This is a genomic window from Geofilum rhodophaeum (assembly GCF_002210225.1).
Lineage (GTDB): Bacteria > Bacteroidota > Bacteroidia > Bacteroidales > Marinilabiliaceae > Geofilum > Geofilum rhodophaeum.
On the sequence record NZ_MWUJ01000001.1, the window covers coordinates 346,029 to 461,371 of the forward strand.

The following is a 115,343-nucleotide window of genomic DNA, read 5'->3' on the forward strand; positions in this document are numbered from 1 at the left end:
TGGGACAAATGGACAAAAACAAGGTGCTGCGACTGGCGGCCAAGTATTTTGAACCTTTGCCCGCCAATCTGCGTCAGAAAAAACGTCCCGCCAGTCTCCACTATCGCCCCCAAAGCATCGACAAGGTAATGGACACCTTCCAGAGCCACACTGTTTTGGGCAACATCGCTTACGACCTCGACAGTCCCCAACGCCTGGGCTTGCTCTTGCTCAGCAACCTCATTGGCGGACCCGGCATGAACAGTCGCCTCAACATGGCCCTGCGCGAAAAAAACGGCATTGCCTACAACATCGAATCCATCTACACCCCCTACTACGGCACCGGCGTGTTCTGCATCTATTTTGGCACCGACGAAGAAAACCTCAACCGCAGCCTCAAGGTGGTACACCGGGAGCTGCGCCGGCTGCGCGAGGCCCGTTTGGGCAAACTGCAACTGCACAACGCCATTCGCCAACTGAAGGGACAAATAACCATTGCCAACGAAAACCGCGAAAACCTCATGCTTTCTATCGGCAAGAGCTACATGCTTTACAACAAAGTCGATTCCCGGGAAGAGACCTGGTCCAAGATCGATGCCATTCAGGCCAGCGACTTGCTTGAGATAGCCAACGAGGTTTTTGACCCCGCTCAATTGTCCTACCTCATATACCGCCAAAGCTGATGGATCTGGATTTGGAAAAATATCTGCTCGATCACATCGACCCGGAGGATGAAGTGCTGCGCGAACTCGACCGCTACACCCACCTGCATGTGCTCCGGTCCCGTATGCTTTCCGGCCATCTGCAGGGCAGCGTGCTCAAAATGCTTTGCCGCATGATTCAACCGGCCGACATTCTGGAAATCGGCACCTTTACCGGCTATTCGGCCATCAGCATGGCCCGGGGAATGGACCAGTACGGACACATCCACACCATAGAAATCAACGACGAGCTCGAAAGTCTCATCCGACGTTTCATCGCCAAGGCGGGACTCCAACACCAGATTACCCTGCACCTGGGCAATGCCCTCGACATCATCCCCACCTTGCCCGGTCCCTTCGACCTGGTGTTTATGGACGGCGACAAGCGGCAGTACCCCGCTTACTACGAAGCAGTATTTCCCAAAATAAAACCGGGCGGCTACCTGTTGGCCGACAACATACTGTGGGACGGGAAAGTGGCCCGACCGGGCATGCCCGATGATGCCTACACCAAGGGGATCATGGATTTCAACGACCGGGTGCGCGACGATGAGCGGGTGGAAAAAACCATTCTGCCGCTGCGCGACGGGCTGCTGCTCATCCGTAAAAAGCAGGCAAAGTAAACACTTTGCCCCGCCAACTGTTTGCCTAAATAAACAAAGACAACATGTACCAAAGCATCCTCATCATATACGGATCCTCACTGGGCAACACCCAGTTTGTAGCAGAAAAACTGCAACTGCTGCTTCCCGGCGCTGCCCTTAGGGAAGCCTCCGAAGTACAGCCTTCGGAATTACAGAACTACAAGGCACTTATTTTAGGGACCTCTACCTGGGGGGTCGGTCTGCTGCAAGATGAGTTTGAAACCTTTATGGACCTCTTATTGCTCGAAGATTTAAAGGGCAAGACCGTTGCCCTTTTCGGCTTAGGCGATCAGCAAAATTATCCCGATTCGTTTTGCGACGGCATGGGGAAAATCTACGAATTGTTGGAAAACAAGGACGTGCATTTTGTAGGCGCCTGGCCGGTAGATGATTACGACTTCACCACCTCCAAAGCAGTAGTGGATGGACAACTGGTGGGTCTGGCTCTCGACGAGGACAATGAGCCGGATTTGAGCGATTTCCGTTTAAAAAGCTGGGTGCAGGCCATAAAAGATCAACTCCCGACCTAGTCGTCGGTTCCGGTGCTGCCTGCAGTCACCACCAAATTATCGAGCTCCCGTTTTTCAAAGAGGGTGGGATAATCCTCCAGAAAGCGGGTCATAACCGACCGCAAAGCAGCCTCCCGCAAAAAAGTGGACTTGCTTTTCTGTCGGTATTTTTTGCAATATACCTCAATAGCCTCCAGCTCCTTATCGTTAAGCAACACCGTCACCTTGTGGTGTCGCCGCAAAGCGGCATCTCTTTGTCTGGAGGCAGGCACTTGTTTCTTTGGGGAGTTTTTACGCATTCCTTCGCTCAAATTAAAGTCCAAAAATAGCTATTTTTCTTAAGTCGCACAATTTCAGAAGCACAAGCCAGTTGACTCCAAAAAAGGAGGATGGTTTCCCATCCTCCTTCTGTTCTTTTAGATACACAAGTTTTAAGGCAAACCAGCCCTACTGCATTATTATCTTCTTCGTTCTCATCCAGCCATTTTCTCCTTTGGCTTTCAAAACAAATGTGCCAGCAGCAACAAAATCGAGATCAATCGTCTGTGCACCAGAAGGGACTGCGGACTCATAAACCAACTGACCGCTCATATTGTACAGCTTAAGAACCAAAGACTCCGGACTTTCTATCGCCAATTGATTCCCCACAAGTGTCCACTCAAGGGCATCCGCCATGTGCTCATCAAGGGAGGTCGGAATTTTTGAAAACACAGCTTCATATTCGCGCTTTAAATCAGGAACAAGTGCCCCTCCCTCAAAAGTCTCATCGCTCCAATTGATCCAATATTTAAACTCAAAGCCCTCTTTCACAGGGGTAGGGAATACCAGTTCCAGATCTTCGCTGTTGGCATTAAATGCAGAGGCCCCCATCAAAGCCACCTGTGCCGGCTCCTCAAAACCAACTTCCGTCAACCTGTTGCTTGCAAAAGCCTCACTGCCAATTTCGGCAACGGTTGCAGGCACCACCAAACTATTCAGTTTGTTTCTATAAAAGGCATACTCATCAATACTACTCAAATTAACACAACGCGACAAATCGATCTCTGACAGATTGTTCCAGGCGAAGGCTGCAAAACAAAGCTCTTCCAGAGTTGTAGGCAGAGTCAATTCATACATCCCTTTATGCGAGAAAATGCCGTTCTCAGTAAGGGCTTTAATCCCCTTTACAGCTTGGCCATCCAGCTCATCAGGAATGATGATAAACTTGTAATTGCTGTTGTACGAGGTGCTTTGAATGAAACCATTTTCAACCACAACATCCTCGTCTGTAATAACATAAGGCACCTTAGCCGCATAATTCAACTGCTTATCCACCAGCTCATCGCCAGCCTGATACAGAACTCCATTACTGTCCTGCCAACCGGCAAAACCATCCCTGGAAACCTCCGGAAAACTAAGAGAAAGACCGTAATTATCGTTAAAAGCACTCCAGGTAATGAACAATAATTGAGATTCTCCTTGAAACTGTACCTCCGTCAACTGATTCTTAGCAAAGGCAGCCTGCCCTATAAACTCCACTCCCGAGGGAATCACCACCTCAGACAGCGTATTGGAAAAGAATGTGTAATCCTCTATCCGTTTAAGTCCTGCAGGCAGTACCACACCTTTAATTCCTTTGTCAACAAAAGGACCGATTCGCACTCCGTCAACAAATGTCCCACCAGAAATTCCGCTTATGGACTGCTCCTCAAGCACATTGGGGATAGTCACTACAAAACCCTCCAAATCGGCACTGCAAGCAGTGATTACGCCCTCTTCTACCGTTACATCATCATCTGTTAATGTATAAGTAAGAATGGGCCAATAGTCTGCCGAAGAATCGTAGTCAATCTCTTCACCGGCAGCAAACAAGCCTCCTTTAGAATTAGCCCATTGACTGTATGCACCGGTTAACGATTCGGGCAAAACCAATTTGTCAATTCCACTGCCAAGCGCATTGGCTTCAATCAGTTTCAGAGAAGCAGGAAGAATAAGCGCAGTAAACTCGTTAGCACCAAAAGCGTTGGATTTAATTTGCTCAAGACCTTCTGGCAACTCCAGGGAAGCTACATCACAAAAATAAAAGGCAGTGCTCTCAATAACTTTCAAGGTGGAGGGCAACTCCAAATCGACAATGCTGTTACTTTGAAAAGCAGACTTTCCAATGTAAGTAACCCCCTCGGGCACCACCAGACTGGTTAGGGCATTTTTGTAAAAAGCATAATCCCCCAAGTGCACCATCCCCTCCGGAAGGGTGATTGAAGTGAGTCCTTTATCGGCAAAAATAGCCCCCCATGCACCGAAACTATCCGCGATACCAAGAACTGCCTGTTCTCCAATGGTGGCGGGAATAATCAACTCCTTCTCAGTAAAATCGTAGGAGCAGCTGGTGATGTAGCCATCTTCATCCAGCTCTACGTCGGCTTCGGTTAAGGTATACTGAGCTTTTGCGGTAAGTGCTAATCCCAGCATAAACAAGATTGCTCCCCCTTTTTTTACAGGGGCAGCCAAAGCGCTCAAATTGTAAAAATTCTTCATTGAGTATTGGTTAAGTAAAACATATTTAAACCTCGAAAATTGCGAAAAAACACAGAGCAGGCCAAGTAGAATGATTCCATATTAAGAACAGGCCTAAAACGAATGAGCCCATAATACAATGGCACGATAAATAATTACATTTAGAAGACTCTTGTTATGATCCATTTCCCTTACAAAAACTCATTAACAAAAAAGCGTCCCTGCAAACCAAAGTTTACAGGGACGCTCGGTACCCGGAGCGGGAATTGAACCCGCACGGCCGCAATGGCCACAGGATTTTAAGTCCTGCGTGTCTACCAATTCCACCATCCGGGCAGACCATTGCAATTAAGACAGAAAAACGAGATTTCCTTTTTCCAGGGCCTCTCGTTTCATCCTTTTAGAGCGAAAAACGGGACTCGAACCCGCGACCCCGACCTTGGCAAGGTCGTGCTCTACCAACTGAGCTATTTTCGCATTATGTCTTTCGATTACGTGTGCAAATATAAAGCCTTTTTTCATTTACACCAACACTCCGACGCAAAAAAATTCATGAAAAAATGCAGCAACAACAGGGCCTGCGACTAAATAAGGCAGAGTCAAACCCTTAGCCCCACAAGGCCGCTTAAAGCCCCGCTATCTTTTTGATCTCATTCAACTGATTCAGTGCTTCCATGGGGGTCAGATTGTTGATGTCGAGCGCTGCAATGCTGTCACGAATCTGCTTCAGCACCGGATCGTCCAGCTGAAAAAAACTCAACTGCAAACCCTCCCGGTGCCCCGCCAGCTCTCCAACGGGTTTCGACAACTGCCCCTTGCGGTGGGTATCTTCCAGCTCTTTAAGAATGGCATCGGCTCTTTTAACCACACTGCGCGGCATTCCGGCCATGCGGGCCACATGAATACCAAAACTGTGGTTGCTGCCCCCGGCCACCAGTTTGCGCAGGAAAATCACCTTATTGTCGACCTCCCGGACCGATACATTGAAGTTTTTGCAGCGCTTGAAGGATTTGGCCATCTCATTGAGTTCGTGGTAGTGGGTAGCAAACAGGGTTTTGGCGGCACCCTGCGGATGTTCGTGGATGTATTCCACAATACTCCAGGCAATGGAAATGCCGTCGTAGGTACTCGTGCCCCGGCCCAGCTCGTCGAACAAGACCAGACTTCGCTTCGAAATATTGTTCAGGATGCTCGCCGCTTCGTTCATTTCCACCATAAAGGTCGATTCCCCCTGCGAGATATTGTCCGAGGCCCCCACCCGCGTAAAGATCTTATCCACCATGCCGATGCGCGCACTTTCGGCCGGCACAAAACTTCCGATTTGTGCCAGCAGCACAATCAGCGCCGTTTGCCGCAGCAGGGCACTCTTACCGGCCATGTTGGGACCGGTAATGATGATGATTTGCTGCTGCTCATTATCTAAGAAAACATCGTTGGGAATGTAGGATTCGCCGGGAGGCAATTGACGCTCTATAACCGGATGACGCCCCGCCTTGATGTCCACCACCAGACTGTCGTCGACCACCGGGCGCACATAATTGTTTTGCTGTGCCAGCACAGCAAAACCCAGCAAGCAATCCAGACGCGCCAAAAACGCGGCATTTTTCTGAATGGCAGGGATGTACTCCGTCACCGCTGCCAACAAGTCGTTGTATAAGGCGGTTTCAAGACTCAGAATCTTCTCCTCAGCCCCCAAAATCTTATGCTCATACTCCTTAAGCTCCTCGGTAATGTAGCGCTCGGCATTGACCAGGGTCTGCTTACGGATCCAGGTCTCCGGCACCTTGTCCTTATGCGTATTGCGTACCTCTATGTAGTAACCAAAAACATTGTTGAAAGCAATCTTTAGGGAGGAAATCCCCGTACGCTCCCCTTCCCGCTTCTGAAGCTCAGCCAAATAATCCTTCCCCGAGTAAGCAATGCTGCGCAGCTCATCGAGCTCCGCAGAAACTCCGGAACGAATAACGCCCCCCCTGTTCAGCAAGGCCGGCGGATCGTTTTCCAGCTCCCGATGGATGCGTTCGGCCATCTCCCGACAGGCATCGAGGTCTCGCCCCAAAACCTGCAAAGCCGAATCGGCCGCGCCCTCGCAGGCCGCTTTAATGGGAACCAGGTGTTGCAGGGCCCGGCCCAATTGCCGCATTTCGCGCGGCGAAAGGCGACCGGCAGCCACCTTGGACACCAGGCGTTCCAAATCCCCCACAGGCTTTAGCTCCACAGCCAGCTCATCCTTCAACTCCGGCTCCCGGAAAAAGGACTCCACCACCGCCTGACGTTCCGCAATGGCATCCACATCCTTCAGCGGAAGCGCCACCCAGCGCTTCAGCATCCGACTCCCCATAGGGGTCAGCGTATGGTCCACCACATCAATAAAGGAACAGCCCCCCTCATTCAAAGCTTGAAAAAGCTCCAGATTGCGCATGGTAAAGCGATCGAGCCATACGTACTTTTCTTCCTCTATGCGCGATAAAGCCGTAATGTGGGTCACCTGACGGTGTTCGGTCAGATCCAAATACTGCAAGACAGCACCCGCTGCCACAATACCCAGATGCAAATTCTGCACCCCAAAACCCTTCAAAGAACGGGTTTCAAAATGCTTCAGCAAACGGTCCCGGGCCGACTCCGGGGTAAAAATCCAGTCCTCCAGAGGATAGTTGTACCAACGCGTACCAAAAACCTCCTCAAAAAGCTTGCGCTGCGTCTTCTCAAACAAAACTTCCTTGGGCTTGAAACCCGACACCAGTTTTTCCAAATAATCGAAAGGCCCCTCCGCGGTCATAAACTCCCCGGTAGATAAATCCAGAAAGGCCACGCCTCCCCTTTTCCCATCGAGATGCACGGCAGCCAGAAAATTATTCTCCCTATGCTCCAGAATATTGTCGTTGATCGAAACCCCCGGGGTAACCAGCTCGGTAACCCCTCGCTTAACAATGTTCTTAGTGGTTTTAGGATCTTCCAGCTGATCGCACACCGCCACCCGCTCTCCGGCCCGAACCAACTTAGGCAAATAAGTATCCAGCGCGTGGTGCGGGAAACCGGCCAGCTCCACCGACTGTGCAGCGCCATTGGCCCGCTTGGTAAGGGTAATGCCGAGGATGCCGGAAACCTTTACCGCATCGTCCGAAAAAGTCTCATAGAAATCGCCCACCCGAAACAACAAAATGGCATCGGGATATTTGTTCTTAATTCCATAATACTGTTTCATTAAAGGGGTCTGTACTACTTTGGCGGCACTACTCATATATTGAAAATAAAGGCTGTTCCTGTTCGCTTATCTCCACAAAGATACATTTTCCAGATAAGAGTTTGAAAAATCATCCGGGCTTTGTAACTTTAAGCTAAACCTTAAAAAACCATTGTCATGAACGATTTTATCAAATACCTTGGTGTGTTGTTGATTTTAATTGGTGTAGGGGTTTTAGGCTGGTACAGCATTCAAAATCCTACCGGAAATGCCCTGCTCATTGCCGCCACTCTTTTACTGGTGGGCGGTTTGGCCCTGCACATTATTCTCAACCGGATTCTGGATTAGGGCGCGCTCAGGCAAAAAGGTAGAACTCGCGCGTTAAAGCCAGGTACTCGGGAGAGTAAACATGGCGACCGCCGGATTCCAGCACCAGATCTTCAGAGAGAAAAGCACCCGCTTCCCGGCCCCAGCAGCCGAGGATGCGGGTGGCTTTTTTATGTGGTGTGGGATGCACCACCAACTGTTGCTTTAAAACCCAGCCCCTTTGAAGCGCAGCCCGCTCAAAATCGGGCCATTGCAGGGCAGGGAGGACAAGTGCCAAAGCCCCACCGGGCGCCAAAACCCTTGCAGCCCCGTCCAGCAAATCCAAAGGGCTCAACTCGTGGGCGTGTCGGGCCAGGGCGCGTGCAGCACAAGCCGCTGTAGGACCGGATTGAAAATAGGGCGGATTGCAAATCAACAAATCAAAGCGTTCTGTGGTCTCCCGGGCAAAAGACCTGAAATCGGCTTCCACCACAGCAATACGGTCGCTCCAGGGAGAAGCCGCCACATTGGTGCGTGCCTGCACGACAGCAGACGGATCCAATTCCAGGGCCGTAATTTTAAGTCCCCCCTCCCGTTGTGCCAAGATCAAAGCCAACAAGCCGGTTCCGGTGCCCACATCCAGCACCCGCACCGCACCCTTTAAGGGCGTCCAGGCACCCAACAGCACCCCGTCGGTCCCCACCTTCATGGCGGCGCCCTCCTGAATAATTCTAAATTGCTTAAACTGAAAATAATTATTGGCCATAGTCAGCTGCGCTTTTCAAAAACACCCAAACCGAAAAGCGCATAATCGTAGAATACGGGATCGTGGGGACGGAAGGTCTTAAGCACTGCGGTCAACTCTTCCACCGCCTTGCGATCGTCCTGTTTGCGTTGCAACAAGCCCAACTCGCGGGCCACCCTGCCCACATGCACATCCAAAGGAATTTGCAAAGCTGCAGGCGGAATCCCTTTCCACAGCCCAAAATCAACCGGCCCCTCCGTACGCACCATCCACCGCAAAAACATGTTCAAACGTTTGGCCGACGATCCTTTAAGAACATTGGCCACATGCTTGCCCGTGCGCGCCATCGGTTCAAAAGCCATAAACTGCTCCCTGAACCAGGTCAGTGACGACCATACCGAACCACCCTTACGATAGCCCTGGGTAAAAACACCCTCCAATCCGCCCCCCTTGCGATACAACTCCCCCAGGGCAGCCACAAAGTACTGACAATCGACTCCATTGAAAGTCCGGTACACAAACTGCGACAAACGCTGCAGCTCCCGATCGCCGGCCAAAGTCACAAAATCGTGCGGCGCATCGTCCATCCACGCCATCAACTGACGGGCCTTAGCCACAATCATCTTGCGCTGCCCCCAAGCCATTGTAGCCGTCAAAAAAGCCGCTATTTCCACGTCCTCCTTCTTCGTAAAAGCATGGGGTACCACAATGGGATCACTTTCTACAAACCACGACTGGTTGTAGAAAGCCGCCTTCGTTTCTAAAAACAACTGGAGTTCCGAAAGATCCAAGATTAAAGGTTTTGGTCCATAATCAATCCGTCGCGCATAAAAATAGTTCGATCGCTCTTCGCCGCCAAATGTTCATCGTGCGTAACAATGACGAAAGTCTGCCGAAACTGATCTCTTAAGGATACAAACAAGCCCATCAGCTCTTCCTGATTGCGCGAGTCCAGATTACCTGAAGGCTCATCGGCAAAAACCACCAGGGGATCGTTAATGAGGGCCCTGGCCACGGCCACCCTTTGCTTCTCCCCGCCACTGAGCGCGGCCGGTTTGTGCTCCAAACGGTGCGACAAGCCCAAAAAGCCCAACAGCTTTTCGGCCTTTTGCTCCGCCTCCTTACGCATTTCTCCACCAATAAGTGCCGGCAACATACAATTCTCCAGTGCCGAAAACTCAGGCAATAATTGATGAAACTGAAAGACAAATCCGATGTGCTGATTGCGAAAACGGGCCAACTGCTTTTCTGAAAGTTGATGAATGCCGGTGCCGTTGATGTACACCTCGCCCTGATCGGCATGATCCAGCGAACCCAGAATTTGCAAAAGGGTCGTTTTACCGGCTCCACTGGCACCCAAAATAGAAACAATTTCAGATGCACCGATACTTACATCAATCCCCCTTAGCACATTTACGGGACCAAAAGATTTATGAATACTTTTTCCTTCAACCATAATATTCCGTCTTACGAATGCTGAATAGCCTAGGTGTACAACACATACATATACAACACATAGCCCAGAAACAAGAGGGCGCCCTTCCAACGCCGCACGCAGCCCGACTTAAGGGGCAACATAAAGACCAGCAACACCACGGCAAATAAAATACTGATGAGCAAGTCGACCGACAACATGGCGTTGTCGTTAATACGCAGGGGACTGATCAGGGAGGTAACGCCCAATACCGCCAAAATATTAAAGAGGTTGGACCCAATAATATTGCCCACAGAAATATCGTTCTCTTTACGAAATACGGCGATTAAGGAAGTAGCCAGCTCAGGCACACTGGTCCCAAAGGCCACCACAGAAATCCCAATAACCCGGTCGCTCACCCCCCAGCTCAAGGCCAGGGATTTGGCCCCTTTCACCAACCATTCGGCACCAACATACAGGCCAGCCACCGACAACACAATGAGGCTGAGCGCCTGCCACAACAAAAGACCGGGGGCCAAAAAAGTCTCCCCCTGTTGGGCGGACTTGCGGCGCGCCTGCCAAACCGACCACAAAACATACAGCACCAGAGTCAGCACAAAAGTCAAACCCTCCCAAAATCCAATGGTCCCATTGTAGGCAAAGTACATCAGCAACAAGGTGGCCAACACCATTACGACCCAATCAAAAAGAATGCCCCTATTTTGAGAAACAATAGGTACCACCATGGCTACCAACCCCAGAATGAGGCCAATGTTGGCAATGTTGGAGCCCACCACATTGCCTACCGCCAAATCTGGCACCCCATCCCAGGCCGCCTTAACACTGACAAAAAGCTCCGGTGCCGAAGTCCCAAAGGCCACCACGGTAAGACCAATAACCAGGGTGCTGACCCTAAACCGACGAGAGAGCGCCACACTGCCCTTTATGAGCCAGTCGCCACTCAAAAACAACAAAACCAATCCCAGAACAAGCCAAACAAAGGCCATAAAAAAAATATTTTCAGTTCGTATTACCAGGGGAAGACAAATCCCGATCGCCGTCTTCCGTTCTGTCTTCTCTTCCGTCCTCCTCCGCCCCATCTAATCCATAAACATCTGCAACGGACGCATCGTCAATGGGTTCAAGCGGGGCATCGTCCTCCGAAAAAGCCCCCTCCGCTTCGTGCTTCACCTCTCTTATCCCTTCAGACAATTCTTGCTTTATCTCATCGGCAGCACGCCTGAAACTGTTTACCCCCTTGCCCAAACCACGCGCGAGCTCAGGCAGATTTTTGGAGCCAAACAGCATCAAAATCACCAAAAAAATCAGGACGACTTCGCCCATTGATATGCCAAACAAAAACAGCGTCATACAAGCAATTTGTAAGAATACGCAAACAACATCAAAACCAAAGGCGCTTGCCTTGAACAATCACCCATACCCCTTTACAGAGACAAAGATAAGAAAGGCTGAGCGAATTAGGCTGCTTTTCATCCACAAAGAGCAAGGCGGCCCTCGTACAAACATCTGTAAAAAGTCGGGGGCCGCCTGCATCTGCAGACAGCCCCCGAAAAATTATTCCTCAGGATGTACCTTATTAAACGGCTTCCTTGCTGATTTTTTTCTTCATAAAATTAAAGGCAATGGGGGAAGCAATGAAGATGGAGGAGTAAGTACCTACAAATACACCCACAATCAAAGCAAACACAAAGCCACGAATCACCTCGCTACCGAAAATAAAGATAACCAAGAGTACCACCAGGGTAGTCATAGAGGTATTGATGGTACGACTGATGGTGGAGTTGATGGCCAGGTTAAACACCTCCAGGGTTTTCCGCTTGGGATACAAAGCGCGGTATTCGCGGATACGGTCGAACACCACCACGGTGTCGTTGATGGAGTAGCCAATCACCGTAAGAATGGCCGCTATAAAGGCCTGATCAATTTCCATGGCAAAGGGCATGAAGCTGTAGAGCAGGGAGAAAATACCCAGCACCACCAAAACGTCGTGGGCCACAGCAGCTATGGCACCCAGGCCCAACTGCCACTGACGGAAACGGAGCAAAATATACAGGAAGATGACCACCAGTGAAAAGAAAATGGCGTATCCTGCACGATTTCTAATATCGGTAGCTACAGTAGGTCCTACCTTCTGCGAACTCATCAGGTGATCGGTATTGAACTCATCTACAGTAGTTCCTGCAGGAAGAAAAGGTTCAATACCAGAAAACAGCGCGTCCTGCACCTGAGCATCGGCGCCATCCTCGGTATTGTCGACCAAAAAGTTGGTGGCAATCCGAATCTGATTCGCTGTGCCGAAAGTTTTTACCTCCGTATTGGCGCCTTCAAAAGCATCGGACATGGAAGCAAAGACTTCACTTGCATCTACCGCTTCGTCAAAACGTACCACATAGGTACGACCTCCGGTAAAATCGATGCCCTGCTTGAGACCACGTGTAGCCAGGGAGCCTACAGAAAGAACAATAAAGGCCAAAGAAATCGCAAAGAACACTTTCCTTTTCTCCAGGAAGGCAATCTTTAAGTTGGCAAACAAATTCTCGGTCCACTTAGAGGAGAAGGTGATGTCCATTTTTGAATTCAGCAACCACTCATACACCAAACGAGTAATGAAGATGGCGGAGAAGAAAGACGTGGCAATACCAATCATCAGGGTTGTTGCAAAACCTTTGATGGGGCCGGTTCCAAAAAGGAAAAGAATCAAACCGGTCAGGAAGGTGGTCACGTTGGCATCGATGATGGCAGAAAAAGCATTCTTGTAGCCATCGCTGACAGCCAGACGAAGGCCCTTACCCGAACGCAGCTCCTCCCGGATGCGCTCATAAATAAGCACGTTGGCATCTACCGACATACCGATGGTCAACACAATACCAGCAATACCAGGAAGCGTAAGCACGGCGTTAAAGGCCGCCAGCACACCCATGATGAAAAACATATTGGCGATCAGCGCGAAGTCGGCTACCAAACCAGCTTTAAATCCATAATAAAGGATCATGTAAAGCAAGACCACTACAAAGGCCCAGATAAAGGAACTCAAACCGGAATCCACCGCTTCCTGACCCAAAGAGGGACCCACCACGGTATCTTCAATGATTCGGGCAGGGGCCGGAAGTTTACCAGAATTCAGAATGGTGGCAAGATCCTTCGCTTCCTCGGGCGAGAAATTACCGGTAATGGAACTTTGTCCTCCCCGAATTTCATTTTGTACGGTTGGGAAACTGTACACATAGCCATCCAATACTACAGCGATGGACTTACCCACGTTGGCCTTGGTCAAACGGGCCCAGGTTTTAGCGCCCTCGCTGTTCATCGACATTTCAATTTCAAAGGATCCGGTGGGACTCACACGCTCACTGGCACTTGAAATGGCATCTCCCTCCAGGGGGGCACGACCATCGTGACTGGTTGAACGGATGGCGATGAGCTGATAATAACTCTCGCGGGTATCAGTCAGTCCATACATTTCCTTTTCTCTATCGGTCATCGGCTTGGCCGTCCACATCAGACGCAAGTCGCGGGGCAGGGTACTGCGCACCTGTTCATTTTGCAACCAGGTGTCGATCTGTGCCATATTACGTCCGGCAGCAATCCCTACCAGGGGACCTGCACCCTGTCCGCTGGGCTGCAGCAAAGTAAACAAAGAACGAACTTCGGCCTCTTCGACCTGAGCACTGTCTCCTTCCAGCTCACCCAGTAAATCATCTATATCTTCAGCAGCTGTAACTTCCTCCGATTCAGCCTCCTGAGCCTCGGCAGCAACAGCACTTCCTCCTTCTTCCATACGAGCCACTACACGATCGGCCTGAACCAAATAGTTGAACACGTCTTCAACATCGTAAGTCTCCCAAAACTCCAGACTGGCAGAACCTCTCAAGAGGTTACGTACGCGATCCGGTTCGGTAACACCGGGCAACTCAATCAAAACCTGACCGTCTTTCTGCAGGCGCTGTACGTTGGGCTGAACCACACCAAAGCGGTCGATACGGGTCCGAATGATGTTGAAGGCATTGTTGATGGCCGAAAGAGATTCCTCTCGCAACACCGACAAAACCTCCTCATTGTTCATATCGTAACTGACCTTTTCACGCAGTTCGGCGGTAGTAAAAATGGCAGCCAAACTGCCATTGGGGGCAACCTCAGCAAATGCATCTCCAAAAAGCGAAACAAAATCACGGGTAGAAGTCTTCTCCCGCTCTTCAGCCAATTCAATTGCTGCCAGGAATGAAGCATCCTGGTTGTAATTGGAAAGAGCCTGCAAAATATCGGAAACCTTTACCTCGAGGATCAGGTTCATACCTCCTTTCAAGTCCAGACCAAAATTGATCTCCCGGTTCTTACAATCCATATAGGTGTACTTACGTAAACCAAAGAAATTGTAGACCGGTTCATAGGCCATAGAATCCAGGTAATGTACTTCGAAAGCACGCAGTTGTTCGGGACTTGCTTCGGTCCCGGCCCGCATTTGCGCATATTCAGCTGCACGATTTTCTACCTTTCGGGTCTGAAAGGTGAAAACCAGCTGGTACAAACTCACTAATGCCAAGAGAATGGCAAATAGTCTGATCGCTCCTTTGTTTTGCATTTGATTAATCTTTTTATCTATTCAAAATCTTTTTTCAGTGCTTTTTACAAACGCGCAAATATATCATTTTTTTTCTAAAACCTAGCGGACAAGCGCTAAGAATCCACGACCTTGCGAATTTCTCTGCCCCCTGTAATCCAGGCCACAACAAAGGCCAGTACAAGCATCAGAAAAATGGGAAAAACATAGGCGTAATAAGGTAAGGTAAAGATTCTGGAAAAACCAGCCAACCAAAACTGGAGCACAAAAGCTGCTGCAGGAAGACCTACAGCCATGCCACCACCCAAAAACCACCAATAGTCCCGCAAACTGTAAGCAAGCAAGTCCTTAAATCCGGCAGAAAGCACCTTGCGAATAAACAACTGCTTTTGATGGTATTGCAACAGAAAGGCACTCATCCCAATAAGTCCAAAAAGCAGCAATACCAGCGCCAATAACGCAAACACAACAGCAATACGGGCAAAGCGCTGTTCTTCGCTGTAAAAACCCGCCTTTACTTCCTCCAGGCTGCTGTAATGCATAGCACGTCCGGGGGCCAGCTCCCGCCACACTTCCTGCACTACAGCATCCCCCTCGGGGGAATTGTTCAGGCGAATGACCAGGTGTTCCGACCGGGCAGCTTCCCGATCAAGGACAAAAACCATGGGGCGTGGCTCCTCCTTAATGCCTGCAAAGGAAATATCGGCCACCACGCCAACTATTTTAAAACGATAATCCCGTGCCGAACTGCGCCCGCCAATCATCTCCAAAAATTGCTGTTGATCACCCGATTGCCCCAGCAGACGCAGCGCAGAGGCAGAAACGACAACCTCGGCTGTTTCCGAAGAATCCCGGCTTAGCCTCGACCACCTTCCTGCAACCAGCTCAGCGCCCAGCGCCTCAAAAAAACCTTCGTCCACATAGTTCAAGGCCAAGAGTAAAACACGTGCACTGTCTCCTTCCCATCTGAACGACACCACAGTCGGATCGTCGCCCGGTACAAACTCGGCCAGGCCCACCTTAGCGACTTCAGACCGCTGAAGCAAGCCTTCTTTTAAATCAAGCAAGCCTTGCGCATCGGTGCCTCCCCATTCTACAACCAAAGCATGGTCCTCCTGAAAACCGTGGAAGGTGCCCTGCAAATGATGCAATTGCCAGGCCATACCCAGGGTAAGGACCAGCAGGACTAAAGCAAGGGAGGTTTGAAAAGAAATGAGCAATCCCCGTAAAACCAAACCCAGTCGGCTCACCCGCATGCTGCCAGTAAGGGCCGACCAGGGTTTAAGTCCACTAAAAAACAAGGCCGGATAACTGCCCGACAAAACGCCTAAAGACATGGTCAACACCAAAATCCAAATGGTATCGGGCTCTCGTATAAAACCCGACACACTCATCCTTATTTGAAACATGGCATTGAAGACCGGCAACAACCACTCTACCAACACAAGGGCCAGAAAAAGGGCCAAAAACGAAAAGGCCACCGCTTCGGTCAGAAATTGCAGAATCAGCATCCGCCGTCCGGCACCAAAATACTTTCGCACCGCCACCTCCTTGTAACGTCGCGCTGCCTTGGCGGTGGTCAAATTCATAAAATTAACTGCGGTCACCAATAATATAAAAATGGCAATGGCCGTGAAAATGTATAAATAAAGCGCACTGGCTCTGTCCTTGGGCTCGTTGTCGAGCTGGGAGTGCAAGTGGACAGCACTCACCGGCTGTAAACCAAAATCAATGGCAATGCGCCCCTCCTCCTCTCCCCGGCCACTAAAGGATGCAGCAACCTGCTCTTCCACTTCGTGAGAGGTCCGCTCAGCCACGGCTCTTCCCAGCTTTGCAACATCGGCACGGGCATTAACTTTTACGTAGGTGTAAGAATTCAAATGCAGCCAGTTGTCGATCATACCCGCCCTTTCGTCGCCCGGATGCTTACGCAAACGGGCTTCCACTTCGGGCCAGGAAGCCAAAAAGTCGAACGAAAAATGACTGTTGGCCGGAATGTCCTCAACCACAGCGCTCACCCTAAAAACACTGCTGTCTTCAACCGTAAGCAAGGCTCCTTTGACCTTTTCCTCACCAAACAGCCGAAGCGCAGTAGTACGCGTCAAAACCACTGCCGCACTGTCCCGCAAGGCAGAATGGGGGTCCCCCTCTAAAAAAGTCAGATCAAAAATCTCAAAAAACTCGGGATCCGCATAAAAAAAGCCCGACTCCAGGGAGCGATTAAAGGATCCCGCCACCAGCTTTCGGGCACCAGGAACCAGTCGTGCCGCAGCCTCTACCCCTTCGCTGCCGGCTGCCACTGAAGCCAGTGGCTGAGGGGTTACCGCACTCCTGATGGCTTCGCCACTGATTTCCCCATAACTGTAAAGACGATAAATCTGTTCGGTATCGGACCAGTGCCGGTCATAATTCGACTCATAATACACATAAATGAGCACCAGCAGACTCATGGCAATACCAATCGACAAACCAAACAGGGTCAACAAGGAGAAACCACTGTGAAGCAGAATGTTTCTGAAAAAAGTCTTTATGAAATTAAGTATGCGCATGGTCGGTGACTACATGTCCGTCAAAGAGTTGAATGATGCGGCGTGCCTTTTGCGCCTCCTGCATTGAATTGGTGAACAAGACCAGGGTGGTTCCGGCTTCATTAATGGCCGAGAGCGCCTCCATTACGGCAGAACCTCCGGCTGAATTAAGATTACCGGTTGGTTCATCCGCCAATAAGAGCTTGGGCTGAAAAACGGTGGCCCGCGCAAGCGCAGTCATCTGTTGTTGCAAACCACTCAACTGGCGGGGAAAGCGCCTGCTTATATGCCCCAGTCCGAAACGACCCAGCGCTTCCTCCAGGCGCTCGCGCCTTTCGGCACGTTTCATCTTCAAATATAAGAGTGGCAGCTCTACGTTTTCGGCCACACTGAGCTCGTCCACCAGATTGAACTGACGAAACACATAAGCAATGTGCCCCCGACGCAGCGCCAGGCGCTCCGACTCTCCCAGTCCGCCTACGTCCCTTCCCCTAAAAACAACGCTGCCCGCATCGGGTGCTTCCAACAAACCCAGGATGTTGAACAGGGTAGACTTGCCGCTTCCCGAGGGCCCGGCAACGGCAACAAACTCGCCATCGCCCACATCAATATTAACATTGATAAGCACGGGGGTAGCCACCTCCTGACCCCGGTAGCCCTTCACCAAATCTCTGGTATGAATCATATACAGTTGTTCTAAAACGTACACCCACCGTCCGATATCGGACAGCAATTTCTTGCTTACAACGACTTGCGGGTTCACACAAACACCACACAAAAATCTGTAAGCAAGACAACTAACTCACCCCTACAGGAAAATCCTCCGGCATCCTCTGCTTTTGGTCTGTTTTCTGCATTTGGAATGACAGAAATCATGCCAGCCCGCAAAGCTTTTTGAATGTACAATTATTTTGTAGATTTGGGCATTGGCACCCCTAGAAACTTAAACATGGCTGAAAAAAACGGACGCATACTCGCAGTCGACGACAACGCAGACATCCTGTTTGCACTGAAAATGCTGTTAAAGCCGCATTTTGAAGTCATCCGCACCGAAACCAACCCCGAAAACATTCCGCGACACATGGCCGAGGAGAGCTTCGATGTAATTCTGCTCGACATGAATTTCAACAAGGACGCCATCAGCGGCAAGGAAGGTTTCTTCTGGCTCGAAAAAATTCTCGAAAACGACCCCGAAGCCGTGGTGCTCTTCATCACCGCCTACGGCGATGTTGAAAAATCGGTGCGGGCCATCAAAGCCGGGGCTACCGACTTCATCATCAAACCCTGGCAAAATGAAAAGCTGCTGGCTACCATCTGGTCGGCCATGAAGCTGAAAAGCTCCCGCAGGGAAGTCAGCCACCTGCGCGCCCGCCAAAAAGAGATTAATACGCTGATGGATCAGCCCTTTGCCGACTTCATCGGCGTGAGCCCCGGGATGCAACAGGTATTCAAAACCATACGTAAAGTCGCCGGCACCGATGCCAACGTACTCATTTTAGGGGAAAACGGAACAGGAAAAGAGCTGGTGGCACGCGCCCTTCACAGGCACTCGCTGCGCAAAGAGGAAAGTTTCATCAGCGTGGATCTGGGGGCCCTGAGCGAGTCGCTGTTTGAGAGCGAGCTCTTTGGACACACCAAGGGAGCGTTTACCGATGCCAAAGCCGACCGCCCGGGGCGTTTTGAACTGGCCCAGGGAGGCAGCATTTTTTTAGATGAAATAGGAAATCTTTCCTTGCCGCTGCAGGCCAAGCTGCTGACCGTACTCGAACGACGCGAAGTAATACGGGTGGGCGCCAACAAACCCACACCTATTGATATTCGATTAATCAGTGCCACCAATATGGGCATCAAACAATTGGCCGCTGAAGGCGGCTTCCGGCAAGACCTGCTTTACCGCATCAACACGGTAGAAATAGATCTTCCGCCCTTGCGTGAGCGCCCCGAAGACATCCCCCTCCTGGCCGATCACTTTTTGCAGCTTTACGGACAAAAATACAAGCGCCGGGTCGACCGACTGGGTGCCGGCGTCATCAAAAAGCTGCGTGATTATCCCTGGCCGGGCAACGTGCGCGAATTTCAACACGTAATTGAACGTACCCTCATCATGAGTGAGGGAGACACCTTAAGTGAAGCCGATTTTCAACTGAGCAGCCACAACAGCACGCAAGAAGAGTTCGGACTGGACACCTACAACCTCGACGAAGTAGAAAAAAGAATTATAGAGAAAGTACTCCGCAACAACGCCGGAAATGTGTCCAAGGCAGCCGCTGACCTGGGGCTCACCCGAACATCCCTCTACCGAAGACTTGAAAAACATGGGCTTTAACCGTTTTCGTCTGCAACTGCTGCTGCGCATCCTTGTGCTGAGTCTCACGCTGGGACTGTTTATGTTTCTGGCGGTGAAAACGGCTTTAACTTTTACGCTCCTGCTGGTGGCCATCTTAGCCCTTCTGCAGGTGGTTTTGCTCTTTCGACAAATCGACCAGACCAACCTTTTACTGAACAGCTTTTTACAATCCATTCGCTATGCCGACTTTTCGAGGACCTTTCAGATTGAAAGCAACGACTCGTCGCTGAATCAACTGAAAATCACACTTAATGAGGTAATTGATGACTTTAAAAAAGTGCGGGCTGAGAAAGAAGAGAGCTACCATTACCTGCAAACCGTTATTCAACACATCGGCATTGCGCTGATTGCCTATCGGAGCGATGGCCATATTGAAATGACCAACAACGCCACCAAGCGCCTTTTTCAGCTGCGCAACCTCAACAACATTAAACAACTCGAAAGTATAAGCAGTGACTTGGTGCAAAAACTCCTGACCATACGTCACGGAGAAAATGCCCTGGTACAAATCCGCGAAAAGGACGATTTGCTGCAACTGTCTATTTACGGAACCGAGTTCAAGATTCACAACCGCAACATCATGCTGATTTCCATCAAGAATATTCAGCATGAACTCGACGAAAAGGAGATGGAGTCGTGGCAAAAACTCATTCGTGTACTCACTCACGAAATCATGAATTCCATCACCCCCATTTCCTCGCTGAGCTCCACCGTTCGCCATCTGATCCAGGATTTGATCGACCGAACAGAAATTAAACAACTGCCGAAAGAAGAGAAGGAGGATTTGGAAGAAATAGGCAAGGCGCTGGAGACCATACACAAACGCACCGAAGGACTCATTCATTTTGTCGACACCTACCGCAATCTCACCCGGATTCCGCAACCCAACTTCAACATTTTCCCGGTAAAACGGCTGCTTCAAAACATTTACGAACTGCACCGCAACGAAATGGATGCGGCCAACATCACTTGCACCCTCGAGTCAGAACCAGCCTCCTTAGAATTGTCGGCCGACGAGCAACTCATCGAACAAGTACTCATCAACCTGATTACAAACAGCATACACGCCCTGAAGGGACGCCCAGATGCCCATATTAAACTGAAATCGGGCCTCAATGCCCGCGGCCGCATCACCATACAGATCAGCGACAACGGTCCGGGTATCCTGCCGGAAGTCATCGACAAGATTTTCATACCCTTTTTCTCAACCAAGCCACAGGGTTCCGGCATTGGCCTAAGTCTTTCGCGTCAAATTTTGCGTTTGCACGGAGGAAGCATCAATGCTTTTTCGGAACCGGAGCAGGAGACCCGCTTTGTACTTACGTTTTAGTCGTTGTGGTTAAGCCGATTAAACATAACGGCCAAATGTGCATATAAAGAAGTATTTTGCACTACAATTCCTTCGGGGACGGCAATGCGGACCGGGGTGAAATTCCAAATAGCCTTAATGCCGTTGGCAATCATCATATTGGCCACATCCTGCGCATTGGCCGCAGGCACCGTTAAAATGCCGATGCGAATCCCGTGATCGCTCTTCTTTACAAACTCATCTACGTGCGCTATGGATACCCCACCAATAGAGTGCCCGATTACCAGGGGATTCACATCAAAGGCAGAAACTATTTTCAGTCCATACTGCACCAGTCCGTGATCGTGCAGCAGGGCAGTGCCCAAACTCCCGGCACCAAATAAAAAAGCCTGGTCCATGACCCTGAAACCAAGAAAATCTTCCAGGGCATCGATAAGCGGCTCTACCTCATACCCCACCCGTGTTTTTCCGGTGATTCCGGTGTAGGACAAGTCTTTGGTGACCTGCGTGGGATCCACGCCATTGTCTCGAGCGATCAAGGTAGAGCTTACATACTGACTGCCCTTATGCCGGGCCAGCTTCAGATAAGCCAGATAACACGGCATTCGGCGCAAAGCCGGTTCCGGCACCAGCGCACTTTTTTTCTTGGTATTGCCTGCCTCCATAGCGTTTAACTTAAATCCAGTACCTTAATCTACAAAAGTAATAAGAAAATCCATTAAAGAAACAATTCTTTATTGACAATTCCAACAGTCCCTGCCGCCGGGCATAAAAAAAAAGACCACACATGGTGGTCTTTTCTTCTTGTGGGCGCTAACGGATTCGAACCGCTGACCCTCTGGGTGTAAACCAGATGCTCTGAACCAACTGAGCTAAGCGCCCAAAAATACGGACTTCTCTTAATCGGGGTGGGCGCTAACGGATTCGAACCGCTGACCCTCTGGGTGTAAACCAGATGCTCTGAACCAACTGAGCTAAGCGCCCTGATTGCTTTCCTTAAAAGCGATGCAAATATAGAAGAGTTTTGCGCAATCGCCAAACATTTTTCCCAAATTAAAGTGCCTCAGCCACCACAAAAGTACTACCTCCAATGAAAATCAAATCGTTATCTCCGGCATTTTTTTTCGCTGCAGCTGCTGCTTCTGCCACGGTAGGATAAAACTGTCCCTGCAGCCCGTGCAAAAGGGCAAGATGCTGAAGCTCCCTGGCATCCAGACTACGGGGCAGGGCAGCCTGGGTAAAATAATAGACGGCATGGGGCGGCAACAGTTTCAAAATACCGCGAACATCCTTATCGCCCACCATGCCCCAAACAATATGCAACTTTTCGCAGGAACTCTTCAGCAACTGCCGAACCACCCATTTCACCCCATCCTCATTGTGCCCTGTATCGCAAATCACCAGGGGCTGCTCCGACAGCACCTGCCAGCGCCCCATCAATCCGGTAAGAGCGGCGACCTCCTCCAGGCCCTCGCGGACGACTTGCTCATTCAGGGCAAAGCCCAAACGCTGCAACTCATCCAAAGCAGCTGCTACGGTCTGCACATTTTCCAATTGATAGTCTCCCGGAAGCGGCAGCCGACAAGTAAATTCACCAGCCTGACTCTTACAGGTCACCTGCACCTTTTGCCAGCGCAAATGCTGCTCCAGCGACAGGGCCAGCACTTCATCTTCGGCCCAGATCAGGGGGGCATGCCGGCTCAGCGCTTGTTGCTCAAAGACCCCACGGGTGGCTGCCTGCTTGCGTCCCACCACTACAGGGACCTGCAATTTAATGATGCCGGCTTTTTCCTGAGCAATTTGCTCCAGCGTATCTCCCAACAAAGCCGTATGGTCCAGCCCAATATTGGTAATTACACTTAAAACAGGGTGTACAATATTGGTCGAGTCCAACCTTCCTCCCAATCCGGTCTCCACTACGGCCACCTCCACCTGCTCCCGGGCAAAATAATCAAAGGCCATTGCCACCGTCATTTCAAAAAAGGAAGGCGCCAGTTTACTGAGCAGCTCCTTGTTACTCACAACAAAACGAAGCACCTCTGCTTCTGGAATGCAAGACCCATTAATGCGGATCCGCTCACGAAAATCGCGCAAATGCGGCGAAGTATACAAGCCGGTGCGCCAACCTGCCTTTTGCAAAACAGCCGCCAACATGTGCGACACAGAACCTTTGCCATTGGTCCCTGCAACATGGATGATTTTAAACTTACGATGAGGATGGCCCATGTGGGCATCGAGGGCCAGACTGTTGTCCAGGTTGTTCTTATAGGCCATGGCGCCGCTGCGTTGATACATGGGCAGACGGGTCATCAAAAAGTCAAGCGCCTCGGTATAATTGGTTAAGCTGTGCATAATTTCAGTTCTTCAAAGCTTCGCGCTGCAAAAGTGAGAAATCTGTACGATAATTGGTATATTTAAAGAAGAAAAAGAGCGGAAATCAAATCCGCTCCTAAAAATCCACATTTATGACAGCCAAGAAGAAGAACCCAGCCAAGATTTTCATTCTCGACACCAACGTGCTGTTGCACGACCATAAGTGTCTTTACAACTTCCAGGACAACGACGTGGTGCTGCCCATCACCGTACTCGAGGAACTCGACAAGTTCAAAAAGGGCAACGAGCAGATCAACTTTCAGGCCCGCGAATTTGTGCGCCAGATGGACAAACTGGCCGGAGAGCAGCTGTTCAGCGAAGGGGTGCCCCTGGGCAAGGATCTGGGGCGCCTGTTCATCGCTACCGGCAAACCCTTTCCCCAGGTTATGGAGGAATCCTTCAGCGAGCGCACCCCCGACCACCGCATTCTGGCCATTGCCCTGCACGTGAGCGCACAATTTAAAGATCGTACGGTAGCCCTAATTTCCAAGGACATCAACCTGCGGATGAAGGCCAAGTCGCTGGGATTAAAGACGGAGGACTATGAAACCGACAAGGTTAAGGACATCGAGATTTTGTACAAAGGGGTGGAGACTTTCGACGATTTTGATGCAGCTGTGATTGAACAGCTTTACCAAAGTGGCTCCATTGCCCGCAAAGATTTCCCTATGGACGAAGCCCTCACCCCGGCCAACCAATACTTTATTTTACGCAACAACAACCAAAGCGTACTGGTCTGGGTTGACCCCTTCAGTCAGATGATTCGGCGGGTAGAAAAACATTCGGCCTTTGGCATTGAGCCGCGCAATGCCGAGCAGACCTTTTCGCTGCACGCCCTGTTGAATCCCGACATCAAGCTGGTGTCTCTCTCCGGGAAAGCAGGTACCGGCAAAACCCTGCTGGCCCTGGCTGCTGCCCTGCAGCAGACCAAGCTCTACAAGCAGATTTTACTGGCCCGCCCCATTGTTCCGCTCTCGAACCGCGACATCGGCTTTTTACCGGGTGACGCCAAGGAGAAAATCGGGCCCTACATGCTGCCCTTGTACGACAACCTTTCGGTCATTAAAAACCGCTTTGCTGCCCAAAGTAAGGAGCTGAACCTGATTGAAGACATGCAAAAGCGGGACGAACTGCTTATTACCCCCCTGGCCTACATCCGCGGACGCAGCTTGTCCGACGCCTTTTTTATTGTTGACGAGGCGCAGAACCTCACGCCCCATGAAGTAAAGACCATCATTACCCGTGCGGGAGAAGGCACCAAGATTGTGTTTACGGGGGACGTGCACCAAATCGACACGCCCTATCTGGATATGCAGTCGAACGGCTTGGCCTACCTCACCGACAAAATGCGGGGGCAGGACATCTTTGCCCACATCAACCTGGTGAAGGGAGAGCGAAGCTACCTGGCCGAACTGGCCTCCAATCTGCTCTAATAGAGCCGCCGCCGAAACCTCGTTTCGGCGGCGTTTTTTTGCTATCTTTGGGCATCAAAACCAACTGCCATGCCATTGTCTCTATCTGCCCTTTGCACCGAAGTGGGGCGCCTGGCCCGCGATACCGGCCGTCAACTCAAACAAGAACGCGAAAAGCATCGCCCCGAAGCAGAAAGTAAGGGCAGCAACGATTTTGTGACCCGTTTCGACAAGCAATCCGAAGCCACGCTGGTAAAGGCGCTGAGCACCCTCCTGCCCGAAGCCGGATTCATCGCTGAAGAAGGCACCTCCACCAAACGCGGAGAGCGCTACAACTGGGTCATCGACCCCATTGACGGCACCACCAACTTCATTCACGGCCTCTATCCCTGGTGCATCAGTCTCGCCCTGATGGATGGCCCCGAAGTGGTGCTGGGTGTGGTGTATGAAGCGGGACTCGACGAGTGCTTCCGCGCCTGGAAAAACGGAGGGGCCTGGCTCAACGAGCAACCTATAGCGGTAAGCAAGTGTCAGCGCGTGGCCGACAGCCTCATCGCCACCGGCTTCCCTTACACCAATTTCGGAAAGATGGAGCAATTTATGCAGTCGCTGGACTTTTTTATGAAAAACAGTCACGGACTGCGTCGCCTGGGCTCCGCAGCAGCCGACCTGGCCTACGTGGCCTGCGGACGCTTCGATGGCTTTTACGAATACGACCTCAAAGCCTGGGACGTGGCAGCAGGCGCCCTGCTTATTAAGGAGGCGGGCGGACAAGTCAGCGACTTTTCGGGAGGCGACAACTGGTTGTTCGGCCGGGAAATCGTCAGCGCCAACGCCGGGATTTTTAAAGAACTCCAACAGCGTATCGAAGAACTCTTAAACTGATGCAAAAAAAACAGCAATACGCCCTGGGCTTCTATTTGGGCTATCCCCTGCTCTGGCTCCTGGGCTGGTTACCACTGGTGGTACTTTACCGACTTTCAGATCTGTTTTTTCTACTGGTCACTGCCCTGGGCTACCGAAAAAAAGTCATCGATAAAAATCTGCTGATGGCCTTTCCGGAAAAAAGCCAAAAAGAACGAGCCACCATTCGCCGGCGTTTTTATCGCCACTTTGCCGACCTTTTTGTGGAGACGCTGATACTGCAACACCGCAAGGCCGAAAAAATACGCCGACGCGTAGAGGTCGAAAACTTCGAAGTAATGGAGAATTTACTGGCACAGGGCCGCGATGTGGTAGCCGTTTCGGCCCACTACGGCAACTGGGAGTGGGTACCCGCCGCCAGTCTGGGACTCCAGGCCCTGGGCACCTCGGTGTACCGTCCCCTCAAGAACCCCTACTTCGATCGTTTTATGCTCCGCTTGCGCAGCCTCTATGGCAGTCGCAACATTCCTTTAAAAAATGTAGCCCGCGAAATAGTAGGTTTTAAACGCCAGAATCAACGCTTCATTCTGGGTCTGATTTCCGATCAGAGTCCCTCCAAATTTGAGCTGCACTACTGGACCACCTTCCTGACCCAGGACACGCCGGTGATTTTGGGACCGGAAAAAATGGCGCGACTGGCCAAAGCCAAAGTGGTCTATTGGCAAATGGACAAAATAAAACGGGGCCGCTACCGCATGCGCTTTGTCCCCTATCCGGGCGACGAAGCCAGCGACCCCGAATTCGCCATTACCGAATGGCACGTGCGCCTGCTCGAAGCCCAAATACAGCAACACCCCGAGTATTGGCTCTGGTCGCACAAGCGCTGGAAATACCAACACCTGAAAAAATAAACCATGCAAGTTGCCGTCGTCCTCCTCAACTGGAATACCCGTCACCTCCTGGAGCAATTTTTACCCGAGGTATTGAAGCACTGTCAACTGCCCGGAGTAGAAGTGGTGGTGGCCGACAACGGCTCTTCGGACGACTCGCTAAGCTGGCTCAAAACACACTACCCGGCTGTTCGCTGCATCGCACTGGGCGAAAACCTCGGCTTTGCCGAGGGCTACAATCAGGCGCTCGCACAGGTGAATGCCGAATACAGCGTCCTCTTTAATTCCGATGCCCAGCCACGGGCCGACTGGCTGCCGCCTCTTATAGCAACCATGCAAAAGCACCCCAATGCAGCCGCCTGTGTCCCCAAGATTCTGAACTTGCGCCAAGCCGACCATTTTGAGTATGCGGGTGCAGCAGGAGGCTTCATCGACTACCTGGGCTATACTTTTTGTAGGGGCCGCATTTTTCATTTGGCCGAAGCCGATAAGGGGCAATACGACGAAGAGGGCGAACTCTTTTGGGGAAGCGGCGCAGCACTCATGGTGCGAACCCGACTGTTTCTGGAGTCGGGGGGCCTCGATCCGGACTTTTTTGCACACATGGAGGAAATCGATTGGTGCTGGCGTATGAAAAACCAGGGTTGGCGCATACTCTACCAGCCCCACAGCAGCATCCTGCACCTGGGCGGAGGCACCCTCGACTACCAAAATGCCCGCAAAACCTACTTGAATTTTCGCAACAATCTGTTTCTCCTGCTGAAAAACCAGGGTGGTGCACGTGCCTACCTGCTCATTCTATTGCGCTTCTTTTTGGATCTTCTGGCACTTTTAAACTTCCTGCGGCAGGGACAAAGCGCCAATGCCGCAGCAGTATCCCGGGCCCACCGTCACTTTATTAAAGACTTTTGGTTGTTTTACCGCAAGAGACAAAAGCTGCTGCCCCTGGTGCTCAAAAAGAAGCATCCCGAGATGTACCGCGGTTCCATCGTCTGGGATTTTTTTGTGCGCAAAAAACAGCAATTCAGTCAACTAAACTTTAAGCCCCGGGGCTTAAAGCAATAAATCCTACAGTCCTCCCATCAGCGTTTCCAGGCGATTGGCGCGGCTCCCCTTGACCAGAACAAGGGCATCCTTAACGGGGTGCTCGCGCAGGTAGGCAGCCACCGCAGCGGCATCGGCAAACCACAACCAGCCCTCTTCCTCCGGCAGCAAATCCTTAAATTCGAGCCCCACCAGCCAGCAGGCTGACAAGGCCAGTTCCTGCAAAAGGGCAAGAAGCTTCAAATGTTCTGCGAGACTGTCCTGACCCAGTTCCTTCATCCCCCCTAAAACGACCTGTTTTCGGGGGTGGTCCAAGCCAGCAAAGTGCGCCAGCGCCGCCGCCATACTCGAAGGGTTGGCGTTGTAGGCGTCGAGCAAGACCTGATTGCGCCCCGTGTTCACCACCTGAGAACGATGATTGGCCGGCGCATAACTTTCTAAGGCAATCTTGATGTCCTCAAAGGGCACCTTGAAATGCAGTCCCACCATAATGGCTGCCAGGGCATTTTCCAAATTGTAGCGACCGCTGAGTCGGGTTTCGACCCGCTGCAGGCCACAGGCACCCTCCATCTGCCAGGAAAAACGCAAAAAGGGCTCCGCCGTAACAGCCGAAACACGCAGGAGACTGTCTTCCCCCTCGCCATACTTTAAGGCCCTATTGTAGTGAACACCCAGCATGGCTTTCAAATGCGGATTGCCCGCATTCACGAAAATGGTGCGCAAACCTTCATTCAAAAAAGCATACAACTCGCCTTTAGCCTTTTTTACCCCCTCAAAAGAACCAAAACCTTCGAGGTGGGCCTTCCCCACATTGGTAATTAGTCCGCAATCGGGTTGAGCAATCTGACATAAGGCAGCAATTTCACCCACATGATTGGCGCCCATTTCCACCACCGCCACTTCGGTATCGGGCGGCATGGCAAGCAGCGTTAGCGGCACCCCAATATGGTTGTTCAAATTCCCCTGGGTAAACCACACCCGGTACTTCCGGGCAAGCACCTGGGCCAGCAGTTCCTTCGTGGTGGTTTTTCCGTTGGAACCGGTAATACCCACCACCTGCACCCCGCTTTGTCGCCGATACCAGGTTGCCAGTTCCTGTAAGGCCTCCAACACATCGGGCACCCAGTAACAGCCATCCACACCCTTTAAAGAGGGAGCATCCACCACTGCCAAAACACAACCCTGAGCCAGGGCATCCCGGGCAAAATCATTGCCATTGAAAGAGGGACCCCTTAGGGCAAAAAACAGCGTCCCGGGCCCACAGGCCCTACTGTCCGTAGTCACCTTCCGGCACCTTAAATAGGCTTCAAAAACAGCTTGCATAAACTCCTTTAGAAATTATTTCGAAAGATACAAAAAGGCCGGCTAATGGCCGGCCTTTCTTGCTATCGAGGGATGATCTTGTTATTCTGCAGAAGTGGGACGTCCCACACGGGTCATCGCGCAGCGGAAACCCAAATCGTCACGCGACTCCCGCTCATCGAGGAAGCGGCGGGTACCGGGACTCAACCAGTAGGCGCGGTCTCTCCAGCCACCACCCTTGTAAACACGTGAACGGTCGCTGACCAGACTGCCCATAGGCCCTGTGCCACCCGAATACATCGATTCGGTATTGGCCTCTTCTTCGGTCCAATCGCCAGTCACCGCTGAAATGTTTGAAATAGGGTCGCCATCACGGAAATTGCGGTTGTCGGAGGTACGGTAATTGGCACGGTTAAGAATGTCCTCATCGGTCTCTTCACGGTAACGAATGCGACCAAACTCATCCTTATCAACGACCATGCCTTCTTCGTCCAGCACCTTGGTTTCAAAAACGTTTCCTCTAAAGGGACTGAATTCTTCCGTATCCTGGAAAGTCAACGGACGATAAACATCAGCCACCCACTCATTCACATTACCGGCCATACAATACAAGCCGTAGTCGTTGGGATAATAGGACTTTACAGGGACAGTAACATCACCACCATCGTTTAATGAACCGGCCATTCCCATATAGTCTCCGGAGCCACGAACAAAGTTGGCCATCATACGACCTCTTTCGTCCTTATCCGGATTACGGAGAATATGGCCATCCCAGGGATAAATGCGACGGTTGGTCAAACGCTCATCGTAGGAGTTGCCCACCAAACCCATGGCTGCATACTCCCATTCGGCCTCAGTTGGGAGGCGGTAACGGGGCAAAAGAATGCCGTCATCGGCCCTGACTCTGCGATACTCTCTATCGGGATGCAGATCCTCCATCGGACGCTTTCCTTCCACACCATCGTACTGACCCAGCAAATAAGCCTCGGTATTAAAATTGTCTTCACCCAACTGCTGAATGGTCAACTCCAGAATGCCTTCGTTAACCAAAATCATTTCATTGACACGGTCGGTACGCCAGGAGCAGAAATCATTGGCTTGCAACCAATTTACACCAACTACAGGATAGTCGCTGTAAGCAGGGTGACGCAAATAATTCTCCACCAAAGGTTCGTTGTAAGCCATCGGACGACGCCAAACCAAAGTGTCGGGTAAGGCCTTGCGGTAAACTTCCGGAAAATCGATAAATACACGATTGATCCAGTACAAATACTCGCGGTAATCCACATTGCGCACTTCGGTCTCGTCCATATAAAACGAAGGTACAGTAACCCGTCGTGGCGAATTGTTCCACTCGCGCATCACATCCTCGTCGGTCTGACCCATTATGAAGGTTCCTCCTTCAACAAATACCAAACCCGGTCCTTTCTCCTGCTCGTATTGATCCTTATACTCAAAGCCGCCATTATCGGCATTGTTGTAGGCCCAACCGGTAACGGGAGACGACTGCTTGCTGCTTCCGCCGCAGGAACTCATAACCACCGCGACTGCCGAAGCAACTAATAACAAACTGGATTTAAATCTCATAGCTTATCTTCTTGAATTCTGAATTGCGTGCAAAAACGTTACAAATATACGAAATACTGCGGGTCCTTAACAACACGACCTGCAGCTTTATACTGCAAAAATACAAAAAGGTTATAGCAAAACCCTTAGTGCTTCATTTTTTTACAGCGAACTTTTCAACTCCGTCTCCGTAACCAATAAAATTTGATGAAACACAAAAACAAAACGCTGAATAAACTCTTTTATTACATCGAACCACAGAATTTGCCCTCACAATTTTTTGCCCTTCTCCCCGTTTATTCTTAAATAAGATTTTTACATTACTTTTGCAGAGCAATCTAGTTAAACACAGCTTCAACCAGTATATGCACAAGCTTCTTTCCATTTTGCTGTTCAGCCTTGTCGTCAGCCTTCCGCTTAAGGCCGGCGAAAGCTACGCCAACAACTCCGTTCTGGAAAAAGGCACCTGGGTTAAAGTGGCTGTGGACCAAACCGGCGTTTATCGCGTCTCCTACACGACCTTGCAGGACTGGGGATTCAGCAATCCACAAAACGTAGGGGTTTATGGTTTTGGGGGACAAATGGTTCCGCCCGCCAACAGCAGCTACCGTCCCGACGATCTGCCTGCAGTTGCTGTTTGGCACCACAACAACGCCTTATATTTCTATGGGCACGGACCGGCCTCCTGGCAGTGGGACGAACAGCGCGCCATGTTTGTTCACCAGCTGCACAGCTGGGACAACCAGGCCGTATACTTTTTGGGGGACAACCACAACGCTCCTGAGCAGATACAGACTGCAGCGCCAACCAATGCACCAGCCAACCGGGAAAGTCACAGCTACGACCAGCGCCACTTTCACGAAAACGAACGCAATAACCTCATCGGATCCGGTCGCAAGTGGTTTGGTGAAAGCTTTTCGACCCACGTAATCGAGCACAGCTTTTCCTTTCCGGTAAGCCATCGGATAGAAGAAGAGCCTGTAAAACTCTATGCTGCCGCAGCTGCCCGCTCCGGCAGTGTAAGCGCACTTCAATTCACGCTGAACAATCAGAGCAATCCAGCCCTCAACCTCTTGGTCCCCTCCGTTAACATGAACGACCTGGATGGTTTTTATGCGCAGGAAAGCAGCGGCCACACCACGAATACCATAGACGAAGAAAGCCTCCAGGTAAAAGTGCGCTTCAGCAACCCACCGGCCAATGCCGAAGCCTGGCTCGACTATGTAGGAGTCAACACCCGTGCCCGATTGCAAATGGAAGGCAGCAGCCTGCTGTTCCGTGACCAGGAAGCCAGGGGCAGTGGCAACATTACCCGCTTTGTGCTTCAAAACACCAACAGCCAGACTGTAGTGTGGGAAGTCAGTGACCTGCTTAGCCCGAAGGCGATTCCGCTCAACCACCATTCGGGAAGCCTCGACTTCACCATGGCCACTGAAGAGCTTCATGAATTGGTGGCCTTCAACCCCTCGGGCGATTTGCCACAGCCACGCCGACTGGGCAGTGTGAAAAACCAGAATTTGCATGCCATCAATCAGGCCGACTATGTCATTGTTGCGCCGGAACAATTTTTCGAACAAGCAGAAGAGTTGGCCGCCCTCCATGAAAAACACAGAGGTTTAAACATCCTGATTGTCGCACCCGGTCAAATATATAATGAATTCTCCTGGGGACATACCGACCCTACCGCCATACGTTCCTTTTTGCGTATGCTCTACGAAAAAGCCGGAGAAAACGAAAACCTTCGCCCCCGCTACCTGCTGCTTTTTGGAAACGGATCCTATGCCGACCGGATTGCTGATCCCGAAAAGAAGTCGCTGATCCCTACCTACCAGAGCGAAAACTCCATTCATAAGACCAACAGCTACGTAACCGACGACTATTTTGGCTTCCTGGATGCCGACGAAGGGGATAATGATCGCTTCGACCAACTCGACATTGGCATAGGACGCTTTCCCGTTCGCACTCAAGACGATGCTCAAATTGCGGTGGATAAGGTGCGGGCTTATCTCGAAGACCAGGATCCGGGCAATTGGCGCCAACTGCTGACTTTTATGGCAGACGACGGCGACTACAACATTCACATGCGCGACGCAGACATCCTTGCCGAGCGAATGGAACAAAACCACGGCACCTTCAATCTCCGAAAAATCTACCTGGACAACTACGCAAAGACCAGCAGTACCCAGGGCGATAAGTCGCCCGATGCCGAGGACATGCTTAACCGCACCATACAGCAAGGGACCCTTATCTTTAATTACGTTGGACATGGCGGCGTCAGAGGCCTGACCGCAGAACAGGTTATCACCACCGCCTCCATCAGCGAATGGACCAACATCCGGCGCTTGCCGCTGTTTGTTACCGCAACTTGTGAGTTCAGTCGCTTTGACCATCCGACCATCGTATCGGCAGGGGAAAGGGTTTTTCTTAATCCCTATGGCGGCGCCATTGCTTTACTTACAACAACCCGAATGGTTTATTCGAGCCTTAACTTCCAACTCAACAGCGCCTTTGTTGCGCATGTATTCAATGAGATGGAAGGCGGACAAAAGCCCAGTCTCGGCAACATCATAAAAAACACCAAAAACGCAGCCGGAAACACCGTAAACAAGCTTAATTTCTCATTATTGGGCGACCCGGCCCTGCGCTTAATTTACCCTTCCAAAAACATTAAAACAGCCACCATTAACCAGAAAGATGTGGGCGTCAGCACCGATACGCTCAAAGCGCTGGCAACAGCCAGTCTAAGTGGTTATATTGCCGATGAAGCGGGGCAGCCCCTGCACAGCTACAATGGGGAGGTAGAAGTTACCGTATACGACAAGCCACAGGAAATTACTACTTTGGGAAACGGGGGTCAAACGCCCTTTCAGTTTAGTCAATACACGGCCATTCTCTTTAGGGGCAAAGCCACGGTAAAAGACGGAGCCTTCGAGCTCAACTTCCGCATCCCCTACGACATCCGCTACAATTTTGCACCCGGAAAAATCACCTACTACGCGCAATCCGAAGACAGCGGAGAGGCTTTCGGCTCCTTTAAGGATTTTGTTGTGGGCGGTTTTGACCTGGATGCCCCCGAGGACAATGAGGGGCCGGACATTGAGCTCTACCTGAATCACAGCAACTTTAAAGCGGGCGACCTTACCGGGAAACGACCAGTGCTCTATGCCCACCTTAAGGATGCGTCGGGCATCAACACTTCCGGCAACGGCATTGGGCACGATCTGGTACTAATTTTAAACAACAACAATCAGCAGCCCATTGTACTCAACGAATACTTCCAGGCCAGTCCCGACGATTACCAGAGCGGCACCATTGTTTATCTTTTGCCTGAACTGCCACCAGGCACCAACCACCTTTCCCTGCGGGTTTGGGACAATTACAACAATTCCAGCAACGCCGAATTATCTTTTGTAGCAGAAAATACCAGTCAGTTAAAAATCAGAAACTTCAACTGGCACCCCAATCCGCTGCACGTTTCGCAGGAGGGGCGCTTCGGTTTCGAAACCGACGAAGCCAACGCTGCGCTAGGCGTGCTCATCGAAGCGCATTCCACCGATGGAAAACTGCTGGGCCGACTGAATATGGACCTGGTCGCCAATGCCAACCAAATAGCTCCACAAACACTCTCGATGCAACAATTGGGCATAGTGCATCCAGGCCTCTACCTGCTGCGCTTTCACATACGCAGCAACACAGGCAAAGAAACCCAGCACCTTGAAAAAATAATGGTTCGTCCTTGAATAAAAACAATAACACTTCAATAAACCGAAAAAAATCAGCAATGAAAAGAATACTGAAATCTCTATGTGCCTTAGCCCTGCTCACGCTTCTTTCGGTAGCTCCTGCCCTGGGCCAGGACTACTCCGATCTAAGCGGTCAAGTTAACATCATCAACACCGCCGTTCCCTTCATCGGCATAGCGCCCGACTCCAGGGCAGGCGCCATGGGTAATGCCGGGGTGGCTACCTCTCCCGATGTAAACTCTCAACACTGGAACCCGGCCAAATTTGCCTTTATCGACAGCAATATGGGCGCCTCCATGTCCTACACCCCCTGGCTGCGCAAGTTGGTTAACGACATCAACATGTACTACCTGACCGGCTTCATGCGCCTCGACGAAATGCAGACCCTCAGTGCCTCGCTGCGGTATTTCACCTTGGGCAACATTACTTATACCACCTCCATCAACGATCCGGGCTACATAGTAAACCCAAATGAATTCGCATTTGACGTAGCCTACAGTCGCCTCCTGTCCGAAAAATTCTCCGGCGCCGTGGCCTTTCGCTACATCCGCTCCGACCTCAACTCGATGCAAGAAGATATGCAGCCGGGCAACTCCTTTGCGGCCGATCTGGCCTTTTACTACCGGACCCCGGTTAATCTGATGGGCGAAAGCTCAGAACTGGCTGCCGGCATCAACGTGTCCAACATTGGAAACAAGATTTCCTACGACGAAGTCAATAAACTATTCATTCCCACCAACATGCGCCTGGGTGTAGCCCTCGACTCCGAACTCGACAGCTACAACCGATTGGTTTTTACGCTGGACCTGAATAAGCTGCTGGTACCAACCCCCGGCTTTTCTCCTGAAGAAGGAACGGCCAACGACTACGCACAAAAATACAACAACATGTCGGTCACCAAAGCCATGTTCCAGTCCTTCAGCGATGCCCCCGGTGGCATGGAGGAAGAGCTGCAGGAAATTACCTACTCCTTAGGTGCCGAATACTGGTACGCCAACCAGTTTGCACTGCGTGCCGGTTATTTTCATGAGCACGAACTAAAGGGAAACCGCAAACACTTTACCGCAGGGATAGGCATCAAGTTCAACATGATGACCCTGGATGCGTCTTACATCATCCCCGTGGTAGCCGACAATCCCCTGGCCAATACCATTCGCTTCTCCCTGGGCATCGACCTGGATCAACTATCTAATCGATAAACCATTATGCAGGCACCCAACTTCCGGGTAGGCATGGGCTACGATGTACACCAACTGGCCCCCGGCTACAAATTGTGGATTGGCGGCATTGAGATTCCTTTTGGTAAGGGTTCTGTTGGTCATTCAGACGGAGACGTACTCATTCACACCCTGTGCGACGCCCTTTTGGGCGCCGCCAACCTTAGGGACATTGGCTTTCATTTTCCCGACACCGCTCCAGAGCTCAAGGGCATCGACAGTAAAATACTCTTGAAGAAAACCTTAGAGTTGCTGCGTAGCAAGGGTTATGAAGTGGGTAATCTGGACGCCACCATCTGTCTCCAACAACCCAAAATCAACCCCTTCATTCCACAAATGCAGGAGGTGCTTTGCCGCGTCATGAATATTGATCCGGACCAGCTTTCCATCAAAGCCACCACCACCGAAAAGCTGGGCTTTGTGGGCAAGGGAGAAGGGATTTCGGCCTACGCCACCGTACTTATTTACAAGGTTTAAAAGAGTGCATCTATGGAAAGTATCACGAGTTTGGAAGACTACCAGCAGCAACTGGACAGTGAAAGCGCGGTTCTGGTTTACTTTTCACACGAGCGCTGCAATGTTTGCAAGGTGCTCAAACCCAAAGTAGCCGAGCTGCTTCACCAAAGCTTCCCAAAAATTAAACAGCTGTACTGCAACACCGAACTGAACCCCGAAATCGCCGGGGCCCATTCCGTATTTGCTGTACCCACGCTGCTCATCTATTTCGAAGGTCGCGAAACTTTTCGCTTTTCTCGCAACATAGGACTGGGTGAGCTGGAAGCAGCACTGGAGCGTCCCTACAACCTATACTTCCAGCCCTAAAAAACGGGCCGGCGACACACGCCACCCATTATTCCTTTCGGCACCCAAACAGAAACACTGAAATTCAAAAAGGCCGTTTGCTTATCGCAAACGGCCTTTTCTAAAGTTCTCTGAAGTTATAATCGATTATAACTAAGCCAGTTTCACATTAACGGCGTTGAGACCTTTTCTTCCTTCCTGAAGATCATAGGTCACTTCGTCGTTCTCTCTGATTTTGTCGACCAGACCGGTTACATGTACGAAGTACTCTTCTCCTGATTCTTCATCTTTAATGAAACCGAATCCTTTGGTGTCATTAAAAAACTTAACGATTCCTTTGCTCATAATAGAAATAAAAAAAAATAATTAGATGCTTCAAAGGTAAAATATTTTTTTAGAAACCAAGGAAAAAAGAGAAAAAAACGAAAAGCCTCCCTTAATCGTTGAACTTGTGCTTTCCACGGTTCTCTTCTCCCTCCTGATAAGCATAGATTTCACGCAGCACCGGTGCATATTTTTTGTACAATACCCGTCGACGCAATTTCAAGGTAGGCGACAACTCCCCGGTATTCGAATTCCAGTCCTCCCAGACCAAGCGAAAACGCTTGATCTGCTCGTGCTTGCCCAGCTGCTTGTTGTACACATCCACTTCCTTCTGAAACTGCTTCAACACCTTGGGCAGCGTAATCAACTCCGGATTGTCTCTAAAATGAATTCTATTGTCGTGTGCCCAAACATGCAGGTATTCAAAATTGGGCAACAAAAGGGCACTTGCAAACTTCTCATTTTCACCCACCACCATAGCCTGCTCAATAAAGAAGGATTCCTTCAGCATATTTTCAATGGCCTGAGGAGCAATGTACTTGCCACTTGAGGTCTTGAACATCTCCTTTTTGCGATCGGTGATCTTGAGAAAGCGGTTCTTTATCAAGGTCCCGATGTCCCCGGTATGAAACCATCCGTCCGCATCGATCACTTCATCGGTTAAATCCTGTGCCTTATAGTACCCCTGCATCACATTGGGCCCTTTGACCAGAATTTCTCCGTCCTCATCGATCTTAACCGCCACATTATTGAGTACCGGTCCAACCGACCCAATGTGCAGGCAATCCGGTTGACTCAAATGGTTTACCGCAATCACCGGCGAAGTCTCTGTCAAACCATAACCCTCCAACAAGGGAATATCGGCGGCAAAAAAGAGGCGACTCAAACGAGGCTGCAGGGCCGCGCCACCCGACACCACAAACTTCAGCTGACCACCAAAAGCCTTTTGCCATTTCGAAAACACCAGTTTTCTGGCCAAACTGAGGCGCAGTCCGTACCAAAAATGGTGCTTACCGTTAACCCGGAATTTCTCGCCCAGCTTCAGCGACTGGAAAAAGATCAAACGCTTAAGGCCCGAAAGGTCTTCGCCCTTCGACACAATTTTATCGTAAATCCTTTCGATGACCCGGGGCACCGTAGCAAAGGCCTGGGCCTGGATTTCGACCATGTTTTGTGCAATGGTTCCAATATTTTCGGCATAATGGATGCTGCAACCCTTAAACTGGAACAAATAGTTAACCATACGCTCAAAAACGTGACACAAGGGCAGAAAGCTCAAGATTCGATCGCCCGTATCAAGAGGAAACAGAGCCGCACAGGCCTTCATGTTACTCATAAAATTGCTGTGACTCAACATCACCCCCTTAGGCATGCCGGTCGTCCCGGAAGTATAAATAATAGACGCCAAATCACTGGGCGAAATACTGTCCTTAATTCGGCGCAACTCCTCCTTACACTTTACCCGGGCAGTCTCCCCAAGTTTGGTCACCTCACTCCAGTGGGGCAAATCCTCGTAATAATTAAAGGTATAAAAGTGCTTCAAACCAACGGCGTCCACCACCGGCTTAAGCCGTTGCCAGGTAGGCCGGTCGTTGACCAAAAGCATCTTGGCATCGGAATGCTCCAGTATGTACTTGTACTCATCCTCTCCAAGGGTGGGATACACCGGAACATGAACCACTCCCAACATGCTCATGCCCATATCGGCCATATTCCATTCGGGCCGGTTGTTCGATATGGTCGCAATCTTATCCCCCTTCTCAAAACCAAGGGACATCAATCCATAACTGAAACGACGAGAAGTCCGTCCATAATCTTCCGCACTAAATTTAATCCACTGCCCCTCCCGCTTGGCCACAAGTATGTCGGCCCGGTTATGATTTTGTCGAAGATGCTCCAACAAATCAAAAGTCCGTTCAATATTCATGTGCAACAATTTAGTTCCTGTACCATATTAAAGATAAAACAGACGGTAAAAAAACGCAAAACAATTAAAACAGCCAACAGGCACAACAAAAAACACGGCACAGCCTTTGCCTAAAAAATGCTATCTTGGTCGCGATCTGCAGCCAAACGATCAGACAGATCGCATAAAAGAACGCCTCATGAAAAGTTTGTTTACACTACTGCTTCTGCTTTTTACAGCAGTCAGACCCACCCACAGCCAGGAAGCCAGCCTCTTGTTTTTTGGCGACATCATGGGCCACGGTGGTCAGATTGCAAGCGCCCAGCAAGCCGACGGCAGTTACGACTACGAACCCGTATTCCAATACATCGAACCGGCTTTCCGCTCGGCCGACATCGTGGTGGGCAACCTGGAGGTCACCCTGGCGGGACCACCCTATGCCGGCTACCCCGCCTTCACCTCTCCGGATGCCCTGGCTGAGGCGCTCAAAGCCAGCGGCGTTAACACCCTGGTTACTGCCAATAATCACTCTTACGACAAGGGCAAGCGCGGAATGCAACGCACCCTGCAGGTACTCGACAGCCTTTACTTTGTACGCACCGGCACCTTTCGCGACAGTACCGATCGGGCCCTGCACCACCCCAGACTGATCGAAATCAACGGACTGCGACTGGCCTTACTCAATTACACCTACGGCACCAACGGCATCCAGGTACGCCCACCCAACATCGTGAACCACATTGTTCCCGAGCAAATAAAGGCAGACCTGGCTCAGGCCCACGAAATGAAAGTGGATCAAATCATCGTCTGCATCCATTGGGGCAATGAATACCAAACCAGTCCCCATGCCGACCAACAGGCCACCGCCCAACTGCTGTTCGACCATGGCGCAGACATCATCATTGGCTCCCATCCCCATGTAGTGCAGCCCATGCACCTGCAACGCGACGAAAATGGCGACCGTCTGGTCGTCTATTCTCTGGGCAACTTCGTCTCTAACCAACGTAAGGAATACACCGACGGCGGCAGCATGGTGCGTATCGAGCTGATAAAAGAAAACGGAAGCACCCGCATTAAAAACGCAGAGCACCTCCTGACCTGGGTCCACACCCCCCAGGAAAACGGCAAACGCCGCTACTATGTACTTCCGGCCTCCTGGTACCAGCTAGAGGATCTGCCCGAGCACCTGTCCCCCGCCCAAAGCGGCATGGACAGCTACCTCGAAAAAGCCCGCAGCGTCATGCAAAACAACACCAACCTCCCCGAATCCACCACCCCCTGGCCCCTCCTTTGACGACCTACGGCCGCTGGGGCCGGGGAAGGAGGCTCCATATCAGCACGCTCTGGGACCTGAGCAGCTACTGTCTGGCCACCAACCCCTCCTTCACCAGCTCCACCGCCTTCTCCATGGCGCGACCAAGGCCCTCAGGCTTCTTGCCACCGGCAGTAGCAAAAAACTTTTGGCCACCGCCACCGCCCTGAATCTCGGAAGAGACAGCCCGTATGATCTGCACCGCATCCAATTTACCGGCCTCGGTCAGCGACTCCGACGCAATCACCGACAATTGTGCCTTGCCATCTACCTCCGCAGCCAACACCGCGACCATATCCTGCTCGCTGTCCGACCGCAACTGAAAGGCCAAATCCTTCAAATGGCCACCCAAAGCAGGCTTAACCAAAGCCTGCATCACCAACACCCCGTTGATTTCACGAGCGGCATCGCGAATGCTGCGCTTCTCCATATTCAGGACACTCTGACGCATCCCATCCAATTGCTTCGACAGCACAGAATTTTCATTGAGTAAAGCTTCCACGCTCTTGCGCACATCACTTTGATTCTTAAACAACTGCCCCAACTCCTTCAACAAATCGCTCTGAGCATCAAAGAGTTCCTCCGCCTTATCGGCCACCACAGCCTCAATACGCCGGATACCTGCAGCTACCGATGATTCACTAATTATCTTGAATGAGCCAATCTGTCCCGTAGCCGCCACATGAGTCCCCCCACACAATTCAAGCGACTCGCCAAAGCGAATGGCCCTTACCACGTCGCCGTACTTCTCGCCGAAAAGCATCATGGCACCCATATCTTTCGCCTTGCTCAGCGGCACTTCGCGGTGCTCATCCACCACCAGATTATCGCGAATGGCACGATTCACCAAATGTTCCACCTTACGCAACTCCTCGTCACTCACCTTTTGAAAATGAGAAAAATCGAAACGCAAATAGTCGGGATGCACCAGCGAACCCTTCTGCTCGACATGATTGCCCAAAACTTCACGTAAGGCTTTGTGCAAAAGGTGGGTCGCCGTATGGTGATTGGCGGTCATGCGCCGCTTGTCCCCATCGACCACCGCCTTAAAACTTGCCCCAAGGTCATCCGGCAGCTTCGGAGCCAAATGAACAATCAAATTGTTTTCCCGCTTGGTATCCACAATGGGGAAACGCTTCCCGTCTGCCTCCAGATAACCGCTGTCGCCAACCTGTCCACCCCCTTCGGCGTAAAAAGGCGTCACATTAAAAACCAGCTGATACTGTTCCTTATTTTTGGTCTTTACTTTTCGGTATTTCACCAATTGCACTTCGGCTTCGAGGTAATCGTAGCCAATAAACTCCTCGTGATCGTCGTCCTGCAATACCACCCAGTCGTCGGTCTCCACCGCAGCCGCATTACGCGCCCTGGCCTTCTGTGCCGCCATCTCCGCCTCAAACTCCTTACGATTGACAACCAGGCCGTTTTCCTTCAAAATGAGTTCGGTCAAATCCAGCGGAAAACCAAAAGTATCGTAAAGTTCAAAAGCCACCCGTCCGTCCACAATTTGGTAATTGTTGGTACGCGTCTCGGTAATTATTTTTTCAAGCAGCTGAATGCCGGTAGCCAGCGTACGCAGAAAGGACTCCTCCTCCTCATGCACCACTTTACGAATCAAATCGGCACTGGCTGCCAGCTCCGGATAGGCGACGCCCATCGACACCTGCATGGCCTCGAGCAGCTGTGCCATAAAGGGCTGCTTCTGATTCAGGAAGGTATAGGCGTAACGTACGGCCCGTCGCAAAATACGGCGTATCACATAGCCCGCCTTGTTGTTCGAAGGCAACTGCCCGTCACAAATAGAAAAGGCAATGGTGCGAAAGTGATCGGCCACCACGCGCATAGCAATATCCGATTCCTCAGAAGCACCGTAAGGTACCCCGCTCAGTGCGGCAATTTTCTGAATAATGGGCTGAAAAACATCCGTGTCGTAATTAGACGCACAACCTTGCACCACGCGACAAAGGCGCTCAAAGCCCATCCCGGTGTCCACATGCTGCTGCGGCAGGGCCACCAGCGAACCATTGGCCATACGGTTGTACTGAATAAATACGAGGTTCCAAATTTCAATGACCTCCGGATGATCCTTGTTAACCAGGTCCTGACCGGCCACCTTGGCTCTTTCCGCATCGGGACGAAGATCCACATGAATCTCCGAACAGGGGCCACAGGGCCCCGTATCGCCCATCTCCCAAAAATTATCTTTTTTGTTGCCATTAATGATGCGCTCTGCCGGCAGATGCTGCAGCCACATCTCGTAGGCCTCCGTATCGCGCACCACATTTTCTTCGGGACTACCCTCGAAAATGGACGCATACAAACGCTCTTTATCAATCTTCAAAACTTCGGTCAAAAAAGTCCACGCCCAATTGATGGCGTCCTGCTTAAAATAATCGCCGAACGACCAGTTGCCCAGCATCTCAAACATGGTGTGGTGGTAAGAGTCGTGTCCCACCTCCTCCAGGTCATTGTGCTTACCCGAAACCCGCAAACATTTCTGCGAATTGGCCACCCGCAAACTCACAGGCTGGGCATTTCCCAGAAAAATATCCTTAAACTGATTCATGCCCGCGTTGGTAAACATCAGGGTAGGATCGTCCTTAATCACCATAGGCGCCGAGGCCACAATGCGGTGTTGTTTGGACTCAAAGAAGTCCAGAAAACTTTTTCTAATCTCCGAAGCTGTCATATAAAAAATCTGTCCAAAAATTTACTTTGCTAAAAAAGAAGTAACCTTTATACCATATTTAAGTATAAATTACCAGCTTTTGCTGTGGCCTGCAAAATTGCAAAAACTAAAGCAAATTAACTATTTACAGGTCGCCATTCTTAAAACTTTGAGCTGCAAAAATAGATTAATCGATCAATTTTTGCTTCTTGACGTTAAAAATTTATATTTTAGCAGCAAATTAACCGCAGTATGTCAAAAGTCAAATACAGGTACAACCCGGAAACCTTGAGCTACGACCGCATAGAGACCGGGTTGAAATTCTATCTGCAGCGCATCTTTACCTACACGCTTTTCAGCGCCCTTATGGGATTTGTATTCTTCTTTGGCTACGTTTACCTCATTGACAGTCCCCGTGAAATCAAACTGGAGCGAGAAAACGCCCGTTTGCTCTCCCAGTACGAAGTTATGGCCAATAAGCTGGATCAGGCACTTCTGGTACTCGACGACATTCAACAGCGTGATGAAGATGTATACCGCGTTATTTTCCAGGCCGATTCCATTCCAAATTCGGTGCGACGTGCAGGATTTGGAGGAGTAAACCGCTACCGCTACCTCGAGGACCTGGAGAACGCCAAACTGGTAGTCAATACCGCCAAAAAGCTCGATGGCGTAATGAAACAGCTCTACGTCCAATCGAAATCTTTCGACGAAGTTATTGACTTGACGCTCCGTAAGGAAGAAATGCTGAGCTGTGTCCCCGCCATTCAACCCGTGTCCAACAGAGACCTTCGACGCACGGCAAGTGGTTGGGGCTGGCGCATTGACCCTATTTATAAGACCAGAAGATTTCACGAAGGCATTGACTTTTCGGCGCCTACCGGCACCGAAATCTACTCCACCGGCAACGGCATCGTTAAATCGGTGCGCACATCTGCCATCGGCTATGGTAAGAACATCGAAGTGGACCATGGCTTTGGTTATTCGACCCTCTACGCCCACATGGACGACTTTAACGTTAAAGTGGGCCAACGGGTCAAGCGCGGAGATGTCATCGGCTGGGTAGGCAACACCGGCAAATCAACAGCACCCCACCTGCATTACGAAGTACGGGTAAAAGGCCGCGCAGTAAATCCCACCCATTATTTCTTCCAGGATCTGACTACCGAGCAGTACGAAGAAATGATACGCATCTCCTCCAACAGCAACCGCACCTTCGATTAAAAATGCTTATCTTGTACAAGCCATCGTTTAACATGCTGTAACATGCCGTATAAAGAGCCGAAAATCGAAAAACTCTATTACACCATCGGAGAAGTAGCCAAAATGTTTAATGTCAACACCTCTCTCATTCGATTTTGGGAAAAGGAATTTGACATCATAAAACCCCACAAAAACAAAAAAGGGAATCGACTTTTCACCCCCCAGGATGTAGAAAACTTCCATCTGATTTATCATCTGGTGAAAGAAAAAGGCATGACCTTAAAAGGGGCCGACAAAAAACTGAAAGAAAACAAGGAGGACACGCTGGAGAATTTTGAAATTGTTAAGCGACTCCAGGACATTCGTGCCACCCTCCTTGAGATCAAAGACGGTCTTTAACGCTCCCGGGAACAACAACACTCCCACCACAAACATCCCTTTACAATGCGCAGCTTACCATTAAAAACGCTCACTGCAGCCATTGAGGCAAAGGCCCCACCGGCGCTGCAGGAAAGCTACGACAATTCCGGATTGCAAACCGGCGACCCCGACATGGAAATCAAGGGCGTGCTGATCACTTTTGATTTTACCGAAGCTTGCATACAGGAAGCGCTCGAGAAAGACTGCAACCTCATTATTGCTCATCATCCGCTGACCCTTTCCGGCTTTAAAAAAATAACAGGAAAGAGTGCCGCCGAGCGCATTTTAATGCAGGCCATTCGCCACAATCTGGCCCTCTATGCCGCCCACACCAACATCGACAGCGTTGTTGGCGGCGTCAGTTCCATTTTGGCCGACAAACTGGGACTAATTAATCAGCGCATACTGGAACCCCGCAGCAACAGCCTGCTCAAACTCGTTGTCTTTGTCCCCGAAAGCCATGCCGACAACCTGCGACAAGCCCTTTTTGAAGCCGGAGCCGGCCACATCGGTGCTTACGACCAGTGCAGCTTCAACCTCTCCGGCACCGGCACCTTCCGGGGAAATGCCGACACCCACCCCTTTGTAGGAACCCCGGGCCAAACGCATGTCGAAGCAGAAGTGCGCATTGAAACCATCCTGCCGATCTTTCATCAACAACAGGTCGTCGAAGCCCTGCTGAGCGCCCATCCCTACGAAGAGCCGGCCTACGATCTTTACCCTTTACACAACAACTGGGACCAGGCCGGCTTTGGGGTTATCGGTCAACTGCCCAAACCCCAGTCCACCCGCTCCTTTTTAGAACACCTAAAGCAGGTCAGTGGCACCGGCTGCGTGCGGCACACCCGCGCGCTGAAGGATCAGGTGCAGACCATCGCAGTTTGTGGCGGAAGCGGCAGCTTCCTGCTGAATAAGGCCATTGCCCAAAAGGCAGATGTTTATGTGAGTGGCGACTTTAAATACCACCAGTTTTTTGACGCAGAAGGGGAAATTGTAATCGCCGACATCGGCCACTACGAAAGCGAACGCTTTGTTAAAGAAGTTTTTTTTGAGTTACTTACAAAAAAATTCCCTAATTTTGCAATCCGTTTATCCGAACAGAATAGCAATCCAATTAAATATTTATAGCAGAATGGCAACAATGGATTCAAAAGCAAATGCTGCAGAGCGCACTGTCGAAGACAAGCTCCGGGCGCTTTTCGACCTACAAAAAGTAGTTTCCGAAATTGACAAGATACGTACCCTGCGGGGCGAACTCCCCCTGGAAGTGCAAGACCTGGAAGATGAAATCGAAGGACTGGAGACCCGTCTTCAAAATCTGGAGGCTGAATCCAAGCAGATTAACGACGACATGCTCAGCCGCAAAAACGAAATCAAGGAGGCCGGTCTGCTCATCAAGAAATACGAAGCGCAACAGTCCAATGTCCGCAACAACCGCGAATTTGACTCGCTCAACAAGGAGATTGAATTCCAGAACCTGCAGATTCAACTTTGCAACAAGCACATCGATCAGTTTACCGCCGATTTAAAGAACAAGGCGGAAGTGATTGAAGCCTCCAAAAAGCAATTGGAGGAGCGCAGAGGTGACCTTACCGCCAAAAAAGCCGAGCTGGAAGAAATTGTATCTGAAACCCAGGCTGAAGAAGACCGCCTGCAGGCCAAGAGTCAGGAAGTGGAAAACCGCATCGACGACCGCCTGCTTACTGCCTTCAAACGCATTCGCAAAAATGCACGCAATGGACTGGCTGTGGTAACTGTTGCCCGCGATGCCTGTGGCGGTTGTTTCAACAAGATCCCACCCCAGCGTCAGCTCGACATTCAGCAGCGCAAAAAAATCATCGTATGTGAGTACTGCGGACGCATCCTGGTCGACGACCAGTTGTAAGAGCTGCCCTAATAAAACAAGAAAGCTGCCCCTATAAGAGAGGCAGCTTTTTTGTTTTCCAGGCTACAGATTGCACGACGTTTCACCAGCTTTCACCAGCACCGCCTCCGCCAAAACCTCCGCCACCGAAGCCGCCAAAGCCCCCTCCACCACCAAAACCACCAAAGGATCCGCTGCCGGAAGAGAAATTGCCCCAATGTCCGCTGTGGCGGCGACTGCCCGAGCCCAACATAGAAAGCAGCACCCAAAACGGCAAATCGTGCCCAATTGAAGATTGCTTCAGGCGACGTGCTTTGGAAAAAACCGATAAGAATACGACCCCGAAGAAGAAGAGCACAAAAAGCGCCGCGCCGGTCTCCCTGCCTGCAGAGCGACCCATATACGCATCGGCGGTGTACTCACCACGGGTAAGCTCCATAAGCACCGCAACACCTGCCAGAAAGCCCGAATAATAGTCCTCCTCCCTAAAGTGGGGAATCATTTCATGATCAACAATACGTCCCGCCAAAACATCGGGCACTACCGCCTCCAATCCATAACCAACAGCGATAAAAGCTTCCCCGCGTTCATTTCCTCTGCGCGGCTTCACCAAAATTAAAATACCGTTGTCCTTTTCGCTCTGTCCCACCCCCCAATCGTGGGCCAGACGCACCGCATAATCGCCCACGGCATAACCCTGCAGGTCTGTTGTCGTCACAAGAGTGATTTGCGTACTGCTTTCCCGGGCAAAATCTGTCAACACCTGCTCCAAATCCTGCCGCGCCTGCTCATTGAGCACAGCCGCAAAATCATGAACCAACTGCCCCGAAACCGGGCGTAGTTTCTCTTCTGCATCCAAGGAAGAAAAGGCCAGAACCAATCCCCACAGAATCCATATTCGCTTGCCCAAAAACTTAATACTCATAGTTCCTTCTTTCATTTTATCTGCCAAAAGACAGCTCATCCGAAAGTTCGTTCTCATCATCCTGCTGCCTGGGGAACAAATCCTTCAGCTGCTCACCCGCCAACTCAATCCCTTTTTCGAGGCCCCCAGTCCAATCGCCCTTCCTGAACAGTTCCTGCATCTCCGCTTTAATCCCCTCCCAAAAATCGGCGCCGACCTGAGTATTGATTCCCACATCGCCCAAAACAGCAAACAAACGATCGTCTAAGGCCAGATAAAACAACACCCCGTTTCGCGCAGCGGTCTTGTGCATCTTCAGCTGCTCAAACAAGTAGGCCGCACGGTCCATCAACTCTTCGGGACAGCGGCGCTCTATATGCACCCTTAGTTCTCCCGAGGTGTTTAGCTCAGCGCTGCGTATCGCCTGTTCTATCCGTTTTTTATCCCCACTGCTAATTAAGTCGACTGCCATAAAAAAAGACTAAAATTCTACTTTGGGCACCTCACGTGCCCCTTGTTCCGCCTCAAAATAAGGCTTACGTTCAAAGCCAAAAATCCCGGCCATCAGATTCTGCGGGAAACGGCTGATCTTAGTATTGTAGGCCTGCGTCACCTCATTAAAGCGCATACGTTCCGTAGCGATTCGGTTCTCGGTCCCCTCCAGCTGCACCTGCAAATCCCGGAAATTCTGATTCGCCTTCAAGTCGGGATAGCGTTCCACCACCACCATCAGGCGCGATAAGGCGGAGGACAACTGACCCTGGGCTTCCTGAAAATTCTGAAGCGCTGCAGCATCCAGCTCACCAGCATTCACCTGCATGCCGGTGGCCTTACTGCGTGCCTCAATCACACCCTGAAGGGTTTCTTGTTCGTGACTGGCATAGCCCTGAACGGTAGCCACCAGATTGGGGATTAAATCGGCCCGGCGTTGATAAACATTTTCGACCTGGGCCCACTGGGCATCTACACCCTCACGGAGTTCAATCATCTGATTGTAGCCGCAACTGCTGAGCAGCGGCAGCCCCAGCAAAAGCAACAGAAAAAATCTCATCTTTCTCATAGAAGAAAAAATTGGGTTAATGAAACATTACTTTCAACGGACTTCGTTGCCCAAAACCCACCAGCGCAAACGCCGCAGCAAACCCTTAAAAGAGCGGCTGGCAGCCTGGTCGTAGCGTACTTTGTATTCCGACCACGAAGGGGAAGCATTCGCGGCATTTAAACTCTGATAAATTTCTCCCCAGCCCGGAAAGCCAAAAACAATGCGATCGTCTATAAATAAATCGGCATTGATTTTCCGACTCTGGCCCGATTCCAGCTCCTCGTCCGGATAACTGGCATTCACGGCATAAAATTCCACCCCGTTCTTGCGGCAGTAGGCCACGGCTTCATCCAGCAGCGCACCATCGCGGTAGGTCCATAAAATAAGACGATGCCCATCGCGCTGCAAGGCCCGCAGGGTTTCAAAAGCAAAAAATTTCTCCTTGCCAATGGCCGGATAACGATGCTCTACAATGGTTCCGTCAAAATCAACTGCTATGGTCATGCGCTGCTATTTCTTTTCCTGAATGTCCTCGTCCATGTTCTCGTCGGCCGACCCATCATCGGGGACCGTTTCATAGGCCGACATCGGATCCAGCTCCAACAAAACCTTTGAATAAGTCGGCACATTCAATAAAAAGGCCACCAATATTAAGGCCCAAATGTACAAAAATGCCGTATTGGCAGACAAAAGAAAGCCGATCAGGGCCAGAAAGCCCAGGGAATCCAATACCGCCACCTTAAACAGGAAGCTGTTGCGATACACCCTCATTTTTTCAGGCCAGCTCCATTCGTGCGGAATCCGCCGCACCTTGCGGTTGTGAAAAACAAAACCCGAAGGAATTCCCGCCAGGGCCAATAGTATGATCACCGACTTAAGCAGTTCTATCTGACCGGCGTCCAAAACTCCGCCTGATGCAAACTCGGGGCCCAAACCAACTGCCACGATGGCAAAGCCTGCCAGTCCGACAAAAATGGCCCAATAAATGATTTGTAAACTGCGCAAACTTTTTTTATCCATATACACTTTATAAATCGCTCTTATACATCTTACATCGCCTGATCAAAAGGCTGACGATTCACCAGGGAGCGCCCCAGCGTAATTTCATCGGCATACTCCAACTCGTCGCCTACCGCCACCCCCCGTGCAATGGTCGTCACTTTCACAGGGGCCTCGGCAATTTTACGGTAAATAAAAAAGTTGGTCGTATCCCCTTCCATCGTAGCACTCAAAGCAAAAACAACCTCCTTAACCGCTCCCGAGTTGACCTTATCTACCAGTGGCTGTATGGTCAAATCGTCGGGACCGATGCCATCCATAGGCGATATCACACCGCCCAGCACATGGTACACCCCATTGTACTGCTGCGTATTTTCTATAGCCATTACATCCCTTACTGTTTCCACCACACAAACCAGCGTATGATCGCGACGTGCATTGGCACAAATGCTGCAAACCGAAGCATCGCTGAGGTTGAAGCACTGTTCACAATAATGAATCTCCTCTCGCAAGGTCGTTAGTGCAGCGGCAAAACGCTGCACATCCTCCTGCTTCTCGCGCAGCACAAACAAAGCCAGTCGCATGGCCGTTTTACGACCAATTCCCGGCAAACGGGCAAACTCATTCACCGCATTCTCCAACAAAACGGAGGGATACTGTACTTGACTCATCGATCTTCCTTCAAAAATTGTTCCCTACACAAAAGTGCAACAAAGGTAATAAAATCAAAGCCCTTAGCGAAAAAAACCTTTTCTTTGCCCAAAAGCCGAAAAAAATGAATCCAGCATTGATCGGGAGCCTCATCGCAGGCTACTTTCTAATATTGATGGCCGTGGCATGGCTCACTGGACGCAAGGCCAATAACGCCAGCTTTTTCCTGGGCAACCGTCGTTCGCCCTGGTACCTTGTATCCATCGGCATGATCGGCTCCAGTTTGTCGGGCGTCACCTTTATTTCGGTCCCCGGCTGGGTACAAAACCAGCAATTTACCTATCTGCAGATGGTCGCCGGTTTTGTACTGGGCTACATCGTCATTGCCAACATCCTGCTGCCCCTGTACTACCGCCTTAACCTCACCTCCATTTACAGTTATCTGCAAGATCGCTTTGGCCTTTACACCTACAAATCCGGCGCCCTGCTCTTTATTGCCTCACGCACCGTGGGTTCGGCTGCACGGCTCTATCTGATGGCCAGCGTACTGCAACTGGCCATTTTCGATGCCCTGGGGGTTCCCTTTGTAGTAACCGTTACCCTGGCCATCCTGCTCATTTGGCTTTACACTTTTAAGGGCGGTGTGGGCACCATTATATGGACCGACGCCCTGCAAACGCTCTTGATGCTCAGCGCGGTGGGCATCACCATTTACCACGTGGCCACCAGTCTGCAACTCTCCCCGTCGGGCCTGGTGCAAACCATTGTCGACAGCGAACTTTCGCGCATCTTTGTTTGGGACAACTGGAAGGCACCCAACCACTTCATCAAGCAATTTTTCGCAGGGGCCTTCATCACCATTGTGATGACCGGACTCGATCAGGATATGATGCAAAAAAACCTCTCCTGCAAAACCCTGCGGGAGTCGCAGAAAAATATGTATTGGTACGGCATCGCCTTTTTGCCGGTCAACCTCCTGTTCATGAGTCTGGGTGTACTCCTCTTTACCTTTGTGGCCCATGAGGGACTGCCCCTGCCCGAAAGGGCCGACGATCTTTATCCCTTGCTGGCCCTGGGCGGACACCTGCCGGCTGCGGTAGGGGTGTTTTTTATTCTTGGCCTGGTGGCGGCCGCCTACTCCAGTGCCGATTCGGCCCTAACGGCGCTCACCACCTCCTTTTCGATCGACATCCTGCGCATCGACAAAATGCCAGAAACAAAGGCCAAACGCCTGCGCACCTTAACCCACATCGGCTTTAGCCTGCTTACCGCCCTGGTCATTCTGGTTTTTCGCTGGCTCAACAAAGACAGCATCATCGACACCATCTACACCCTGGCCGGTTACACCTACGGCCCCCTGCTCGGCTTTTATGCCTTTGGCTTGTTTACCCGCTTGCGCATACACGATAAGCTGGTTCCCCTGGCTGCCCTGCTGCCCCCCATTTTGACAGGCATCCTCGACTTCAATGCCTACAACTGGTTCGGCTTTCACCTGGGCTACGAAAAACTCATCCTCAACGGGGCACTCACCTTCCTGCTGCTCCTGCTGCTTGGAAAAAAATAAAAAATCACGCATTTTTTATTTAGGATGTTTGCATCCTAAATAAAAGCGCCCTATATTTGCAGTGTAAGGTATGATTGATTGCTCAGTAAAAAACGCAAGATGACACAGTTTTTAATTATTCTCGCATTGTCTATTCTCTTTGTAGGTCTGGCGTTTTTAGGTTTTGCAGTAAAGTCCTTTTTCAAAAAAGACGCTCAACTGCGAACCTGCAGCGGCGGCAGTACTGAAGCCGGCTGTGGTTGTGGTACACAGCCTGCCTCCTGTGCCTCCGGCACCGAATAGTACCGCCTCTGCAGAAAAAAATGGTTGCCCCTTCCGGAGCAACCATTTTTTATTTCCATACTTTAGAGAGAGCACCGTCCTCCAACTATTCAACAATCAAGCTGCGAAAACCTTCCGTCAGATAAACCGCATCGCCTTCCCCTTCGTGGTAAATAAAACAAACATCCAGTTCGGGCAAGTGCGCAAGCAAAGCCTTAGAAGCTTCCACGCCCAGCACCATAAAAGCAGTAGCCCAGGCATCCGCCTCCATACAGGTCGGCGCCAGTACGGTAGCGCTTAATAGCGAGTGACTGGCCGGATAACCTGTACGGGGATCAATGGTATGCGCATACTTCTTCCCATCCTCCACGTAATAATTGCGATAATTTCCGCTTGTAGCCAGCGCCCGCTTACTGATCCCCAAAATAAATTGATAATCGCCCGTAACCCTTCCCGTTTGTTCCGCGGGCCGGTCAACCCCAATGCGCCAAGGCAATCCTTTAGGATTAAGGCCTCCGGTGACCACCTCCCCACCAATCTCTACCAGATAGTTGGCACAGCCCTGGGCCGCCAAAAAAGAAGCGACCACATCAACGCCGTAGCCTTTCGCTATGGCAGAGGCATCCAACATAATGCGGGGATCTCCCTTGAGCAGACTGTCGCCTTGCCACGCCAGGGACTGCATGCCCACATACCGGCGAAGACTGTCGATAAGGGTCGGACTTATCTGCTCTTTTTTCTCAAAACCAAATCCCCAGGCATTAACCAGAGGCGCGACCGTCATATCAAAGGCGCCTTCACTTTGTTCAGAAATACGCAGGCCTTCTTCAACGACCGTTCGAAAAAAAGAATCGGCCCTAACACCCGTATTGCTGCGGTTAAAGCGGGTGATGACAGAGCTGGAGTCGAAGGTGGACAAAGAGGCGTTAAAAAGCTGCAATAAAGCCTTTATTTCGCCATGCTGATCCTCCTCCGCTTCATACACGATGCGATAAGTGGTTCCAAAAATCCATCCTTCATTTACTTGATAAGCATTGGGACGCGTACAAGCTGCTGCAAAAAGCAGTATTGACAGCAGCAGAAGACCTGCAATTCGTTTCATCGGACTGTTTGTTTTCATCATTTGAAGTACAACTTTACAGAAGGCGGGACAGACAAGCGCAGCCTATGAACAAGCGCAGCCTATAAACAAAAACAGACCCGCAAGCTGCGTGGTCTGTTTTTGATGGTAAAAGTATCCTTAAGAACCAAAATCGTCAAAGGCCACCATTTCATCGGGTACTCCAAGATCATACAACATCTTGGTTACCGCAGCATTCATCATCGGGGGTCCGCAGATGTAAAATTCAATGTCTTCCGGCTCCTCATGCTTCACCAGATAATTGTCGTAAATCACCTGATGAATAAAGCCCACGGGACCTTCCCAATTGTCCTCCGGCATAGGCTCCGACAAGGCAATGGTGAAGGTAAAGTTCGGGAACTCCTTTTCGATAGCACGGAAATGCTCCTCATAGAAAATCTCCTTCTTAGAGCGGGCCCCGTACCAGAAGGTCACCTTACGACCGCTTTTCAGGGTGTGGAAAAGGTGGAACAAGTGCGAGCGCATGGGGGCCATACCGGCACCACCACCAATAAACATCATTTCCCGATCGGTATCCTTCAGGAAGAATTCGCCATAAGGTCCCGAGATGGTCACTTTATCACCGGGTTTGCGGGAGAAGATGAAGGAGGAACAAATACCGGGATTCACTTTCATGAAGCCACCGTTTACCCGATCAAAGGGCGGCGTGGCAATACGGATGTTCAACATCACAATGTTGCCTTCGGCAGGATGGTTGGCCATAGAGTAGGCACGGAAAGTAGGCTCCGGATTCTTCATCTGCAGGTCAAACATATTGAATTTCAACCACTCGTCGCGGAACTTCTCATCGATGTCCATATCCTTAAAGTCCACATCAATCTTGGGCACATCAATCTGAATGTAACCACCCGATTTAAAGTCCAGATTTTCTCCTTCGGGCAATTTCACCACAAACTCCTTAATGAAAGTCGCCACATTGTTGTTGGACACTACGGTGCACTCCCACTTCTTAATACCCAAAATCTCTTGAGGGATCTCCATTTTCATATCTTCCCGCACTTTCACCTGACAGGCCAAACGCCAGTCGGCGTTCTGCTCCTTACGGGTAAAGTATCCGGTTTCGGTGGGCAAAATAGTTCCGGCTCCATCGTGCACCTGACAGCGACACATGGCACAGGTACCACCACCACCACAAGCCGATGGCAAAAATATTTTATTGCTCCCCAAGGCGGTTAGGAGCGATTGACCCGGTTCCACCTTCAGTTGCTTTTCCCCATCGTTGATGTCGATGGTTACTTCGCCCGACGGGGTCAGTTTCTTTTTGGCGTACAGCAGCACGGCAACCAGCAGCAACACCACCAGCAAAAACACCACAACTGCCGAAACAATGACCGAGCTTTGAATTGCAAGCATTAAGTTCATTATACTATTTTTATCAAGTTCACATTACAGTTGAATGCCCATAAAGCTCATGAAAGCAATACCCATGAGTCCGGTGGCAATAAAGGTTATCCCCAGTCCACGCAAAGGTGCGGGCACATTGGAATAGGTAATTTTCTCACGAATGGCAGCAATACCCACAATGGCCAACAACCAGCCAATCCCTGAACCGAGTCCGAAAACGGTCGCTTCCCCGATATTGGCATAGGCGCGTTCCTGCATAAAAAGCGAACCACCTAAAATGGCACAGTTTACCGCAATCAGGGGAAGAAAAATACCCAGCGAGGAATAAAGCGCCGGAGCAAACTTCTCTACAATCATCTCCACCAGCTGTACCATCGAAGCAATCACCGCAATAAACATGATGAAACTTAAAAAGCTCAGATCCACCGAAGCGAAATCCTCACCCAGCCAACTCAAAGCACCGGCCGACAGTACATAGTTCTCCAGCAAGTAGTTCACCGGAACGGTAATGGCCAACACAAAAACAACAGCCACCCCCAGTCCGAACGAAGTCTTCACCGTTTTGGATACCGCCAGGTAGGAACACATACCCAGAAAGTAGGCAAAGACCATGTTATCGATGAAGATGGACTTAACGAATATATTCAGTAAATTTTCCATTTCGAATAACTTAAACAGGTTTTGGACAATTAGGATTCAATCAATTCTTTGTTGCGTGAACGCTGCACCCAGATAATGATGCCCACAACAATAAGCGCCATAGGCGGCAAAATCATAAAGCCGTTGTTCACGTAACCCCAGTCGTAAAACACCTGAGGAATCACCCGTAATTCGCCCAAACCGGGCAAAGTCAAGGTTCCTGATCCGAAAAGCTCACGGAAAAAGGCTACGATAATCAGAATCAGACCGTAACCGGCTCCGTTACCCACGGCATCGAGAACGGACGGCCAAGGCTTATTGCCCAAAGCAAAAGCCTCCAAACGCCCCATAATGATACAGTTGGTAATAATCAGACCCACAAAAACCGAAAGCTGACGACTTACATCGTAGGCAAAGGCTTTCAAAATCTGGTCGACCAGAATAACCAGCGCGGCCACAATGACCAGCTGAACAATTATTCGTATTCTGGAAGGGATGCTGTTACGGATCAACGAAATAATCAGGTTGGCAAAAACCAGTACCGCAATAACAGAAATCGACATCACAATGGCCGGTTCCAACTTGGCTGTTACCGCCAGTGCCGAACAGATACCCAACACCTGCGTGGTAATGGGGTTTTGGCTGCCAATGGGACCTGTAATAAGCTTCAGGTTTTTGGCAGAAAATAAAGGTTCCTTCTCGTTACTCATGGCTCGCCCTTTCTAAATTTTTTAAGAATGATTCATAACCTTTGAAGAAATCGCTGAGCATATTTTCCAGTCCCTTACTGGTAATGGTACCACCAGAAACCGCATCCACTTCAAACTTATCTTCGGCATCGGCACCACCCTTAACCACGGCGATGCTTTTAAAGGTTCCCTGGTCAAAAATCTGCTTACCCACAAATTGCTCCTGAAAAACAGGCTTCTCAATTTCTGCACCCAAACCAGGTGTTTCTCCCTTGTGACCAAAGGTGGCACCATAAATGGTGCTGCCATCACTATTAACCGCCACATAGCCCCAAATGGGGCCCCAGAGTCCGGCACCACGCAATTGCAACACATATTTCTTTTCGCCACCCTCTAAATGGGCCTCATAAACCGGATACAGGCGGTCTTCAGCAGGTTTACGCAGTTCTACCGCAAGATCTACGTCAAAGGCTACCCCTTCGACTTTGTTTCCGGCAAAATCTACGATGTAACTGTGCTCACCAATTATATCGGCATACTTCTGTTCGGCATCCGCACTGCTGGCAGCCACGTTGATGGACTGAAGGATGTCGATTTTTTTTGCTACCATCTCGTTGCGCTCCTGACGTGGTTTCAAGGCCTGCGACACAAAGGCCAGCAGAGCAGCTACCACCACCACCATCACCGCGGCGTAGATGAATGTATAAGCGTTTCCTTGTTTATTCATTTTGGTCAACTTTTACTTAGGCTTTAACAACTGCTCGTTTTAATCTCCTTTTGATGTTGGCCTCCACCACAAAATGGTCGATCAGGGGGGCAAAGGTATTCATCAGCAAAATGGCCAGCATCATCCCTTCGGGATAGGCCGGATTAAACACCCTGATGAGCACAGCAAATACACCAATCAGGAAGCCATAAATCCATTTCCCCGCTTCGGTACGTGAGGCTGAAACCGGATCGGTAGCCATAAACACGGCACCAAAGGCAAAACCGCCCAGCGTCAGATGCTGCAGGGCACTGATGTGCATCAATCCGTTGCTGCTTTCAGCACCCAGCCAGTTAAAGACGAGTCCCATTAAAAGACCACCCGCAAAAACGGAGGTCATTACCTTCCAACTGCCGATGCCGGTATAAATCAGAACCAGGGCCCCAAGCAGGATGGCCAGCGTGGACGTTTCTCCAATGGATCCGGGAATAACACCCAGAAAGCTCTCCATGATGGAAAACTTATCGGAATTGCCGGCAACGGCTGCTCCCAAAGCGGTTGCTCCGGTAGCTGCATCAACGCCTTCCATACCGGAAAATCCGGAAATCCACACGATATCGCCCGACATTTGAGCCGGATAGGCAAAAAACAAGAAGGCCCTGGCCAAAAGGGCCGGATTCCAGATATTCATGCCGCTTCCGCCAAAAATTTCCTTCCCTATAACAACGGCAAAAGCTGTAGCCACCACCACCATCCACAGGGGAATATCCACCGGCAAAATCAGCGGAATCAACATTCCCGAAACAAGGAAACCCTCGTTGACTTCGTGACCACGTATTTGCGCAAAAATAAATTCAATACCCAATCCTGTTCCGTAGGAAACCACAATAATGGGCACCACACGTAAAGCACCGTGCAGAACCATGTCCCAAAATCCGGCCTCCATACCCTGGGCCAGAAAGTGCTGATACCCGGTATTCCAAATGCCAAAAAGCAAGGCAGGCACCAAAGCCAGCACCACCACGATCATGGTCCGCTTCATATCGATCGCATCCCGGACGTGCACCCCGTTTTTGTTGGTCTTATCGGGCACAAACAACAAGGTTTCGAATGCATCATAAGTAGAATGAAACATCTCAAACCTCCCCCCCTTCGAGACATGGGGTTTGATATTATCCAGTAATTTTCTTAATGCCTTCATTAGAAATTATTTTGATTGTCTTTTAATGGTTTAAGCTCCAAGCTCCTTAATCATCAAATCCATTCCTTTGCGAAGGATGGCCTGAACCTCCAACTTGGAAGTATCCACGAATTCACAAAGTGCCAGATCCTCTTCCACCACTTCGTACATCCCCAACTGCTCCATCTTGTCGAGATCCTCAGCCAGTACAGCCTTGATCAGGAACTCAGGCAGAATATCCATGGGTAAAACCTTATCGTACTGTCCGGAAACCACAATGGCACGTTCGCCACCATGCATATTGGCATCGAGCTTATAAGTCTTGTTTTTACTGAGCCAGCTGAAAAAGGTACGCGACATACTGAATTTACCAAAACCCGGCAGTGCCCATCCAAGAAACTCGTGTTCGTCGCCTTCGGGAATAACCGTTACCTGTGAATGATAAAAACCCAAATAACCGTCGCGACCTACCTGACTCCCTGTCAAAACATTACCTGAAACAATGCGCAACTGCCCCTCGGCCAGCTTGTCCTTCAAAACCTCACTTACCGAGGCGCCCAGTCGATAACGCAAATAGCAGGGCTTAAGCACTTCCGAACCGGTAAGTGCCAATACTCTGGAGAAATCGTGTTTGCCGGTTGTAAACAACTTGCCCACCGATACAATTTCCTGAGGTTGAATCACCCATACTTTTTCACCCTTATTGATGGGACTTACATGGTGAATTTGTACCCCGACGTTTCCGGCAGGGTGGGGACCGGCAAAAGTGTGCACTTGTACCCCTTGAAGACTATTGTACAGCTTGGAAGCCGAATCTCGGCTGGTTCCAATATGTACTTCAGGAGCCAGTTTCTTCAGCACCTCGACACCTGTTTTAAACGCCTCTTCCTCTCCCGTAAGAACAAAGTCCATATCGGGTGCCAGCGGAGCAGAATCAAAGCCAGATACAAAAATGGCCTTCGGTGTTTCCTGCGGATTCGCAATCACATCGTAAGGCCTTTGACGAAAATAGGGCCAGGCGCCGCTCTCCAACAAACGGGCAACCAAAGCCTCCCGGTCCATTTGAGCAGGAACAGCAGTTCCAAAATCCACCGCATCGTCCTTCCCGTCGTTCTCCAGTACCACTTCCAGAATGCGTCGGCGTTCCCCTCGAATAACGGCCTTAAGGGTTCCGCTAACGGGTGAAACAAACTTCAGCTCCGGACGATACTTGTCGTAAAACAAAACCGTGCCGATCTGAACCTGCTCCCCTTCCTTAACCACCATTTTGGGGGTTAAACCGTGAAAGTCCACAGGCTTAATGGCAAATAGACCAGGCAATTGGGTTTGTCCGAAAACCTTCTCGGCCTTTCCCGCCAACGGGATATCCAGCCCCTTCTTTATTTTAATCACCTCAGACATACTTGAATTGTATTTGAATTTGCAGGCAAAATTACATAAAATTATAAGTTTTCCATATTATTGTATGGCAGAAACCGTTTCATTATGAGCGCAAAAAAAATGTACCAAAAAGTCCTGATTCTTTCTAAAGGCTTCAAATTGAACCATTACAGAAATAATTCTTTAAAGCAAAGCAGCAGGACGCTCTTGATTTTAGCAATTTTTAACATTACAGGACTTCACACGACGCTGGCCAATGGTCCCCTCAACACTTTTGTGTCGCCTTCGCTAAAGACTGTTCAGTTTCACCGCGAAGGCTGGCCCTTTTCTTACCCGCTTCTTCGCTTAAACAGTCAGCAGCAGTTGCTATTAACCTTTGACGAACCCGGCAGCGGCATGAAAAACTACCATTATGCCCTGGTTCATTGCGATGCCAACTGGCAGCCCTCACCCCTCATGCCCACCGACTACATTAAAGGCAATCCGCTGAATCCCATTGAGGACTATCAGTACTCCTTCAACACCACCTTCGATTACATCCATTACCAACTAAAAATCCCCAATGAGCACCTGTCGGTCACCCGTTCCGGCAATTACGCCCTGCTGGTTTTTGAAGATTTCAAGCAAGACGAGCCGGTTTTGGTACAACATTTTATGGTGCACGAAGGCGCAGTAGAAATAACGCCCAACATTAAAAACACGGCCCAGTCGAGTGTAAGAGCTACCCATCAGGAAATTAATTTTGAAGTCGCCTACGGCGGCCTTCAGATTTTGAATCCCAACCAGGAGGTAAGCGCCACCATCATCCAAAACGGTCGCATCGACAATGCCATCACGGACCTGCCCCCTCAATTTTTCACAGGCGATCGTATGGATTTTCATTACGGCAGGACCATGGTTATGGAGGGAGGCAATGAGTTTCGCTATGCCGACGTACGCAGCACCCGCTTTTACTCCGACCGGGTAGAGGACATTCAATTGGCGGATCCTTTCTTTCATATCCGTTTGACCACCGACTACCCCAGGCATCCGGGCTCGTACCAGTACCGCCAGGACTTAAACGGACGCTATTACATCGAAGTACAGGAGCATGACCAGCCCGAGCTCGAAGCCGACTATGTATTTGTTCACTTCAGTCTGAAAACACCCCAGCCTCTTCTTTCGCAGCAGGTCTATCTGAACGGGGCTCTCACCAACTGGCAGCTGGACAAAAGTGCGCTGATGGACTATGATGCCGACACCGACACCTATCGAAAAACGCTGCTGTTGAAACAGGGTTACTACAACTACCAATATCTGGTTCGGGACTACCAGGGCGGGGAAAGCAGTCTGCTTACCCTGGAAAACAGTCACTACGAAACCGAAAACGATTACCTCATCCTGCTTTATTACAAGGGCGCCCACGACCGAACCCATCGCCTGATCGGGGCCGAAATCACCAATTCGCTCCGACAGGAAAGCGCTTATTAAAAATATAACTCGTACTTTTGCCCGGGAAGCATCAGTAAGTTGTTTATGAAAGATCGTCGCAAAGAAAAAATCCTGTCCTTTCTACCACTGCTTCGCAACAAGTATGTGCTCAGTGGCCTGATTTTCATTATTTGGGTAGGATTTTTCGATCAGAACAACCTGGTCGAGCGCTTTTCATTAGCCCGTCGCCTCAGAGACCTTGAAAAACAGCGCGAACACTACCAAAAGGAAATTTTGGAAAACCGTACGCGTATGGAGGAGTTGGAAAGCAACAGGGATAATCTGGAAAAATTTGCCCGCGAGCAATATTTGATGAAGCGACCCGACGAAGAAATTTTCATCATCATTGAAGAGTAAAACATGCAACGCACACTCACCATTGCCAATTATACAGGTATGCTACTGATTGTAGCAGGTTTGCTCCTGCACCTGAACGAATCGAGTCTTGGTTTCTGGCTGCTGACTGCAGGCCTTGTTCCGGTGCTGGGACTGCGCAGCTACAATCTGGTGGTGGCAAAAGAGGACCAAAGACGCCAACACCTCCTGCTGCTTATCAGCGCCCTGGCTTTGGTTGCGACTGCTGCAGCCATTTGGTACAACCGCAGTTATTGGGTACTCTTTATCGCTATTGCTGCGGTACTCGACCTCTACCTCTCCTTCCGCTTCAGGCAATAAACCAGGGCTTCTCCTGTTCCAGCTCACGGTAGCGCAACAACAATTCTTTTTCGAACCAGCACGCATCACAATTCAGGCCCATATGCTCCAAAAGAGTCAGGGCCATATCAAAGACCGGAGCTTGTTCAAAAAAATGCTCGTGCACATAGTTGAGGTATTTGACGACCTTAAAGGCTGTGAACAGCTCAAAAAACCTTTTACTGAAAGTAAGTTCACTGGCACAATCCTTCTTCAACACCTCCAGATCCTCAAAAAAATGCGCATTCAAAAGAAAGCTGCGTAAAGGACCACTCAACTTATAAGTCCAGGCCTCATAATCTTCGGCTTGCAAGGCAAACAATTCCTGCCGCAGCTCAAAAAACACTTTTAAATCGGCAAAAGCCTGAAAGTTGTAGGTGAGTCCCACCCCCACCTTCTGCTCTCCGGCCAAAAGACTGTTCATAGCTGCCCCAGTGCCAAAAATAACCCGATCGGAAATACGGGGAGAAGGTTGTACGCTGGTGGTTTGAATCTCCCCAAATCCGCCCTGAGGAATCAGCTTTTGCAGGAAGTAAAAATCTTCTCCGGCCTGGCGCCGAGGCATACCTCCGGCGCGTGCGTAGGCCAGTGCACGCACAGCAATGGCAGATCCCATGGCATGAAAAGCATAGGGAAAACCGGCATAACGATGTCCCTGCAAGAGGTAGCGCAAGTGCAGTTCGTAACGGGTAATCCCCTCGTACCTTTCCTCTGAGAAGTCCCCACCCTCCAGCGGATGTTCAAAAAACAGATTCGCGGCCTGCCGCTTACCCTCTGCAAACCATTGCTCCACTTCCTGAAAATAATTGGCACGCACCAATGTGTCGGCATCCAGGGTAAGCAAAATCCCCTCGGGTTGTTCTAAACGATAAAACAGCTCTGTGGCTGCATCCATTCCAATTTTTCGGGCCAGACCCGCACCAAAAAACTTAGCGGATAAGCCATAGGCTTCGAGCACTTCCAGCTTCATCCAATTCGGCAGAGCCACCGAAATTTCGCTGCGCAAGCGGGCGGCAAAAGTCTTTTGCTCCGCAACCAGCGCTGGAGGGTCTTTCTCCCCGGTATTAATAACCACTACCACAAGCACCCTGCCCGATGGCGCGGCTGCAGAAGAAAGCGACAACAAAGTATTTTGAAGATATTCCTGCTCTTTATAGGCAGGAATAACAACCACCACAGATGGGGCAGCTCCATCCCATTCGAGTGCCGAAGTCAACAAGGGATGACGCCCCAGATACTTTCCTAAAATCTTTTGTGCCTGCATACCACCGCAACTAAAAAAACAAAAGGACCGGTTGAACCGGTCCTCCTATATCTCAAATATGAGTTAATTCTTAACGACCTGCTTCAAAACGCTTATTGAGGGAATCTACGACTTCCTGAGTAATGTCCAAATCGGGCGCCCCATAAAGCAAATTATCACCCATGGTGTTGCTCAACACCAAACGATAACCCTTTTCCTGACTGTAACCATCCAGAAAGGCTGTAATGGTATCGCGCAGCTGTTGATTCATGCGCTCCTGGTGAACCATCAAATCATTGGACAGACGACTGTTCAGCTCCTGCAATTCCTGTTCTTTCTCACGCAGACGACGCTCTTCGCTCTGAGCACGTTCCAAAGAGAGAAAGCCATTGTTTTGTACCTTACGCTGGAATTCTACCATATCTTGCTGAAAAACCCGGGCACGTTCATTAAAATCGGTACGTGACGACTCCTCCTTCTTGATCAGCTCCTCACTCAGCTGACGGGCATATTCATATTTGATGATCAGCGAATCGGTATTAATGAAAACAATGCCATTATCGGCCTTAGGAGCAGCCTCGGCAACAACAGGGGCAGAACTTTCATTATTACAGGCGCCCAAAAGCGCAACCAGCGAAAAGGCCGAAACAGCAAAAACCAGATTTGATAATAACGACGTGTTTTTCATCAGATGTATAATATTTAATTAGTCGAATACATTTTTGGCGACAACAAATATAGCTTTATCGACCAGATATAAAAACACTTTAATCTGTATTTTTTGCGCTAAAAGAGGGAGCGACGTTGTGGACGGTAGTTACTTGGCCGGTCGCCCAGTCCATACCCCGGCTCACTACAGGGTACGGGACCGCGCGGCGAAGTGGACGAACGACCACGACTGAAGCGATAAATCAGAGAAAACTCATTGCTGCCCCCACTGTAACCGGCCAGTCCCGACAGCGTCAAATCGTAACTGTAAGCCAGGTGCATGGGGCCCACATTAACACCGAGACTAAAAATAAGCGCATCGTTGTTGTTCAGGCCCTCTGAGCTGACACCGGGGAGACCACGGTACCACAGTCCCACCTCCAACGGATTCGTGTACCAATACACCCCTAAGTCGAGTTGTTGAAAGGCATCTTGACGGCGGTACATAAAGGCCAAGGAGGCACTCTGCTCATCACGTCCACGCCCCCCTTCCTGATAAACCCATTTGGCCCCACCATAAACCACGGTCTTCACCGGCTGATTGCTCTCCACATCGGTAAATCCGTAATCGTTCTTAACCAGGTGGTCGAGGGTAAAACCGGCCCACCAAACAGAAGTATACAACATGGCCGATGCACTGGCATCGAGCTTCCGGTATTGATCTACCGGGAATTCGGCATTGATCCAGGGAAAAAGCTGACCATCTGGCCCCACCTGTGAAAGACGCGTGGCATCAATTTTACGTTCGGCATACTTGAATTGCAGACCGGGACGAAAAAAAATCTTTTCGGTCAACAACAATTCATAGGCGTAAACCAAACCCAGGTCCTGACTGACCAGCTGTCCACCCCCTTGGTCGTCGCGTACAAAAAGTAAGCCCACCCCACTGTTGAGCGAAGCCAAATACTCATCGTACGAAAAGGCATAAGTTCTGAAAGTATTGCCCATACCCGGCCATTGATCCCTATAATTCAATGCCACCCGTCCCCCACTGGTAAAACCGGCAAAGGAGGGGCTCAAATACAAAGGAGCCGAATATACCTGCGAAAAGGATGCATCCTGCGCCCTGGCAGGCACTCCTCCTGCCAGCAGCAGGAGGAGAAGCACCACAAGGCTTCTCCAAATCTTTCTATCCAAAATTTTATTCCACATCATCCACATGCTGCGAGCAGCTTTTTTGAGTTCTAACGGACCAGCAGTACGCTGCCCGACTTCTTAAACGATCGTCCGTTGATATAAGTTCCGCTTGCTTTGTAAACATACACCGCCTGAGGCGCCATTTGCCCCTCAAACATGCCGTCCCATCCGGAATCTATATCTTTTGTTTCAAATATTTTTTGTCCCCAGCGGTTGTAAATTTCCAGGGTAAAATCATCCACATCGCGGTAGGCCGGTTTAAACACCACCACATATTCGGCCGAAGGATCCACGCCGGAAGCAGAAGCACCACCCGGTCGCGGTCTGAAAGCATTGGGGAAGACTACAAAACCCTGCGGTTCTGCCGTAATGGCCTGCTCCACGATGAGGGTATCCAAACAGCCCTCCACGTTACCTACTGTCAGGGCCACATCGTACACGCCCTCTTCCTGATACTCGTGCGAAGGATTACGTTCCTCAGAAAGCACCCCGTCGCCAAAGTCCCACCACCAGCTTACCGCATCGGCCGACAAGTCGTAGAAGCGCGCCTTTTCTCCGGGAATATAAACGATGGTCGGATTCACCGCAAAGTCGGCAACAGGATGATCAAACACCTGTATTTCCTTCTCGTAGAGTCCGTCCTGTCCATCGGGTCCGGGGGAAACCAACTGTACCGTAAACGTACCGGGACGTTCATACACATGTACCGGGTTGCGATCGGCCGAAGTACTGCCATCACCAAAGTGCCAAAGGTACTGCGATCCGCCCACCGAGTAATTGGTAAACTGTACCCGCAAAGGATAACAACCCTCTTCTACATCCACAATAAAACCGGCATCGGGCACGGGACGGTAATCAATACTCACCCGATCGGTACTGATGCAGCCGTTCACATTTATTTCCCAACGGAAACTGTTGATGCCGGCACTCAGGTTACTGACAGAGGTGTTGAAGAAACGCTCGTCGTTCAGCACCGCGGTACTGTTGCCCTCCACAAACCATTGGGCATCGAGTTCTCCGGCATTGTTGGCATTCAGCAGCACCTCAGGCTCATAAACCACCTGGTCTTCTCCGGCATAAGCCTCCGTTTTGTGACTCACTACCACCATTTCGTCACGTGTTGAGCAAGTGCCGTAAGTCACCTCCCAAAGGAAGATGTTTTCGCCAAAGCCCAAATTGCGTACAATGGTATTGTACTGCTGTGCATCGTCAAATTCACCACGTCCCTTCAAAACGCTCCACTTGCCCACTCCGGTTAGAGGATCGTTGGCATTGAGCACCGTGTAGGTATCGCAGACATCCAGCTGATCGGACCCGGCAAAAGCCTTGTCGGGAATCTGGTTGAAAATCACCACCCGATCGGTGGAGCGACAACTTCCGTTCTCAATAACCCACTGGAACTCATTGGCCCCGAAGGCCAGATTACGAACCACCGACTTCGGATCACTTGGGTCGTCTAACTCTCCATAACCACTGATGCGTTCCCAGTATGCACGCTCGAAATGAACCGGAACATTGGCATCCAGGGTTTGCGTATCCTTGCAATCTTCAATATCGGGACCGGCATTGGATTTTGTGGGCGTATTGTTGATGATCTCCACCTCGGCCCACTTGCTGCACTGTCCCTGACTCACCGTCCAACGCAAGAGGTTGCGGCCGGGGTTCAGGGCGGTAATAAGCGCCTCCGGATCGTTGGGGTCGGACAAGTTGCCACCACCCGCTTCGAAGCTCCAAATCCCACTTCCATATTCAGGAGCCGTAGCTTTCAGGGTAAAAGTATTGGCACAAACCTCTTCGTAATCGGCCCCCGCATAAGGATCCGAAGGCTCATGATTCTGAACCAAAACCTCATCCTCAAGCACACAACCCTCGATGCGCTCAGTGGTCCATATAAAGATGTTGTCGCCTTTAGACAAACCACTCACCGCGGTTTTGGGATCGGTCTCGTCGGCAAACACCGCCGAACCGGTAACTACCCGCCAGCGACCGGTAGAACCGCCCTCCGGAGCGGTGGCATCCAGCACCGTATTGTCTTTACACAGGGGCACATCGTTGCCCGCATAGGGGCGACTCGGCAACTGGTTATCAATCACCACCTCGTCGTAGGTACTGCAGCCATTGTGCCATACGGTCCAACGCAGCGTGTTTTGTCCACGTCCCAAATTATATACCCTGGTATTGGGCGAAGTAGGATCTTCAAACACCGCGGCGCCCTGTCCACCCGGCACCGACCACATACCGGTACCCGGTGAAGGATTCCTGGCCGAAAGCACCATTTCGTCGGCACAAGCCGCCCGGTCGTTGCCTGCAAAGGCTTCCACCCGATTGAAGGTCAGCACCACCTCATCGTAGAGACTGCAACCATCATAACCTTCCATTTGTCCCTCGGTGGAGATGGTCCAGCGCAGGGTATTGGGACCAAAACTCAGGTCGCTCACCCTGGCATTGGGGTCCTCTTCTGCCACCGCATAGCTGTCCGAATGGAAGGTGGCACTGCCACTGACTACGGTCCACCTGCCAACACCGACAGCAGGCGTATTTCCTTGCAAAATGGTTTCCGCTTCACACAGCCCACTTTGGTCGTCACCCGCATCGGGAATGGTCGGCTTGTTGTTGTAGATAGTAACTTCAGAAACATCGCTACAATTCACATTACTGACCGTCCAGGTAAGCACGTTGGGACCGCGATCGAGTCCACTGACCCGGGTCAGCGGATCGTTGATATCCTCAAACACCGCCGCACCGGAACCACCCTTCACGCCCCAGGTGCCGGTACCCTCCATAGGATTACTGCCGTTCAGGAAGGTAAAGTCCTCACAAATCTCAAAATCATCGCCGGCATCGGCAGCAATAAAGTTGTAACGGATTTCCACTTCGGAAGTCGAAGTACAGCCCTTGTTGTCCACCACCCAACGAAAACGGTTCGATCCACTGGTAAGTCCGCTTACCTGAGCCACAGGGTTATTCAAATCAGCAGGAGCAATCACTCCGCCACCGCTCACCTTTTCCCAGGTTCCGATACCATACTGAGGAGCACGCGCCTCCATGGTGTAAGTGTCGGTACACACATCGCGACCGCGCCCCGCATAGCTGTCCGACGACCTGTTGTTGGTCAGCACAATACGGTCCTCGAGCGAACACCACTCCGTAGCGATCTCGTAAATCAGCTCATTATCGCCCTGCGCCAGATTGTACACCCGGTTGCCGTCGAAAGTTGCTCCACCCACACTGCCCGAACGCCAGGTGCCTACACCATGTTCGGGAATGTTCGGATTCAACAAATACTCATTGCTACAAATAGTCTGGTCTTCACCCGCCACAGGTTCCGTGGGCAGTCCGTTAATCACCTCGAGCGTATCCCTTGAAACGCAAGTGGTATTGGAAGTCTCATGGATCTTTGTAATGGAATAAACCAAAACATTAACCCCTTTGGCCAAATTCTCCACCAAAGTTTCAGGCGCAGTCGGATCAGCCAGATCACCAGCTCCCGAAACAATCTCCCAGAAAGGCGTGCCCATAGGCTCGGACCCCACCATACCCGGCACGTTGGCCCTTATGGTCAGATTATCGTCACACAGCACCACATCGTCCATAGTACGGGCGGTAGCCGGCTGATTATTATAAATCACCACCTCATCGGAACTGCTGGTAGAACTGCCGCTTGAACCATAAGAAATGGTCCAGCGCAGAATATTCTCACCCGGCGCCAGATTACTCACCTGGGTACGCGGATCGTAGGGGTTCTGAAAGACCGCAGTCCCCTTAACCCGGGTCCAGGCCCCCAATGCGCCTTCCGGATCATTGGCCTCGAGGCGCGTAGTGCTGCCACAAATCACCTGGTTGCGACCGGCATTGGCATCCACAACATCCCCGTTCACAATAACCACATCGGCATAGTCGCTGCAATAGCCGTTGGTCACTACCCAACGGAAAACATTCTCACCCCGACGCAAATTCAGCACCTCGGTTATGGGGTTATTGGGTTCCACAATGTCGGCTCCACCCGACAAAAGCAGCCAGGTTCCTGTTTGTCCCGCACCAGGCGGCTCAGCCTCCATGAAAGCTGTCGTGCCGGTTATCACCCGGCGTGCCGGACCGCCATCCACCGGATAGGGACGCGAATTAACCACCACCACGCGATCGGTCGAATAACAGCCGTTGTTGTTGATGGTCCACTCCAGCGTATTGGGCCCCTGATCGAGTCCCACCCTGATGATGTTCGGCCTGGAAGGATCGTCCACCACAATGGTTCCGCCACCCTCTCCCGGCACGATGGTCCATGTACCCGTCATCCCGGCAGGCACCGGATTGGCACGCAAAATCACCGGATTGGCACAAATGACCGTATCCTTACCGGCATCCACAAAAGTCTTCAGGTTGGTCACCCGAAGGTCGGCCGAAGACGAACACTTATCGTTGTTGTTGATGGTCCACCGGAATACATTCTCACCAAAAGCCAGGTCGCTCACCTGGGTGTTGTGTTGACTGGCATCCACAAAGGTTCCGCTGCCACTGACCACACTCCAGTAAGCTGTTTCCCCACTCAACAGCGGCGCATTACCGCTGAGTGTAGGCAGCTCATTGCAAACAGTCAGTGCCGAACCAACAGTTGCCGCAGTAGCACCGTTGTTCCAGATGCTCACTTGATCGCTGCTGACACAGCCATTCTTATTGATTCGCCACTCCAAAACATTCTCGCCTCTGCCCAGGTCCGACACAGCTGTCGCGGGATTACTTCCGTTGGCAAAGTTGGCGGCTCCGCTGATCACATGCCAGGAGCCACTGGCTCCTGCCGGCACAGGTGAGCCCTCCAGCACAGTGGAAGCAGAACAAAGATCCTGTTCGTCACCTGCATCCACCCACACCTTATTGTTGCGAATGATCACCCGGGCAGTATTCTGACAATGCCCCTTGGTCACCGTCCACTGCAACTCAGTATCGCCAAAATTCATATCCTTCACCACAGTCTTCGCACTGTTGGGCGAAACAATATGTGCATAACCACTGATCACCGACCAGCTGCCGGTCCCCCAATCCACACCAAGCGCTTCCGCCTCGAGGGTTACCTGATCTCCACAGGTCGATACCACGGCGGGACCGTTAATCACCGCCTCAGCAGGCTGATTGTTCATGATCTCCACCTCGGCCGAACTTGCACAACCATTTTGGCTGAGGGTCCACAGGAAGACATTTCTACCCGGCGACATATTGGACACCTGCGCAGAGGGCGATGTCGCATTGTCGAACACCGCAACAGAGCTCACCGGCTCTACTACAGACCATTGTCCGCTGACCGGGAGACCGACATCCGGGTTGGTCCCACGCAACTGCGCCGTACCATTACAAACCGCAGCGCTTTCGGCCCAGGCACTCACCAACAATTGGTTGTTGCGCACCGTCACCTCATCGTAACTCTCGCAGCCATAGGCGCTGGTGACAACCCAACGGAAACTCACATCGCCGCGCGACAGTCCCGTAACGCTAACATTGGGATTGGTAACATCACTAATGGCGTCGGCCGTACCACTTACAGGAAGCGCCAACCAACGGCCCACAGCACCTGCTGCCAACTCAGCAGCAGTCAGCGGAGTCGCATTGAGCGTCACAAAATCCTCACACAAAGACTGATCTGCACCCGCATTGGGCACAGGCAGCGGTCGAACGCTAAAGCCCTTGCTCACCAAATCGATTGCCATTCCGCAGTCGTTTTCGGCCTGCACACTCACCACGCCATTAAAATGGTCCACCTCATCGGCAAAATCCACGGCTATTTGGGCACTGCCCTGACCACTCACAATGGTCCCCACAGAAAGGGTCCAGTTGTAAGTCTCCGCATGGGGAATGGCATCCACAGTAAAGACCACACCCTTAGAGCCCTGACAAATATCTTCGGGTCCGTTAATCTCAGCATCCGATGCATCCGGAAGCGGGTTAATCACCAAATCCATGTACTGCAAAGGACCATCACCACAGGCATTCACGGCGTAGACCGACAAACGTCCGCTTTCAGCATCCTCGGCAAAAGTGGTAGTCAATTCCCGTCCGCTTTCTACTTCCACACCCCCGGGCAGGGTCCACACATAGTGCGACACACCCGGCAAGGCAGCAACGCTAAAGGTCGCTGCAGCACCCTGACAAACCTCCACCGGACCAGCAATGGCCCCGGGTTGAGCGGGCAACTGTCCCACCAGCACATCGATGGGCAAACCATCCACCATACCGGCACAGCCCCCAGACACCACACTCTCCAAACGATAGCGTACCGTCTGCGCAGGAGTAACACTAATTTCATAATTACCTGCCGCATTAAACATCGCAGCATCCACCGTTACCGTACGAACAAGCGGAGTGCCCGAGGGCAGTCCACCCACCAAAGGCTGGGCACTGTAAGTCAGCTGCCAGGGACCGTTGCTTGCCGGATCAAAAACCACCTCAAGGATTTCAGACTCCCCGGCACAAATGTCGCGACTGGCGTCACCCACAAACTCAACCGTGCTTACTCCGGGAACCGTAACGGTTGCCGTTCCGCTAGCCGTTCCCGTGCAGTTGGCATCGGCAACAGTCTCTACCGTATAAGTAGTAGTGGCTGTGGGACTCACCTCCAATTGATAAGTCGGGGTAGCAATGTCGTTGATCCAATAAGTCGAAGTACCATCATTGTAGCTCACCTGCCAGGGCGCCGTGCCCGTCAATTGCAAATTCAGCCGGGCCGTTTCACCGGCACAAACGGTGGTCGTTCCCGACAGCGAAGCGGTAGGACGCTCATGCCTTACCACAGTAGCTTGGCCAGTACCCTCGCCTTTGGAGCATGCCACATCGGCCGAGCTCGTCACGCTAAGGATGGTATAGCTCGTAAAGGCATTAACGGGCAGCGTAGTCAAAGTCAGCACCTGAGAGGCAGCAGTCAGCACAAAGTCGTCGCCATTGCTCAAATCCACTGCCAAATCACCATCTGCAAAATCCCATCCGCTTGTGGCGACCACCAGGCGTGGCGCCACTCCTGCACAGACTTCTTCACTGCCCGGCTCCACACTCAGGTGCACCACCGCTTCGGGCTGGCGGACCATAAGATCTTCCACCGTGGCCGAACAGTCGTTGGTCAGACTGAAAATATCATTTCCAAATAAGTCCTGAAGATCATTCTCATTGTGTGCCACACGCAGCACATTGCTGTCGTCTATGACTCGAACGGTATAAGTCCCTTTGGGTAAATTGTTGAAGGTATGATCGGCATTGGCCAATACAAGCGCTTCTGTGGAGGTACCTGCAGGACCACCAGACAACAACAAACGGTACTGGTTGCTGGCATTAGGTATGCCACCCGTCACACGAGCTGTTATAACCCCTGTAGCACCGCCCCAACAATCCACCTGTGTGGTAACCGTGGCAGTCACCACCAAGGGGGCAATCGCCTCATTGATGCGTACATTTTGAGAGACATTATTACCAAAAGCATCTATTATCGTCACGGTATAATCACCCGGAGCAAGATTGTCGAAAATGGCACTATTAACTTCAGTCAGTTGCTCTAAAGTACCCGTACCGTCCGACAGGGTGAGCGACTGGTAAGGCAGTTCTCCACCTTTAACGGAAACAAAAATCTTTCCGTTGGCTGAGCCATAACATGGGCCACTGGATTGCTTTTCAATATCTAATTCAAGCGCCTGACCAGGTTCATAAACAAACACTTCGAATTCCTCTGCGACACAGCCATTGGCATCCTCTGCATGGATGGTATAGGTGCCACCTGCTAATTCATCCGCAAAAGTTTGATCAACAAACGCAGACATATCATCCCCACCATCATGCAACCAGATAACGGATGTATAGGAACCGCTACCGCCGCTGAGCTGAATCGTAATGGTTCCATCACCAGTATTCAAGGCCGTCACAGGGGTTACCTCCACCAAAGAAATGGTCACCGGTGTTGCCGGCTCAGCCACAGGGATTGCGCCATAATTAGAAATCTCACAACCATTGGCATCAGTCACCGACACATAATAGTCGCCACCAGGTAAATCCGTTTGATCTGGATCGGTTGGCGCTAAAAGATTACCTGGACCGGTCCACTGATAAGTATAGGGCGCTGTTCCACCAGTCACGTCAATATCAATGGCACCATCAGTATCACCAAAACAGTTGTTATCGGTCACAGCCACCACCGCAATGGTCATCGGAGCAGCCGGTTGTTCTACGTTATAAACGCCAGTCACCGTACAACCAAATACATTGTCGGTCACCTGCAGGGTATAGTCGCCTGCCTCCAAATTCTCAATATCCTCCGTCGCCGCGCTGAAAGCCCCTTTGGTCCATTGATAAGTATAATCGCCCGAACCGTTGAGCACCGTCACGTAAATGGCGCCATTGCTGCCACCAAAGCACTCTACATCGTCGATGGCCGCCTGCAATTCCAAATCGTATTGCAAAGGTACGACCACCTCCAAAGGAATCGGACAACCACCACCGGCTCTGCTGTCGGTCACCGTTACATTGTAAGTTCCCGCCGGCAAAGCCGCCTGGTTACGGTCGTTCACCACAATGCCCGGTGCCACATCCCAATCGAAGGTATAAGGCGCAGTACCACCTGTAACGTCCAAGGTAATCACCCCATTATTAGAACCCGAACAGCTTTCAGGCTGCACAGCTGCGCTAACCTCTAGCGGCCGTGTCAACTCAACGATCTGAGTATATGAACACCTGGCCGAAGTCCCCATATCCACCATGGTTATGGTATAGGTGCCACCCGGCAGATCCGTTTGCAACATAGGGGTGGAGGCGTCAACGCCTGGTCCATCCCATACAAACAGGTAGTTGGCAGCATTATCTGAGCCACCATCCGCATTGGTAATCTGAATGCTGTTGTTATTGGCACAATTGGTATCTGAAACTACCAAATCAAAGACCAGTTCCGGCAATTCCGTAACGGGAAACGCCTGGGTGGCTGAAAGACAGCCCTTGCTGTCGCGCACCTGCAGGGTATAAGTCCCTGCCGTCAGGCCACTCTGATTACCCACTCCGGCAGTCAGACCAGAACCATTCATGGTGGTCCATATATAATCGTAGGGTGCTGTGCCACCACTCACCGAAATGTTGATGCGACCTTCGGCCGAACCATAGCATTCATTATTGGTAACCACTCCCGTAATCTGTATAGGAGCCGGTTGAGTGACTACAATATCCTTGAGCGACACACTGTACTTAGTTGTAAGGTTACAATCCTGCTGATTGTCGGTGACTGTCACCTCATAAACGCCCGCTTCCAGATTAACAATATCTTTAGTGGCTTGGGCAAAAGGTAAAGCATCTTTAGTCCATACGTAGGAGTAATCGCCACTTCCACCAGCTACATTCAGTACAATGTTGCCTCCAGTACCACTGTTACAGTCAATCGAAGTAACATCTGCCGATAAACTGATGGCACCATCGATAACAATCGACTCCGCCACACTGCAACCGTAAGCATCGGTCACCTGCACGGTGTATTCCCCACCCACGGTAATGTTTGAAATGGTGCGACCATCAACACTGCGGGTGAAAGCGCCCGGTCCAGACCAGGCAAAGCTGGAGGCGGTAAACGGACCGGTACCACCGGTCTCCACTGCAGTAATAGAGCGGGTGTCGCTGGCACAGTCAAGTGCTGCAGTTAAGGCAACAGACAAGGCTGCATTTGGCTGCGTCACCGTAAAAGTCTCCGTTACACTGCAACCATCACCATCGATGATCTCCACAGAGTAATCACCGGCTGCCAGCCCCGTGAGCTCATTGGTTCCTGCCACGGCCGAACCGTTCCAGAAATAACTCAGTCCCGGAGCCGCAGAGGCCACGCCAGTGATGCGAATGGCGCCATCGTTGCCACCAAAACATTTAACGGGCGTAACACTCGCTTCCACGACCAGCGTTTTAGCGTTAGCAACGGTATAAGAGCGGGTTATTGGACATCTGCCGGGTTGTCCCACATCCGTAATCGTTAAGTTGTAATTGCCATCAGGCAGGCCGTTGAGATCCTGAGAGGCTTCCGTCATAGGCGCACCATCCTTGAGCCAGGCGTAGGTATAACTGCCGGATCCGCCAGTCACCGTGATATCAATGGCACCATCAGCGGCACCGGGACAAGAAACGGGACTGAGGACATCGGTAACCGTAATACCCGAAATGCTGAAAAGGTGCTCAACAGCGGCACATGAGGCCGAAGCTGCGGCCTGTGCATCGCTAACGACGAGGCGATAAGAGCCGTAGCCCAGATTCAAATCGTCAAGGTTGACAGTCACCGGTTGATCGATGGTGGCAGTCACCGTTTTGGTTTTCTTGCCTGAAGTGAGCAAGTTGGTGACCTCAATAAAATAGGAGAATTCATCATCCGTACCATTGGTAATGCCCACACCTCCATTAATGTCAAAGGCGACAGAATAGGTTTCTGCAGGCGGCAGAGGAGGTAAGGCACAACTGTAGCTCACCACCGGAGTCGTTACTGAGAGCGCCTCGGCCGGTTCCCTAACGGTGGCAGTAGCCACAGTTTGGCACCCGGAACCATTGTTGTCCGTCACCACGATGGTATAATCATCGGCCACCAAACCTTCAATAAAGAATTCGGGACCATTGCCATACTGCGTGCCGGTACCATAATTAACCACGTAAGGGGCTACGCCGCCACTCACCACCACGGTGATTCTTCCGGAATTATCGCCCGGACAGGTATTCACATCAAAGGGTGTAGCTGTGGCTGTCAACACAGCGGGCTCAGAAAGCACAAACTCTGCCGATTCTTTAGAACAAGTGGCACCACCCAATTCGGTCACTTCCACATAGTAACGACCGGCTGCCTGATTCTGCAACCAAGCGGTATTGCTTCCCGGGATGGCATCCCAAAGGGAGGTACCTGTATTATAGACAAACCATTCGTAGGTATAGCCACCGCCAATACCACCGGACACATTAATTCTTATGCTGCCATCCGACAAGCCATTGCACGAAACCGGAGTAATGGTCTCGGTTAGAATAATTTCGGAAGGCTGTGTAAGTGTAAAGCTGTGCTCGGCGAAGCAGACATTGCTGGCATCGTAAACAAGGAGCGTATAGTTATCCGGAACCAAACCAGTTTCTGTGATGTTGACATCACCATTACCAATAATATCTGTTCCGTTTTCTGGTCGAAGGATATAGGAGTAACCGTTGGTAGCATCTGGCGTGCCCCCGCTGATGCTGAAGTTGATACTGCCGTCAGCGGCACCAAAACAACTGATGTTGGCAGCTGCAAAATAGTAAATCTCTACCGGATCAGGCTGGGTCAACTCCAGGTTGGTCAGCTCTACAACATTGCCGTTGTCGTCCTGAACACGTGCAGTGTAAAACCCGGCGGACAGATTGGCAAAAGTCGCTTTATTTCCTGATACTGAAGTGACAGGCACATCCGTGACCGGATTGCGGATCAAAGTAAAGGTATAAGGCTGGACTCCGCCAGCCGCCGTCAACTCAATAGAACCATTGGTGGCCCCGTTACAGGGTTGTGGATGGGTGAGGATTTCGCTGAGTGTTAAGGCATCCCCGGGTTGAGAAACGGTAATGCTTACGTCATCGGTACAACCAACATTGTCCGTAACGGTGGCAATATAAACACCCGCCTTCAGATTGTTCAAAGTCACATCATTCTGAGCCAGCGAAGCAGTCACATCATTCAACTCATAATCTGTGCCTGTCCAGGCAATGGAATAACCGGACGTACCTCCTGTTATCGCAACCGTTATGCTGCCATCGTTGCCATCGTAGGCACTGACCGGCTGATTGCTGAACTCACTTACAACAAGTTGATCTGCTGGTTGAGTAAGCGTGTAAACCTCAGAAGTGGTAAGGCATATATTATTATCCCATACCTGCACATAATACTCTCCGGCTACCAGGCCTGTCACCGCAGCATTGGTTTCGCCAGCCAGCGGAATATTTCCCGTGCCAGTTACCGCAAACCATTGGTAAGTGAAAGGGCCTGTTCCTCCGGAAGCGCTGACGGTCAAAGCCCCGGTATCACCACCAAAACAATTGACATTTATTTGATTGTCAAGTGTAATGACGACAGGGTCTGCCTCCAGGATGGTGGCTGTTTCCACCTCGTACTTGGCGCAATAGGGAACCGGCTGATCCATATCCCGCACTGAAATGCGGTAACTGCCCGGAGCCAAACCATCAAAAGTCGGTAATATCTGCCAATTAACGGCATCGATGCTGTATTCGAAATTGCCGGCACGGTCCATATTCACCGTAAAACTACCGTCGGCACCTCCATTACAAGAAACCGTTTCGCGAGGGTAAGCGATTGAAGCCACATTGAAATCAGCCGGTTCCGCAATCACCACATTGGCACTCACTTCCTCACAACCATTGACATCGGTCAACGTCACCCGGTAAGTACCGGCCGTCCTGTTACTCAGTGTTACGGTATTGGTCAATGACGACCAAGTTCCGGGTGTGACTTCCTCTTCCCACAAATAGAAGTAGGGTTCTGTGCCACCTGTTGGCACAGCTGTACTGCTGCCATCATTACCCCCAAAGCAAGAAACATCTGAATCAATGGTCGTTACAGCTAAAGTATAGCTGTAATCAATAGTATAGGTACGCAGTGCAGAAACACATCCGTTAATATTATCCGTGACCGTGAGCTGGTAAGTGCCCGGTTCAAGGTTGTCGATCAACGGCAGGGTAGATGTAAAAGTACCCGGACCCGTCCATGCATAAGAAAAATCGCCCGAACCACCAGTCACGATGGCTTCTATACTGCCATTGTCCAAGCCCGAACAAGTTGGATGAACAATATTGGCATTGATGACCATATTGCGCAGCTCCACTTCGAAGGTATGGCTACAACGGTCGGTGGCCGTCGAGTTGGCATCCCATACCATTATGGTATAAGTCCCCTGCTGTAATCCGCCTATTGAAATGGGCAAAGCTGGGTCGCTATGCAACTGATTATGAAACACCTGATTATTATCCTGACGAATAACCCGTACCTGATAAGCAAAGCCACCAGCTGCAGCACCATTGGCATCCACGCCTCCCGACACATTCAAATCAATCCAACCGGTATTGGGCGTTTCACAAGTTATGCCAGAACCTACAACAGAAGCCTCGAAAAGAGCAGGCTCATTGATGGTGGCCGACTCTTCCACAAAACAACCATTGTCATCGGTAATGGTGAAGTCGTAAGTGCCTGCCAAAAGACCAGTTACCACATAATCGTTCAAGCCATTCCAGCTGATGGTCTGCGTTCCATACGCAATGGTATAGGGCGCCGTACCACCGGTGACCGACAAGCTCACACTGCCGCTTGCGTCTCCGCTACAGGAGCTAATGTCGCTTGGTGTAGCCACTACAGCCAAGGCTACGGCCGGCTGACTAATGGTTATCGGACCTGAAAAGTCAGACTCGCAGGAGGAAGCAGCTGTTTCAGTAGCCTTCACCCGATAGGTTCCGGCGGCCAGATTGCTTATGCTTGCAGAAGTTTCCCCTGCAAGGGTTGTCCAATTCCATGTAGAAGTACCCACATCGTATACACCACTCTGCCACTCAAAATTGAAGGCAGTCCCCCCGGGACGACCATCCACCGAAACGCCAATGGAACCATTGCTGGCGCCGTGACACAAATTGTGCTGACGATCAACCACTTCGATGGCCAAAGCATCGGGCTGACTTATTGTGAAGTTATGCACAGCAAAGCAGCTCACGGCATCGGTCACGGTCAGTTGGTAAGTTCCGGCAGGCAGTTGTTCGGTCGCCGGCAAGTCGGCTTGCACATCAATGATTTCACCCACCTCGATGGTCCCTGTTATGGCAATGCCGCTGACAGGAAGAATGGAGAAATTATAATAATCATCGGTAGGATCACCTGCTGTTCCATTATTAAAAGGCGTACCTCCTGTTGCGCTGAAAACCAAATTGCCATTATCTCCAAAACAGGTAGCGTCGGCGACGGTGTGACTGACGGCTACCGGCGCAGAGGGCTGCGTCAGTTCGATCGTCTCCGACAAAGAAACGCCACGACCATCCACAACAGTCGCGGTATAATTACCGGCCGGTAAGTTCTCATAATTCGCAAAACTGTTTCCAGCGCTGTGCGGTGTTTGCACCACTCCACTGGTATTGGTGAGGGTCAGCGACAAATAAGGCGTAACGCCGCCAACCGCTCTGAGGTTGATGCGACCATTGGTGCTGCCGAAGCAGGGACCCGGATTAACGGTAGTGTAAGTCAGATCGAAAGCACTTACTGCATCATCCAGTATCTCAGCTTCCAACACATCGTTACAACCATTGTCGTCGAGCACAGTAACCCGGTAAAAACCAGCGGACAAATATTCCTGACGATAAACACCAGGTGTCAGAGGTGCTCCGACCGGAGCGCCACCCAAAGCATCTATCTCTGTCCATGTTATATTATAAGGCTCTTGTCCACCCGAAATCGCAATCTGAATGGAGCCATCCGATAAGCCCGGCTGAGAAACATGCACAATTTCATCACCACTTAAAGTGATAATGGGCAGACTGGCAGGACCGTCCACCGTGTATTCTTCTGTTACCGAACAACCTTCTGAGTCAGTAGCCACTACCCGATAGTTGCCGGCAAATAAAGTAGGGAAGGTATAAGGAGTTCCCAAAGCTACGGAAGCAGGGCTCGCCGCTATATTCACCCAGAAACCAGGTGACACTTCTTTGTATAAAACATAATTAAAGCCTCCTGTTGTGTGTCCACCGGCAGCCTCGACCTCTATCTCACCTGTATTGGCAAGAGAACAGGTAATATCAGTAATGTCAAAATCAGCCATGGAAACGGCTGCAGTAGGTTGAGCAATCACTACGGAAGGCGTCATAACAGTCTGACAACCGGGATTATCGGCATCTCGCACGGTAACATCGTAAGTCCCCGCCGGCAAATTAGAAAAGACATACTTGCCCGTACCATTGGAAACCCAAGTGGCACTGCCACTCAATAAGAATTCGTAATTACCTGAAGACAAGCCCGTAGCAGTCACCGTAAAAGTACCGTTGCTCTCGCCGAAACAAACCACATCCTTGACCTCCGACGATGAAACAGCAATGGTATTGCCCGGGTTGATGACAATATTATTCAAGTCCACATCACAACCAGCTGCATCTTCAATGGTTACGGAATAAGTCCCGGCAGCCAGTCCGGTAAAAACACCAGAAGCACTCACATCACCATTACTCAATGTAAAGGTATAGGGAGTCACGCCGCCATAGGCCGAAAATTCTAAACTTCCATCGTCACTTCCGGCACAGGTCTCGTGCGACGTACCTTCCAGCACGCCCACCACCACTTTTTCATCGACAATTACACTGCCTTCCATTTGGGCATCGCAGCCATCGGCTATGCCAATCATGATGGCACGTACGGTATATACACCCGGTACGGTAACCTGATTGGGAAAAGGCCTAGGCGTATTGCCCGGCAATTGCCCGTCAATAAACTGAACGGCAGCATCCACATCCACCCCATCTTTCTGCAAAATATAACGCACATCAATTTGCGTGCCTTGCAGTCCAATCGTTACTCCACCGGAACCCTGACAGAAAATCCCGCCATTGGGAGCTACCGGAGTAACCTGCTGTTTGATGGGAGCCGCCTTAATTTCAAAACTCTTGGTCCGCGTAGAAACACAACCATTGGGATGCTCATAATTATACGTGATCTGATAAGCACTGGTTGGCGTTACCAAAGAAGGATCGAACAAAGCGCGACCATTATTTCCTGTACCCAGTCCGTCCACCTCATTGTCCATAGGAAAGTCGGCAGTGAAATAGCCTGAACCAACGGCAGCACCACTGCCGCTGAAACGCCCCTCCATAACAACAGGGGTGGTATTCTGACAAAACTCCATGGGCTCGGTGGTACCGAAATTGACCGCCTGCACCGACTTTACCAAAATGGGCTGTACCGTATAAACTTCACAGCCTCCCTCGTCCACCGGAGAATCATACGCCAGGTAAATGTTGATGGTAAGGTCGCTGCCACCAATGGCCGGCACCCGGGAGGGATCAAAATAGATGGGCGTGTCGCCATCACGTACTGTGAAGGTTGAAGCGTAATCACGGGTAACTCCATCGGCTTGAAAACGAAACAAGGCATTCACCGCATCGGTGCTGAAAGTGTAGTCTACATTTTTTTCGGCCTGGTCTCGACTGTAAACTCCGCCCACCACCGGCATGTCACTGGCTTCCACGGGGAAAAGACCCGTCTCGTTGTAACAAAACTCATACTGATCGAGCACCACAGGCACATCGGGTGCCACCACTTCTACATCTATCCATTCACTTGCCGAGCAAAAACCATCCTGTACAGTTCGTGTGATTCTGTGGATACCGACACCTGCCAGGGCAGGATTGAAGACACCCATCCCCACACCGGTGCCGGTATAAGAAGAACCCGAAACAGGGGCAGGCAACAAATCAACCGGACCGTTGGTCAAACAATAAATGCGTCTGCTGTCATCGGTATCGAAGGCAGCGTTCAACTCGGCACGTACAGTTATTTCTTGGGTAATTTCATTCACACACTCATTGGCTCCACCGGGATCGGAGGTGAAACGATAGGTTACTTCATAGTCGCCAGCCCCTTTTGCCTGTGGATTAAACAGATAACGATCAGCAGGATTCAAGAGCCACATCGATTCGGTAGGCCCCCCGTCTTTTGCAACGATCAATTCTCCTCCGGTAACCAGTCCGTACCATTCCTGATCCATATTGTTGTCGGCACAATACTGCGCACTGAGGCCGTGTAGCGACAAAGTAGTGCCCACCTGAATGTTGTAAGTAATGTCGGCTTCGCAGCCACTGGCCGGATCAACATAGGTATAAGTCACCGCCCAAAGTCCGTTACCGGCAACTGAGGGATGGAAAGTAGCCGCACCTTCGTCACCTGTACCACTATTGGTAATACTTCCGGCAGGTGCATTGGTAGTAAAAACGCCTGAGGCGGTTGGTGCATTGGTATCGATGAATAAGGCCTGCAACAATATGTCCGTAACGGTTTGGCAGGTCACCAAATCCCCTGCAAAATTAGACCAGGGATCGGTAGCTGCCATACGATATTCGAAGTCCAGGTTGTCGCTTTGATCATCGACAAAAGTTATTAACTCCGAGGCGGTCGCTTCACAACCGGTAACAGGATCCTGGTAATGATAATTGAAAGTTAGACCAACCCTATCGGAAGCACCCAACTGCGTATCCAACAAATCAAGCACATTAATGGTAGCTGTGGAACCGGTTTCGGTGAACCAGGTCGGATTGGTGGCAAAGCCGCTTACCCACCAGTCGTTGGTGCCGACCTGGGGCCTACCGCCAATGGTTACTGTGCCGGCGTCGGCACAGTAATGGTCACTGAAAGGATTGATCTCCACATTGGGCAAGGCATTCACCACCACCTGTCCGGTCATAATCCTTTCACAGGCTCCGGACACGAAACTAGCGCCAACAGTGTAGGTCCCTGGAGGGAATTTGTCCGCAAATACTATGGCTCCCCCCGTTCCCGTAACCTCTACTTCAGAAGCGTACAACAACCCATCCCGGTACAAACGATAAATGGCGCCATTCTGTGAAGTATTCAAACGAACTTCCACATCATCACCATCGCAATAATCTCCAGCCACTACAGGAATATCATTGGGCTGAGCTACAATGGTCAGACTGGTAGGCATGGGCAGCATGCAGCCGCCATTGCTCACCTCCACCGTGTAGGTTCCGGCAACAGAGGTTGAGGCCAAATCAAGTATTCCCCCTGCAGCAGGGGCTACAACAGAACTCACCACGGTGGCCCCCCTGAGTAAACGGTAGGTAAAACCGGGCTGAGAATTACTTAGACTAATGGTATGTGGCCCGTTTACCGCACAGGCAGGAGTAGCGGCAGTTTGTAAGGTGTAAGTTGTGATGGGAGGCGCCTGCAGCGTAAAGCTGCCTATATCAAAGGTACAGCCATCGCCATTTTCCGCCACTATGGTATAAGTCCCAACGGGCTGATTGACCGTAAACGAAAGGGGACCACCAGGACTGTTTTGAGAATACAAGGAGGCATTGGCAGCATTATATATGGTGTACTGCACACCCGCTTCACTATTGGCCAAAGCAAGGGTAAAGGGTGTACCGGCGCAGGCGGTTAAAGGAGAAAAAGTCTGAGCAGCCGGCACAACACCAATGCGCACGCCCTGATCAAGCGTTACTTCACAACCGTTGCGTGTAGCCCTAACCGTATAGTCTCCTGCAGTCGTAACGCCCGAAAAAGTCAAATCACCACCGGTACTGGGAGTGACCAGAGTTGCTGGTGTAGCTCCCCTGAAAAGTTGATAGCTGACACCAGCTTCACTGCCCTGAACGGTAATGGTGTGGGAAGCTCCCTCGCAACCCGGCCCAGTCAATACCAATGGCAAAGTCTCGTTGGGCAAAGCGCTAATGACAAAGGAGCCACCGGTCATTTGCACCACACCAGAGCAGCCTGTGGCTTCTACCGTGTAGGAGCCTATGGCTGAAACGGGATCAAAGGTGTGGCTCTCCCCATCAAAGGTACTCATCCACTCCTGAACCATCATGGCTCCGGAGCCATCGTTGTACATTAAGCGATAAGTGACACCTACCTGAGAATTGCCCAGGCGAATGTTGCTTATGGAGCTCCCTTCACAGGCAGAAGAACCAGTAACCGGCATTGGATCGGCAGCAATAGTCAATTGCACATTGGTAGGGGGCGAGGTGGCGTAGCACAAGGGGTTGGAAGTCTCCTGCACCCGAAAAACAAACTCACCACCCTCCGATACCACCCGGGTATCGCTGACATTATAACCGTTGGAGTTAAGTATTTCATTAACACCATTACGTACCCAACGATAGTCGAGGTTCACAGAGGGATCGGGGTGGGTGGCGCTCCCGGTTAGATCAAGGGTTGCCCCCTCACAAAGAGGCTGTATGCCTGCGGGATTTATAGCAGCATTGAGAGCATAGGCACCTACGCTTACGGGATCAGAAGTAGCGACAAGAGTCCCTCCAAAACTGGTATAGGCACTTACAACATAATCTCCGTGTTGACTTGGAACGCTTAAATCGACACCGTAAAATTGCCCCCCTGAAGTACCTCCTCCCGGCAAAGACCATTCGTAATAGTAATTGGGGTCGTAAGGCAAAACCTCCAAGGTAAAGGTTCCTGTGGCTTGACAGACCGAACCGCCTCCCTGCACCTGTAGAGTGAGGTTCTTAGAAATCTCGATGGCATTGGTCATGGAGCGACAGGTTCGCCCACCAACATTATGCGTTACTACGGAGTAAGCCGAATATATGGGTTGGTCATCAGCTGGATCAAAGCTCCAATTGGGGCTTGCCGATGCGGTGGCATGCGTACTTACGGTTCCGGTTTCAACATTACGATAATAATAGGCATAACTGGTAGCTCCGGTTGGGTCAACATTGAGCGCAACGGGATAATCTGCACCCCCACCCAACAAGACCGGAGCTGTACTGCCTCCTGACTCCAAAGAAAAAGAGGACGCGGTAACCGGGGCAGTAATGGTATAAAAATAACGGTCGCCGTTGTGCAGGCGAAACTCCACATTATAAGGTCCGGCTCCGGTAAATCCACCAATAACAGCGGTATAGGATGTGTTCGAGAAAACAAGTCCCCCAGTGGTAACCCACCTCCCTTTATCACGAAGACCACTATTAATCGAGGGACTGGTATCGAAAAGCTGTGAGGAATTTACTACCCCCCCGACACAGGCACCATCAAAAGTGACGTAGAAATCCTTTGCCTGAACCGGGGCGGTCAAACCCAATGATAGAACGATAACAAGCAAGCCCCACAGTAAATATCTTGATCCCATATGCCTGGTATTAGATAGCGTAATTAAGGTACGACTCAATTAAATTAAATATAATAAAGACGTGACATTTGTACGCAAAGCTATCAAAAAAAGTTAGTGAAAACCGCATAAAAACACAAGAAAACGTTAAAACTACTGATCCGAAACAAGCAAACACCCGTCAATCCCTGAGTTGTATTTATCAGGAAATTTGTTTCTTTAATCAAAACACAAAAACACCTTTTCAAAGCGAAAAACACGCTTTCAGAAATTACAAATTATAAGCAGCAAAGGCAAAAAAAAGGTGAAAAATCCTAGCCCGGAGACCGGATAATAACACAAAATCCTGACAAACAGCGAATTATGCATGAGGGCTAGTCGCCAAAAAAAGCTAACAATTTATCAGGGGCGGAGAAATAATTTTTATATTTGACTATGAATTTTAAACCAGCGCGATATGGACAGTAAGATGAAGGCCTTTATGGACGGGGTGCGACAGCACAACCCGGGTGAAGACGAGTTTTTACAGGCAGTACAGGAAGTGGTCGAGAGCATTTGGGACTTTTACCAGCAAAATCCGGCCTGGCAGAAAGCCAGTCTGCTGGAGCGCATGGTGGAACCCGAGCGGGTGGTAATGTTTCGGGTGCCTTGGGTGGACGACCGGGGCGATGTGAAGGTGAACCGGGGTTACCGGGTGGAGTTCAACTCGGCCATTGGGCCCTATAAGGGGGGCATTCGCTTTCACTCGAGTGTGAATCTGAGCGGACTGAAGTTCCTGGGTTTTGAACAGACTTTTAAAAACAGTCTGACCTCCCTGCCCATGGGGGGCGGCAAGGGCGGGTCGGACTTCAATCCACGGGGCAAGTCGGACATGGAAATCATGCGCTTTTGCCAGGCCTTTATGGCCGAACTGTTCCGCCATATAGGTCCCAACACCGACGTGCCGGCCGGCGACATTGGCGTGGGCGGTCGCGAAATAGGTTATATGTTTGGGATGTACAAAAAACTGCGCAACGAGTTTACCGGAGTCTTCACCGGCAAAGGACGCGAGTATGGGGGCAGTCAGGTACGCCCGGAAGCCACAGGCTTTGGCGCCATCTATTTTGTGCGCGAGATGCTGGCGCTGAAGCAGGACGACTTGAAGGGAAAAACCATTGCGCTGTCGGGCTTTGGCAATGTGGCCTGGGGGGCCGCCTTGAAGGCTACGGAACTGGGCGCCAAGGTGGTGACGATTTCGGGACCGGATGGCTATATTTATGATGCGGAAGGTATTTCGGGCGCAAAAATCAACTACATGCTGGAGCTGCGTGCTTCCAATATGGATGTGGTGGCGCCCTACGCCGAGAAATTCGGAGCACAATTTTTCCCGGGCAAGAAGCCCTGGGAGCAGGCAGTGGACATCGCTATTCCCTGTGCCATTCAGAATGAACTGAACGAAAACGATGCCCGCATGTTGATAGATAAGGGCTGTAAGTTAATTGCCGAGGCTTCGAACATGGGCTGCACCGCCGAAGCGGCCACCCTGGCTGCGGCTGAAATCACCTTCGCGCCGGGCAAGGCGGTAAATGCCGGTGGGGTGGCGGTATCGGGACTCGAAATGAGTCAGAACAACATGCGCATCGATTGGACGCGGGAAGAGATTGACGCCAAACTGCAGCAAATCATGACCAACATTCACCAGACTTGTGCGCGCTACGGCAAAGAACCCTCGGGCAAGATAAACTACATTAAGGGGGCCAACATTGGTGGCTTTGTTAAGGTGGCTGAGGCGATGATGGCACAGGGGGTTGTATGATGGGGTCCACGAATTGCACGAATCGAAGATCAGCGCAGCTAATTGACACGAATTAAGATTACACGAATTAGGACGAAGAACAGGAGATGATTGACAGTCACGCGCATATTTATGCAGAACAGTTTGACGAGGACAGAACTGAGATGATCGAAAGGGCCCGCAACGCGGGCCTTTCGAAAATACTTATGCCCAATATCGACAGAGAGAGTATAGGACCCATGTTGCAGACAGAAGCGCAATGGCCGGATATTTGTCACGCCATGATGGGCCTCCATCCTACCTCAGTTAAGAAGAACTACCGGGAGGAATTGGACGTGGTGGAGGACTGGCTGGGGCGGAGAGCCTTTTTGGCCATCGGTGAAATTGGCATGGATTTGTACTGGGACAAAAGTTTTCAGAAGGAGCAGGAGGAGGCCCTGGGACTGCAACTGCGCTGGGCGGCGGAGCTGGGACTGCCGGTGGTCTTGCATGTGCGGGAAGCTTTTCCGGAGATTTTCAAGGTTTTTGAGAAGCTCTACGATCCGCGACTTACCGGGGTTTTTCACAGTTTTACGGGCAGTGTGGAAGATGCACGACACATCTTGCAGCTGCCGGGCTTTTACCTGGGCATCAACGGGGTGGTGACTTACAAGAAGTCGCATTTGCCGGAAGTGCTGGCCGAGGTGGGTTTTGAACGCCTCTTGCTGGAGACGGATGCGCCCTATTTGCCGCCGGTGCCCTACCGGGGCAAGCGGAACGAGCCGGCCTATCTGGTGCAGGTGCGCGATAAGCTGGCAGAGATTTTCGGACGGGAGGCACAGGACATTACGAACAGCACTACCGCCAATGCGCAAAAGCTGTTTAGTCTGTAAAAACAGGATTTCATTATTAAGATAAAAGGTGGAAAAGAAGTTACTGATCATATATACCGGGGGGACCATTGGCATGGTCAAGGACCCGGATACCAATTCGCTCAAACCTTTTGAGTTTGATAAGATGTACCTGTGGGTGCCCGAACTGAAAAAATTCGAATTTAAGGTGGAGTACTTGTCCTTTGCGCCCCCGGTGGACTCTTCGATGATGGACCCGGCCATTTGGATTAAGCTGGCGGTGCTTATCGAGGACAACTACCACAACTACGAAGGTTTTGTCATTCTGCACGGCACCGACACCATGGCCTACACAGCCAGCGCCCTGAGCTTTTTAATGCACAACCTCAACAAACCAGTCATTCTCACGGGCAGCCAGCTGCCCATGGGGGCCATACGGACCGACGGCAAGGAAAACCTGCTTACGGCCTTGCAGATTGCCTCGGCCCAAAAAAACGGACAAGCTCTGGTGCCGGAGGTCTGCATCTATTTTCAGGACAAACTTTTCAGGGGGAACCGTACCACCAAATACAATGCGGAACATTTTCATCCTTTCCGGTCGGACAATTACCCGGCCCTGGCGGAAGTGGGCATCCACATCAAATACAACTACCCTTACATACGCTACGGCACCGATGAGGGGCATTTTCATGTGAGTCGTAAAATGGATACGGCCATTGCGCTGATTAAAATCTTCCCTGGCATGACGCCCTGGGTGCTGAATGCCTTACTGCAAGCCGAGGGCATCAAGGCCGTGGTGCTCGAAACCTACGGTTCGGGCAACGCACCTACCCACAAATGGTTCCTCGATGCGCTGGAAGGAGCCACCAAGAGAGGGTTAATAATTGTTAATGTTACACAGTGTTTGGCGGGCAGTGTAGAGATGTGGCGCTACGAAACGGGCCTCCGCCTTTCCAATCTGGGCGTTATCAGCGGGCACGATATGACTACAGAGGCCGCAGTAACCAAGGCCATGTACCTTTTGGCCAACAGCAGCAACCCCCTCGAAATCAAGGAAAATATGGGCAAATCATTGAAAGGTGAAATAAGTCACTAAAGATTTGCCGTTCTTATATTTTTTGTATTTTGCGCCTGCTTAAGCCAAAGAAAAACACAGTACTTTTGAGTGTTAAAGCCGCCAATGGTCGTGTTTTTAAACAGGGGAAGCGTAAAAAAATGTAATCTAAAATATTTGTTTTTAGCAAATGATAGATTTATTTTTGTCTTTATTGTTTTTAGCAAATTCAAGAACAAACCATTCAATCATTGAGTATTAACAAACCAATACAAATTTCAAATTAAGAACAGATTATGAAAAAGCTATTTGCGTTTTTAGCAGTTTTTGGGATGCTTAGTTTTTCAGCGGCATCGACCATTTATGCTCAGGAAGAGCAAGCCGCAGCCACTGAGGAGGTAACCACCCAGGAGGATGCAGCTGTTGTAGAGGATGTGGTTGAGCCTGAAAGCCAGGTGGACGAAGCAGCCCTGGCAGAAGAAGAAAAAGGTATCCACAAGCAAATTAAGGCCAAATTCATCGAAGGTGGTGCCATATTTATGAGCTTTGTGTTATTGTCGCTGATTTTTGGTCTGGCCCTTTGTATCGAAAGGATCATTTACCTGAACCTGGCTTCTACCAACACCAAAAAATTGCTCAAGAACATCGAGGATGCCCTTCAGGAAGGTGGCGTTGAAGCTGCCAAGGAAGTTTGCCGTAATACTCGCGGACCTGTTGCTTCTATTTTCTACCAGGGTCTGGACCGTTACGACGAAGGCATCGAGGTTATCGAAAAGTCTGTAGTTTCTTACGGTTCGGTTCAAATGGGTCTTTTGGAAAAAGGACTTACCTGGATCTCTCTTTTCATTGCCATTGCGCCTATGTTGGGTTTTATGGGTACCGTAATTGGTATGATCGAAGCTTTTGACCAAATTCAGGCTATGGGTGACATTTCTGCTTCTGCAGTAGCCGGCGGTATTAAGGTCGCCTTGATTACAACCGTATCCGGTTTGATCGTTGCCATTATCCTGCAGGTGTTCTACAACTACATCGTATCAAAAATCGATGGCATTGTAAACTCTATGGAAGATGCTTCCATCTCTTTGCTGGATATTCTGGTAAAATACAACGCTAAAAAATAAGACTGAATCATGACCAAACTATCAAAAATATTAAACATTGTGTTGTATCTGCTGCTGGCAGTGACCCTTGTTTTCGCCGGTTTGTTCTATTTCGGAGGCATTGTTGAGGGAGCCACTTACCTGACCCCCAACTACACCGAGACCTTTTTGAACTGGGGAATAGCATTGGTAATTGGTACAGCGGCAGTTACCCTCCTGGCAGAAATCGCCAACCTGGTGATGCACCCGAAAAATGCGGTTCGTTCCGTCTTGTCGATTCTGTTTCTGGCAGTAGTGGTATTCATTGCCTACAGCTTGGCCGACGCCACGCCACTGGTATTGGCCGGTTATGAAGGGCCCGATAACGTGCCTTCCATGCTGTTGATGGCGGATACCTTCCTGTATTCGATGTACTTTCTGTTTGGCGCAGCATTTCTGGCCATTTTGTACACCGAGCTGTCCAGGATTTTCCGTTAACACTTTTGGATTGCTTTACGCAATTCCACTAGATAAAACATTAGTAACCTATGGCTAGAAGAGAAACACCGGAAGTAAATGCAGGATCATTGGCAGATATTGCCTTTCTGCTCCTGATTTTCTTCCTGATGACCACCACCATGAGTACGGATGCGGGACTGGGTCGTACCCTTCCGCCGCCCATTCCACCAAATGAGGATCCGCCGCCACCAATTAGGGAGCGGAACGTGTTTGAGGTGTTGATCAACGCCAACAACCAGTTGCTGGTTGAGGGTAAGCCCATGGACTTGAAGGAACTGAAAGATGCTGCTAAGGAATTCATCGAAAATCCGATGAATTTGGAGACTATGCCTGAAAAGACAACCATTGAAGTTGAATTGATCGGGCCCATCACCACCACGCCCAAAGCAGTTATTTCACTCCAGAACGACAGGGGGACACAATACCAGACTTACCTGGCGGTTCAGAACGAATTGCAAAGAGCTTACAGTGAATTGAGAGAGCAGCTGGCCAAAAGCCAATTCAACAAAAGCTACAGCGAACTCAGTACCGATGAGCAAAAAGCCGTTCGTGAGGTTTATCCGCAAAAAATTTCCGAAGCTGAACCACGTAACGTAGGAGGAGGAAGATAATGGCAAAATTCAGAAAAAAGAAACCTTCAGGACCGGGTGCTATTAACACCTCTTCGCTTCCAGATATTGTATTTATGCTTTTGTTCTTCTTTATGGTGAGTACTACCATGAAGGAAGTGGACTTAAAAGTACAGGTACGCAACGCGGAGGCCACCGAACTGACCAAACTGGAGAAGAAGTCACTGGTTACCTACATCTATGTAGGGGTGCCCAATCGCCAGTTTCAGGGACGTTTTGGTACGGAGCCCCGGCTTCAGCTCAACGATCAGTTTGCCTCAGTGGACGATATTCAGAGTTACATCGTTCAAGAGCGTGAATCGATGAAAGAGAATGAGCGCCAGTTGATGACGGTCTCCATTAAGGCCGACTACGACTGTCCGATGGGCATTATAACCGATATTAAGCAATCCTTGAGAGAAGCTCAAGCTTTGAAAATCAGTTATTCTGCCATACAGGGTGATAATTTCACCAGAAACTAGAGCATAAAACTGTTCTTATAAATAATAAAGGGTCTGCCGATATCGGCAGACCCTTTATTATTCCCCCCATATCGATGTATCGTTCTTCACCTTAAGACTGCCTGGTCTGACGCCGTGCCACCCGATAGTAAGCCAGCAGGGTCAATAAAAAGTAAAGCAGGGCCTGAAGCAATAAAAAGCTGAGGGCGGGACCGATGTGCTCCATACCGGCACCCATGGTACGTACCCTGAGCCAGGCAGGCACCATGGTGGTAGAGGGAAAAACATGGGCCAGGGTCTGCAACCACGAAGGGATGGCCGAGGCCGGCCAGGAGAGTCCGGTTAGAAACAAGACCAGGGGCGATAAAAACACCACAAACAAAATGGAGTGTTCGCGGCGGGCAAAGAAAGTTGAAAGGGCCATGCCCAAAAAAATAACGGCCAGTAAAAAGGGCAGCATCAAGGCCAGGGCGGGCAGCCAGCTGGTTTTATCGGGCAGCGAAAACCAATGATAGACCCATACCTGCGTAATCACGAGATTAAACAGGTAAATGCTTAAATAAGCGCCCGCCTTACCCACCACCACCGGAACAATGCCGCCTTTGTGCAAAGCGCCCGGTACGGCAAAACGGAAGCGACCGCGTTCCCTGTCGGTACCGCCCAGCAAACCAATGCCTATCAGGAGCGTTTGCTGAATGATGACCAGCAACAAGCCGGGTACCACAAAGCTGTTGTAGCCGCCGGAGGGATTAAACAAAAGGCTGGTGCGCAAGGCCACCGGGTCGCGTTGCCTGAGTGCCTGTTCCATGGGGAGACCGGAAGCCAGCAGCCGCCGGACCTCCACCCCGCCTGAGAAGGTGCCTACTGCCTGCAGTGCGCCCATCATACTTTGCTTGTAGAGCAAGAAATACGAGGCATCGCTGTAGATGCCCACCTTGGTATGTCTGCCGGCCATAACATCCCGCTCAAAATCTTCAGGGAGCACCAACACGGCATTTACCTCGCCCGAATAAAAAAGGGCTTCTGCATCTTTCAGCGAGGGGACCTGTCGACTCAGCTGCAATTCCTCGGTGGCATCGACCATGCGGGCGACTTGTCGACTGGTAGCCGTGCCGTCGAGATCGACCAGGGCAACAGGCACGTCTTGTAGGACCTCCTTCTTATAAGCCAGGCCGTAAATCAAGGGATAAATAATCAGCGCCAAAAACAAAATCAGTAAAGCGCCGGTGTCTTTTACTATGGCCAACAACTCTTCGCGATAAAAACGGCTGGTAAGCTGTAAACCCACACTAAGGGATCGTATCAATTGCATGCTTGCAAGTTTTAAATATTGGAAGGAGACCTTCAGCAACGGTGCCGAAAGCGCTCGCTCAGCAGTACGCGTTTGAGGCGGGGCATACACAACAGGCCCAGTCCCACAAAAACCAACAGACCGGAAAGGGGCAGCACGGTGGTTCGCAAGGGCTCCGCACGGAGGGCCTGACCAATAAACACCTTCATCCAATGGTAGTAAGGAAAAAGAGCTGCAAGTACCCGGGCCGCCAAAGGCATGCCCATCACCGGAAAGGTAAGACCCGAATAGGTAAAGGCCAGCATGGCGTAGGCACTGCCCAGGGATAGGGATAAGCGGGCATTGGCGGTAAGGGCCACCAAAAGCACACCTACCATTTGATAGGCCAGGAGCAGCAGGACCTGAGCCAGCATAATGGCCCCCCAATATCCCCGCAAGGGAAAACCAAGGTGGCGGGCCAAAATAAAGTGCATGACCGCCACATTAATCAACATCAAAAGAAAATGCGGCAGAAGTTTTCCTGTTAAGGCCACCAGCATGCTGTCGCCTGCTGCCGACAGCCATTCCCTGCCTGTGCCTTCCCGAATTTCCATACCAATGGCGTAGATGGCCCCGAGAAGGGTGAAGACGACCACCAGTAAAGGCAGAAGGGCAGTCACCAAAAACCAGGCGTAATTGGTATAGGGATTAAACAGCACATGCGCATCCAGTCCCACCGCATAAACCTGACCATAAGCCAGCTCAGGCGCCAGGCCCTTTTTGGTGGCCACCTGCAGTTTAATGCCGGTAGACAGCGTACTGACCACCCGGTGAATGCCGCTTTGCAACAGGCCGCCTTTCAGCACATTGGTATTATTGACCATCAGGTCGAGGGTGCTTCCCTCTCCCTTCAATACTGCTTGCTCAAAGCCCTTTGGCAGGTACAAAATGGCGGCAACTTCGCCCCGAAGCAGGGCTTCCCGGGCCTGGTGCAAATCGCTCCACTTACTTTCTGTTTGGGCAATGCGGCTGGCATCAAGCATACGCACCAACTGCCGCGACAGGGCGGTCTGATCCTGGTTGACCACAGCTACCGGCAAATTGGAAGGCACCCCGGCCGCAAAAATATTCATCACCAGCAAAAAGGCCAGAAGGGGTCCCAGGATGCTGAGGAACCAGTAGACACGGTGACGGCCTATCCTGTCCAGTTCCCTGTACAACACACGTAATAGCGGACGATGCGCACCGCCTTGTTCCTTGTTAGCTGTCATCTCCTCTATTTTTCGTCCCAGTTGACCAAGGCGCTCATGCCGGGTCGCAGACCTTCAATGGGGGCCACCGGTCGGGCATGCACTTCAAAACTCTTTCGGTCAAAATCGCCGGTGGTTTTGGTGGCGTTCCAGGTAGCAAAATCACCAAGGGCAGCGATGTAACTCACCTCCAATTCTGCTGTCTGCCCACCCAGGGCAGGGAAACGAGCTTCAAAACGATCGCCCTTACGCAAACCGGCCAGCATATCTTCTCTGAGATTAAAAACCACCCAGACCTGACTCAAATCCACCAGCGTAACTACCGGGAATCCTGCCGGGGTCAGCTCTCCCCTTTCTGAGAGAATGTTGGCGACCTCGCCATTAATGGGTGCATAAGCGCGTGTTTCGTGCAGGAAGGCGCTTACTTCGGCAATCACTGCGTCTGCCTTACGAACCATCGCCGCAGCCGCCTCTTTGTCCTCCGACCGCGCACCTCCCTTTGCCTTCTCCCAAATGGCCCGGGCGGCTCCAGCGGTTTCCCGGGCAATGGTCAATTGCATTTCCATTTCATCCCTGCGCTGTGCAGGCACCACGCCACGCTCGTACAAATTTTGAATGCGCTCGTTGCTTTTTTCGGCAAATTCGAGGGCGGCTTCAGCCTTCAGATAAGTATTGTAAGCGGCCTGCACATCCTCTTTTTGGGCTCCGCTTAAGGCTTTTAGGTGCTGGGCTTCGGCGGCCATACGGGCGGCCTGGGCCTGACCAAGGCGTGCCTCTACTTCGGGACTCTCAACGGAGAATAAAAAGTCGCCCTGCCTTACACTTTGTCCCCGGTACACCGCAAGGGAGTCAATGCGACCGGTCAGCTTGAGGGAGACTTTCACCTGAGGGGCTTCCACCTGTCCCTGTACCTCGAGGGGAACGGGTTTGGCCAACAACCAGGTGGTATAAAGAAGAAAAATCAAGAGGGCGCTGATCAGGGCGCCTGCTATGATGTTACGGTTCTGCTTCATGGGTTCAGTATTTGTTTATTGCTGTGTTATGTAATGGGTAAAATATTCGGGCATTCCGGCCAGCTCGAGTAAGCGGGCCAGGGCCAGGTCGTACTGGTACATGGCCTGGAGTCGTTCTATGCGGACTTTAGATACGGCCAGGGAGGCCTCGGTGACTTCGGTGCTGGTAGCAAGGCCCTCGCTAAAGGCTTCGCGCCGCACCCTTTGGTACTCTGCGGCAAATTCTTCGGCAGCAGCAAGTTCCTGCAATTGCTCAAGCGCCATCTGTAATTCCTGATACATTTTTTCCAGACCCAGCTCCACGTCGCGGGAAGCTTTGCTAAATGCACTTAAGACTTGCTCTTCCTGCAAGCGGGCCGAGCGGTATTTGTGACGCGCCGATGTGCCGCCAAACAGTTTCCAACTGAAAGTAAGTCCCACCATGTAATCGGACATATTGGGCGACAAGTCGTAGGAAGCCAGGTTGTAATTACCAAAAGCGGCTACAGTGGGCAGAAGGCCCGAGCGCTCGACCCGGGAGGCTTGGGCTGCAAGGTTTTGCTTGGCCTCGACCTGGCGCAACTGGGGGTTGGCTTCGACTGCCCGTTGCTTGAAAAAGCTTAGGGGCTCGAGGGTGGGACTGTAAAACAGCTGGGTAAGCGGCAGGTAGTCCACCGCGGCGGTGTCGGCGAGACTGTTGGCCAATGCTTCGTTGAGCAGACGGCGTTGGCGACTGGCTTTTTTATACTCCCGATCGGCCTGGGCATGCATCACCTGGGCATGCAACCACTCGGCCCGGGCCAGCAGGCCCTCCTCATACATCTGAGTCGCATCGTTCAAATGCGCCGCCATGGCCTCAAGGACTTCGCCACGTACCAGCTCTGCTTCTCTGGCGAGGGCAAGACCAAAATAACGCTCCGCCACTTCGGACATCAGTCGCCCCGTTATATGCCTTTCCACTTCAGCGGCTTCGTTGATGCGAATACGGGCGGCCTCGTTGGCTGCCGAAATCCGCCCCCCAGTAAAAAGGGGCCAGGTGGCCCCTGCGCTCAGGGTGCCAAAGGGGGACTTCTGAATGAGTTTGTCCCACTCTGCATTTTCTACGGCCAATAAGCCTTCGGCCAACTGCTGTCGCACCGCCTGGGTCGAAACGGCGTCGGGCAACACGGGCAGCTGCGCCGCCGTGTTGGGGTCGGGATTGGGCACGCCGCTGAACTGTCCATATTGCGACAACGCACTGTACAAGGGGGTTATGGCGTCCTTTACGCCATGCATGTCAATGGTAATGTCGTCGGACAACACCACAAAGTTGGCGGACAAAGAGACCTGGGGCAGGCGCAAGGTCCGGACCGCCTTCCACTCGGTCTCCGCACGGCGCTTTTGCAGCACGGCCTGCTGTACCGACTCATTGTTCTGCAGTGCGGTTTGCAGCGCCTCCTCAAAACTCAAAGACGCCTGCTTTTGCGCAGCTAAACCGCTCATCGTGGACACAAGGACAAGCCCCATCCCCATCCATTTGCTTCTCACACTAAGTTTAAAATATTTCATAAGCCTATATACTTGCGTTACTAACCTTACTACTTGCGCTACCACGGAGACTCGCCATAATCAGCTCAACAACTCTTAGCCGGTCGCTCATCTTAAGCGGCTCCTGCACAAAGAGTTGCTTAAAACGAATGTTGATGAATTCGATGGGGTAAATAACGGCCATCAGATAAATCTCTTCCTCGCGAAAACCCTCTTCAACCTCGCCACGCAGCCGGCCCAGCATGGCCACGCGGGAGCAAAGACTTTGAATGTGCTGCAGCTGTTGCGGCTGTATGGAGAAACGATAATCGTTGATCAGGGAATACACAAAGCGTACTCGATGGGGATCTGCAGCTGCCAAATCGAAAAAATACTGCACCAATGGCTCAATCACCTCCCGAATGCTGCTGCAGTGCGTCAAGGTTTCTTCAATTTGCCCAGTGATGCCACGTATCGTTTCATCGAGCAAATCACTAACCAGCTCATATTTGCCGGCATAAAAACGGTAAAGATAGCCTGTCGCCACATTGGCTTTCCGGGCTATGGCGGCTATGGAGGCGCCTCCATAGCCCTCCTGAACAGTGAGTTCCACGACTGCTTCCTTTATCCGATGCAGTTTACTTTCGTCGATGAGTTTGGCCATAACAGAGATAAATGAATGACTGTTCATTCATTGTTTCGACAAAAATACGATTTGATTCTTTCAGTCGAATCGTTTTAACGCTTTTTATGCCTCAAAAGAACAGAGGGGCCACTGAAGCGGAGAGAACATTTCCTCAAACGCTGAGGCTTTGTGTCCCCGAGAAAGAGATAAAATTGTATTTTTACAGAAACTGCAGCGGTCACCACCGCTTGCACCAACCAAAAGGACTATGAGAAACATGACGCTGGAACAGATATACCACAACGCGCAGAACCATTTTGAAGAAACCGCTTTTGATCAGCTGATGCAGAAGCGCATCCATAAGGTTTTGCTGATTTGCAGCTCCTACGATGCCTTTATGCTGGAAGAGGACGGGCGCATCGACGAACAGATTTTTAACGAGTACGTTTCGTTGAACCTGCGTCATCCACCTCAATTCATCCAGGTCAGCTCGGCCGAGGCAGCCTTTAAGGCGATGGAGGAACACCAAATTGACCTGGTCATTACCATGCTGAGTGTGGGGGGCATGGACCCTTTTAGTCTCTCCAAGAAAATTAAGGACAGCAATCCAATGGTTCCCATTGTGGTGCTCACCCCCTTCTCGCGTGAAGTATCGATGAAACTGAGTCAGGAAGATACCAGTGCGGTGGATTACGTGTTTTGCTGGTTGGGCAACACCGACCTGCTGCTGGCCATCATCAAGCTGATTGAGGACGAAATGAATGCCCCTTTCGATGTAAATGAAATCGGGGTACAGGCCATTTTGCTGGTGGAGGACTCGGTGCGCTTCTATTCGAGCTATCTGCCGCTGATTTATAAAATACTGTTTAAGCAGTCGCGCAAATTCATGACCGAAGGCCTCAACGAGCACCAGCAAATGATGCGCATGCGCGGCCGACCGAAAATCCTTTTGGCACGTACCTACGAGGAGGCCCTGGGCATTTACCGCAAATACCAAAAGAACATCCTGGGCATCATCTCGGATGTCAGCTTTAACCGCAAGGGCGAAAAGGACTATCAGGCCGGCGTGCGCCTCGCACGCCGGGTCAAGAAGGACAATCCCTACATGCCCTTCCTGCTGCAATCGAGCGACCAAAACTTTCACGGCATCGCCAAGGACATTCGGGTGGGCTTCATCTATAAGCACTCCAAATTACTGCTGCAGGAATTGCGCGAATTTTTGAACAACTACCTGGCCTTTGGGGATTTTATTTTTATTGACCCCGAAACCAACGAGGAGGTGGCGCGGGTAAGCGATTTGCAGGAACTGCAGGACAAGCTGCTGGCCATACCCAATGCCTCCCTGCTCTATCACTTTAAGCGCGATCACGTATCTAAATGGTTGACGGCCCGTGCTTTGTTCAGCATTGCCACCGTGGTAAAGGAACTCAAGGTGAGTGAAGATGCCGAAATAGAGAAAACGAAGCACGAACTCTTTCACATCATTGCCCACTTTCGCATGTATAAAGGAAGGGGCATCATTGCAACCTTCGACACAGAGCGCTACGATGAGTATGTGAATTTTTCCCGCATTGGGGAGAGCTCCATTGGCGGCAAGGCCAGGGGCCTGGCCTTCCTGAGCACCTTAATTAAAAAATATCCGGTTTTCAAAAGCTTTGAGGATGTCATCATTACCATTCCACGCACCGTGGTATTAGGGGTCGATATTTTCGAGTCCTTCATGGATATGAACAACCTCTATCCCCTGGGCCTTTCGGACGCCACCGATCAAGACATTCTGGAGCAGTTTGTAGCCGCGTCGCTGCCGCCAGAGGTGGAAGAAAAACTGCTAAAACTGGCCCGGGTGATACGCCGACCGGTGGCCATTCGCTCTTCGAGTATGCTGGAGGACAGTCACCACCAGCCTTTTGCAGGCATTTACTCGACCTACATGGTGGCCCACACCGACAACTGCGAACGTATGGCCGCCCAGATGGCCGATGCCATCAAATGCGTTTACGCCTCGGTGTATTACAAGGCCAGCAAGGCCTACATGACCAGCACCCTCAACCTCATCGACGAAGAGCGCATGGGCATTGTTCTGCAGGAAATTGTGGGACAAACCCACGACGACCGTTTCTACCCTACCTTTTCGGGCGTGGGACGTTCGGTCAACTTCTACCCCATCCCTCCGGAGCGTTCCGAAGAAGGGGTGGTGAACGTGGCCCTGGGTCTGGGCAAATACATTGTGGAAGGGGGCATGTGTCTGCGCTTTTCGCCCGAGTATCCTCAAAAAGTCATTCAATTGTCGTCGCCCGAAATGACCATTAAAGAGACCCAGAAAACCTTCTATGCCCTTGATTTGAATGCCGACCGCTTTGTGCCTTCGGTGGACGACGGCATCAACATTCAGAAACTCGACTTACGCACGGCGCTGGACGACGGCTCTCTGCGCTGGATCGGCTCCATTTTGGACATGCAGAACCATGTGGTGCGCGACGGGACCATGGCCGAAGGCTATCCCCTGGTGACCTTTGCCAACATCCTAAAATACGAAGCCTTTCCGCTTGCCGCGATCATGAAGGAGGTCATGAAAATTGGTCAGAAAGAAATGAACCAACCGGTGGAGATCGAGTTTGCCGTGGACCTGCAAACGCCCGAGGGTTCCCCCTCGGTCTTTTACCTGCTTCAAATCCGCCCCATAGTGGACAGCCGCACCTCCTTGGGTCCCTCAGTCAAGGTAGAGGACTCAAAAGACGCCTTCCTGTTCAGCGAACACGCCCTGGGCAACGGCACCATTTCGGAGATTAAAGATGTAGTGTACATCAAACCCGAAGGCTATAAGCCGGGCAAAAACACCGATATTGCCCGCGAAATAGAAGCCATCAACGACCGCCTGCAAAAGGAAAACCGGCCCTACCTGCTCATTGGCCCCGGTCGCTGGGGCTCCCAGGACCCCTGGCTGGGTGTACCCGTAAAATGGGGACAGATTTGCGGCGCACGAGCCATTGTGGAAATGGGTCTGGAAAACTACAACGTGGAGCCGAGTCAGGGCACCCACTTTTTCCAGAACCTCACCTCACTGCGGGTGGCCTACATCTATACCAACAACCACCTCAACAACGGGCGACTAGATATTGAGTGGCTCAATGGTTTGGACAGCCAGTACGAAACGGAGCACATCCGTCACGTACAAACAAAATCACCGCTCATCCTAAACCTCGACGGGCGAGAAGGAAAAGCGGTGATGTATTATGCAGGCAAAGCGCCCTGTCCCACTAAAACAAACGGAAACCCAGGGAAACAATAAGCGATTTGGTTTTCCGCTCCATCTCGTTGCTGCGCGAAATGTCGTTGAGTCCCCACTCGTAGCGGGCATCCAGACTCAAACGAGCAATCTGAACACCGGCACCCAACTGGAAATTCCAGTTGGTGCTTTTAAAACTGTCGCCATCGTAGTCGGTAAAGGCCGCACCAGCCAGCTTCACCTCTTCCTTCGAACGAAAAGAAGCCACCGGTCCGCCCACCCCATAAATCTTCACCAATTTCAGATCAATGGCGTCCAGGTGCACCAAAAGGGGCACATCCCAACTCGAATAAGAAAGCGACTCACTGCCCTCAGGATCAAAATCGGTCTCGCTTTTCTTCTTAGAGTAATAGAGCTCAGGCTGCAGCGACAAATCGCCCAGCAGGTGAATGCGCGTCCATGCACCCACCAGGTAGCCCGTTTTAAAATCGTCTCTGGCGCTTTCAAAATCGTAACCCGCCTCGGTATTGAAGCTGGTAGAGTTGAAGCCGGTTTTTACGCCCATCTGAAATTTCCCCTGGGCCTGCATCAAGGCCACAGCACTCAGCAAAATGGCAATCACAAAAAATCTTTTCATACTGGAAAAATTAATTGGTAAAGTACTAGGTAAAAGGCCGATTTAATGCAGGCGCGACCCAATAATGTTGAAGAACTCCTCGCGCGTTGCAATATTCTTTAAAAACGCCCCGGTAAAATCCGAAGTGGTGGTCACCGAATGCTGCTTTTGCACCCCGCGCATTTGCATACACATGTGCTGGGCCTCAATAACCACCGCTACCCCCAGGGGATTCAGCGTATCTTGAATACAGTCCTTGATCTGCGTAGTGAGCCGCTCCTGCACCTGCAAGCGCCGCGCAAAGGCCTCTACCACACGGGCAATTTTACTGAGACCGGTAATGTGGTGTCGGGGAATGTATGCCACATGGGCCTTGCCAAAAAAAGGCAAGATGTGGTGTTCGCACATCGAATAAAGCTCTATATCCTTGACCACCACCATCTGCTGGTAGTCCTCACGAAACATCGCCGAGCGAATGATCTCCTCAGGCTTCATATTGTAGCCCTGCGTTAAAAACTGCATCGCTTTAGCCACCCGCATGGGTGTTTTCTCCAGCCCTTCCCGGGTCGGATCCTCTCCCAGCAGCCGCAGGGAGCGCTCATACACCTTAGCCAATTGGCTGGTGGTTTCATCGTCGTACGACTCTATTTTGGCATAGCCGTTGCCCTTATTCAAAGAAAATTCCATAAATACTGTGCTTTAAAAGCCAAAAGAAAAAACAAATATAAGGCAAAAACATCTTTCGGGCGCTTTACTTTGAACGGAACAGCCGAAAAGACCCAAAAAAAGGTGCCCCCTCATCGAGAACACCTTTTCTTCCACATAAAACCATATTTTAAAGACTTAGGCTTTGAAGCGGGCAGCCACCTCATCCCAGTTTACTACGTTCCAGAAAGCCTGAATGTAATCGGGACGACGGTTCTGATACTTCAAATAATAAGCATGCTCCCAAACATCAAGACCCAAAATGGGTGTGCCTTTTACATCGGCCACATCCATCAGAGGATTGTCCTGATTGGGGGTAGAACTTACCACCAACTTGCCATCGGCCGTCTTTACCAGCCAGGCCCAGCCTGAACCAAAACGGGTAGCAGCAGCCTTCGAAAACTCCTCCTTAAAGGCATCGAATGAACCAAAATTTTTCTCTATCGCCTGAAGCAAATCTCCGGAAGGCTTGCCGCTGCCATTGGGTCCTATTACTTTCCAAAACAAAGAGTGGTTGTAAAAACCACCACCATTGTTGCGTACTGCAACACTGCGCTTAGACACATCGGCCATCAGCGCTTCTATGGACTTGGAGGCATCGGCTGAGCCTTCCAAAGCCGCATTCAAATTATTGGTATAAGCAGCGTGGTGTTTGGTATGGTGGATTTCCATGGTTGCTGCATCAACATTGGGTTCTAATGCGTTGTACGCATAATCCAGTTTAGGTAATTCAAAAGCCATTTCTCTTATTTTTTAAGTTCAACTTTAACAAGGTACAAAGAAAGATCCTTATTGCGACCTTTTCTAAATAACAAACAGCTCAGGAAGCAAAAGGTTCAAGTCTCCTCCGGAAATTTGATTACTTTTGCACCCAAAAAAGTGAACAAAACCATCCTCCGACTTGCCGTACCCAACATCCTGACCAACCTCACTGTGCCCATGCTGGGCATGGTAGATATGTACCTGATGGGGCACCAAAGCTCGGTGCACTTTATGGGCGCCGTGGCCTTGGGCGGAGTCATTTTCAACTTTGTGTACTGGGGCTTCGCCTTTTTGCGCATGAGCATCAGTGGCGTAGCGGCCCAGACCTACGGGCGCAACGACCGCAGCGAAATGGCGCTGGTGCTGGAGCGGGGTTTGTTGGTGGCACTGATCGGCTCCCTCTTGTTGGTTTTGTTGCAGGGTCCCCTGGCACAATTCAGTTTTTGGTTGCTCGAGGGCAGTGCCGAAGTCAAGACCCTGGCCCGGGAATACTTCTTTGTCCGCATTTGGGCCGCACCGGCCGCCATCCTCCTCATGGTGATTTACGGCTGGTTTTTGGGGATGCAAAACGCCCTCTACCCCATGGCCATTGCCATCACAGTCAACGTAGTGAACATCCTCTGCAGCTTTATTTTTGTGGAGTACCTCGATATGCAAATACGGGGCGTGGCCCTGGGCTCGGTCTGCGGACAATACAGCGGCCTGGTGCTGGCCACCGTACTATTTCTCAGAAAGTACCGCTGGATTCTGCCCCACTTCACCCTTCAAAGCGCGCCACTTTTAAGCAAAATGCGCCACTTTGCCGACGTCAGCGGCGACATTTTTGTACGGACCCTCTTCATCATCATCGTCTTTACTTTTTTCACCTCGCGCTCGGCGGGACTGGGCGATCTGACGCTGGCCATCAACAGTGCCCTTCTGCAATACCTCATGCTGTTTTCCTATTTTCTGGATGGCTTTGCCTACGCCGGAGAAGCTCTGGTAGGCAAATATTTTGGCGCCCGACAGCGCCAAAAACTGCAACACACCACGCGCCTGCTTTTAAAGTGGGGACTGGGTTTCGCCTTCGTCTTCACCGCCCTTTATGCACTGGCCGGAGAAGGCCTCCTGAAAATTTTCACCAACCAGGCCGAAGTCTGGCAAGCCGGTCGCCCCTACCTCCTGTGGGTGATACTTATTCCGCTGATCAGTTTTGGCTCCTTCATTTGGGACGGCATTTACATCGGCATAACCGGCTCAAAGGCCATGCGCAACTCTGTAGTGCTCGCTGCCCTGCTGCTTTTTTTCCTACCTTTTTACCTGCTTACTCCCCTTCTCGGCAACCACGCCCTGTGGCTCTCCATGCTGCTGTTCATGGGCGGACGCAGCCTTCTGCTCACCCTGCTCTACCGCCGCACCCTCAGCACCTCTTTTCAATAAAACAAAAGCAGGCATTGACATCCTCCAAAAAATAAAGGAACTTAAAGTCTCCTAATCCTTTCGGATACTCCGCCTACCCCGGCGCGCACTGCACCCCGCTCAAAACTAAACCGCAGCACACCCCACTGTAACAAGCTGGTCGACCTTTGCACACAAAGCAATGAGCTATGAAAAAGGCATGGATCGTTTTAACAGTCGCTTTTTGGGCGGTACAACTGAGCGCACAAAACTGCGAATACTTCTCCAAGGGCAACGATATGGTGCAGGACAAGCCCTGCGCCCCGGTCGCAGCCAGTTGGGAAATCACCTATGGGGGACTGACCTATACCGGTCCCAATGTGCAGTTTTATATCGACTGGGACGACGGCACGCCGCCAGAGCTCGTAAATCCCACTTTTAATGCCGCGCTCGACCGTTGGGAATATACCGGTACCCACACCTATCCCAAGGGGGGCGACCAGTGCAACTACGAAACCCGCACCATGCTGGTGGTCGATGGCGAAATGTGCACCAGCTCCATCCAAACCCAACAAGTCACCGTTTGGGATACCGACGACGAAAACGGCGGGGTAATGTCCATCACCCCGGAAGTCTTCCCCATTTGTCTGGGCAACGACGGCACCGTGACCTTCACCGACGCCAGTCAGTGGAACTGCGTGCCCCCCATTGAAGAAGACCGTAAAAACACCAACAGTCGCTGGATACAGTGGGTGTACGGTACCGGCGGCACCACCATACTCGATGCTACCGTGGACGGCAGCAACCGCAGCTTCCCCTTCCGCACTCCCGTAGAAAAAACGCCCCAGCCGGTAGAAGGACCCGTACCGCCCATGAACGAAAGCATGGAAATTTACATCCCCGACTACTATGCCTTGGGCGATTACTTTGAAGTCACTCTGCGCAACTGGAATCAGTGCAACCCCTACGACGACCCCACCATCCCGGGTCCACCCTCCGATGTAATCAACGGCGATTTCCCGCCCGTGGAGACCACCGCCATGGCGCTGATTGTGGCCCTTCCCGACGGCAGCATCACTGCCGTGGGCCCCTTCTGCGACAACATCACCGCCCAATTTTTGGATGCCGCTACCCCGGGCGGCATGTGGAGCGGCAGTGGCATCATCGACGAATTTACCGGACTGTTTCACCCTGGAACCGCCGGTCCCGGCACCCACCTCATCAGCTATGCCGTAACCGATGCCAACGGCTGCAGCGCCACCGGCACCACCAACATCGAAGTACTGGAAACCCCCTCTCTGAGTCTGACCGACGGCAGTCCCATCTACCTGTGCCCCGGCCTCAACAAACAACTCGAAGTCAACATCAGCGGCGGAGCCACGCCCTACAGCTACAGCTGGAGCGGCGACACCGGTCCCCTCAGCAGCACATCAGTCACCAACCCCATCTTCGAAACCACCACAGTAGGCAGCTACGACCTGCGCTTCAGCGTGGAAGACAACGAGGGTTGTCGCCGTAAGCTCGACATCAACATTGCGGTAGAACCCGTTGACATCACCTTCATTCCACCCACCCTCGAAGTCTGCCAGGGCAGTCCCCTCACCCTCCAACCCATAGTGGACGGCGGCTCCCGCAACTACATCTTGCACGAATGGAGCGGCACCCACAGCGACAAGCTCTCGGCCACCGATGTGGAGCAACCCGAATTCGACACCTCGGAGACCGGAACCTTTAATCTCCGTTACCGGGTGACCGACAACATGAGCTGCAGCGACGAAGCAGAAGTCACCGTAGTGGTAAAACCCCAGCCGACAGTCAGCGCCGGAGACGATGCCCTACTGTGTACAAACACCCATACCCTCACGGCCAACTCCGTCCCACCCATCAATGGCCTCTGGCAGCAAGTCAGCGGTCCCGCCCCCGCCACCTTCGGCAGCAGTACCACCCCCACTACCCAGGTGCAGGTCACCAATTTGGGCAGCTACATTTTCAGCTGGTCGGTGGACCTCGATGGCTGTCGGGCAAGCGACGAGGTGGATATCACCTTTGGCAGTCTCCCCAACCCCGGCATTATGGACCCCGAAGAAATATGTGGCCTGCAAGCCACCCTCGAAGCCTATCCCGACAGGACCGGGGGACAGTGGCTGGTTGTTGACGGTCCCGCCCTGGCGAGTCTGGACGACAGCAACTCCCCACTGACCGAAGTGGAGGTGGCCGAGCCCGGAGCCTATACCTTTAAATGGACCGAAAGTGCCGGTCCCGGCTGCGAAGGCAGCGCAGAGGTGATCCTGACCTTCCGCCCCCAGGCCCGTGCTCTGGTCGATCCCCTGCCCCCGCAAAGTTGCGCCCCCTACACCGTAAACTTCAACAACCAGTCGCAAAACGCAGCAACCTACCGTTGGGAATTGGGCGGTGGGGCCAGTTCCACCGAAGCCAATCCGGAGTTCACTTACGAAAATCTAAGCAACGACCTGCTGAGCCACACCATAGTGCTGCACGCCGAAAACCAATACGGCTGCAACGACAGCTTCAGCTTTCCGCTGAATATAGCTCCGCGTCCCCTGGCCCGGGCAAGCGCGACCCCCATCGACGGCTGCTCCCCCCTGGAGGTCACTTTCAGCAACAACTCCCTGGGCGCCACCACTTATCGGTGGGACTTCGACGATGGCTCTGCGGCCGTTTCTGAGGCGGCACCCACCCACACCTTCATCAATACCGCCTCCTTTGTGGCGGTCCACCAGGTACAACTCACCACCGAAAACGACTTTGGCTGCAGCGACCAGACCACCCTGCCCCTTACCGTGTATCCCGGTTATCAGGCGGGACTCAGCGCCCTTCCCTTAAGTGGCTGTTCCCCTCTGGAAGTGAGCTTTGAAGCCCTGCCCGGAGCCGCCACCTATATGTGGGATTTTGGCGACGGCAGCAGCGAAGAAGGCAGCGCTTTAAACAGTCACCTCTTTACCTGGGACGGCGAAGGCACGCAGACTTTTGAAGTCACAGTCACCGGCAGCTCTGTATTCAACTGCAGCGCCACCGCCCGCATTAACATTCAGGTAGAAAACTGTCCACCCCCCAGTCCGCCGCTTATTGACTACGGACAAAACGCCGAAGGCTGCCCGCCACTCACGGTGAACTTCAGCAACAACACCCAGGGGGCAGACAGCTACTTGTGGGAATTTGGCGACGGCCGCATGTCGCACGAAACCACGCCCACCCACACCTACCAAGCACCCGGCACCTACCAGGTACAACTCACCGCCACCGGTCCCGGCGGCACTTCCCAATCCAGCGAAGTGCAGGTTCACGTTTACCAAAACCCCACCGCCCTGTTCGACGTGGTGCCCAAAATCATCTACCTGCCCGGTGAGCGACCCGTCTTCATCAACCGCTCCGAAAATGCCAGCGACTACCTGTGGGACATGGGCGACGGCAGCACCTACCGCGATTTTGCCCCCAGTCACACCTACACCCAACCCGGCCTCTACACCATTGGTCTGACCGCGATCAGTGCCGAGGGTTGTGAGGACCGCTACCAGATGAATGAAGTGCTGAAGGTGGAAGTGGGGGGCGAACTGGCCTTCCCCAATGCCTTTACTCCGGATCCCTCCGGTCCCTCCGGCGGCCGCTATGAGTTTGGCGATCCACGCAACACCGTATTCTACCCCTCCACCCAAAAGGGCGTAAGCGAATACCTCTTGCAGATTTACACTCGTTGGGGCGAGTTGGTTTTTGAAAGCAAGGATGTAGAGATAGGCTGGGACGGTTACCACAACAAGCGACTGGCCCCCCAGGGCGTCTACATCTGGCGGGTACAGTACAAAACCGCCGATGGCCGCATGAACACCCGTGCAGGCGACGTCACCCTGATCAGATAAGTAACAGAAGAAAGCGCGTTGATATGAGCCGATGGAAAAAATGGAAAACGACCCTGGGTCTTTGTCTGAGTCTCAGCACACTGCTGCAGGTTCAGGCACAGGACCTGCACTTTTCACAGTTTTATGCCGCCCCCCTGTACCTGAGTCCCTCCCTGGCCGGAGCCACCGACGGGGCGCGCCTGGCCATGACCTACCGCAACCAATGGCCCGGCATCAGCACCGCCTTCTCAACCATGGCCGTCAGCTTCGACAATTTTTTCCCGGCCTTTAACAGCGGACTGGGCCTGCAATTGATTCAGGACCGCGCCGGCACTGCTGCCCTCACCTTTACCCACGCCGCCCTGCAATACTCTTACAACCTGCGCATCAACGACGAGTGGCAGGTGGTCCCCGGCCTTCAGTTTGCCTACGGCAGTCGCGCCCTCGACTTCAGCAAACTGATATTTGGCGACGAGCAAATTGGTTCCGGGGCCTCCGGGTCGTGGGACCGCCTGCAAAACCAAAAAACCCAATTTGTAGATTTTGCTGCCTCGGCCCTGGTTTACAGTCCCTATTTTTGGGCGGGACTCACCATCGATCACCTGGCTCAGCCGGAACATTCCTTTTTGGGCGAGGACCTGAGACTCGATCGCAAGTGGGTGCTTTTTGGCGGGGCCCATATATGGACCGAGCGCCGTCGCAGAGGCGGCATGGAAAGGGCTTTTGCCACCAGCTTTCGCTACCAGAACCAGAACGAATACCAGCAACTCGACGCCGGCGTGTACTGGCTCAATCACCCCCTGGAACTCGGCATCTGGTACCGTGGCCTCCCCCTCTTCTCAAAAGTAGAGCAACGCATCAACCACGACGCCCTCATTCTGTTGATGAGCTACATGTACGGCCCCTTCCGCATTGGCTACAGCTACGACCTGACCCTGAGCGGACTGGCCTCCCAGAGCGCCGGAGCCCACGAAATCTCTCTCATCTACGAATTCAACCAGCGCGCCAATCTCCGCCTGGGCGGTCGCCGACCCGCCGTGCCCTGCTCCGACGTCTCCAACCCCCTCATCCAGCAACAGGGCAAATACCAACGCAAAAGCCGAAGGTTGTTTTAATACGAGCACAAAAAAAGGGGCGCATGCCCCTTTTTAATTCAGCCCCTGCGGCTTACTTAATTTCAATCATACGTGCGGGTTTTGGTTTCACCTCGTCGCGCTTGTGCAGGGTAATTTTCAAGATACCATCCTGGTAGCTGGCATCGATTTTGGACTCATCTACCTCGTTGCGCGGAATGGCGAAGGAACGTCGGAAACCGGTATAGCAGAATTCACGACGGGTGTAACCCTGCTCCTTTTCCTCCTTCTTCTCTTCCTGCTCGCAAGCGATGGTCAGAACGTTGTTGTGCACTTCCACTTTAAAATCGTCTTTTTTAAGACCGGGTGCAGCAACTTCAATTTCGTACTCGTCTTTGCTCTCGCGTACATTTACTGCGGGCACAGACTTACGCCCCATGGCAGCGGGTGTGTTGAAAAAATCGCCACCGAAAAAGTCGTCAAAAATGTTGGCGATGTCGGGCATCTGGTTGTTGAATCTTACAAGTGCCATAATTTAATCCTCCTATTTTTTTTGGTTAAACTTTAAAATTTTCTCTTTTGCCGGAAAACCTTCTTTTGTTTTCCGATGAGAAAATAGCAAAGCCTGTACCAAGCTGATAAACAGGACATATTGACAGGTATAGATGCGTGGATATGACTTTTTGTCGCCACGCCAGGTGCAGATGCGACAAAACGGCAGCCATCCAAAAGAGGACGCAGCCATATTACCACAAACTTAAACCAGCTTTAACACAGAGCTAACACAGGATGGACGATAAAAGGAGATCTTTGAAACCGGGATAAGGTATGATCCTCCCGACAATTCCTGTGTGTAAAGCGCCAATCCCGACGGGGATTGGCGCTTTTAATGGGAAAGTATTTTTACTCGGAAGCCTGCTCCTTGTCCTCGGCCGGTTTTTCCGGCTCGGAAGGAGACTTGGCCTCAGGAGCCGTTTTGTCCTCGGCTTCGGGCGCTACTTTGGGCTTCTCTTCCGAAACTGCTTTGGGCTTCTCTTTTACATACAGTTTCACCTGAATGGCATTGAGTCCTTTGGGGCCTTTTTCCGTTTCAAAAGTAACGGTGTCGCGCTCGCGCACCTGATCAACCATGCCGTTGAGGTGCACAAAAATGCTTTCCTGGGTGTCCAGGTCGCGAATAAAACCGTAGCCTTTGTTTTCGTTGAAATAGCTCACCACCCCTTTGCGAATCAAATCTTCGGGGTCCATGTCCTCCTTACGGGAAACACTGATTTCAATGTCTTCGAGCTTTACCTCCTCCTTTTTCTTAGTCGGATCCGGAGGCGTAGAAGTAATGTTGCCGTGCTCATCCACGTAAGCAATCATGTCGTCGAGACTCTGCTTTTCGCGGTGCTCTTTCTTTTTCTCTTTCTCTAGCTTCTTCTTCTGTTTCTTTTTTTCTCGTTCCTTTTTACCAAATGATTCTTGCGATCTTGCCATATAAAATTTATTGTTTCTTGGCACAAAGGTACGATAAAACTCTGAATGGTGAAACTTTTATCGGTGCAGGACTGTTGTTTGCATATATCCAATTGATTTAAGTAGATGAACAACGAACAAACACAACACCCTCCCTTTAACGAGTTTCTGGAACAATTGAAACAACGCATGAAACAGGTGTTTCATGTGCGGGCCAACATCGACCAAATGGCCATCAAACGGGGCATGCCGCCCTTTGTGATGCGCGAAATTATGAACCTGAAACCGCTGGCGACCGGTATTCCGGCCGAATACGGCGGAAGGGGCTGCAAAATGGACGAGAGCATTGCGCTTTTGGCAGCGGCATCCTACGAATCGCTGGCCTTGTCGCTGACTTTTGGCATCAATTCGGCGCTGTTTTTACAGCCTGTAGCCAAATACGCGGGCGAAGAAGCCAAGCAAAAGGTTTTTAGGGATTTTCTGGAAAAGCAGAACATGGGGGGACTCATGATTACGGAACCGGATTTTGGCAGCGATGCGCTGAATATGCAAACCCGCTTTGTAAAAAAGGACGAACACTTTCACCTGAAGGGGACCAAGCATTGGGCGGGACTTACCGGCTGGGCCGAATACTGGTTGTTGACGGCACGGGAAGAGAGTCCCTCGGGCGACCTGAAGCGCGACATCGACTTCTTTATTTGCAATGTGAACCAACCGGGTCAGCAAATTGAGGTGGAAGAGGTTTATGAGAACCTGGGGCTTTACCAGATTCCCTACGGCCGCAACAAGATTGACGTCAGCATCCCTGAAAAATACCGCCTGCAACCCCGCTCTACCGGGGTAAAAATGATGCTCGACCTGCTGCACCGCAGTCGCATGCAATTCCCGGGGATGGCCATGGGCTTTATTCACCGCCTGCTCGACGAGTCGCTCGACCATGCCCGCGATCGCAAAATCGGAGGACGCCCCTTGATTGGCTACGACCAGGTACAACACCGCCTGTCGCGCCTGCAAAGCTATTACACCATTACCTCTGCCATGTGTCTCAACAGCGCCGAAGTGGCGGGCATAGAGAACGACTTGAGTGAGGGTGGACTCGAAGCCAATTCGGTGAAAAGTGTGGTGACCGACCTGATGCAGGATGCCGCACAGTCGGCCACCCAGTTGGTGGGTGCACAGGCCTACAAACTCGACCACATTGCGGGCAGGGGCATTACCGACAGTCGGCCCTTCCAGATTTTTGAAGGCTCCAACGATATTTTATATGCCCAAATTGCTGAGGCCATAGTAAAGACGATGAAAAAGACACGCAACACGCGTCTTTTCGATACGCTTAAGGCCGAAGTGCTGACCCAACGCAGTGCCGATCGCCTGAAAAAGTTCCTCGACTTTGATTTGAGTCTGCCCCTTTTGCAACGCAAGCTGGTACAACTGGGTGCCGTTGTGGGCCGCATTGTGTCGGCCGACCTGGTATTGAAACTGGGCGACAAGGGTTACCGAAGTGATTTGATTGAGCAGGCCATTCAGGTGTTGGATGAAGACATCATAAGTATGCTGACCGGCTTTAACCAAAGTGGCCAGCCCCTGGTGGTGGACGATTACCGTCCCCAAAGCGACTGGCGCAGCTTTTTACCTTAAAAGAGCAATGCTTGTCCGCCACGGATAGCCGGACCTATAAAATTAAAGAGCTGTCCCCGACTTTGGGGACAGCTCTTTTTTATTTCTGAATGCGAAAACCGGCTTGGGCCAGGTCCTCCCAAAAACGGGGGTAGGACTTGCTGACGACACCCGGATCGGCTACTGAAAAGGCATAGCCTGTCTTCAAGACCGCTGGCGCAAAGGCCATGGCCATGCGATGGTCCTTGTAAGTGGCAACCTCTACCTGCTCAGCAGGCGTGCAGCGCTCGCCCTTCCATTCCAGATTGTCGCGGTCGTTGCTGTGCAAAACGTAACCAAACTTAGCCAGCTCCTTGATCAGCGCCTGAATGCGGTCCGTCTCCTTTATTTTAAGGGTATGCAGACCGGTAAAAGTAAAGGGCATGTCCAAGAAGGCACAAGTCACCGCAAAGGTCTGGGCCAGATCGGGCTCCTCGGTAAAATCGTGTCGGAAAGCGGCGGTCCGCTTTCCGGTATTGGTCAACTGCAGACCCTTGTTCGAGAATTTGTGCTGCACGCCCAGCGACTCAAACAAGCGGGCCACGGCGGCGTCGCCCTGCCAACTGTAGCGATCGAGTCCTTTCAGCACCAGGTGCGCCCCTTCGCCGGCCAGGGCCACCGCTTCAAACCAGTAAGAAGCGGCACTCCAGTCGCCCTCCACCTTAGCAGCCACCGGCTGGTACACGCCGGCCGGCACCTCAATCAGTGCATCTTTCCACTTGCACTTGATGCCAAACTGCTCCATCAACTTAATTGTGAGCTGAATGTAGGGGCGCGAAGTAATGTTCCCGGTCAATTTCAGGCGCAGGCCTTTTTCCATGTAGGGACCAATCATCAAGAGGGCGGAGATGTACTGGCTGCTCACGTCGCCGGGCAATTCCAAATCGCCACCCACCAGGGCACTGCCAAAAATCCGCAGGGGTGGAAAACCTTCTTTCTCGATGTACTCGACCCTTCCGCCCAACTTATTGAGGGCATCCACCAAAACGTGAATGGGCCGCTGCTTCATGCGCGTACTTCCGGTCAGGGTCCACTCCCCCACCTGCTTGGCCAGGTAGGCCGTTAAAAATCGCATGGTGGTTCCGGCCGCCCCAATGTCAAAATCGCGGCTGTTCGACGAAAACACGCGCAGCATGGCGTCGGTGTCGTCGCTGTCGGACAAGTTCTTTATAGGATGCGCACTGTAACTGAGGGCGTTGAGGATGAGCAAACGGTTACTGATGCTCTTGCTGGTGGGCAGTTCAACACTGACCGGCAGCAGCTTTTCGGGAGCCAGAATGCTTATGGACATGAATAGGTTTTGTTTTGGATGGACTTTGTTTTGGATGAAATACTTCAAAATCAGGACTGGGGTGCCAGATAAGCACGCAAGGCGGCAAGCACCTCGTCCCGCTCGCAATGGGTATTGATGGCAATATCGCCGATGGCACGCAGCAGCGTAAAATTCATACGGCCGGCCTGGTTTTTCTTGTCGTGGGTCATGGTTTGGTAGAGTTCATCAAAATCGGTCTCCGAGAAAGCAAAGCGACCGTAAACCTTATCTACATAGCTGCGCAATTGCTGTACCAGCTCACCGGGAAATCCCAGTTTTTGTTGGGCCAGGTAGAGCTCGGCCACCATGCCGTAGGCTACCGCATAACCGTGCAGCACGGGCTGCCGGCGTTTCAGGGCCAGACTCTCAAAGGCGTGCCCGATGGTATGCCCAAGATTCAGGGCCTTGCGAATGCCTTTTTCACGGGGATCGGCCGTTACCACCTCGTCTTTCAGTCGAATGGAAGCCGCCACCAGTTCCGAAAGTTCTTTGGCATCATAGTTCTCAAAATCGAAGGCCAGGGTACGCTCGAGCAGCGCCTCGTCTTTAAGGTAGGCGTGTTTAATCATTTCGGCAAAACCCGACAATAAGTTGGGCCCGTCGAGGGTCTGCAGCAAAGCCGTATCTACCAGAACGTGCTTGGCCTGCATAAAAGAACCAATCTCGTTCTTATAACCCATAAAGTTGATGCCGGTCTTGCCCCCCACCGAGGCATCTACCTGAGCCAGCAGGGTGGTGGGAATGTTGATGAAATCGATGCCCCGTTTAAAAGTGGCGGCAGCAAAGCCGCCCAAATCGCAGGGCATGCCGCCACCCAGGTTAATCAGCAAAGAATGCCGGGTGGCTCCGCCTTCGACCAGGGCCTGCCAAATCTGAATCAGACTCTCGGTGTTTTTGGCCCCATCGCCGGCCCCAACCACGATGCAACGCTCCTCTGAAATGCCCTCCAGAGCACTGATGGCCGGGAAACACAACTGGTGCGTATGCACATCGGTCACCACAAAAATCTTCTCCTTTTGGTAGGGCGCCATCAAGGCAGCCAGATCGCCGGCCAGCTCATCGGCCATGTACACATCGGTCTCCCGGGTATTTAATGAGCGCATGTTGTTTCGTTTTTGGTGAAGCACGACAAAAATAAGCTTTTTATGGCAGAGCGCAGCCCTCTGCTGACCCCTTTGTGCTAAAAACAAGCGGCAGGGACAAAGGGTTTCGTCTTTTTTCCTTAATTTTATACAGCTTAAAAAAGTAGGACATGAACAACAAAAAAACCGCTGCCCGACACATTCGTGTTTTTGCCATCAGCTGGCTCGCTGCCATGGCCTTACTGGTGGCCTCTCTGGTGTGGCGCGACAACACCCCCCTGGCGACCCAGCTCATTCTGGCAGCTGCCGTTGTGGGCATCGCCCTAATTTTTGGCTGGGGCGGCTTTTACTATCTCGAAATCAGCAGCGACAAGGAGGCCTTTACCATCAAATACTTCAACCTTTTTCCGATGGGGCGCGAATACAAAGCCATGCGCCTGCCCTTTTCGCGCTACCGCAAGCACGAGGTCAGCACGAAGTTGGGGGGACTTTTTCACTACTTGTCCCTCTACGAAGAAACGGGCCACGGCGTGGCCCGTTACCCGGCACTGGGACTCACAGCCCTGAGCGCTGCCGAACGAGAAGAAATAATTCGATTTTTTAAGAAAATGGAAAAATAAACCCCGCCCGTTTCCGCTTAACCCAATTTCAAAATTAAAACCTTAACCCATGTTGCATCACCAATTGGCCCTGAGTCTCATTCCGGGCATCGGGCCCAAACTGGCCCGTACCCTGCTCAGCTATCTGGGCAGCTGCGAAGCCATCTTCGACCCCAAAAGCGATTTCTCCAAAATCCCCGGCATTGGCAGCATTACTGCCCAACGCCTGCGCCAGCTCGATAAAAGCAGTTTGCTGAAGACCGCCGAACGCGAAATCGACTTCCTCACCAAAAACCAAATCAAGGCGCGCTTCTTTACCGACGAGGACTACCCCGAACGCCTTAGCTATTGCGAAGACGCCCCCTTATTAATTTTTACGGAAGGGCCTGCCGACCTGGACGCCCCTAAAATTGTGAGTATTGTAGGCACCCGCAAACCAACGGCCGACGGCATTGAGCTCTGCGAAAAACTGGTGGAAGCCCTGGCGCGCAGACACCCGGGCACACTGATTGTAAGCGGATTGGCTTACGGCATCGACATCTGCGCCCATCGCTCGGCCCTGCAATTCGGTCTGCCTACGGCAGCCGTACTGGCCCACGGCCTCGACCGCATCTACCCGGGCATGCACCGGTCTACCGCCCGGGAAATTGCCTTCCAGGGAGCTCTTGTCACCGAATTTTTGACCGGGACCAACCCCGACCGCCCCAACTTTGTCAAACGCAACCGCATTGTTGCCGGTTTGTGCGACGCCACGGTGGTGGTAGAATCGGCCCACAAGGGCGGGGCGCTGATTACGGCGGGCATCGCTGCCAGTTACAACCGCGACGTACTGGCCTTTCCGGGCCGGGTCAACGACCCACTCTCGGGCGGTTGCAACCGACTGATAAAGACCAATACCGCCGCCCTCATCGAGTCCATCGAAGATTTGGAATACGCCCTCGGCTGGGAAAGTGCCACCAACAACGAGCTGCCCACGCAGGGCTCCCTTTTTAAGGCGCCCGACACGCCACAGGAGAAACTGGTACTCGATCTGCTGCAAAACGAAAAAGAAATGAATCTGAACCTCATCAGCATGAACAGCGGCATCCCCATTCCCAAACTGGCCGCCACCCTGCTCGACCTTGAGTTTAAAGGACTGGTTAAGAGTCGCCCCGGCGGCATCTTCCGCTTGTTGTAGCGCCTAGTCAGCGCTCACTTTACTCTTCTTAAACGCCTGGTTTTAGAAGGGCTGCGACTCCCGTGGATGATTCCTAAAACAATCACCTCTAAGGCGTTAATCTTAAAAACCACATTCCAACTCATACATACAGCCTTGCGATATTTTTTACTTTTTGTAGGCAACTCTTCACACTCCCTAAAAGCTCTGGGGTTAAGAGCTATACGATCGAACACTTCAAAAAACTTATCGCCTACACGGGCTGCATTTAAAGGCTGATGCTTAACAAATGCTATATAACCGCTTATATGATCAAGGTCTCGAAGGGCGCTTTCAGTAATCCTTAGCGGGTATATTTCCGGAGTTTCTTCTTTTGACTGGCCCATCTTTGTTTGGCTTGGGTTAAACTTACTGTTGGCGAGTCTTCAGTATAAGCAATCCATTCTATAAAACCCGCTTCACTAATCGGCTCCCCAGGTAAAGCGTAGGTGTTTGCAGGAGAATCAGCTACGATGCGTATCAACTGCTTATCTTGCAAATCCTGCAAGGCCTTTAAAGATGCGCTGTTGGTCAGTTCGATGGTTACCGTTTGCATAGCTGTGGCTTTTTGTAACAAAGTTAAGGAAAAAAATCAATTCAGAACAGAAGGTTTGTTGTAGCGCCTCAGCGCAAGGCCTGGTACAAAATTTCTACGGGATGCAGCGCCTCGCGTTGGGTGCCGTCTTTAATTTGATGGCGACAGGAATGACCGGGTGCTGCCAGCAGGGTGGTCTCAGGGGTGGCACGTACAGCGGGGAAAAGGCGCAACTCCCCAATTTTCATAGAAAGGTGATAGTGGCGATCCTCGTAGCCAAAGGAACCGGCCATGCCGCAGCAACCGGCCTGAATTTCGCTGGCCTTGTAATTCTCCGGAAAGGAGAGCACCGCGGTCAGAACGCCCGGCTTCATAAGGGCCTTTTGGTGACAGTGGGCCTGAATCCGAATTTCTCTTTCGTCCCTGGTAAAGGCTTCCCGACCGATGTTTCCGGCCTGCATTTCGTGATGCAAAAACTCCTCGATGGTATAGGCATGCCGCCCCATTTCCAGGGCCTGATCGCGCAAAGCAGGCGGCAATAAGTCGGGGTACTCATCCCTGAAAGTCAACAAAGCCGCCGGCTCCAGTCCCACCAGCGGCAAATCACTTTGCACCCGCCCCTTCAACTTCATCATATTGTGACGGGCAATAACGGCTGCCTGACGGACAAAGCCTTTGCTGAGCTGACT

The 115,343-nt window shown here is 51.3% G+C and carries 88 protein-coding genes and 4 tRNA genes (2 of these 92 cut by a window edge); 38 read left to right on the forward strand and 54 right to left on the reverse strand.

Annotated elements, in window-relative coordinates; genetic code table 11:
• The 3 genes in view from B4W65_RS01215 to B4W65_RS01225 are tightly spaced (at most 44 nt apart) and all read left to right on the forward strand, a layout consistent with a single transcriptional unit that may run on beyond the window.
• A protein-coding gene (locus B4W65_RS01215) for a M16 family metallopeptidase (protein WP_088653282.1) crosses the window boundary here: on the forward strand, positions 1-662 show its 3' portion. The gene continues 565 nt to the left of window position 1, outside the view; the window shows 662 of its 1,227 coding nt (coding positions 566-1,227); the start codon falls outside the window, past its left edge; the stop codon is at positions 660-662.
• Positions 662-1,303 (forward strand): O-methyltransferase, encoded by a 642-nt coding sequence (locus tag B4W65_RS01220; protein ID WP_205741190.1) that lies wholly within the window; start codon positions 662-664, stop codon positions 1,301-1,303. Before B4W65_RS01215 ends, B4W65_RS01220 begins: the two co-directional genes overlap by 1 nt.
• 44 nt (positions 1,304-1,347) lie before the next feature.
• Positions 1,348-1,854, forward strand: coding sequence for a flavodoxin (locus tag B4W65_RS01225; RefSeq protein ID WP_088653283.1), 507 nt, complete (start codon positions 1,348-1,350; stop codon positions 1,852-1,854).
• Here the strand turns inward: B4W65_RS01225 and B4W65_RS01230 are convergent.
• The 5 genes from B4W65_RS01230 to mutS form a co-directional block, all read right to left on the reverse strand.
• Complete coding sequence (locus tag B4W65_RS01230; protein ID WP_240509436.1) at positions 1,851-2,156, reverse strand: hypothetical protein; 306 nt, start codon at positions 2,154-2,156, stop codon at positions 1,851-1,853. The two genes, B4W65_RS01225 and B4W65_RS01230, sit on opposite strands and share 4 nt — an antisense overlap.
• Positions 2,157-2,280: 124 nt before the next feature.
• A complete protein-coding gene (locus B4W65_RS01235; RefSeq protein ID WP_088653284.1) occupies positions 2,281-4,350 on the reverse strand; it encodes a leucine-rich repeat protein in 2,070 nt (689 codons plus the stop codon).
• 230 nt (positions 4,351-4,580) lie between these two features.
• A tRNA-Leu gene (locus tag B4W65_RS01240) sits at positions 4,581-4,665 on the reverse strand.
• Between the two features lie 68 nt (positions 4,666-4,733).
• Positions 4,734-4,806, reverse strand: a tRNA-Gly gene (locus tag B4W65_RS01245).
• Between the two features lie 148 nt (positions 4,807-4,954).
• Complete coding sequence (gene mutS, locus B4W65_RS01250) at positions 4,955-7,534, reverse strand: DNA mismatch repair protein MutS (RefSeq protein ID WP_240509437.1); 2,580 nt, start codon at positions 7,532-7,534, stop codon at positions 4,955-4,957.
• Between the two features lie 156 nt (positions 7,535-7,690).
• Here mutS and B4W65_RS17265 point away from each other — a divergent pair, with 156 nt between their 5' ends.
• Positions 7,691-7,861 (forward strand): hypothetical protein, encoded by a 171-nt coding sequence (locus B4W65_RS17265; RefSeq protein ID WP_158522749.1) that lies wholly within the window; start codon positions 7,691-7,693, stop codon positions 7,859-7,861.
• A gap of 7 nt (positions 7,862-7,868) precedes the next feature.
• Here the strand turns inward: B4W65_RS17265 and B4W65_RS01255 are convergent, their stop codons facing one another.
• The 8 genes from B4W65_RS01255 to B4W65_RS01290 form a co-directional block, all read right to left on the reverse strand.
• On the reverse strand, positions 7,869-8,585 hold the full coding sequence (locus B4W65_RS01255) for a tRNA1(Val) (adenine(37)-N6)-methyltransferase (RefSeq protein WP_088653286.1): 717 nt from the start codon (positions 8,583-8,585) through the stop codon (positions 7,869-7,871).
• A gap of 2 nt (positions 8,586-8,587) precedes the next feature.
• Entirely contained in the window at positions 8,588-9,355 is a 768-nt protein-coding gene (locus tag B4W65_RS01260; RefSeq protein ID WP_240509438.1) for a TIGR02757 family protein, read from the reverse strand.
• Positions 9,356-9,357: 2 nt separating this feature from the next.
• Positions 9,358-10,020, reverse strand: coding sequence for an ABC transporter ATP-binding protein (locus B4W65_RS01265; RefSeq protein ID WP_088653288.1), 663 nt, complete (start codon positions 10,018-10,020; stop codon positions 9,358-9,360).
• A 29-nt stretch (positions 10,021-10,049) separates the two neighbouring features.
• On the reverse strand, positions 10,050-10,985 hold the full coding sequence (locus B4W65_RS01270; RefSeq protein WP_240509439.1) for a calcium/sodium antiporter: 936 nt from the start codon (positions 10,983-10,985) through the stop codon (positions 10,050-10,052).
• Positions 10,986-10,998: 13 nt separating this feature from the next.
• Positions 10,999-11,349: a Sec-independent protein translocase subunit TatA/TatB gene (locus tag B4W65_RS01275; protein ID WP_088653289.1), complete on the reverse strand. Its 351-nt coding sequence runs from the start codon at positions 11,347-11,349 to the stop codon at positions 10,999-11,001.
• A gap of 226 nt (positions 11,350-11,575) precedes the next feature.
• Complete coding sequence (gene secDF, locus B4W65_RS01280; RefSeq protein ID WP_088653290.1) at positions 11,576-14,578, reverse strand: protein translocase subunit SecDF; 3,003 nt, start codon at positions 14,576-14,578, stop codon at positions 11,576-11,578.
• A 95-nt stretch (positions 14,579-14,673) separates the two neighbouring features.
• Positions 14,674-17,106, reverse strand: coding sequence for an ABC transporter permease (locus B4W65_RS01285; RefSeq protein ID WP_088653291.1), 2,433 nt, complete (start codon positions 17,104-17,106; stop codon positions 14,674-14,676).
• A complete protein-coding gene (locus tag B4W65_RS01290; RefSeq protein WP_088653292.1) occupies positions 17,093-17,770 on the reverse strand; it encodes an ABC transporter ATP-binding protein in 678 nt (225 codons plus the stop codon). The genes B4W65_RS01285 and B4W65_RS01290 overlap by 14 nt, the downstream gene beginning before the upstream one ends.
• Positions 17,771-18,034: 264 nt before the next feature.
• Here B4W65_RS01290 and B4W65_RS01295 point away from each other — a divergent pair, with 264 nt between their 5' ends.
• Together B4W65_RS01295 and B4W65_RS01300 are read left to right on the forward strand one after the other, a co-directional pair.
• Positions 18,035-19,411 (forward strand): sigma-54-dependent transcriptional regulator, encoded by a 1,377-nt coding sequence (locus B4W65_RS01295; RefSeq protein WP_088653519.1) that lies wholly within the window; start codon positions 18,035-18,037, stop codon positions 19,409-19,411.
• Complete coding sequence (locus B4W65_RS01300; RefSeq protein ID WP_240509440.1) at positions 19,335-20,762, forward strand: sensor histidine kinase; 1,428 nt, start codon at positions 19,335-19,337, stop codon at positions 20,760-20,762. Before B4W65_RS01295 ends, B4W65_RS01300 begins: the two co-directional genes overlap by 77 nt.
• Here the strand turns inward: B4W65_RS01300 and B4W65_RS01305 are convergent.
• The 4 genes from B4W65_RS01305 to B4W65_RS01320 all read right to left on the reverse strand — a co-directional run bounded on the left by B4W65_RS01305 (position 20,759) and on the right by B4W65_RS01320 (position 23,093).
• A complete protein-coding gene (locus tag B4W65_RS01305; RefSeq protein WP_088653294.1) occupies positions 20,759-21,406 on the reverse strand; it encodes a redox-sensing transcriptional repressor Rex in 648 nt (215 codons plus the stop codon). The genes B4W65_RS01300 and B4W65_RS01305 overlap by 4 nt on opposite strands.
• 142 nt (positions 21,407-21,548) lie before the next feature.
• Positions 21,549-21,623 (reverse strand) — tRNA-Val (locus B4W65_RS01310).
• 27 nt (positions 21,624-21,650) lie between these two features.
• A tRNA-Val gene (locus tag B4W65_RS01315) sits at positions 21,651-21,725 on the reverse strand.
• 69 nt (positions 21,726-21,794) lie between these two features.
• Positions 21,795-23,093 carry a bifunctional folylpolyglutamate synthase/dihydrofolate synthase gene (locus tag B4W65_RS01320; RefSeq protein ID WP_088653295.1) on the reverse strand — a complete coding sequence of 433 codons (1,299 nt, stop codon included), beginning with the start codon at positions 23,091-23,093 and terminating at the stop codon, positions 21,795-21,797.
• Between the two features lie 113 nt (positions 23,094-23,206).
• Here B4W65_RS01320 and B4W65_RS01325 point away from each other — a divergent pair, with 113 nt between their 5' ends.
• From B4W65_RS01325 to B4W65_RS01340, 4 genes are all read left to right on the forward strand, one after another.
• Complete coding sequence (locus tag B4W65_RS01325; RefSeq protein WP_088653296.1) at positions 23,207-24,547, forward strand: PhoH family protein; 1,341 nt, start codon at positions 23,207-23,209, stop codon at positions 24,545-24,547.
• A 69-nt stretch (positions 24,548-24,616) separates the two neighbouring features.
• Complete coding sequence (locus tag B4W65_RS01330; RefSeq protein ID WP_088653297.1) at positions 24,617-25,411, forward strand: inositol monophosphatase family protein; 795 nt, start codon at positions 24,617-24,619, stop codon at positions 25,409-25,411.
• Positions 25,411-26,301 (forward strand): lysophospholipid acyltransferase family protein, encoded by an 891-nt coding sequence (locus B4W65_RS01335; protein WP_088653298.1) that lies wholly within the window; start codon positions 25,411-25,413, stop codon positions 26,299-26,301. The genes B4W65_RS01330 and B4W65_RS01335 overlap by 1 nt, the downstream gene beginning before the upstream one ends.
• A gap of 3 nt (positions 26,302-26,304) precedes the next feature.
• Positions 26,305-27,345 (forward strand): glycosyltransferase family 2 protein, encoded by a 1,041-nt coding sequence (locus B4W65_RS01340; protein WP_088653299.1) that lies wholly within the window; start codon positions 26,305-26,307, stop codon positions 27,343-27,345.
• A gap of 3 nt (positions 27,346-27,348) precedes the next feature.
• On the opposite strand, the gene B4W65_RS01345 is transcribed toward B4W65_RS01340, so the two are convergent.
• On the reverse strand, positions 27,349-28,647 hold the full coding sequence (locus tag B4W65_RS01345) for a UDP-N-acetylmuramoyl-tripeptide--D-alanyl-D-alanine ligase (RefSeq protein ID WP_088653300.1): 1,299 nt from the start codon (positions 28,645-28,647) through the stop codon (positions 27,349-27,351).
• Between the two features lie 81 nt (positions 28,648-28,728).
• On the reverse strand, positions 28,729-30,213 hold the full coding sequence (locus tag B4W65_RS01350; RefSeq protein WP_088653301.1) for an SUMF1/EgtB/PvdO family nonheme iron enzyme: 1,485 nt from the start codon (positions 30,211-30,213) through the stop codon (positions 28,729-28,731).
• Between the two features lie 344 nt (positions 30,214-30,557).
• On the opposite strand from B4W65_RS01350, the gene porU reads away from it, so the two are divergent.
• The 4 genes from porU to B4W65_RS01370 are packed head-to-tail and all read left to right on the forward strand — an operon-like array spanning position 30,558 to position 35,974.
• On the forward strand, positions 30,558-33,932 hold the full coding sequence (gene porU, locus B4W65_RS01355; RefSeq protein ID WP_088653302.1) for a type IX secretion system sortase PorU: 3,375 nt from the start codon (positions 30,558-30,560) through the stop codon (positions 33,930-33,932).
• 41 nt (positions 33,933-33,973) lie between these two features.
• On the forward strand, positions 33,974-35,134 hold the full coding sequence (porV, locus tag B4W65_RS01360) for a type IX secretion system outer membrane channel protein PorV (protein ID WP_088653303.1): 1,161 nt from the start codon (positions 33,974-33,976) through the stop codon (positions 35,132-35,134).
• A 6-nt stretch (positions 35,135-35,140) separates the two neighbouring features.
• Positions 35,141-35,629 (forward strand): 2-C-methyl-D-erythritol 2,4-cyclodiphosphate synthase, encoded by a 489-nt coding sequence (gene ispF, locus B4W65_RS01365; protein WP_169713469.1) that lies wholly within the window; start codon positions 35,141-35,143, stop codon positions 35,627-35,629.
• Between the two features lie 12 nt (positions 35,630-35,641).
• Complete coding sequence (locus B4W65_RS01370) at positions 35,642-35,974, forward strand: thioredoxin family protein (protein WP_088653304.1); 333 nt, start codon at positions 35,642-35,644, stop codon at positions 35,972-35,974.
• A 132-nt stretch (positions 35,975-36,106) separates the two neighbouring features.
• On the opposite strand, the gene B4W65_RS01375 is transcribed toward B4W65_RS01370, so the two are convergent.
• Positions 36,107-36,298 carry a cold-shock protein gene (locus B4W65_RS01375; protein WP_088653305.1) on the reverse strand — a complete coding sequence of 64 codons (192 nt, stop codon included), beginning with the start codon at positions 36,296-36,298 and terminating at the stop codon, positions 36,107-36,109.
• Positions 36,299-36,389: 91 nt separating this feature from the next.
• The gene (locus B4W65_RS01380) at positions 36,390-38,204 is read right to left on the reverse strand and encodes an AMP-dependent synthetase/ligase (protein ID WP_088653306.1); all 1,815 of its coding nucleotides are present in this window, start codon (positions 38,202-38,204) and stop codon (positions 36,390-36,392) included.
• A gap of 178 nt (positions 38,205-38,382) precedes the next feature.
• On the opposite strand from B4W65_RS01380, the gene B4W65_RS01385 reads away from it, so the two are divergent.
• Positions 38,383-39,477 carry a CapA family protein gene (locus B4W65_RS01385; protein WP_088653307.1) on the forward strand — a complete coding sequence of 365 codons (1,095 nt, stop codon included), beginning with the start codon at positions 38,383-38,385 and terminating at the stop codon, positions 39,475-39,477.
• A 64-nt stretch (positions 39,478-39,541) separates the two neighbouring features.
• Here the strand turns inward: B4W65_RS01385 and alaS are convergent, their stop codons facing one another.
• Positions 39,542-42,184 carry an alanine--tRNA ligase gene (gene alaS, locus B4W65_RS01390; RefSeq protein WP_088653308.1) on the reverse strand — a complete coding sequence of 881 codons (2,643 nt, stop codon included), beginning with the start codon at positions 42,182-42,184 and terminating at the stop codon, positions 39,542-39,544.
• 231 nt (positions 42,185-42,415) lie between these two features.
• Between alaS and B4W65_RS17690 the strand changes: the two genes are divergently transcribed.
• From B4W65_RS17690 to B4W65_RS01410, 4 genes are read left to right on the forward strand one after another with little or no spacing between them, the layout of a single operon-like run.
• Complete coding sequence (locus B4W65_RS17690; RefSeq protein WP_088653309.1) at positions 42,416-43,387, forward strand: M23 family metallopeptidase; 972 nt, start codon at positions 42,416-42,418, stop codon at positions 43,385-43,387.
• 42 nt (positions 43,388-43,429) lie between these two features.
• Entirely contained in the window at positions 43,430-43,765 is a 336-nt protein-coding gene (locus tag B4W65_RS01400; RefSeq protein WP_088653310.1) for a MerR family transcriptional regulator, read from the forward strand.
• A gap of 45 nt (positions 43,766-43,810) precedes the next feature.
• Positions 43,811-44,914, forward strand: a complete 1,104-nt coding sequence (locus tag B4W65_RS01405; protein WP_088653311.1) for a Nif3-like dinuclear metal center hexameric protein — start codon at positions 43,811-43,813, stop codon at positions 44,912-44,914.
• Positions 44,915-44,927: 13 nt separating this feature from the next.
• A complete protein-coding gene (locus B4W65_RS01410; protein WP_240509441.1) occupies positions 44,928-45,671 on the forward strand; it encodes a zinc ribbon domain-containing protein in 744 nt (247 codons plus the stop codon).
• An 82-nt stretch (positions 45,672-45,753) separates the two neighbouring features.
• Here the strand turns inward: B4W65_RS01410 and B4W65_RS01415 are convergent, their stop codons facing one another.
• From B4W65_RS01415 to recR, 6 genes are read right to left on the reverse strand one after another with little or no spacing between them, the layout of a single operon-like run.
• Positions 45,754-46,575: a TPM domain-containing protein gene (locus B4W65_RS01415; protein WP_088653313.1), complete on the reverse strand. Its 822-nt coding sequence runs from the start codon at positions 46,573-46,575 to the stop codon at positions 45,754-45,756.
• Positions 46,576-46,591: 16 nt separating this feature from the next.
• The gene (locus tag B4W65_RS01420) at positions 46,592-47,026 is read right to left on the reverse strand and encodes a TPM domain-containing protein (protein WP_088653314.1); all 435 of its coding nucleotides are present in this window, start codon (positions 47,024-47,026) and stop codon (positions 46,592-46,594) included.
• 9 nt (positions 47,027-47,035) lie between these two features.
• Complete coding sequence (locus tag B4W65_RS01425; RefSeq protein ID WP_088653315.1) at positions 47,036-47,614, reverse strand: LemA family protein; 579 nt, start codon at positions 47,612-47,614, stop codon at positions 47,036-47,038.
• Positions 47,615-47,647: 33 nt separating this feature from the next.
• Positions 47,648-48,100 carry a BT0820 family HAD-type phosphatase gene (locus tag B4W65_RS01430; RefSeq protein WP_088653316.1) on the reverse strand — a complete coding sequence of 151 codons (453 nt, stop codon included), beginning with the start codon at positions 48,098-48,100 and terminating at the stop codon, positions 47,648-47,650.
• Positions 48,101-48,106: 6 nt separating this feature from the next.
• Positions 48,107-48,616 carry a hypothetical protein gene (locus B4W65_RS01435; protein ID WP_088653317.1) on the reverse strand — a complete coding sequence of 170 codons (510 nt, stop codon included), beginning with the start codon at positions 48,614-48,616 and terminating at the stop codon, positions 48,107-48,109.
• Between the two features lie 29 nt (positions 48,617-48,645).
• Positions 48,646-49,266 carry a recombination mediator RecR gene (gene recR / locus B4W65_RS01440; RefSeq protein WP_088653318.1) on the reverse strand — a complete coding sequence of 207 codons (621 nt, stop codon included), beginning with the start codon at positions 49,264-49,266 and terminating at the stop codon, positions 48,646-48,648.
• Between the two features lie 104 nt (positions 49,267-49,370).
• On the opposite strand from recR, the gene B4W65_RS01445 reads away from it, so the two are divergent.
• Together B4W65_RS01445 and B4W65_RS01450 are read left to right on the forward strand one after the other, a co-directional pair.
• Positions 49,371-50,810 (forward strand): sodium:solute symporter, encoded by a 1,440-nt coding sequence (locus B4W65_RS01445; protein WP_088653521.1) that lies wholly within the window; start codon positions 49,371-49,373, stop codon positions 50,808-50,810.
• A 99-nt stretch (positions 50,811-50,909) separates the two neighbouring features.
• The gene (locus B4W65_RS01450) at positions 50,910-51,092 is read left to right on the forward strand and encodes a hypothetical protein (protein WP_088653319.1); all 183 of its coding nucleotides are present in this window, start codon (positions 50,910-50,912) and stop codon (positions 51,090-51,092) included.
• Between the two features lie 85 nt (positions 51,093-51,177).
• Here the strand turns inward: B4W65_RS01450 and B4W65_RS01455 are convergent, their stop codons facing one another.
• The 7 genes from B4W65_RS01455 to B4W65_RS01485 all read right to left on the reverse strand — a co-directional run bounded on the left by B4W65_RS01455 (position 51,178) and on the right by B4W65_RS01485 (position 58,171).
• The gene (locus tag B4W65_RS01455) at positions 51,178-52,173 is read right to left on the reverse strand and encodes an FAD:protein FMN transferase (RefSeq protein ID WP_088653320.1); all 996 of its coding nucleotides are present in this window, start codon (positions 52,171-52,173) and stop codon (positions 51,178-51,180) included.
• Between the two features lie 138 nt (positions 52,174-52,311).
• Positions 52,312-53,565 (reverse strand): NADH:ubiquinone reductase (Na(+)-transporting) subunit F, encoded by a 1,254-nt coding sequence (gene nqrF / locus B4W65_RS01460; RefSeq protein WP_240509442.1) that lies wholly within the window; start codon positions 53,563-53,565, stop codon positions 52,312-52,314.
• Positions 53,566-53,598: 33 nt separating this feature from the next.
• Positions 53,599-54,216 (reverse strand): NADH:ubiquinone reductase (Na(+)-transporting) subunit E, encoded by a 618-nt coding sequence (gene nqrE, locus B4W65_RS01465; protein WP_088653322.1) that lies wholly within the window; start codon positions 54,214-54,216, stop codon positions 53,599-53,601.
• 29 nt (positions 54,217-54,245) lie between these two features.
• Positions 54,246-54,905, reverse strand: coding sequence for an NADH:ubiquinone reductase (Na(+)-transporting) subunit D (locus B4W65_RS01470; protein WP_088653323.1), 660 nt, complete (start codon positions 54,903-54,905; stop codon positions 54,246-54,248).
• Entirely contained in the window at positions 54,898-55,611 is a 714-nt protein-coding gene (gene nqrC, locus B4W65_RS01475) for an NADH:ubiquinone reductase (Na(+)-transporting) subunit C (RefSeq protein ID WP_088653324.1), read from the reverse strand. Before nqrC ends, B4W65_RS01470 begins: the two co-directional genes overlap by 8 nt.
• Positions 55,612-55,627: 16 nt before the next feature.
• The gene (locus B4W65_RS01480; protein WP_088653325.1) at positions 55,628-56,791 is read right to left on the reverse strand and encodes an NADH:ubiquinone reductase (Na(+)-transporting) subunit B; all 1,164 of its coding nucleotides are present in this window, start codon (positions 56,789-56,791) and stop codon (positions 55,628-55,630) included.
• A gap of 30 nt (positions 56,792-56,821) precedes the next feature.
• Positions 56,822-58,171 carry a Na(+)-translocating NADH-quinone reductase subunit A gene (locus B4W65_RS01485; RefSeq protein ID WP_088653326.1) on the reverse strand — a complete coding sequence of 450 codons (1,350 nt, stop codon included), beginning with the start codon at positions 58,169-58,171 and terminating at the stop codon, positions 56,822-56,824.
• An 84-nt stretch (positions 58,172-58,255) separates the two neighbouring features.
• Here B4W65_RS01485 and B4W65_RS01490 point away from each other — a divergent pair, with 84 nt between their 5' ends.
• From B4W65_RS01490 to B4W65_RS01500, 3 genes are read left to right on the forward strand one after another with little or no spacing between them, the layout of a single operon-like run.
• Positions 58,256-59,620, forward strand: coding sequence for a type IX secretion system plug protein (locus B4W65_RS01490; RefSeq protein WP_088653327.1), 1,365 nt, complete (start codon positions 58,256-58,258; stop codon positions 59,618-59,620).
• Between the two features lie 45 nt (positions 59,621-59,665).
• Positions 59,666-59,977: an FtsB family cell division protein gene (locus B4W65_RS01495; RefSeq protein WP_088653328.1), complete on the forward strand. Its 312-nt coding sequence runs from the start codon at positions 59,666-59,668 to the stop codon at positions 59,975-59,977.
• Positions 59,978-59,980: 3 nt separating this feature from the next.
• On the forward strand, positions 59,981-60,295 hold the full coding sequence (locus tag B4W65_RS01500) for a hypothetical protein (protein ID WP_088653329.1): 315 nt from the start codon (positions 59,981-59,983) through the stop codon (positions 60,293-60,295).
• On the opposite strand, the gene B4W65_RS01505 is transcribed toward B4W65_RS01500, so the two are convergent.
• From B4W65_RS01505 to B4W65_RS01520, 4 genes are all read right to left on the reverse strand, one after another.
• On the reverse strand, positions 60,285-61,577 hold the full coding sequence (locus B4W65_RS01505) for a glycosyltransferase (RefSeq protein ID WP_088653330.1): 1,293 nt from the start codon (positions 61,575-61,577) through the stop codon (positions 60,285-60,287). The genes B4W65_RS01500 and B4W65_RS01505 overlap by 11 nt on opposite strands.
• Positions 61,578-61,647: 70 nt before the next feature.
• Complete coding sequence (locus B4W65_RS01510) at positions 61,648-62,244, reverse strand: OmpH family outer membrane protein (protein ID WP_088653331.1); 597 nt, start codon at positions 62,242-62,244, stop codon at positions 61,648-61,650.
• A 98-nt stretch (positions 62,245-62,342) separates the two neighbouring features.
• The gene (locus B4W65_RS01515; RefSeq protein WP_240509443.1) at positions 62,343-63,401 is read right to left on the reverse strand and encodes a PorP/SprF family type IX secretion system membrane protein; all 1,059 of its coding nucleotides are present in this window, start codon (positions 63,399-63,401) and stop codon (positions 62,343-62,345) included.
• Positions 63,402-63,448: 47 nt separating this feature from the next.
• Positions 63,449-83,257, reverse strand: a complete 19,809-nt coding sequence (locus B4W65_RS01520; protein WP_088653332.1) for a PKD domain-containing protein — start codon at positions 83,255-83,257, stop codon at positions 63,449-63,451.
• Between the two features lie 436 nt (positions 83,258-83,693).
• On the opposite strand from B4W65_RS01520, the gene gdhA reads away from it, so the two are divergent.
• The 7 genes from gdhA to B4W65_RS01555 all read left to right on the forward strand — a co-directional run bounded on the left by gdhA (position 83,694) and on the right by B4W65_RS01555 (position 89,582).
• A complete protein-coding gene (gene gdhA / locus B4W65_RS01525) occupies positions 83,694-85,031 on the forward strand; it encodes an NADP-specific glutamate dehydrogenase (RefSeq protein ID WP_088653333.1) in 1,338 nt (445 codons plus the stop codon).
• 86 nt (positions 85,032-85,117) lie between these two features.
• Positions 85,118-85,882 carry a TatD family hydrolase gene (locus B4W65_RS01530; RefSeq protein ID WP_088653334.1) on the forward strand — a complete coding sequence of 255 codons (765 nt, stop codon included), beginning with the start codon at positions 85,118-85,120 and terminating at the stop codon, positions 85,880-85,882.
• Positions 85,883-85,910: 28 nt separating this feature from the next.
• Complete coding sequence (locus B4W65_RS01535) at positions 85,911-86,936, forward strand: asparaginase (protein ID WP_088653335.1); 1,026 nt, start codon at positions 85,911-85,913, stop codon at positions 86,934-86,936.
• 254 nt (positions 86,937-87,190) lie between these two features.
• Positions 87,191-88,015, forward strand: coding sequence for a MotA/TolQ/ExbB proton channel family protein (locus B4W65_RS01540; RefSeq protein WP_088653336.1), 825 nt, complete (start codon positions 87,191-87,193; stop codon positions 88,013-88,015).
• 9 nt (positions 88,016-88,024) lie between these two features.
• Complete coding sequence (locus B4W65_RS01545; RefSeq protein WP_088653337.1) at positions 88,025-88,471, forward strand: hypothetical protein; 447 nt, start codon at positions 88,025-88,027, stop codon at positions 88,469-88,471.
• A 50-nt stretch (positions 88,472-88,521) separates the two neighbouring features.
• Positions 88,522-89,103, forward strand: a complete 582-nt coding sequence (locus tag B4W65_RS01550) for an ExbD/TolR family protein (RefSeq protein WP_088653338.1) — start codon at positions 88,522-88,524, stop codon at positions 89,101-89,103.
• Positions 89,103-89,582, forward strand: coding sequence for an ExbD/TolR family protein (locus B4W65_RS01555; RefSeq protein WP_088653339.1), 480 nt, complete (start codon positions 89,103-89,105; stop codon positions 89,580-89,582). The genes B4W65_RS01550 and B4W65_RS01555 overlap by 1 nt, the downstream gene beginning before the upstream one ends.
• Positions 89,583-89,673: 91 nt before the next feature.
• Here the strand turns inward: B4W65_RS01555 and B4W65_RS01560 are convergent, their stop codons facing one another.
• From B4W65_RS01560 to B4W65_RS01580, 5 genes are read right to left on the reverse strand one after another with little or no spacing between them, the layout of a single operon-like run.
• On the reverse strand, positions 89,674-90,873 hold the full coding sequence (locus B4W65_RS01560; RefSeq protein WP_088653340.1) for an ABC transporter permease: 1,200 nt from the start codon (positions 90,871-90,873) through the stop codon (positions 89,674-89,676).
• Positions 90,874-90,905: 32 nt separating this feature from the next.
• On the reverse strand, positions 90,906-92,102 hold the full coding sequence (locus B4W65_RS01565) for an ABC transporter permease (protein ID WP_088653341.1): 1,197 nt from the start codon (positions 92,100-92,102) through the stop codon (positions 90,906-90,908).
• 5 nt (positions 92,103-92,107) lie between these two features.
• A complete protein-coding gene (locus tag B4W65_RS01570; protein ID WP_088653342.1) occupies positions 92,108-93,094 on the reverse strand; it encodes an HlyD family secretion protein in 987 nt (328 codons plus the stop codon).
• A 15-nt stretch (positions 93,095-93,109) separates the two neighbouring features.
• Complete coding sequence (locus tag B4W65_RS01575) at positions 93,110-94,621, reverse strand: TolC family protein (protein WP_088653343.1); 1,512 nt, start codon at positions 94,619-94,621, stop codon at positions 93,110-93,112.
• A gap of 4 nt (positions 94,622-94,625) precedes the next feature.
• Positions 94,626-95,270 (reverse strand): TetR/AcrR family transcriptional regulator, encoded by a 645-nt coding sequence (locus tag B4W65_RS01580; protein ID WP_088653344.1) that lies wholly within the window; start codon positions 95,268-95,270, stop codon positions 94,626-94,628.
• A 202-nt stretch (positions 95,271-95,472) separates the two neighbouring features.
• On the opposite strand from B4W65_RS01580, the gene B4W65_RS01585 reads away from it, so the two are divergent.
• Positions 95,473-98,493 carry a PEP/pyruvate-binding domain-containing protein gene (locus tag B4W65_RS01585; protein WP_240509445.1) on the forward strand — a complete coding sequence of 1,007 codons (3,021 nt, stop codon included), beginning with the start codon at positions 95,473-95,475 and terminating at the stop codon, positions 98,491-98,493.
• Here B4W65_RS01585 and B4W65_RS01590 read toward each other — a convergent pair.
• The 3 genes from B4W65_RS01590 to B4W65_RS01600 form a co-directional block, all read right to left on the reverse strand.
• Positions 98,462-99,067, reverse strand: a complete 606-nt coding sequence (locus tag B4W65_RS01590; protein ID WP_088653345.1) for a porin family protein — start codon at positions 99,065-99,067, stop codon at positions 98,462-98,464. The two genes, B4W65_RS01585 and B4W65_RS01590, sit on opposite strands and share 32 nt — an antisense overlap.
• 42 nt (positions 99,068-99,109) lie before the next feature.
• Positions 99,110-99,733 carry a GTP cyclohydrolase I FolE gene (gene folE / locus B4W65_RS01595; RefSeq protein ID WP_088653346.1) on the reverse strand — a complete coding sequence of 208 codons (624 nt, stop codon included), beginning with the start codon at positions 99,731-99,733 and terminating at the stop codon, positions 99,110-99,112.
• A 156-nt stretch (positions 99,734-99,889) separates the two neighbouring features.
• Positions 99,890-100,492, reverse strand: coding sequence for a superoxide dismutase (locus B4W65_RS01600; RefSeq protein ID WP_088653347.1), 603 nt, complete (start codon positions 100,490-100,492; stop codon positions 99,890-99,892).
• 138 nt (positions 100,493-100,630) lie between these two features.
• Between B4W65_RS01600 and B4W65_RS01605 the strand changes: the two genes are divergently transcribed.
• The 3 genes from B4W65_RS01605 (at position 100,631) to B4W65_RS01615 (ending at position 106,859) form a co-directional block, all read left to right on the forward strand.
• Positions 100,631-101,932 (forward strand): MATE family efflux transporter, encoded by a 1,302-nt coding sequence (locus B4W65_RS01605; protein ID WP_088653524.1) that lies wholly within the window; start codon positions 100,631-100,633, stop codon positions 101,930-101,932.
• Between the two features lie 167 nt (positions 101,933-102,099).
• Positions 102,100-105,765 carry a PKD domain-containing protein gene (locus B4W65_RS01610; protein ID WP_088653348.1) on the forward strand — a complete coding sequence of 1,222 codons (3,666 nt, stop codon included), beginning with the start codon at positions 102,100-102,102 and terminating at the stop codon, positions 105,763-105,765.
• A 23-nt stretch (positions 105,766-105,788) separates the two neighbouring features.
• On the forward strand, positions 105,789-106,859 hold the full coding sequence (locus tag B4W65_RS01615) for a PorP/SprF family type IX secretion system membrane protein (RefSeq protein WP_088653349.1): 1,071 nt from the start codon (positions 105,789-105,791) through the stop codon (positions 106,857-106,859).
• 52 nt (positions 106,860-106,911) lie between these two features.
• Here B4W65_RS01615 and B4W65_RS01620 read toward each other — a convergent pair whose 3' ends face one another.
• Positions 106,912-107,349 carry an Hsp20/alpha crystallin family protein gene (locus B4W65_RS01620; protein WP_088653350.1) on the reverse strand — a complete coding sequence of 146 codons (438 nt, stop codon included), beginning with the start codon at positions 107,347-107,349 and terminating at the stop codon, positions 106,912-106,914.
• Between the two features lie 371 nt (positions 107,350-107,720).
• Positions 107,721-108,296 carry a cold-shock protein gene (locus B4W65_RS01625; protein WP_088653351.1) on the reverse strand — a complete coding sequence of 192 codons (576 nt, stop codon included), beginning with the start codon at positions 108,294-108,296 and terminating at the stop codon, positions 107,721-107,723.
• Positions 108,297-108,401: 105 nt separating this feature from the next.
• Here B4W65_RS01625 and B4W65_RS01630 point away from each other — a divergent pair, with 105 nt between their 5' ends.
• Positions 108,402-109,913 (forward strand): acyl-CoA dehydrogenase family protein, encoded by a 1,512-nt coding sequence (locus tag B4W65_RS01630; RefSeq protein WP_088653352.1) that lies wholly within the window; start codon positions 108,402-108,404, stop codon positions 109,911-109,913.
• Between the two features lie 79 nt (positions 109,914-109,992).
• On the opposite strand, the gene B4W65_RS01635 is transcribed toward B4W65_RS01630, so the two are convergent.
• Positions 109,993-111,222 carry a 3-phosphoshikimate 1-carboxyvinyltransferase gene (locus tag B4W65_RS01635; protein ID WP_088653353.1) on the reverse strand — a complete coding sequence of 410 codons (1,230 nt, stop codon included), beginning with the start codon at positions 111,220-111,222 and terminating at the stop codon, positions 109,993-109,995.
• Between the two features lie 50 nt (positions 111,223-111,272).
• Positions 111,273-112,346 carry a 3-dehydroquinate synthase gene (aroB, locus tag B4W65_RS01640; protein ID WP_088653354.1) on the reverse strand — a complete coding sequence of 358 codons (1,074 nt, stop codon included), beginning with the start codon at positions 112,344-112,346 and terminating at the stop codon, positions 111,273-111,275.
• 149 nt (positions 112,347-112,495) lie between these two features.
• Here aroB and B4W65_RS01645 point away from each other — a divergent pair, with 149 nt between their 5' ends.
• Together B4W65_RS01645 and dprA are read left to right on the forward strand one after the other, a co-directional pair.
• The gene (locus B4W65_RS01645; RefSeq protein ID WP_088653355.1) at positions 112,496-112,945 is read left to right on the forward strand and encodes a hypothetical protein; all 450 of its coding nucleotides are present in this window, start codon (positions 112,496-112,498) and stop codon (positions 112,943-112,945) included.
• A gap of 49 nt (positions 112,946-112,994) precedes the next feature.
• Entirely contained in the window at positions 112,995-114,101 is a 1,107-nt protein-coding gene (dprA, locus tag B4W65_RS01650; protein ID WP_088653356.1) for a DNA-processing protein DprA, read from the forward strand.
• A 14-nt stretch (positions 114,102-114,115) separates the two neighbouring features.
• Here the strand turns inward: dprA and B4W65_RS01655 are convergent, their stop codons facing one another.
• The 3 genes from B4W65_RS01655 to B4W65_RS01665 all read right to left on the reverse strand — a co-directional run.
• Positions 114,116-114,466, reverse strand: a complete 351-nt coding sequence (locus B4W65_RS01655) for a type II toxin-antitoxin system RelE/ParE family toxin (RefSeq protein WP_088653357.1) — start codon at positions 114,464-114,466, stop codon at positions 114,116-114,118.
• Entirely contained in the window at positions 114,424-114,675 is a 252-nt protein-coding gene (locus tag B4W65_RS01660; protein ID WP_088653358.1) for a hypothetical protein, read from the reverse strand. Before B4W65_RS01660 ends, B4W65_RS01655 begins: the two co-directional genes overlap by 43 nt.
• 68 nt (positions 114,676-114,743) lie before the next feature.
• Positions 114,744-115,343, reverse strand: the 3' end of a protein-coding gene (locus B4W65_RS01665; protein ID WP_088653359.1) for an FAD-binding and (Fe-S)-binding domain-containing protein. The gene runs 2,328 nt beyond the window's last position; 600 of the gene's 2,928 nt are visible here — the last part of the coding sequence; its start codon lies beyond the right edge, outside the window; it ends in the stop codon at positions 114,744-114,746.

Excerpts from the sequence above, each read along its gene's own strand:
- B4W65_RS01220 (WP_205741190.1), top strand. The coding sequence starts at position 662 with ATGGATCTGGATTTGGAAAAATATCTGCTCGATCACATCGACCCGGAG.
- B4W65_RS01225 (WP_088653283.1), top strand. The coding sequence starts at position 1,348 with ATGTACCAAAGCATCCTCATCATATACGGATCCTCACTGGGCAACACC.
- B4W65_RS01235 (WP_088653284.1), bottom strand. The coding sequence starts at position 4,350 with ATGAAGAATTTTTACAATTTGAGCGCTTTGGCTGCCCCTGTAAAAAAA.
- mutS (WP_240509437.1), bottom strand. The coding sequence starts at position 7,534 with ATGAAACAGTATTATGGAATTAAGAACAAATATCCCGATGCCATTTTG.
- B4W65_RS17265 (WP_158522749.1), top strand. The coding sequence starts at position 7,691 with ATGAACGATTTTATCAAATACCTTGGTGTGTTGTTGATTTTAATTGGT.
- B4W65_RS01255 (WP_088653286.1), bottom strand. The coding sequence starts at position 8,585 with ATGGCCAATAATTATTTTCAGTTTAAGCAATTTAGAATTATTCAGGAG.
- B4W65_RS01265 (WP_088653288.1), bottom strand. The coding sequence starts at position 10,020 with ATGGTTGAAGGAAAAAGTATTCATAAATCTTTTGGTCCCGTAAATGTG.
- B4W65_RS01270 (WP_240509439.1), bottom strand. The coding sequence starts at position 10,985 with ATGGCCTTTGTTTGGCTTGTTCTGGGATTGGTTTTGTTGTTTTTGAGT.
- B4W65_RS01275 (WP_088653289.1), bottom strand. The coding sequence starts at position 11,349 with ATGACGCTGTTTTTGTTTGGCATATCAATGGGCGAAGTCGTCCTGATT.
- secDF (WP_088653290.1), bottom strand. The coding sequence starts at position 14,578 with ATGCAAAACAAAGGAGCGATCAGACTATTTGCCATTCTCTTGGCATTA.
- B4W65_RS01285 (WP_088653291.1), bottom strand. The coding sequence starts at position 17,106 with ATGCGCATACTTAATTTCATAAAGACTTTTTTCAGAAACATTCTGCTT.
- B4W65_RS01290 (WP_088653292.1), bottom strand. The coding sequence starts at position 17,770 with ATGATTCATACCAGAGATTTGGTGAAGGGCTACCGGGGTCAGGAGGTG.
- B4W65_RS01295 (WP_088653519.1), top strand. The coding sequence starts at position 18,035 with ATGGCTGAAAAAAACGGACGCATACTCGCAGTCGACGACAACGCAGAC.
- B4W65_RS01300 (WP_240509440.1), top strand. The coding sequence starts at position 19,335 with ATGTGTCCAAGGCAGCCGCTGACCTGGGGCTCACCCGAACATCCCTCT.
- B4W65_RS01305 (WP_088653294.1), bottom strand. The coding sequence starts at position 21,406 with ATGGAGGCAGGCAATACCAAGAAAAAAAGTGCGCTGGTGCCGGAACCG.
- B4W65_RS01320 (WP_088653295.1), bottom strand. The coding sequence starts at position 23,093 with ATGCACAGCTTAACCAATTATACCGAGGCGCTTGACTTTTTGATGACC.
- B4W65_RS01325 (WP_088653296.1), top strand. The coding sequence starts at position 23,207 with ATGACAGCCAAGAAGAAGAACCCAGCCAAGATTTTCATTCTCGACACC.
- B4W65_RS01330 (WP_088653297.1), top strand. The coding sequence starts at position 24,617 with ATGCCATTGTCTCTATCTGCCCTTTGCACCGAAGTGGGGCGCCTGGCC.
- B4W65_RS01335 (WP_088653298.1), top strand. The coding sequence starts at position 25,411 with ATGCAAAAAAAACAGCAATACGCCCTGGGCTTCTATTTGGGCTATCCC.
- B4W65_RS01340 (WP_088653299.1), top strand. The coding sequence starts at position 26,305 with ATGCAAGTTGCCGTCGTCCTCCTCAACTGGAATACCCGTCACCTCCTG.
- B4W65_RS01345 (WP_088653300.1), bottom strand. The coding sequence starts at position 28,647 with ATGCAAGCTGTTTTTGAAGCCTATTTAAGGTGCCGGAAGGTGACTACG.
- B4W65_RS01350 (WP_088653301.1), bottom strand. The coding sequence starts at position 30,213 with ATGAGATTTAAATCCAGTTTGTTATTAGTTGCTTCGGCAGTCGCGGTG.
- porU (WP_088653302.1), top strand. The coding sequence starts at position 30,558 with ATGCACAAGCTTCTTTCCATTTTGCTGTTCAGCCTTGTCGTCAGCCTT.
- porV (WP_088653303.1), top strand. The coding sequence starts at position 33,974 with ATGAAAAGAATACTGAAATCTCTATGTGCCTTAGCCCTGCTCACGCTT.
- ispF (WP_169713469.1), top strand. The coding sequence starts at position 35,141 with ATGCAGGCACCCAACTTCCGGGTAGGCATGGGCTACGATGTACACCAA.
- B4W65_RS01370 (WP_088653304.1), top strand. The coding sequence starts at position 35,642 with ATGGAAAGTATCACGAGTTTGGAAGACTACCAGCAGCAACTGGACAGT.
- B4W65_RS01375 (WP_088653305.1), bottom strand. The coding sequence starts at position 36,298 with ATGAGCAAAGGAATCGTTAAGTTTTTTAATGACACCAAAGGATTCGGT.
- B4W65_RS01380 (WP_088653306.1), bottom strand. The coding sequence starts at position 38,204 with ATGAATATTGAACGGACTTTTGATTTGTTGGAGCATCTTCGACAAAAT.
- B4W65_RS01385 (WP_088653307.1), top strand. The coding sequence starts at position 38,383 with ATGAAAAGTTTGTTTACACTACTGCTTCTGCTTTTTACAGCAGTCAGA.
- alaS (WP_088653308.1), bottom strand. The coding sequence starts at position 42,184 with ATGACAGCTTCGGAGATTAGAAAAAGTTTTCTGGACTTCTTTGAGTCC.
- B4W65_RS17690 (WP_088653309.1), top strand. The coding sequence starts at position 42,416 with ATGTCAAAAGTCAAATACAGGTACAACCCGGAAACCTTGAGCTACGAC.
- B4W65_RS01400 (WP_088653310.1), top strand. The coding sequence starts at position 43,430 with ATGCCGTATAAAGAGCCGAAAATCGAAAAACTCTATTACACCATCGGA.
- B4W65_RS01405 (WP_088653311.1), top strand. The coding sequence starts at position 43,811 with ATGCGCAGCTTACCATTAAAAACGCTCACTGCAGCCATTGAGGCAAAG.
- B4W65_RS01410 (WP_240509441.1), top strand. The coding sequence starts at position 44,928 with ATGGATTCAAAAGCAAATGCTGCAGAGCGCACTGTCGAAGACAAGCTC.
- B4W65_RS01415 (WP_088653313.1), bottom strand. The coding sequence starts at position 46,575 with ATGAGTATTAAGTTTTTGGGCAAGCGAATATGGATTCTGTGGGGATTG.
- B4W65_RS01420 (WP_088653314.1), bottom strand. The coding sequence starts at position 47,026 with ATGGCAGTCGACTTAATTAGCAGTGGGGATAAAAAACGGATAGAACAG.
- B4W65_RS01425 (WP_088653315.1), bottom strand. The coding sequence starts at position 47,614 with ATGAGAAAGATGAGATTTTTTCTGTTGCTTTTGCTGGGGCTGCCGCTG.
- B4W65_RS01430 (WP_088653316.1), bottom strand. The coding sequence starts at position 48,100 with ATGACCATAGCAGTTGATTTTGACGGAACCATTGTAGAGCATCGTTAT.
- B4W65_RS01435 (WP_088653317.1), bottom strand. The coding sequence starts at position 48,616 with ATGGATAAAAAAAGTTTGCGCAGTTTACAAATCATTTATTGGGCCATT.
- recR (WP_088653318.1), bottom strand. The coding sequence starts at position 49,266 with ATGAGTCAAGTACAGTATCCCTCCGTTTTGTTGGAGAATGCGGTGAAT.
- B4W65_RS01445 (WP_088653521.1), top strand. The coding sequence starts at position 49,371 with ATGAATCCAGCATTGATCGGGAGCCTCATCGCAGGCTACTTTCTAATA.
- B4W65_RS01450 (WP_088653319.1), top strand. The coding sequence starts at position 50,910 with ATGACACAGTTTTTAATTATTCTCGCATTGTCTATTCTCTTTGTAGGT.
- B4W65_RS01455 (WP_088653320.1), bottom strand. The coding sequence starts at position 52,173 with ATGAAACGAATTGCAGGTCTTCTGCTGCTGTCAATACTGCTTTTTGCA.
- nqrF (WP_240509442.1), bottom strand. The coding sequence starts at position 53,565 with ATGCTTGCAATTCAAAGCTCGGTCATTGTTTCGGCAGTTGTGGTGTTT.
- nqrE (WP_088653322.1), bottom strand. The coding sequence starts at position 54,216 with ATGGAAAATTTACTGAATATATTCGTTAAGTCCATCTTCATCGATAAC.
- B4W65_RS01470 (WP_088653323.1), bottom strand. The coding sequence starts at position 54,905 with ATGAGTAACGAGAAGGAACCTTTATTTTCTGCCAAAAACCTGAAGCTT.
- nqrC (WP_088653324.1), bottom strand. The coding sequence starts at position 55,611 with ATGAATAAACAAGGAAACGCTTATACATTCATCTACGCCGCGGTGATG.
- B4W65_RS01480 (WP_088653325.1), bottom strand. The coding sequence starts at position 56,791 with ATGAAGGCATTAAGAAAATTACTGGATAATATCAAACCCCATGTCTCG.
- B4W65_RS01485 (WP_088653326.1), bottom strand. The coding sequence starts at position 58,171 with ATGTCTGAGGTGATTAAAATAAAGAAGGGGCTGGATATCCCGTTGGCG.
- B4W65_RS01490 (WP_088653327.1), top strand. The coding sequence starts at position 58,256 with ATGAGCGCAAAAAAAATGTACCAAAAAGTCCTGATTCTTTCTAAAGGC.
- B4W65_RS01495 (WP_088653328.1), top strand. The coding sequence starts at position 59,666 with ATGAAAGATCGTCGCAAAGAAAAAATCCTGTCCTTTCTACCACTGCTT.
- B4W65_RS01500 (WP_088653329.1), top strand. The coding sequence starts at position 59,981 with ATGCAACGCACACTCACCATTGCCAATTATACAGGTATGCTACTGATT.
- B4W65_RS01505 (WP_088653330.1), bottom strand. The coding sequence starts at position 61,577 with ATGCAGGCACAAAAGATTTTAGGAAAGTATCTGGGGCGTCATCCCTTG.
- B4W65_RS01510 (WP_088653331.1), bottom strand. The coding sequence starts at position 62,244 with ATGAAAAACACGTCGTTATTATCAAATCTGGTTTTTGCTGTTTCGGCC.
- B4W65_RS01520 (WP_088653332.1), bottom strand. The coding sequence starts at position 83,257 with ATGGGATCAAGATATTTACTGTGGGGCTTGCTTGTTATCGTTCTATCA.
- gdhA (WP_088653333.1), top strand. The coding sequence starts at position 83,694 with ATGGACAGTAAGATGAAGGCCTTTATGGACGGGGTGCGACAGCACAAC.
- B4W65_RS01530 (WP_088653334.1), top strand. The coding sequence starts at position 85,118 with ATGATTGACAGTCACGCGCATATTTATGCAGAACAGTTTGACGAGGAC.
- B4W65_RS01540 (WP_088653336.1), top strand. The coding sequence starts at position 87,191 with ATGAAAAAGCTATTTGCGTTTTTAGCAGTTTTTGGGATGCTTAGTTTT.
- B4W65_RS01545 (WP_088653337.1), top strand. The coding sequence starts at position 88,025 with ATGACCAAACTATCAAAAATATTAAACATTGTGTTGTATCTGCTGCTG.
- B4W65_RS01550 (WP_088653338.1), top strand. The coding sequence starts at position 88,522 with ATGGCTAGAAGAGAAACACCGGAAGTAAATGCAGGATCATTGGCAGAT.
- B4W65_RS01555 (WP_088653339.1), top strand. The coding sequence starts at position 89,103 with ATGGCAAAATTCAGAAAAAAGAAACCTTCAGGACCGGGTGCTATTAAC.
- B4W65_RS01560 (WP_088653340.1), bottom strand. The coding sequence starts at position 90,873 with ATGCAATTGATACGATCCCTTAGTGTGGGTTTACAGCTTACCAGCCGT.
- B4W65_RS01565 (WP_088653341.1), bottom strand. The coding sequence starts at position 92,102 with ATGACAGCTAACAAGGAACAAGGCGGTGCGCATCGTCCGCTATTACGT.
- B4W65_RS01570 (WP_088653342.1), bottom strand. The coding sequence starts at position 93,094 with ATGAAGCAGAACCGTAACATCATAGCAGGCGCCCTGATCAGCGCCCTC.
- B4W65_RS01575 (WP_088653343.1), bottom strand. The coding sequence starts at position 94,621 with ATGAAATATTTTAAACTTAGTGTGAGAAGCAAATGGATGGGGATGGGG.
- B4W65_RS01580 (WP_088653344.1), bottom strand. The coding sequence starts at position 95,270 with ATGAACAGTCATTCATTTATCTCTGTTATGGCCAAACTCATCGACGAA.
- B4W65_RS01585 (WP_240509445.1), top strand. The coding sequence starts at position 95,473 with ATGAGAAACATGACGCTGGAACAGATATACCACAACGCGCAGAACCAT.
- B4W65_RS01590 (WP_088653345.1), bottom strand. The coding sequence starts at position 99,067 with ATGAAAAGATTTTTTGTGATTGCCATTTTGCTGAGTGCTGTGGCCTTG.
- folE (WP_088653346.1), bottom strand. The coding sequence starts at position 99,733 with ATGGAATTTTCTTTGAATAAGGGCAACGGCTATGCCAAAATAGAGTCG.
- B4W65_RS01600 (WP_088653347.1), bottom strand. The coding sequence starts at position 100,492 with ATGGCTTTTGAATTACCTAAACTGGATTATGCGTACAACGCATTAGAA.
- B4W65_RS01610 (WP_088653348.1), top strand. The coding sequence starts at position 102,100 with ATGAAAAAGGCATGGATCGTTTTAACAGTCGCTTTTTGGGCGGTACAA.
- B4W65_RS01615 (WP_088653349.1), top strand. The coding sequence starts at position 105,789 with ATGAGCCGATGGAAAAAATGGAAAACGACCCTGGGTCTTTGTCTGAGT.
- B4W65_RS01620 (WP_088653350.1), bottom strand. The coding sequence starts at position 107,349 with ATGGCACTTGTAAGATTCAACAACCAGATGCCCGACATCGCCAACATT.
- B4W65_RS01625 (WP_088653351.1), bottom strand. The coding sequence starts at position 108,296 with ATGGCAAGATCGCAAGAATCATTTGGTAAAAAGGAACGAGAAAAAAAG.
- B4W65_RS01630 (WP_088653352.1), top strand. The coding sequence starts at position 108,402 with ATGAACAACGAACAAACACAACACCCTCCCTTTAACGAGTTTCTGGAA.
- B4W65_RS01635 (WP_088653353.1), bottom strand. The coding sequence starts at position 111,222 with ATGTCCATAAGCATTCTGGCTCCCGAAAAGCTGCTGCCGGTCAGTGTT.
- aroB (WP_088653354.1), bottom strand. The coding sequence starts at position 112,346 with ATGCGCTCATTAAATACCCGGGAGACCGATGTGTACATGGCCGATGAG.
- B4W65_RS01645 (WP_088653355.1), top strand. The coding sequence starts at position 112,496 with ATGAACAACAAAAAAACCGCTGCCCGACACATTCGTGTTTTTGCCATC.
- dprA (WP_088653356.1), top strand. The coding sequence starts at position 112,995 with ATGTTGCATCACCAATTGGCCCTGAGTCTCATTCCGGGCATCGGGCCC.
- B4W65_RS01655 (WP_088653357.1), bottom strand. The coding sequence starts at position 114,466 with ATGGGCCAGTCAAAAGAAGAAACTCCGGAAATATACCCGCTAAGGATT.
- B4W65_RS01660 (WP_088653358.1), bottom strand. The coding sequence starts at position 114,675 with ATGCAAACGGTAACCATCGAACTGACCAACAGCGCATCTTTAAAGGCC.